We start from the raw sequence: 110,483 nt of genomic DNA, 5'->3' as shown, positions 1-110,483 counted from the left end.
CACGGTCCGGCCTTATGAGCTGCCCAAGAGCGACGAGATCGAGGTCAACATCGTCGACGCCGACGAGCCGCAGAAGACGCCCGAGCCCGTCGCCACGCCATCGCCATCCCCGACGCCGGATCTGGTGCTGCCGCAGCCGGTCCCGAACGCCTCGCCGGCGGCCGCGGCACCGCCACCGCCCAGTCCGCCGCAGGACGCCAAGGAGACCCCCAATCCTCCGATGCCGGCCGCGCCGGCGGCGAAACAGCCGGCGCCGGCAGCATCGCCCAAAGCGGTGAAGACGGCCGCAAAGGCGGAGAGCAGATCCGCCGTCAAGCCGGCGCCGCCACCCGTGCCGGCACCCGCGCCGACCTATGTGCCTCCCGAACCGGATCTCACGGTGAAGTATGGGGTCATGCTCGGTCTGCCCGAGCCATTGTCTCCGTTACCGCGTCCCGGCGGCCCGGAGGACGGCAAGGACGCCGGGACGACCGCGACGACGAACCTCGCCGCCAATCTGGAAGCGGCTCTGCGGCAGAAGGTCAGGAGCTGCGCGCGGCTGCCGGCCTCGCTGTCGCTGTCGGACAACGTGCTCATCAGGCTGCGCTTCGGCATGACACCCGATGGACGGCTGGCGACAGAGCCGGAGGTGATAGAGGTCGTCGCGGCCTCCAAGGCGATCCAGCTCAAGGAGAGCGCGGTCCAGGCGTTGAATGCCTGCCAGCCCTACGCGATGTTGCCTCCCGATCGCTACGACGAGTGGAAGGTGATCGAGATGTCGTTCACGCCGCAAGATTTCGCCCGCTGATCTGCGGCCGGCGACACATGAAGGCGGGCGCGTGGTCGGGCGCTTGTGTGTCGACGCAACGGCCGATCATCCTGTATGCGTCGCCGATAGCATGAGCGTCGACGGCGCGGCTGCGCGGGCCGTCCACGCCCAACACGGAGACGGTGCGACATGACGCTGAAGCTGGTGATCGGCAACAAGAACTATTCCTCATGGTCGATGCGGCCCTGGCTGGCGCTGCGCGGCTGCGACATCGCCTTCGATGAGATCGTGATCCCGCTCTACACCGACGATCCCGCCGACAAGGCGCGCATCCTCAAGCATTCCCCGGCCGGCAAGGTGCCGATCCTGATCGATGGCGCGATCAGCGTGTGGGATTCGCTCGCGATCATCGAATATCTCGCCGAGCGCTTCCCGCAGGCGGGGCTGTGGCCCGCCGATGCCGCTGCCCGCGCCCATGCGCGATCGGTCTGCGCCGAGATGCACTCCGGCTTTCCGGCCTTGCGCAACGAATGCCCGATGAATCTCCACCGGCCGGTGCGGCCGGTGGAACTGTCAGCCGATGCCGAGGCCAACATCGCGCGGATCGAGGACATCTGGCGCGACTGCCGTGCCCGCTACGGCCATGGCGGGCCGTTCCTGTTCGGCCGCTTCGGTGCCGCCGACGCCATGTTCGCCCCGGTGGTCACGCGCTTCCACAGCTTCGCCATTCCGGTCGCCGCTGAGACCCGCGCCTACATGGACATGATGATGGCGATGCCGGCCTTCGCGGCCTGGGTGAAGGACGGCCTCGCGGAGGACTGGGTCATCGAGCGGGTCGAGAACGTCTGAACGGTCTCGTCCGTTCGCGATTTGGTCCGTGGTGGACGAGCGCGCCCCGAGCCGCTCGTCCAGGAATACCGTTTGCGGACCCATCCCGTTGAAGAATCTCGCAATCTCCGCGTTTGCCACGTCGTGAGGTCGCTGGTCAGGGCGGGCGGCGGCGTGATATAAGCGCGATATTTATAAAGACACGCCGGCTCGGGCAGCGGGACCAGGGGCTCTTGCCGGCATGCGAGCAGGAGAGGGCGTTGAAACACAAGTTCCCCATTGGGGCGACCGTCTATTTCACCGCGAGCAACGTCTCGCGTCCGGCGGCCACAGGCACCTACGAGATCATCCGCCAGCTTCCGACGGAAGACGACGACTGCCAGTATCGGATCAAAAGCTCGACGGAAGCCTTTGAGCGGGTTGCCAGAGAGAGCCAATTGGCCTTGTCTTGAGAACCACGTGCCGCGTCGGCGGACGCGGCCGCCGGAGACGTAGCCGAAGCGAGAGGGAGAGTTGCCACGCGTTCGGGAGCCGTGGCGCGAGACGATGACGATTGCTGCGCGATCCCTTTTGGGGATAGCGGGTAGCTCCACACCATCCGGCGCCCGCAGGCGTATGGAATCGTCTTATTGTCTTGGTGGGGCCGCAATCGATCGGGTGATCATTTGAATTTGATGATCGTTTCACGGCCGTCCCATGTAGGGACGCCATCGGGGCCGCTTTCGCTGGCCCACGTCAGGAACAAGCGCGCATGAACTCGACCTGGCCTTCCTCGTTGGATCAGCTCTTGAACTCACCGGCGTTCCCGATGTGGCTCACCGTTGCCGCGGCGGGTTTCTTTGCGCTGGTCGTCCTGACGACGCTGCTCAGGGCCGAGAAATCGGTCGCCAACGGCGCGCTGACGGTGATCACGCTGCTGGCGGTCGGGATTGCGGTGGCGTCGATGATGCGGAGCCAGGATGCGACCCCGCGTGGCGCCAATGGCGATCCTGCTGTGACCGCCTCCGTCGGCCTCTCGCCGCCCGCGCTGGCCTGCGTGGATGATCTCGCCGGCGATCTGGTGCTCGCGAATTGCGAGAAGAGCCTGTTCGGATCGGCCGAGATGACGGCCGCTGCCGTCAGCTATGCGGCGGGCATGCTGAGCCGGCTGTCCCAGGTGGGCGACGTCGCCAGCGCCAACAAGGTGATGACCGCGGAGCTGCTGGCGCTGCGCCGTGCCGTCGAGCGCGATCGCTATGGCCTGATGGCCTATGTGCTGCTGACACGCGACCGCTGCACGCCGAGCGATTGCGTGATGTTCCGTGCCGTGGGCGATCGCCAGCAACTGATGAACAACATGGAAGGGCGGACCTATGAGGGCTTGGTGACGCGCTACGCCTCGCAGTGGAATGCGGCGCCGGGCCAGCCCGTCGCTGGAACCTTTGCGGGATTGGCGCCTCCAGGGGTGGCGCCGTCGGCGCCGAGCGGCAAGCCGACGACCGCGGAATTTCCCAGCTCGGCGAACACCCCGCCGGTCAGCATCATGAATCCCGAGCCGACGGCCTCGACGCGCTCGGCCGCCCCGGCAGCCGCGGCGCCGAAACCGCCGACGCAGCTTACGCCGTCGCCCGCAGCCCCACCGAGCGTGGCTGCCAGCCACGCCCAGGCGCCGGCGGCCAAGAGGGCCGCGCCGAAGCCGAAGCCGGCCGCTGCGGCGCCTCAAGCGGCGCCTGAGGCCGCCGAGCCGGCCGCCAACAACGAATAGATCCCGCTGGTCGAACCGCCATCATGCCTCTGCACCTGATCAAGCTCGCCGTCGGCTGCGAGTCCGTGAAAGAGCTGAAGGAGTGGATCGCCGAGCGCATGCTCGCGGCCAAGAAGAAGGGCCTGCCGCAGCAGCATGTCCATGTCACGCGGATGACGCCGAAACGGGTCGAGGACATCCTCGCCGGCGGCTCGCTGTACTGGGTGATTCGCGGTGAGGTCGCCGCGCGCGAGAAGATCGTCGGCATCGAGCCGTTCCGCGACGGCGACGGCATCGGGCGGTGCCGCATCATCATGCAGCCGAAGGTGATCGCGGTGTCGCCGCGGCCGATGCGTCCGTTCCAGGGGTGGCGCTATCTGACCGCCGAGGATGCGCCGGCCGATCTCGGCAAGGCCAGTGCGGCGGGCGTCGAAGCCATGCCCGAGCCGCTGCGCCGCGAGCTGCGCGATCTCGGGTTGCTGTAGCACCTCGACGTGCCGGTGGTGTTGCGCGTGAGCATCTCACGCGCGGCGGAAGTTCAGCCTCGCTCGCAAGGGCAGGGCGTGCGCTCGACGCGGCGTCGGCCGCCGTTGCCTCTGCCTTGCGGGCGAGGGAGCGCTCACGGTCTTGGCGGACCGCCGGTCTCCCGGCGCCTCACGCCGCGATATTGTCGATCAGTCGCGTGGTTCCGATCTTGGCTGCGACCAGGATGCGCTTGGGTCCCGACTCGTTCGGGGCGATGGGCGCCAGCGTCTCGGCGTGGCGGACCTCGAGATAGTCCAAGGCGAAGCCGGCTTCGGTGATTGCGGCGGCGCCATCATCAACCGCCGCCTGCATGTCGTCGCCGGCGCGCAGCCGGGCTGCCAGCTCCTTCAGGACACGGTGCAGCGTCGGCGCCACCCGCCGCTCGTCTGCCGAGAGGTAGACATTGCGCGACGACATCGCGAGTCCGTCGCGTTCGCGCACCGTACGCGATCCGACGACGCGGACGCCGAGATCGAGGTCGCGCGCCATCTGGGCGACGACGCGGAGCTGCTGATAGTCCTTCTCGCCGAAGATCGCGACGTCCGGCCGGCATTGCGTGAACAGCTTGGCGACCACGGTCGCCACCCCGCCGAAGAAATGCGGACGGAAGCGGTCCTCCAGCCCGGCCAATGCCGCGCCTTCCGGCACGATCCGCGTCGCGAAGCCGTCCGGATACATCGCCTTCGCGTCGGGATGCCAGATCAGATCGACGCGCTCGGCCGCAAGTTTCGCGACATCCTCCTTCCAGGTCCGGGGGTAGGACCCGAAATCCTCCGTCGGCGCGAACTGAGTCGGGTTGACGAAGATCGAGACGACCACCTTGTCGGCGCGGCGCTTCGCCTGCCGGACCAGCGAGATGTGCCCTTCATGCAGCGCGCCCATGGTCGGCACGAGCGCGATGCTGGCTTTTCTCGCGCGCAAGCTGTCGAGCTCGCGGCGGAGGGCGGAAACGGTGCGGGCGACGCGCGGGCTTCGTGACATTTTTGCTCGATCTCACAGCGAAAAATTGCGGTTGCTCTGTTCGGCCTTGACGCTCGGGCGACCGCCCTTAACAAGGACGCGGCACGCCGCTCAGCATACTTGAATACGCCTGTTAGCACGTCTCCGCGTCCGATGCGGAGTTGGTAAACGCGCGCGTCAAGTAGTAGCGGAGGATGCTCCCCCGTGGGATTCACGATGACGATGCATTTCACTTGACCGCAGACGACCGTGACTCGAAGATGATCGTAAGAGGTCGACAACATGCTGGTGCAGACTAGCCAAGGACAATCGGGCTCGGCCCACGTGGTTGTGCTTGGAAACGAGAAGGGCGGGTCGGGCAAGTCGACCACCGCCCTGCATATTGCCGTGGCACTCCTGAAGGCTGGCCAGCGTGTCGCCACGATCGATCTCGATTGCCGCCAGCAGAGCTTCACCCACTACGTCAACAACCGGAGCGCCTGGGCGCGCCGCACCGGCCTGCGCCTCGAGCTGCCGACGCACTACTGCATCCAGCTCGGCAGGACGTTGCAGATCGACGAGAACGAGAACACCGAGTTCCAGCAGTTCATGGAGGCCGTGAGCGCCGTCGAACGCTCGTTCGATTTCATCGTCATCGATACGCCCGGCAACGACAGCTACCTGATGCGCCTGGCGCATTCGATGGCGGATACGCTGGTCACGCCGATCAACGACAGCTTCCTCGACTTCGACGTGCTGGGAACGGTCGATCCCGCGACCTATGCCGTGACCGGCGAGAGCCACTATGCGGAGATGGTGCGTGACGTCCGGCGCAAGCGCCGCCAGGTGGACGGTGCGATGACCGACTGGATCGTGGTCCGCAACCGGCTGTCGATGCTCGGCTCCCGCAACAAGCAACTGGTCGCCGATGGCCTCAAGGACCTGTCGCTGCGGCTCGGCTTTCGCGCCATCGACGGCTTTGCCGAACGCGTCGTCTATCGCGAGTTCTTCCCGCGCGGACTGACCGCGCTCGACGACATCGACGAGGCGACCCTGGGCACCCGCCCCAATCTCGGCCACGTCACGGCCCGGGAGGAGGTCACCAGCCTGTTGCGCCAGCTCAAGCTGCCGCTGGACGAGCGCGGCCGCCGCCGCGCCGCAAACCGCGCCGAATGGTTCGCCCAGGTCGACAAGCCGCTCGACCTGCACGACATCATCAGCGCCTGAATACCGTCCGCATTCAGGCGAGACCTCGCCTGAGACATTGTGCGCGTTGAACGTGCCCGCGGCCTGGTTAAACAATCTCCTGACAGCGGTGGCGAGTAACGGCGCGTTCAGCCTGTTTGGGCCGGACGGAAGAAGATTTGTCTCAGGTCAAGGCCGCAGCCGCCAATTTCGCTAGATTACCGTCAAATTCATGACTGATTTGAACCTGAGGTTCAGGGCTCAAGTCACAAGAGAGGGCGGTGGAACCCGCTCTGCTGCACAGCAACTAGGTGCGGCGCACAACGAACGGGCGACGGATACACAACATTTGGTCTTCCTGTCACAGCGCCGTTACATATATTAAACAGAACGGGTCGCGAGAGTCTTACAGGTTCAAAACTACCTTTGATTGTGCTCCCGAGGGACGAACATGAAGCGTGGAATAACCGTTCTTGTGTCTGTCAGCGTGCTGGCGGCCGTCGGCTACTTCACCGCGAGCAAGTGGGCGATCCGGCACGAGACCATCAGGTTCTATGACGCCTCGCGCGACAACCGTCTGGTCGAAGTCGCCGTCGCCGTCCGCCGCGACAAGGAGATGCAGGCCGAAGCCGGCATGATCAAGCTGCCGGTCGCGATCCTCAATCACGGCAACACCGTCAAGTTCACCGAGTACTCGTTCCTGGCCAACGTATTTGCTGCGCGCGGCTACATGGCGGTCAGCATCCAGCACGACCTGCCGACCGATGCGCCGATGGTGACGAAGATCGGCGAGCCCTATGTCGGCCGGCTGCCGCAGATCCAGCGCGGCGTCGCCAACATCCGATTCGCCGTCGAGCAGATGCACCAGGTGCAGCCGAATGCCGACTATGATCATCTGACGATTGTTGGTCATTCGATGGGCGGCGACATCTCGATGTATTTCGCCAAGCAGTATCCCGAGGACGTCCGGAAGGTGGTCACGCTCGACAACCTCCGCGTCCCGTTCGTCACCGACGGCAGGTTCAAGATCCTGTCGTTCCGCTCGAAGGACCCGCAGTTCAAGACCGATCCCGGCGTGATCCCGAGCGACGACATCTGCGAGAAGGAAGGCATCACCGTCGTCAAGACGGACTTCCAGCACAACGACATGCGCGACACCGGACCTGACGATGCCAAGTCGTCGATCCAGGCCATGCTGGACAAGTTCCTCGCCGATAGCGACAGCACCAGCGACATCGGGCCGGTCAAGACCAATACCCCGTTGCTCGATCCGGGTCCCGTCGCGCCTTATGCGCCGGTCGGCAAGACCGCGACGCCGGCCAAGCCGCTGACGCATTGAGGGGGCAGGGGCGGGGCGCACGCCGGTCTCGCCTGATCCTTGCGGCCCTTGCGACGGGAACGAACGGCGTATCCCGCAGATGTCACTGCCGTCATTGAAGCTGTCCATCCGCCTGCCCACATGATGCGCGTCCGAGCAAGGTGCGTGCATGGTCGATCATCGTTCGAAGCCCGGTTCTGCCTCGATCACCTCGCCCGACGATGGCTCGCGTCAGCAGCGCTTGCCGGACAATGAGCATTCCACGGCAGACGCGATTGCGGCATTCGTCGCGCAGGCCAAGGCCATGGCTCCCGCGGCTCTGGGGACCAGAGGCCGCCTCGTCTTCGCGCTCGATGCGACCCTGAGCCGCCAGCCGACCTGGGACATGGCCTGCGCCCTGCAGGCCGACATGTTTCGCGAGGCCGCAGCCCTCGGCAGCCTCGATATCCGGCTGGTGTACTACAGGGGCTTCAACGAATGTCGCGCCACGGGCTGGATCTCCGACAGCGCTGAGCTCGCCCGGCTGATGGGCAAGATCGATTGCCGCGGCGGCAAGACCCAGATCGGCAAGGTTCTTGCCGAGGCGCGGCGCCATGCGACAGCGTCCGGAATCCGCGCCGTCGTGTTCGTTGGCGACGCGATGGAGGAGAATGTCGACGAGCTCTGTGCGAAGGCCGGCGAGCTCGGGCTGTTGAAGGTCCCGCTGTTCATGTTCCAGGAGGGCCATGAGCCCGCGGCCGAGCAGGCGTTTCGCGAGATGGCGCGGCTCTCGGGAGGAGCGTGGTGCAGGTTCGATCCGGGCGCCTCCGCGCAGTTGCGCGAGCTCCTGCGCGCCGCCGCGGCCTACGCTGCGGGCGGTCGCGCGGCGCTGCTCCGGCTCGCCGGCTCCGAAGCGGGCGCGGCACGCCTGATCGGGCAGATGAAGTAGAGATCGATTTCGGCCGCCGCCAACATCAAGCGCACCGGCTCGAGCCTGCCGGTCGGGGACGCAGCCGATCATGCTTTTTGTGCCGACACGCTCTATATTCGGCCCATGACACTGATCGCTGGCGCCGTCGCCGTCATCACCCTTTATCTGTTGCTGCAGATGTTCCGGAACGCCAATCCGGCGGCACTGGCGCGCGCAATCAAGATTGCCGGCGGCATCGGCTGCCTTGCGGTGGCAGCTTTCACCGGCCTTCGCGGCGAGCTGGTGGTGGCGATCCCGATCGGGTTGTTCGGGGCGGGGCTGCTCGGCTGGTCACCCGGCGGGCTCGGCAATCTCGGCAGCATGTTCGGGCTGGGTGGGCAGCGCTCGTCCGGTCAGAGCTCGCGGGTGCGCTCGCAGTTCATCGAGATGGTGCTCGATCACGACAGTGGCCAGATGCTGGGCCGCTTCGTCGCCGGCATCCATGCCGGCCGGTCGCTCGACGAGTTCGATCTGCCGCAGCTCGCGGCGATGGCACCGAGCCTCGATGCCGACAGCGTCGCTCTACTTGAAACTTATCTGGACCGCCGGTTTCCCACTTGGCGTCAGCACGCGCAAGGCGATGCGGCAGGGCGGCAGCGCCGCGCGGCGTCGAGCTCCAAAATGACGGAAGAGGAGGCCTATCAGATCCTTGGCCTGCAGCCGGGCGCGGGGCGAGACGAGATCGGGCGTGCCCACCGTGCGCTCATGAAGAAACTGCATCCCGACCAAGGGGGGTCGACGTATCTCGCCGCCCGGGTGAACGAGGCCAAGGATACTCTGCTTCGTACGCATCACGGCTAACTCCGGCAACGCCACCAACGCCACAGATCGAAACTGCTTCCATCACAGCCATGTCGACATCAGCGGCTCCCGGCTCTGTCAGGCGCGATCGTGCGACATGGTGAAAAAGTTCTAGCGGCAATTCCTTGACGAGTGGTTTGCGCGAGCGCGTTCGCGGCGGTGTCGCACGCGCGCAAAGAAAAAGGCCCGCGCGTGTGTCGCGCGGGCCTCATATGTCGTGATGTCGGTGCGTTAGTTGTGCACGGTCATGCAGGAGATGTCGGCGCGCTTCAGCTTCTTGCAGACGGCCTCGGCCTGATCACGATCGAGGCCGGCGAAGCGGGCGCGGATGAGGGTCTTGTCGCCCTTCGCGACCGTCTCGGTGAAGGGATCGGCCTTGCTGAGGAGACCTTGTGCCGAGCTGCGGGCCGCCTCGATCCGCTTCTGGGCCTCGGCCTCGTTGTCCAGCGCTCCGACCTGAATGATCCAGCCGCTCCGCGTGACGGACGACTTGCTCGGGAGCTCCGGCGCAGCGCTCGCGGAGGCGATCTGCGTCGGCTGGGCCGGAGGCGCGGCATAGGCCATGGCCTGCGACGAGCCTGCCGGCAGGCTGGAGGCGGGCAGCACGCCGAGAATGCCGTTGCCGGTGCCATGGCCCGGCGGCTGCGGCGGCATCTCGGGGCGGGCGGCTTCGGCGCGCACCATCGGCGGCGCCGGCTCGATCGCTTCGATGCGCTGTGCAATCGGGGCAGGCGGTGGCGCCACCGGCTGCGGGGCCGCCGTGGCGAGCTTGACCGCGCCGGCCTTGACCTGAACGGTCCTGACCTTGACGGGCTTCATCGGCTCGGTCGAACCGGGAACGATCGACATCGGCTGGGTCTGGATCACACCCGATGTCATCGGCGCGGGCTCGACCTTCGCTTCCTTCGGCGCCGCCGGCGGCAGGGCCGCGGTGGCTTCCGACAGGGTCGAGATCAGCTTGGCGGCGCGGCTCGGGGCCGGGGCCTCTGGCGCCGCCGAGGCGAGCTGGACCGTGCCCCGGTCGTCGCCGGCATCGGAGCCGCCGCGCTCGCCGATCGCCGCGACGGTGCGCTTGGTCGCGCCCTTCTCGAGGTTCTCGGCGAGCAAATTGCGCATGATCGCGTCGCGCGAACCGCCGCTGCGGCCGCCCAACACGACGCCGATCAGATGGCGGTTGCCGCGGCGCAGCGAGGTCACGAGATTGAATCCGGACGCGCGCGTGTAGCCGGTCTTGATACCGTCGACGCCCTCGACGCTGCCGAGCAGGTGATTGTGGTTGCGGATCGACTGGCCGCGATAATTGAAGACCTCGGTCGAAAAGTAGCGATAGTAGCGCGGGAAGCGGTCCTGGATGGCGCGGCCGAGGATCGACTGGTCGCGTGCCGTCGTGATCTGCTCGTCGGCGGGCAGGCCCGAGGCGTTGACATAAGTGGTGCGGCTCATGCCGAGCGAGCGCGCCTTGCGCGTCATCATCTTGGCGAAATCATCCTCGTCGCCGCCGATCGCCTCGGCAATGACCACCGCAGCGTCGTTGGCCGAGCGCGTCACCAGGCCCTTGATCGCGTCCTCGACGCGGATGGTCTGGCCGGGGCGCAGGCCGAGCTTGGTCGGCGACTGCTCGGAGGCGTGCTCGGACACCGGCATCTCGGTGTCGAGCTTCATCTTGCCCGATTCCAGGCGCTCGAACAGCAGATAGAGAGTCATGATCTTGGTGAGCGACGCGGGATGCCGCAATGCGTCCGGGTTGGTCGCGGTCAGGGTCGCGCCCGAATTGCCGTCGACGATGATCGAGGCGAAGGCCGGGCTGTAGCTGCCTTCGTCGGTATGGGGCGAGTGACGCGCGTGGTGGTGCCGATGACGCCGGCGCGCTTCTGCGCTGTCGACCGTGACCACTGCTGCCGTCGCGAGGGTGATCAGTCCGTAGACGCCAACTCGCAACAGGCGCGAGGAAGCCATTTTTTTGCGAAGCATGAAATCCCCGTCCAATTTCTGACGTGATCACCGGCTCGTAAGGCGAAATTGTGCCGAACGCCCCTTTGACCGTGCCTGTCGGACCTCCCGATCGTGCCGTGACGCTGCCTAGCATCGAAGGGCCCGAACTGAGGTTTTGTTAAGACGCTGTTTTAGAACAGCTTTACGGTTCGGCCGACGCTGGCCGGGACCACCGGAGAGGTTAGGACGGTCGAGTTGCCAAAGGATTAAAGAAACCTTGCGGCGATGGCCGGTATTTCTGCCGAACTGACCCGGGTTGGAGCGCCTGACGGTGGATCGGGCAGCAATGCCCATGATGGTGCATTGCACAAGATTCTTGATTGATTTTGTGCGCTGCACTATATTGTGATCGCGTCAGGGAGCCGGGGCTTCCCTGAGGGCGCTCAAAGTCAGGGAAAGGAATGCCACATGTTTAAGGTTGAAGACTTTCAGAACTACGGCAAAGAGCAGTTCGAGACCGTCGTGAACTCCGCGACGACCGTGCAGAACGGCCTCCAAGCCATCGCAACCGCCTATGGCGACTACACCAAGAAGTCGTTCGAGGACACCAAGTCGTTCGTCGAGAAGCTCCAGGGCGTGAAGTCGCTCGACAAGGTGCTCGAGGTGCAGACCGAGTTCGCCAAGTCGGCCTACGAGACCTTCGTCGCCGATTCGCAGAAGATCGCCGGGCTGTATTCGGATCTCGCCAAGCAGGCGTTCAAGCCGCTGGAAGGCATCGCCGCCAAGTTCACCCCGCCGGCCGCGCACTGACCGTTCGCGCCCGCAGGGAGCACAAAGCCCGGCTTGCGCCGGGCTTTTTTGTTGGCTGAAGGCAGAGCGCTGTCGGGGGCCCGGCGCGTCTGCTATTTGGCGACCCGCAGCTTCGACAATGCGGTGCCGATCGAGTTGAACGTGGTCACGATCTGGCTCGAACTCGTCAGCATGTAGAATTTGTCGGGACTGCTGGCGCAGTTCTGCAGCACGGTCGAGGTCGGGTCGGCGGGCGAGCTCGTGTTCACCTGGATCGTGTAGATCGTGTACATAGCGTTGCCCTTCGAATCCTTGGTGTTCTTCAGGTTCGAGCAGAGCAGGGCCTGGCGCGCGTCGATCGGGTTGCCCGAGGCTTGCGACGAGCCGTTGCCGTATTCGGGCCAGCGGTCCTCGGTGTTCAGGCCGTCCGACAGCAGGATGATGACGCGATTATAGGTGGTGTTGACGTCCTCCGCCGGCGCGCCCAGCACGCCGTTCGGAATCAGCGACTGCACGGCCCAGGCAAGTCCGATCGCCTGGTTGGTGCCGCCGGTCGGCTGCATGGCGTTGACGGCGCTCTTCAGCGAGCTCCAGCTGTAGCTGAGCGGCACGATCTCCGCGAGTTTCGTCGAGGCCGTGCTGCTGCAGTACTGGATGTTGTTCTCCATGTGCTGGTTGGCCGGGAATAGCGTCGTCACGTCGGAGGTCGCCGGCGACACGGCATTCGCGTCGTTCGGCTGGGTGCGGTCGGCGACGCATCCGGTCCAGGTGCTCTTGGTGTTGGCGACCCAGGTGTGGGTGAAGGTGTTGACCTTGCACACCGTGCTGGATCCGCTTCCCGTGCAGCTGCACGTGTTGTTCGGAAGATTGCTGCCGCTGGTCGGGCAGCTGCAATAGCTGCCGGTGCACCAGTTCACCCGCGTGCTGGTCTGAACGCTGTTCCAGCAGCCATTGTAGTAGCTGTGCGAGGCTGAATCATAGCCCGGGCAGACGTAGCCGGTGTAGCTCCCGCTCGACGGAATCCTCGAGGCGCTCGAACTCCCGGTCGCCGGGTCGCTGGTGCAGGAGAAGTAGGGAAAGCCGTTGCCGGACTTGAACGGACAGGAGGATCCCGGTCCCACCATGTCCCATTGCGATTGCGTGTAGCTGCCGTTCGGGATTGCGGCCTGATAGGAACCATTGGCAGGCTGGATCGTGGGCGGATTCTGCCAGTCGGTCCAGTCGATCCAGTCCTTGGCGTAATTGCTGGCGCCGACGTTGACGACCTTGGCGAATGGAACGACCGAGATGTAGACGTCGCCCGGGGTCTTGGCCAGCGCGCTGAGCTGGTCGATCAGCCCGCCGCTGCCGGCCACGGCGTTCTGCAGCGCGGACATCTTGCCGCTGGACGCCATCGAGCCGGTATTGTCGAGCGCGAGCGCCACTCGCATCTTCACGTCGCCCCAGGTCGATGTCGTTTTGACGCCGAAGTCCATGGTCGGAAAGCCGGCAATCCTCATGAACTGGGTGACGATCTGGCCGGAGGCCGACAATTGGATGTTGGAGGCCGACGTTGTGGTCGAGGCGGTATAGCTGGCCGTCACGGTGACGTTCTGCGCGTCCGTGCTGGTGTAGAGCGCCTTGAAATAGGCGCTTGCCTTGGTTCCGATGTCGGTTGCGCTGATGGTGCCCTGCGCCAGGTCGCGCGACAGCATCAGCGAGGTGGCGTCGAGCGCAGCCTGCATCGACGACCGCGCGGCGTTCAGCCGGCTGTAGTCGACGCCTGCGCCGACGAAGGCCAGGATGGGGACGAGCGAGATGGCGAATAGCATGGAGATGTTGCCACCGCGGTCGCAGGCGAACCGTCGGACGGCGCGGCGGCAGAAACGAATGAAGGAGACATCGGTCATGTCGCTCACCAATTATGGTTTTCTGCAGGTGTTTTCGGTTCAGCTTCGTCAAGGCCGGGTAAATCGAAACCGCGAAACACCGGGCCAATGCCCGCAGCCTGGCGCCGCGCCCGCAACCGAGCTGGTTCCCTGTCAATGCCCGCTGAATGGGCTTTGTAAAATGCGACCGGTTTGATTAACCTTGCGCCTCATCGCCGGGGCAGGGAATCGGTCCTGCCGGAGCGTCGGTCCGTCCTGGGCCTGCGCTTGCGGCAAACCGGTCGCTGACCCATATTCCTGGTGTCGGTCCGACCGGACCGGTCGGCTGGGACAGGCGATCTGGAAAGCAGGACCGGGTGGCGGAAAGCGGCCCGGCAGGGGACAGGTCGGGGCGCCCCTTATGAGAGCAACCCTCCGAGGGAAACTCTTTATTGGGAGCCTCGCAGCCATATCTAACGCGTGCAAGATGTCGCAGCCAACTTCCAGATTGAACCGATCCGCGCCCAGGATGAGCAATAACGACAACAAGTCCGGTGGCACCGGTGGCCCGGTCACGTCCGTGATCACCAAGGTCAAGCCGAAGACCAAGCGCCCCAACCTCTACCGCGTCCTGATCCTGAACGACGATTACACGCCGATGGAATTCGTCGTTCACGTCCTGGAGAAGTTCTTCAACAAGGACGTCGAGGCCGCGACCAAGATCATGCTCCACGTGCACCATCACGGCATCGGGGAGTGCGGCGTCTTCACCTACGAGATCGCCGAGACCAAGGTGACGCAGGTGATGGACTTCGCCCGCAAGCACCAGCATCCGTTGCAGTGTGTGATGGAGAAGAAATAGCCGGCTCCCTCCGCGAAGAGAGCCGCCGACGCGCGCGTCTGCGAGCCAGGGGGGCGGGGGCTCCGGCTGCTCGGGGGGCTGCCCGACTGATCGCCGCGAATCGGCGTCGGACGAAGGATCCTCGAAGGCCGCAGATTGCTGCAGACGAGGTCAGCGCGATCCGGCAGGTTTCACGTTTCGCCCGAAGAATTACGGCCGCTCCGGTCCTTATCTCTTCCCGCTCGGCGGCCTGCGCCGTTCGGTTGGCGCAAGCCCGATTTGCCGCAATGGGAACGGGTTTTGCATTGACGATCCGGTGAACCCGTAATCGAGCGGCTCGGCCGGTCTTTTGTCGCACTCGGTTATAACTATATTTGACGAAGGTTGTTGTTGCCTGACCGGGCGGCGGCGATCATGATGGCAAGGGGCCACAGAGGACGCGCATGCCGACTTTTTCTCAAAGCCTTGAACAATCCCTGCATCGTGCGCTGGCGATCGCCAACGAGCGTCATCATCAATACGCGACACTGGAACATCTCCTTCTGTCCTTGATCGATGACAGCGATGCCGCGGCCGTGATGCGCGCATGCAGCGTCGACCTCGACAAGCTGCGCGGCAGTCTCGTGAACTACCTCGAAACCGAGTTCGAAAATCTGGTCACCGACGGCAGCGACGACGCCAAGCCGACCGCAGGTTTCCAGCGTGTGATCCAGCGCGCCGTGATCCACGTTCAGTCGTCGGGCCGCGAAGAGGTCACCGGCGCCAACGTGCTGATCGCGATCTTCGCCGAGCGTGAGAGCCACGCCGCGTACTTCCTGCAGGAGCAGGACATGACGCGCTACGATGCCGTGAACTACATCAGCCACGGCATCGCCAAGCGTCCTGGTGTCTCCGAAGCGCGCCCGGTTCGTGGCGTCGACGAGGAGACCGAAGCCAAGGGCAACGAGGACTCCAAGAAAAAGGGCGAGGCGCTGGAAACCTATTGCGTCAATCTCAACAAGAAGGCGCGTGACGGCAAGATCGATCCGGTGATCGGCCGCAACTCCGAGATCAACCGCGCCATCCAGGTGCTGTGCCGGCGCCAGAAGAACAACCCGCTGTTCGTCGGCGAAGCCGGCGTCGGCAAGACGGCGATCGCCGAGGGCCTCGCCAAGCGCATCGTCGACAGCGAAGTTCCCGAGGTGCTGTCGGCCGCGACCGTGTTCTCGCTCGACATGGGCACCTTGCTCGCGGGCACGCGCTATCGCGGCGACTTCGAGGAGCGCCTCAAGCAGGTGCTGAAGGAGCTCGAGGCGCATCCGAACGCGATCCTGTTCATCGACGAGATCCACACCGTGATCGGTGCCGGTGCGACGTCGGGCGGCGCGATGGATGCGTCCAACCTGCTCAAGCCGGCGCTGGCCTCGGGCTCGATCCGCTGCATGGGCTCGACGACCTACAAGGAATATCGCCAGCATTTCGAGAAGGACCGCGCGCTGGTGCGCCGGTTCCAGAAGATCGACGTCAACGAGCCGTCGGTCGAGGATGCGATCGCGATCCTGAAGGGGCTGAAGCCGTACTTCGAGGACTATCACCGGCTGAAATACACCAACGAGGCCATCGAGGCCGCGGTGCAGCTGTCGTCGCGCTACATCCATGACCGCAAGCTGCCGGACAAGGCGATCGACGTGATCGACGAATCCGGTGCGGCGCAGATGCTGCTGGCCGAGAACAAGCGCAAGAAGACGATCGGCATCAAGGAGATCGAGACCACGATCGCCACGATGGCGCGGATCCCGCCGAAGAGCGTGTCGAAGGACGACGCTGAGGTGCTCAAGCATCTCGAGCAGACCCTCAAGCGCGTGGTGTTCGGCCAGGACAAGGCGATCGATTCGCTGTCGGCCTCGATCAAGCTGGCGCGTGCCGGCCTGCGCGAGCCGGAGAAGCCGATCGGCTGCTACCTGTTCTCGGGTCCGACCGGCGTCGGCAAGACCGAGGTCGCCAAGCAGCTCGCGTCGACCCTCGGCGTCGAGCTGCTGCGCTTCGACATGTCGGAGTACATGGAGCGGCACACGGTGTCGCGCCTGATCGGCGCGCCTCCCGGCTATGTCGGCTTCGACCAGGGCGGCCTCCTGACCGATGGCGTCGACCAGCATCCGCATTGCGTGGTGCTGCTAGACGAGATCGAGAAGGCGCATCCGGATCTCTACAATGTGCTGCTGCAGATCATGGATCACGGCCGGCTCACCGACCACAACGGCAAGCAGGTCAACTTCCGCAACGTGATCCTGATCATGACCACGAATGCAGGCGCGGCCGACATGGCCAAGCAGGCGTTCGGCTTCCATCGCTCGAAGCGGGAAGGTGACGACCACGAGGCGATCAACCGGCAGTTCGCGCCGGAATTCCGCAACCGGCTCGACTCCATCGTCTCGTTCGCGCACCTCAACGTCGAGGTGATCGGAATGGTCGTCGAGAAGTTCGTGCTGCAGCTCGAGGCCCAGCTCGCCGATCGCGACGTCACGATCGAGCTGTCGGAGCCGGCGAAGAGCTGGCTGATCCAGCACGGCTATGACGAGCAGATGGGCGCGCGCCCGATGGGCCGCGTGATCCAGGAGCACATCAAGAAGCCGCTGGCCGATGAGGTGCTGTTCGGCAAGCTGAAGGGCGGCGGCCACGTCCGCGTCGTGCTCGTCAAGGACGAGTCCGGCGTCGAGGAGAAGATCGGCTTCGAGTTCGTCGAGGGCCCGGTCACGCCGAAGTCCGAAGTTCCGGCGGCGCGCAAGCGCAAGCCGAAATCCGGCGGCGGCTCGAAGGGGCCGGCTCCGAAGGGACCGCTGGTCAAGGCGTAAGCCTGACGCGACGAGATGAGTACGAAAGGCCGGCCGTCGCGCCGGCCTTTTTCGTTGACGGGAGGTGCTTTGATGCGACGTCCGGCTCAGGCCGGCTTGACGAAGAAATACACCGTCAGGCCGCAGCCGACGGCGATGATGAAGCGGCGCACATGGGCCGGCGGGATGATCTGGCTGAGCCGCGCGCCGACGAAGCCGCCGACCATGGCAGCGCCCATCATCGTCAGCGTCTCCAGCCAATGCACGCGGCCCGAGAACGCAAAGATGGCGGAGGCCGTCATATTCATGAGCGCGGCGAGCAGCACCTTCATGCCGTTCATGGCGCGGATGTCGCGCAGGCCATAGAACACCAGCGCGGCCAGCATCAGGATGCCGATGCCGCCGCCGAAATAGCCGCCATAGATCGCGATCACGAACTGCACCGCCTGGATGGTCCGCGGCCCGAACCAGCGCGCGCCATCCTTCGGCGTAAAGCGCATGCCGAATGCGAACACCATCGTGGCGAACAGCAACAGCCAGGGCACCAGCCGGCTGAAGGCGGCCGACGGTGTGACCAGGAGCAGCACGGCGCCGAGCGTGCCGCCGAGCAGGCTGATGATCGAAAGCCGGACGAGGTCGTGACGCCACGGCGCCTTTGCGTCGTTCAAGATCTCACGGGAGGCCCAGGCGCTGACGAACTGGCCGGGGCACAGCGCGACGGTGCTGGAGGCGTTGGCGTCGATGGCCGGGATGCCGGCCGCAAGCAGCGTCGGGAAGGTCAGGAATGCGCCGCCGCCGGCCAGCGCATTGACGATACCCGAGCCGAAGGCGGCGAGGGCGAGCAGGGCCAGCATCGTCCAGTCCGTCATCGCTGTCGCTACTCGCCCTTCAGCCGCTGGCCGTCCTGGACGCGGACGCGCTCGGCGCCGCGGGCGCCGGCCGGCGACAGCCTGAGCATGCTCAGGAATGCGCCGACCAGCGCGAAACCGACGCCGGTCAAGAGCGACAGCCGCGTGCCGTCGGTCGTGTCGATCGCCAGGAACATCGCGACCAGGGCTGCGCCCGTGGTCTGGCCGAGCAGCCGCGCCGTCCCGAGCATGCCGCCGGCGCCGCCCGCGCGCTCGCGCGGGGCGGCCGCGATCATCGTGCGGTTGTTGGGCGTCTGAAACAGCCCGAAGCCGCAGCCCGCCAGCGCCATGCGCCAGACGACGTCCCATGCCGACGGCTCGCGCGGCAGCAGGCCGAGCGCACCGAGCCCGCAGGCGAAGATCACCAATCCGATCCCACCAAGCAGGCCGGCCGGCACGCGCTCGACCAGCCGGCCCGCCAGTGGCGCGGTCAGGCCGACCGCGATCGGCCACGGCGTGATCAGGAGACCCATCTGCACCGGCGAATAGCCGAAATGGCTTTCGAGATAGAAGGGGATGGCGACGAAGGCGAGCATCTGGCCGCAGAACGACGAGATCGAGGTCGCGATCGACAGCGCGAACACCGGGATGCGCAAGAGGTCGAGCGGCAGCAGCGGCGAGGCCATGTGGGTCTGGCGCCAGACCAGCCACACGCCGGCCGTGATGGCGACGACGAACTCGATCGCGCAGGTCACCAGCGCCTCGCCATGGCCGAGGCTGTCCACGGCGGCGATCAGGAAGCCGAAGGCGACCGCGCTCAGCGCCGCGCTCTGCCAGTCGAACATGTGCGGGGCGCGCGGCGTATGCGGCAGGAAGCGGAAGCCGAAGACGAAGGTGACGATGCCGAGCGGCACGTTGATCGCGAACAGCCACGGCCAGCTGCCGACGGCGAGAATGCCGGCGGCGATGGTCGGACCGACCGCGGCGGACACTGCGACCACCATCGCATTGATGCCGATGCCGCGGCCGAGCAGAGCGTGCGGGTAGGTGAAACGTACCAGCGCCGAGTTGACGCTGAGGATGCCGGCGGCGCCAAAGCCCTGCAGGATGCGCGCGAGCGTCAGCAGCAGCAGGCTGTCGGCGAGCGCGCAGAACGCGGAGGCCGCCGTGAACAGCACGAGGCCGGTGAGATAGACCCGCCGATAGCCGATGATCTCGCCAAGCGAGGCCAGCGGCAGCAGCGAGATCGTGACCGCGAGCTGGTAGCCGTTGACGATCCAGATGGAGAACGCCGGGCTGGCGTTCAGGTCGCGGGCGATCGTCGGCAGCGCCACATTGGCGATGGCGCCGTCGACCACGGCCAGCACGATGCCGAGCGCGATCGTCACGATCGCCCAGGTGCGCTGCGGCAGCGGCAGTCCGTCGGCGTGCAGACCTGGGGTCGTCGGCGTCATCATGCGGGCTCCGGCCGCTGCCGCGCCGCGGACAATGGACGGGAACGGGCAACACGGCGGTACATATCCCGTTCCACGCCGGCGGAGCGCGCCGACGCGTCACCGCCGTTTGGGGCGGACCTGAATCGCCTTGAGATAGTTGGCCGCGGCTTCCGCCTCGGGCCGGTCGAACTGGAAGCTCGGCATGTCCTTGTGAATGGTCGACAGGCCGGCCTGCAGCCGCTGGGCGAAATCCTCGTCGTAGAGCTTGCTGTCACCGAAGGTCCTGAACGGGGGCGCGTCGGGGTGCGGGCTGGCGCCCGTGAGACCTACGGCATGGCATCGGCTGCAAAGGCTTTGCAAGAGCGCTTTTCCACGCTTCTGCTCGCTGTCCAGCGCATGGCTTGGGCCTGTGAGCAGGCACGTCAAAGCCAACCCAAGCCCTGCTCGCATGATCATGTCACGTTCACCCGACTTATCCGGCCTACCAGCGGCCGGTGGCCTTTCCATAGGCGTAAAGCCCGATCAGGCCAATGCTCACGATCGTCGAGCCGATCAGGATGATCAGATCCCAACGGGGAGGATCGTCATCATCCCGGTTCAACGTCAGCAGGGTAAACAGAGCCTTCAAGGCAAAACGGCGCATCGCAGATCCGGCCCGGCCGACCAGCGCATGCGGCCAGCGCGTTGCAAGGGAGTTTCGAGGGGAGTTTAGCGCTTCAAGGTGCTGCGCCGCCACTCGCGTGGCGACAGGCCGAACTGCTCGCGGAACACGCGGCCGAAATGCGAGAGGTCATTGAAGCCCCAGGAAAAGGCGATCTCGCTGATCTGACGATGCGCCAGCATCGGCGAGCCGAGATCGCGCCGGCACTGCGTGAGCCGCTCGGCCAGCACGAAGCGCTGGAACGACGTCTCCTCGTCCGAGAACAGATCGTTGACGTAGCGCGCCGAGAGCCCGAGCTCGCGTGCGATCTCCGGCAGTGAGAGGTCGGCGTCGGACAGCCGGGTGCGGACGTGCGCCTTGATCCGATAGAGCAGCGCTGCGCGGTGGCTCGAGGCGGGCAGGGGCTGGGTGCACAGCCGCTCGGCCAGGGTCATGGCGAGCAGGTCGGCGGCCTGGTCCGCCAGCCGTTCGGCATGCTCGGGGCCGATGCGCTCGGCGCGCTCGCAGAGCCTGACGATGAAGTCGTGGGCGAGTGGCTGGAGCGGGCTGTCGGAGCCGAAGCTGATCGCCGTTACGGTCTCGGTCGGACCGATCCGGCGCTGCAGCATCTCGCGCGGGAGCTTGAACACGATCTGCTTGAACGCGGCGTCGAACTGCAGCTCATAGGGACGGGTCGTGTCGTAGATCGCGAACTCCCCGGGCCTGATCACGGTGTCGCGGCCATCCTGGACGACGCCGCCGATCCCCTCGCGCCCGAGCGCGACGAGGATGAAGTCGGCATCCGCCCGGGAGATCCGCTGCGAGGTCCGGTGCACGCGCTGCCGGTCCGAGGCGACCTCGGAGCACACGGCCCGTCCCAACGCGGTGTGGGTCACCGAGCCGCGAAACGCGCTGCCGAGATCGGAGGTGCAATCGAGCCCGACATAGACGTCGCAGACGATGTCCTGCCACAGCGCCAGCCGGCGGTGGCCCGGGCTTCCGTCGGTGGTGAACAGGATCGGCATCGCTCCGTCTCCTCCTGCACCTGTGCCGGTCTGATCTGTGGCAATGCAGCAAATTCCGGGCCGGCGAGATCTTCGTCCCGGCCGCAGTCGAATGTTCGTTCCCTGGGAGACGAGCGCGAAAGCCGGCTGGCGTCAATAGTTGGCCCGGTCGCGGCGCCACCCGCCGCGCACGGGCATCAGGGAGCAGCAGCGATGGGACTGGCACATCCGAAATACAAGGTGGCGGTGGTGCAGGCGGCACCGGCCTGGCTCGACCTGGACGCCTCGATCAAGAAGACCATCGCCCTGATCGAGGAGGCGGCCGACAAGGGCGCCAAGCTGATCGCGTTTCCGGAGGTGTTCATCCCCGGCTACCCCTGGCACATCTGGATGGACTCGCCAGCCTGGTGCATCGGCCGCGGCTTCGTGCAGCGCTATTTCGACAACTCGCTGGCCTATGACAGCCCGCAGGCCGAGGCGCTGCGGGCTGCCGTGCGCAAGGCGAGGCTGACCGCCGTGCTGGGACTCTCCGAGCGCGACGGCGGCAGCCTCTACATCGCGCAATGGCTGATCGGCCCCGAGGGCGAGACCATCGCCCGGCGCCGCAAGCTGCGGCCGACTCATGCCGAGCGCACCGTCTACGGTGAGGGCGACGGCAGTGACCTTGCGGTGCATGATCGTCCCGATATCGGCCGGATCGGTGCGCTGTGCTGCTGGGAGCATCTACAGCCGCTGTCGAAATACGCAATGTACGCGCAGAACGAGCAGGTCCATGTCGCAGCGTGGCCGAGCTTCTCGCTGTACGATCCGTTCGCGCCGGCGCTCGGCGCCGAGGTCAACAACGCCGCCTCGCGCGTCTATGCGGTCGAGGGCTCGTGCTTCGTGCTGGCGCCGTGCGCCACCGTCTCGCAGGCGATGATCGACGAGCTGTGTGACCGGCCCGACAAGCACGCGCTGCTGCATGTCGGCGGCGGCTACGCCGCGATCTTTGGTCCGGATGGCTCTTCGCTCGCCGAGAAGCTGCCGCCGGAGCAGGAAGGCCTGCTGATCGCCGAGATCGATTTGGGCATGATCGGCATCGCCAAGAATGCCGCCGATCCGGCGGGGCACTATTCGCGCCCCGATGTGACCCGGCTGCTGCTCAACAAGAAGCCGCTCAACCGGGTCGAGCAGTTCGCGCTGCCGGTCGATGCTGTCGCGACCAGCGAGGCACAATCGGCGGCTGGCTGACAGGCAACCCTTGGCGGCGCTAGGTCCCGGCCTCCGGTTGTGCCGGCGGCGGAGCCGGCCGCCGCGGCGGCCGCTGCGCACGGCCTGCCGGCGCCGCCATGCGCGGCTGCAAGGTGACGATCACCGGGTTCGGCTTGTGGTCGGTCGCCGCGCCCGTCGCTGCGTCCACTCCCATGCCGATCAGGCCGCCCGCCAGGATGTTGCCGGCGAAGCCGGCCGCGCCGGTCGCCGGGATGTCCTTGGTCAACGGGATGATCTGGGTCTCGTAGCCAGGTTTTTCGATGGTGACGGAGATGTCGGCATTGCGCTTGGCGACGAACGAACAGGGCGTCGTGCAGGTCATCGGCGCTTCGAGACCGGCGACCGTGGCCTCGGCGCCGGACGGCGTCGACGCGACGCTGATCGTCTCGGTTGTACCCCGCGTTACGGACGCGCAACCTCCCAGCGCGGCGCACAGCGCCACCAACGCTACAACTCTCATTTGGTACTGCCCCCTTGAAACCCGGGGGAACTCAAGCGCAACTGGAGCGGGACGGCAAGCGCAATCAGCATTATCCGAAGAAATTCCCGGGCGAGTTTCGCCCGAGTGTGGCTTTCACACCTGCTTTCCACGAACCTGCCGCGCGATCGCCTTCTGCGCATCGAACTCGGCGCGCCGCCGCGCCAGCTCCTGCGGCGCGAGCATGGCGGGATTGCTGTAGTCGCGCTTCCAGCCGTGATCCTCGCTCCACTGCAAAGGCGATTGCACGGTCGTGCGTGCGGCTGGTGAACTCTCGAGGACACGTAAAGCCAAATCGAGCGTGAAGGCCTGCGAGGCCGCGTCGTGCGGCTTGCCGGCGGAATTGCCGAGCGGAAAATCCGAGAACAGGAAGCGCGGCGCGGCGGCGTGCTCGACGATGTCCTTGGCGCAGCCCATGACGACGGTCGCGACGCCGTTCGCTTCGAGATGCCGTGCCACAAGGCTTACGGTCTGGTGGCACACCGGACAGTTCGGCAGCAGCACGACGGCGTCGATCGCGTCGGCGCGGCAGCGCGCGAGAATCTCCGGCGCATCGGTCTCGATCGTCACGCGGTGGCTGCGATTGGTCGGGGCGCCGAAGAAGCGCGGTCCGACCGCGCCGATGCGGCCTTCACCTGCCAGCCTTAGGAGCTGTGGCAGCGGAAACCAGGTGCCGGAGTCCTCGGCCGAGGTGTGCACGCGATCATAGGCGATGTGGGAAATGCGCAGGTCGTGCTGCGCCGACGTGTCGCCGTCATAGACGGAGTAGAACTTGGCGCCGCCATTGTAGGGCGCGCCGGGGCCTTGATCGCCTTTGGCGGGATCGAAAGGCGCGGCCGTGGTGACGATGGTGACGCGCGACTGCGCGAGCGGCTTGCGCAGCGGCTGAAACGGCGCCGACGTGTAGTGGGCCCAGCGATAGGGCGTGTCATAGCCGATCGCCAGATAGTAGTCGCGCGTGCGCGCCATATAGGACAATGGCGCATCGCTGTCGGGCGCGAAGCCGAGTCTGTCGTCGGTCGGTGCGGTCATCCGTCGCGCTCCCTGCAGGACTTGGGGATTGCTAGCCGGCTCGTTCGCCGTGTCAAGGCGCCGCGCGGTGGAACCCCGCATGGTCTTCGGCTTTGTCTGTCGGCAGAATTCCAACCATTGCACCGCGCCCACGATGCTTTCCATGGTTTCCGTTGCTCGCATGGCCTGTCTCGGCCTTGCCTTGATGCTGACCATGCCCTTGTCCGGCGTGGCGGCGGAGCAGGCCTCCGACCGCGACGTTGCCGTGCCGGCTGATCCGAAGGATGGCGCGCGGCAGGATTCGCCGCAGGAGGCTGCGAAGCCGGCAGACGCTGCAGCAGAGGGCCCGGAGAACAAGACCGACGAGTCCAAGGAGAGCGGCACGCGCGAGGCGATCTGCCTGATGATCGAATCCGCAGCCAAGGCGAATGATCTGCCGCTCGAATTCTTCGCCCGCGTGATCTGGCAGGAGAGCCGCTTTCAGAGCGACGCAGTCGGGCCGGTCACGCGCAACGGCCAGCGCGCGCAGGGAATCGCCCAGTTCATGCCGGGCACGGCGAACGAGCGCCAATTGCTCGATCCGTTCGATCCGGTTCAGGCGCTGCCGAAGTCGGCGCAGTTTCTGGCCGAGCTGCGCGATCAGTTCGGCAATCTCGGGCTCGCGGCGGCGGCCTACAATGCGGGGCCGCGCCGGGTGCAGGACTGGCTCGCCGGCAAGGGGCAGATGCCCTGGGAGACCCGCAACTACGTCTCGGCGATCACCGGAGCCACGATCGATGAGTGGGCGGCCGCCGGCAACGGCGGCAAGACGCCGCCGAGCCCGCCGCCGACCTCGTGTCGTCAGCTGATGGCGATGTTGAAGCGCGCGCCGAATCCGTTCGTCACGGAGCTCGAGCAACATGTGGCGCTGTCGGCCGCGAAACCATGGGGCGTCCAGCTGGCTGCAGGCTTCGACCGCAACAAGGCGCTCGCGATGTATTCGCGGGCGATCAAGGGGCTCGGCCCGGTCATCGGCGACCGCGACCCGAGCCTGCTGTCGTCGGTAATGCGCTCGCGCGGCAACCGCGCCTTCTACCAGGTGCGGATCGGCGCCGAGACACGGGCCGAGGCCGACGCGCTCTGCAGTCGGATCCGCGGAGCCGGTGGTGCCTGCTTCGTGTTGCGCAATCGCTCCGGATAGCGCTGCCGCAGCATGGCGTGCGGGGGAATGGCTGCGCCGGACGCAGACCCGCGCGCGCCTGATGGCGGTTGACGCGCGCGGCTTTCGCCAGCCTTATCGCGGTTCGTTCCGCTGGGCCGCCCGTGACACTTCCTCCGCTCGATTCGCCGCAATGGCATGGTTCACTGCGCGCCTTCGGCTGGGGGCTGCGCGCGACGTCGGCGACCATCCTGTCGCTGGTGCTGTTCGTCACCTTCATCGGCATCGGCGCGCTCGCCCACGACACCCATTTCAGCATGCTCTGGGCGATCCTCTCTACCGCGCTGGTATGGGCCGGTCCGGCGCAGATCATCCTGGTCTCCACGCTCGGCTCCGGCCAGACCATTCTGCAATCGGCGACCGCGGTGACGATGAGCGCGATCCGGCTGTTTCCAATGGTGGTGGCGGTGCTGCCGCTGATCCGCTCGCCCCAGACCAAGCGGCGGCACCTGGTGCTGATCGCGCATTTCACCGCAGTCACCCTGTGGGTCGAATGCTATCGCTTCCTGCCGCATGTGCCGCGCGAGCGCCGCATCGCCTTCGTCCATGGCCTCGGCACCGGCCTGATGGGGATTGCGCTGATCGCGACCATCATCGGGTATCTTCTCGCCGCCAATCTGTCGCAGACCTTCGGCGCCGCGGTGCTCTTGCTGACGCCGCTGGCCTTCCTGTTCTCGACCCTGCGCAACGCCAGGGAGCTTGCCGACGTGCTCGCGCTGGGCCTCGGCCTCGTGCTGTATCCGCTGGCCGCCCAGCTCAACAGCGGCGTCGACATCCTGGTCAGCGGCGTCGTCGCCGGAACGCTCGCGTTCGGCGCGCACAAATGGCGCGAGCGGCGGGGGCTGGCATGAGCGACTTCATCGGCGATTGGCATGCGCTCGTGGTGCTGCTGGTGGCAGGCGTGATCCCCAACCAGATCTGGCGCCTGCTCGGACTTTGGTTCGGCAGCGGGCTCGACGAGGGCTCGGACCTGCTGATGTGGGTCAAGGCGGTCGCGACCGCCATCTTGGCGGGGGTCATCGCCCAGATCCTGGTGCAGCCGCCGGGCGCGCTCGCCAGCGTGCCGTGGGGCCTGCGCTACGGTGCCGTCGTTGCCGGCCTTGCGGCCTTCATGGCGACCCGTCGCTCGATCTTCGCCGGTGTCGTCTGCGGCGAGGCCGCGATGCTGGCCGGCAAATGGTGGCTCGGATGAGTTGCGCGATCTTGCGCGGCCGCAATTGCGGTGAGCCGAGGTTCGGATAGATTGCCGGGAAGACCTGAGGACTCCGCAATGACTGCTGATACCGATCTCCGCCCGGGCGAAGTCGCCATCGACGCGCCACAGCCGCGCGACGCCACGCTGTATTTCATCGGCCGTATCCGCACGCCCTGGACCTCGCGGCTGGAGACGCCGCGGCAGGGCAGCTTCGAGGGGCCGGTGTGCCGGCTCGAGATCTTCGAGCCCTGGGTGCCGGCGCTAGAGGGCATCGACAGTTTCAGCCATCTCCAGGTGCTGTACTGGCTCAACCGGGCGCGCCGTGATCTCGTAAAGCAGAGCCCGCGCCATCATGATGGCGAGACCCGGGGCACCTTCGCGCTGCGCTCGCCGGTGCGTCCCAATCCGATCGGCGTGTCGACGGTCCGCTTCGTCGCGCTGGAGGGCAGCACCGTTCTGGTGCGCGGTCTCGACTGCCTCGACGAGACGCCGCTGATCGATCTGAAACCGGATCACTGCGTGTTCACGCCGGCGGCGGCTGGCAAGGATGACAAATAGGACCGACAGATCCGGATGTCGAAGGTGAACAAGCGGCCGCAGAAGACGGTGACGGCTCTGGATGCGATCACGGCGGACCTCGTCGCCGTGCTGGTGGCGGTGACCGACGGGCAGCCCAGGATCATGACGATCGAGCACGCTGCGGCGCTGCCGAGCGGACCGTTTCAGTTCGGGCACCGCTCGCTGCAGACCGGCCTGCGCGCCTGGGTCGAGGCCCAGACCGGCCATCCCCTGGGCTATGTCGAGCAGCTCTACACCTTCGCCGACCGTGGCCGTACCGGCGATCCCGACGCGCCGCACCGGATCTCCATCAGCTATCTCGGCCTGACCCGTGAGGAGGAGGGGCGCGAGGGCGCGGATGCGCAATGGTCATCCTGGTACGACTACTTCCCGTGGGAGGATCATCGCGACGGGCCGCCGGCGATCCTGGCCAAGATCATCGCGCCGAAGCTGAAAGCCTGGGCCCGATCCGCCGACGAGCCGACGCTGCAGAAGACCAGGTGGCGGCGCGCCGCCATCACCTTCGGCCTCGATGGCCGCGAGTGGAACGAGGAGCTGACGCTGCAGCGCTACGAGCTGCTGTATGAGGCGGGGCTGATCCCCGAGAGCGTGCGCGAAAAGGGAGGCGATCCGATCGTGCCGGGCCGCGCCATGACGGGTGATCACCGCCGCATTCTCGCCACCGGCATCGCGCGGCTGCGCGCCAAGATCAAATACCGGCCGGTCGTGTTCGAGTTGATGCCGGAAGAATTTACACTCCTGCAACTGCAACGCAGCGTCGAGGCCTTGGCAGGCCGGCTCGTCCACAAGCAGAACTTCCGCCGCCTCATCGAGCAGCAGGAACTCGTTGAAGAGACAGGCGCAATCGCTGCCGACACGATCGGTCGGCCGGCCAAGCTGTTTCGCTTCCGGCAGGGCGTTCTGGCCGAGCGGGCGGTGGTAGGAACCAAGCTGCCGCTCTCGCGGTCTTGATCGCCCGCTCTTGACAAGGCTTATGCTCAGGATAAGTATAAGGCATCTTATGCTCATGGAGAGTATAAATGGCCGATCTTGTCCTGCCCGCCGTCGCGCCGAATGCATCGCTTGCTGAGCGCCTGAGGCGGGTGATCCCGCCGCCGGAATGGGCTGTCTTCGAGGACGATGTCGAAGCCATCCTGGCGCTGAAGCGCCGGCGCAATGCCGTGGTGCTGGCGCACAACTATCAGACGCCCGAGATCTATCACGGCGTCGCCGACATCGTCGGCGACAGCCTGCTGCTGGCGCGCGAAGCGACCAAGGTCGATGCCGAGGTGATCGTGCTCGCCGGCGTCCACTTCATGGCGGAGACCGCCAAGCTGCTCAATCCCGACAAGACGGTGCTGATCCCCGACGTGGAGGCGGGCTGCTCATTGGCGGAGTCGATCACCGCCGCCGACGTCCGGCTGATGCGCGCGCGCCACCCGGGCGTGCCCGTGGTCGCCTATGTCAACACGTCGGTGGCCGTGAAGGCCGAGTCCGACGTCTGCTGCACGTCCGGCAACGCGCGCGCGGTCGTCGAGTCGCTCGGTGTCGATCACGTCATCATGCTGCCGGATGAATATCTCGCGCGCAACGTCGCCGCACAGACCAAGGTCAGGATCACGGCCTGGAAAGGGCATTGCGAGGTCCATGAGCGCTTCAGCGCCGATGACGTCCGCACGCTACGCGACAACCATCCCGGGGTCACCGTGCTCGCGCATCCGGAGTGTCCGCCGGAGGTGGTGGCGGAGGCCGACTTCGCCGGCTCCACCGCGGCGATGTCGGACTTCGTCGGAGCAAGACGGCCGGTCCGGGTGGTGCTGCTCACGGAATGCTCGATGAGCGACAATGTCGCCGTGCTCCATCCCGACATCGAGTTCATCCGCCCCTGCAATCTGTGCCCGCACATGAAGCAGATCACGTTGAAGAACATCCGCCATGCGCTCGAGACCAATACGCACGAGGTCACGATCGATCCCGCGATGGCCGAGCGCGCGCGGCGCGCCGTGGAAAGGATGCTGGCATCATGAGCATCGATGTTTCGAAGTTGGCTGGCCGTCCCGTGATCATCGGCGGCGGAGCCGCAGGTCTGATGACGGCGCTTCAGCTCGCGCCCGAGCCCGTCGTGCTGCTGTCGAAGTCGCCGCTCGGCGCGGAGGCATCGAGCATGTGGGCGCAAGGCGGACTGGCCGCGGCGGTTGGCGATGACGATGATCCGTCGCTGCATCTTAAGGACACGCTCGCTGCCGGAGCGGGATTGTGCGACGAGTCCGCCGCGCGCCGTATCATCGATGCTGCGCCGGCCGCGGTCGAGCGCCTCGCCCAGCTCGGCGTCGCGTTCGACCGGCATGCGGATGGACGCTGGCGTCTGGGCCTGGAGGCCGCGCACAGCCGCAAGCGGATCGTGCATGCGACCGGCGACGGCACGGGACGCGAGATCATGCGCGCACTGATCGCGGCTGTGCGGCGTTGTGCTTCGGTGACCTTGCTCGAGGGCGTCGAGGCGCGCCGGCTGATTGTCGACGACAACGCGATCCAGGGCGTGGTTGCGGTGCGCGGCGATGCGGCTCTGATCCTCGCCACGACACGCGTCGTGATCGCAACCGGCGGCATCGGCGGGCTGTTCCTCGACAGCACCAATCCCACCGGCTGCTTCGGCCAGGGGCTCGCGCTGGCGGCGCGGGCCGGGTCCGTGCTGTCCGATCTCGAATTCGTGCAGTTTCACCCCACCGCGTTTGACGGGCCCTCGCGGCCGCTGCCGCTTCTCACCGAGGCGATCCGCGGCGACGGTGCGGTGCTGATCGACGAGACCGGCACGCGCTTCATGGCCGACGAGCCGGGGGCCGAGCTGGCGCCCCGCGACGTGGTGGCGCGCGCGGTGTGGCGGCGCCGCGCGCAGGGACACCGTGTGTTGCTCGATGCGCGCGACAAGCCGGGCAAGGATTTCGCCGCGCGCTATCCCGTGATCAGCGCCTTCTGCCGCATGGCGGGCATCGATCCCGCGCGCGATCCGATCCCCGTGCGGCCGGCCGTGCACTATCATATGGGCGGCGTCGCTGTTGACGCGATGGGACGCAGCACGGTCGAGGGCTTGTGGGCCTGTGGCGAGGCCAGCCGCACCGGCCTGCACGGCGCCAACCGGCTCGCCAGCAACTCGCTGATGGAAGCGATCGTCTGCGCGCAATGGGTGGCAGAAAGCGTGGCCGGCGCGCCGCAGCGTGCGGGCAAGCCGTGCGCGGTGGCGGTCATTCCGCCGGCGTCCGATCCGTCGGCCGTACGGCCGCTGCTGTCGGATGCGCTCGGCGTGATGCGCGAGCGCCGCACGATCGCGGCGGCCGTCAGCAGCCTGCTTCCGCTGGCGGAGCAGGCAGGGCCCGCGGCTGATCCTGCGCTGGTCGGCCTGATGCTCGCGGTCGCGGCGCATGCCCATGAGGAGAGCCGCGGCGCGCATTTCCGCAGCGATCGTCCGGACACGCGGACCGTCGCGCAGCCGTCCAGCTTCACTCTGCCCGAGGCGATTGCGGTTGCGCGCGACATCGTCGAGGCCGAGCAGACGCCGTTGAGGAGTGCAGTGCCATGAGTCTCAATCCTCTCTCGCCCTTGCTCTACGAGCCGCTGGTGCGCATGGCGCTGCTTGAGGATCTCGGCCGGGCCGGCGACATCACCACCGATGCCATCGTGCCGGCCGAGCAGCGCGCATCGCTGAAGCTGCGGGCGCGCCAGCACGGCGTGATCGCGGGCCTCGATGTGGCGCGCTGCGCCTTCCAGACCGTCTCGCCGGACGTGCGCCTGGAGGTCGTGCGGCCTGATGGCAGCGCCGCGGCGCCGGGAGACACGATCGCAACCATCAGCGGCCCGGCGCGGGCGCTGCTGACCGGCGAGCGCGTGGCGCTCAACTTCCTCTGCCGCTTGAGCGGGGTCGCCAGCGCGACGGCGTCGCTGGTCGCGGCGGTGAAAGGGACCAAGGCGCAGATCGTCTGTACCCGGAAGACCACGCCGGGCCTGCGCGCGCTGGAGAAATATGCGGTGCGCGCCGGAGGCGGCGGCAATCATCGGTTCGGGCTCGACGATGCCGTCCTGATCAAGGACAACCACATCGCCATCGCCGGCGGCATCAAGGCTGCCATCACGCGCGCGAAGGCCCATGCCGGCCATCTCGTCAAGATCGAGGTCGAGGTCGACACCTTGGCGCAGCTCGAGCAGGCGCTGACGCTCGGCGTCGACGCGGTGCTGCTCGACAACATGACGCCGGCGGAGCTCGAAACCGCGGTGGGCATGATCGGCGGCAAGGCCATCGCCGAAGCCTCGGGCCGGATCACCGTGGAGACCGCGCCCGCGATCGCCGCGGCCGGCGTCGACCTGATCTCCGTCGGCTGGATCACGCATTCGTCGGCCGCGCTGGACATCGGGCTCGACGAGGCCTGATCAGCCCTTCAGCGCCGCAATCAGCTTCGCCGCATTCTCCTCCAGCACCTTCGGATCTTCCTTGCGGCTCGCGGGCGGCAGCAGGGAATCGCCATTGTGGCGCGGCATGATGTGGACGTGCAGGTGGAACACCATCTGCCCGCCGGCATGCTCATTGAACTGCTGCACGGTGATGCCGTCGGCGGCGAACGCGGTCTTGGCCGCGCGCGCGATGGTCCGCACGGCGCGGCCGACATGGAGGTAGTCCTCCTCGGTGATATCAAGGATGTTGCGGGCCGGCACCTTCGGGATCACCAGCGTATGCCCGGGGACGCGCGGCATGATGTCGAGGAACGCCAGCACGTGGTCGTTCTCGTAGACCTTGGTGCAGGGGAATTCGCCGCGCAGGATCTTTGCGAACGGATTGTTGGGATCGTAGGCGGTCATGGGCAGTCCCTTAAGCGGTTCTTCTTGGTGCGCCTTACTCTCACCGGCAGGTGTCGCCGGTCAAGATGGCTCGTCCATGCCTTTCCGGAACGGTCCGGATTCGGCGAGCTCGCGGCCGGCCTGCTCGACATAGGCGCGCTCGCGCTTGAGATAGTCGTCGATGGCGTGGCGCAGGCCGCGGTCGGCGATGTAGTGGGCGGAGTAGGTGGTCTGCGGCAGGTAGCCGCGCGCGATCTTGTGCTCGCCCTGGGCGCCGGCCTCGACCACGGCAAGCTTGTGCTGGATCGCAAAGTCGATCGCCTGGTAGTAGCAGACCTCGAAATGCAGGAACGGGTGGTGCTCGATCGCACCCCAGTTGCGGCCGAACAGCGTGTCCGAGCCGATGAAATTGATGGCCCCGGCGATCCAGCGGCCGTCGCGCCTGGCCATCACCAGCAGCACGTCCTCAGCCATGGTCTCGCCGATCTGCGCGAAGAACTTGCGGGTCAGATACGGCCGGCCCCACTTCCGCGAGCCGGTCTCCATGTAGAACGCGAAGAACGCGTCCCAGGCGTCCTCGGTGATGTCCTTGCCGGTCAGCCAGTGGATGGTGATGCCGGCGGCCAATGCGTCGCGCCGCTCGCGCTTGATCGCCTTGCGGTGGCGCGAATTCATCGTCGCCAGGAAATCGTCGAAGCTGGAAAAACCCTGATTGTGCCAGTGGAACTGCTGGTCGGTGCGCTGCAGGAAGCCCTGCGTGGCGAGCAGCTGCCACTCGGACTCCCGGGCGAAGGTGACATGGACCGAGGACGCCTCGCTGATCCCGCACAGCGCCTTGAGCCCCTGCGCAAGCGCATTGCCGATCAATTCCTGGTCCTGGTCGGCGCGGATCAAGAGCCGCGGCCCGGTCGCCGGCGTGAACGGGACCGACACCTGCAGCTTCGGATAATAGCGGCCGCCGGCGCGCTCATAGGCGTCGGCCCAGCCGCGGTCGAAGACGTATTCGCCCTGCGAATGGGACTTCAGATAGCACGGCACGACGCCGAGGATCTCGTCGCCGATCTTCGCCACCAGATGGCGCGGCGCCCAGCCGGTACGCAGGGTGGCCGAGCCAGAGGCTTCGAGCGCCGAGAAAAACGCATGTGAGATGAACGGATTGTAGCCGCGGCCGCAGGCGGGAGATGAGCCGGGACCAACGCGACCGCCGGGATTGGCGCAGGCATCCCATGCGGCCGCCGGGATCTCGCTGATCCCGGGAACGGCTTCGAGCGTGATCTCAGGCGATGCCATCGAGTCCTTGTCAAACCGGCCGGCACGGGACGCCCCGGCCGGGACGTTCCAGATGCCACGCCCTGAAGATCGTGCATCGCAGCAGCGAGTTCAAGGCCGGCGTCACGTCTCCGGCGTAAACCCTTCGAAGATCATCTGATCCGCGTAGCGGGCCGCAGCGGCGCGCTGCTCGGGGGTGCGGACGGTCCAGGTCAGCAGCGGGCAGCCGAACACATTGCGCGCGATCCAGGGGGCCGGCGCAGGCAGCTGGTCGATCCAATAGGCGACGAAATGCGGCTGGCTGCTGAAGCCGTGCTTCAGATGCAGCATGCTGTCGCGCTGCGCCTGGGTCAGCTTGGCCCAATAGCCGTCCTCGTAGCTGCGCTGCGCGACGATGCCGCGCGTCAGCTTCGGCATGGTCTCGCGCAAGGCACGGACCTGGTCCGGATCGAACGACATCCCGACCACCGGCCCGGAGTAGGACGCCAGCACCTCGGCCATGCGCCGGACCAGACGGCGATCGCCCTGGAACGTGCTCTTGACCTCGACGACCAGCGGCACGCGTCCGGCGATCAGGTTGCAGAGGTCGCCGAGCGTCATCATCTGCTCGTCGGTCTGCTTGAACTTGATCGCTTTCAGCTCTGCCGCGGTCTTCTCGATCAGTGGGCCGGTGCCCTCGGTGAGGCGTCCGAGATCATAGTCGTGATGCACCATGGCCTCGCCATCGGCCGACAGCTGGATGTCGCATTCGATGGCGAAGTTGCCGGCCACGGCGCCGCGTGCGGCGGCCGGCATGTTCTCGATGATGCCGCTGACAGCATCGTGAAGGCCGCGATGGGCGACGGGGCGGGCCGTCAGCCAGTCAGGTGCGCGCATTCGCCCCGTCCATTGTCTTCAATTTCGAACTCACTCAACCTCGAACACGCCTTCGACTTCCACCGCCGCATCGGACGGCAGGGCCGAGACGCCGACGGTGGTGCGGGCGTGGCGGCCCTTGTCGCCGAAGGCGGCGACCATCAGGTCGGAGGCGCCGTTGAGAACCTTCGGTCCGTCGAGGAAATCGGGCGCCGAATTGACGAAGCCGCCGAGCCGGACCACGCGCACGACCTTGTCGAGATCGCCGACCGCCGCCTTCACCTGCGCCAGCAGGTTGACGCCGCAGCCCTTCGCGGCCGCATAGCCGTCCTCGATCGACACGCCGCCGCCAAGCTTGCCGGAAGCGATCATCTTGCCGTCGCCGCCGAGGCAGACTTGGCCCGACACGAACAGCAGATTGCCAGTGCGCACGAACGGGACGTAATTGGCCACCGGTGCCTTTGGTGCCGGCAGTGTGATGCCCTGTGCCGCCAGGTTCTGTTCGACCGTACCCGCCATCTCAAATCCCCGTTCTGTCGCCTGAAAGCCGGTCCCGTGCCGGACCGCGGCCCTGTTTGGCGCAGTTGCCAGTGACATGCAAGCTGCCAGCACCGACGCGATTCCGGCGCTTTAAGCGCACGTTTCCGTGAGACAGCCGCAGTTGCGACGCAATGCAGCGGTCTCTAATGTGACGGTTTAGCGATACGTCCTCCGAGGAAAACTCATGGCTCATTCGTTTCGACTGTCGATGGGAGCGCTCGCCGTCGCGGCGATCACGTTCGGTCCGGCGCAGGCCGGGGCGGCGGTGCCGTTCCTGCCGCATCAGGCGCTCTACGACCTGAGCCTGGTCAAGTCGCGCGGTTCGAGCCCGGTCAACAGCGCGCGCGGCCGCATCCTCTACAATTTCTCCGGCAACGCCTGCGACGGCTACACTTCGGAATTCCGCCAGGTCTCGGAGCTCGATCTCGGGGAGGGCAAGGTGACCCTGAGCGACCTGCGGTCCACCGCATGGGAGGACGGCGCCGGGAAGAGCTACCGCTTCAAGATCGACTCGCGCATGAACGAGCAGGCCTCCAGCCCGGTCGACGGTATCGCCGAGCGCACCGGCGATCACATCACCGTCAAGCTCAAGCAGCCCGAGGCGAAGACCTTCACGCTCGACGGCTCGACCGTTTTTCCGACCGAGCAGATTCATCGCATCATCGCCGCCGCGCGCGAGGGCAAGTCGCTGCTCGAGCTGACGGTCTATGACGGCTCGGACAATGGCGAGAAGGTCTACAACACGCTGACCGTGATCGGTGCGCCCGTGCCGGCCGACAAGGCCGCCGCCAAGCCCGACGCCTCGACCGACAATGACGAGATGAAGAAGATGACGCGGTGGCCGGTGACGGTCAGCTATTATGACCGCGACGCCAAGCGGGCCGAGGGCGAGCAGACGCCGGTCTACGCGATGTCGTTCGAGCTCTACGAGAACGGCGTCTCGCGCGCGCTCGTGCTCGACTACAATGATTTCGTCATCGCCGGCGCGCTCGGCAAGTTCGACGTCAAGGACGTGAAGGACGGCAAGCCCTGCAGCAATTGACCGGGGCGTCATTCGGTCTGCTCCGGGCCGTCATAGGCGATGCCGCGGATCACCGCGGCCTGGCCGAACTTCTTGCGTAGCGCATCGATCGCGCGCTCGGCCGAGGCCGAGCGGCGGTCGAGCATGTCGGTGTCGGAGGCCTCCGAGCCCGGGCGCAACGCGCTGACGCCTGTGCCCATCAGCCGGAACGCCGTGCCGTCGGTCTCGCGCGCCAGCATCTCCTTGCAGATTGCGAAGATCTTGCCGGCGAGCTGCGTCGGCGCCGCGATCGATTGCGAGCGCGTTCGTTGACGGAAGTCCGCGGTCTTCAGCTTCAGCGTGATGGTCGACCCGGCGAGCTGGCTCGCCTTCAGCCGTGCCGACACCTTCTCCGACAGCCGCCACAGGGTCTTTTCCAGGGTCACGTAGTCGCGGATGTCGGTGTCGAAGGTGGTTTCGCTCGAGATCGTCTTGGCGCCGCGGTCGGCCACCACCTTGCGGTCGTCGATGCCGCGCGCCAGCCGCCACAGCCTGCGGCCGTCGCCGCCGAACTGCTTCATCAGCTCGATCTCGTCGGCGCGCTGCAGGTCGGCGATGGTGCGGAAGCCCTGGTTCGCCAGCCGTTGCTGGGTCGCCGGACCGACGCCGAAGATGAAGCCGACCGGCTTGTCGGCCAGCATCATCAGTGCTTCCTCCTGGTCGAGCGCGGCAAAGCCGCGCGGCTTGTCGAGATCCGAGGCGATCTTGGCCAGGAACTTGTTGCAGGACAGCCCGACAGACACCGTGATGCCGATGGTCTGCTCGACGTCGCGGGCGAAGCGCGCCAGCACCTTGGCCGGGATCATGCCGTGGACGCGCGCGGTACCGGAGAGGTCGAGGAACGCCTCGTCGATCGACAGCGGCTCGACCAGCGGCGTCAGCGCCTGCATCGCCTGCCGGACCTCACGCCCGACGCGGACATATTTCGCCATGTCCGGGGGAAGCACGGCCGCCGAGGGACACAGCTCCAGCGCCTTGAACATCGGCATCGCCGAGCGCACGCCATAGGTGCGGGCGATGTAGCAGGCCGCCGACACCACGCCGCGCTTGCCGCCCCCGATGATGACGGGCCGGTCGGCGACCTCTGGATTGTCGCGCTTCTCGACGGTTGCATAGAACGCGTCACAGTCGATATGGGCGAGCGTCAGCGCGGGCAGGGCGCGATGGCGGACGAGGCGCGGCGAGCCGCAGCCCGAACAGCGGCGCGCGCCATCGTCGAGGTCCGTCAGGCAGTCTCGGCAGAAGCAGGTCGGCCCGCTGACCGCGCGTGACCCGCTCGCTGGCGCCGAGCCGGTCACGGCACGTCGCGCTCCCACTGGCGGTCGCCCAATACCTGCCGTGCTGCCATGATATTGGTGGGATGTAACTTGGAGTGGGCGGCAAAAGCCTTTACCGTCTCGTCATCGCGCAGCACGAAATCGAGCACGCTGACCAGGAAATTGGGGTCGGCGGCCGAGGATCGCAGCGTCTCCGGCCCGATCCCGGTCTCGGCCAGGAAACGGCCCAGCCGCTCCGGTTCGCCGGCCAGGAAGCCGAGGGCCTGAACTGCAACGATTTCAGCGACTTCGCGCGGATTTCGAACGGGCTTTTTCAACGGCGGATTTGCCTTTCCGTTAACTTGTCGGCTCTACTTTGCGCCCATCATGCCCGAGTCTTCGGAATGGGTTCAAGCAAGTGGAAACCATCTCGGGGAAAGATGGAATCCCACCTTAACGGGTTTGAACGAATCTGGGGCTAGTTTGAATTAGATGAGTAGCGGTGGACAGTCGTCCGCCAGAGGACATGCCGGTGTCAGTGATTCGGAGGGGCGGATGGGCAAGACCGTCCTGATCGTGGAAGACAATGAGCTCAACATGAAGCTCTTCCGCGATCTGTTGGAAGCCCACGGGTACCAGACCTCCGGTACGTCCAGCGGCGTGGAGGCGCTCGACATCGTGCGCCGGACCCGCCCTGATCTGATCCTGATGGACATCCAGCTGCCGCAGGTCTCGGGCCTGGAAGTGACGAAATGGATCAAGGACGATCCGGATTTGCGTGCCATCCCGGTGGTGGCAGTGACGGCCTTTGCGATGAAGGGCGACGAGGAGCGCATCCGCGAGGGTGGCTGCGAAGCCTATCTTTCCAAGCCGATCTCGGTCGGAAAATTCATTGAAACGGTACGCCGCTTTATCGGCTAAGGAGTTTCTGCAGTGTCCGCGCGTATCCTCGTCGTCGACGACGTCCCGGCCAACGTCAAGCTGTTGGAGGCGCGGCTGTCGGCCGAATATTTCGACGTGCTGACCGCCGCGAACGGCGCCGAGGCTCTGCAGATCTGCCAGCGCGCCGAATGCGACATCATCCTGCTCGACGTCATGATGCCGGACATGGACGGCTTCGAGGTCTGCCGCAGGCTGAAGTCGAATCCGGCCACGCATTTCATTCCGGTCGTCATGGTGACGGCGCTCGACAGCCCGTCCGACCGCGTGCGCGGCCTGGAGGCCGGTGCCGACGACTTCCTCACCAAGCCCGTCTCCGACGTCGTGCTGATCGCGCGCGTACGCTCGCTGACGCGGCTGAAGATGATGACCGACGAGCTGCGCATGCGCGCGCTGACTTCGCTGGAGATCGGCGTGCAGGCGCCCGAGCGCAACGCCGTGGCCGATAGCGGCAGGGGCGGCAAGGTGCTGCTGGTCGACGACCGGCCGTCGTCCCATGAGCGGCTCGGTCCGATGCTGGCGACCGAGCATTCCGTCGACGTCGAGACCAATCCGGCCGAGGCCGTGTTCAACGCCGCCGAGGGCAATTACGACCTCGTCATCGTCTCGCTCGACCTCAACGATTTCGACGGCCTCAGGCTGTGCAGCCAGTTGCGCTCGCTGGAGCGCACGCGCCACGTGCCGATCCTGGCGATCGCCGATGCGGAAAACAATTCGCGGCTGCTGCGCGGCCTGGAGATCGGCGTCAACGACTATCTGCTGCGCCCCGTCGACAAGAACGAGCTGCTGGCGCGCGCACGCACCCAGATCCGCAAGCGCCGCTACACCGACCATCTGCGCGACAACGTCCAGAACTCGATCGAGATGGCGATCACCGACGCGCTGACGGGCCTGCACAATCGCCGCTACATGGAGACGCATCTGTCGACGCTGGCCGACCAGGCCGCGAGCCGCGGCAAGCCGCTGGCGCTGATGATGCTCGACATCGACTACTTCAAGTCGATCAACGACAATTACGGCCATGACGCCGGCGACGACGTGCTGCGCGAGTTCGCGATGCGCGTACGCAAGTCGATCCGCGGCATCGATCTCGCCTGCCGCTATGGCGGCGAGGAGTTCGTGATCGTGATGCCCGAGACCGACCTGCACGTCGCCGGGATGGTCGCCGAGCGGCTGCGGCGCTCGGTCGCCAACGAGCCGTTCTCGGTGCACAAGGGCGAGAAGCGCATCGAGGTCACGACCTCGATCGGGCTGTCGACCCTGGAGCAGAAGGGCGAGCCGATCGCCGACGTCATGAAGCGCGCCGACAATGCGCTGTATCGGGCCAAGAACGAGGGGCGCAACCGCGCGGTGGCGATCGCGCCGGTGCATCAGCCGCAATTCCTGCCGCAGGCCGCCGGCCGGGGCCGATAGAGGGCAGGGGCGCTGCGCCGCCTTATCACTCCGAATGCGTTGATCGCGAGCGGCCGACCCCTCTCCACACGTGATTCCGGGGCGCGCGTAGCGCGAGCCCGGAATCCATAGCCACGAACGGCTCTGTTTCGCGAGGTGCCAGTGGCGGCTGCCTTCGCCAGACCACGGCTCGGGGTATGGTTTCCGGGCTCGCGACTGCGTCGCGCCCCGGAATGACAGCGAGTGTGCGGCAGCATACTCCAAGACATAAATCATCATCCTCGCCGCGCATTCCGCGCCCGAGCTATGTCCGTCAAGACCCTCTTCGAGAACAGAGGGCGCAGGGAAGGCCGGGTGCTGGTCGCACCCATGGTCCGCGTGCAGAAAGAAAGCACGCGGCAGAACCACAGGTACGAGCCGGACATCCGGCCCTCCCTGCGCGATGGCTCTACGGCTTACTCCGTGCTCTCCCCGGGGACCGGCGTTCTTGCCCCCGTCACCGGCGCGCTTCGTCGCAGCGCCCGCTTGGCCTCAGCGTCGGGAGGCCAGGACCACACGGCTTCACCGTGCGCATCAGGATGTTCGTCCGCGCGGATCAACCACGCTGCACCCCGACACGCCCACCGCAACCCACCTCACGCTCGTGACGATCGCGATGCGCCCCTCATGGCGAGGTGGGATGTCATGGAGGTAGCACTATTTCTGGAAAAAAGAAAGCGCAAATTGCGCTCCGAACAGCCGACGAGAGTGATATGGTTGAAAGCGTTCGAGAAGCTCGTCTTTTGGCGCAGGATCATGTCGGCGCGCTCGGACGGACGCCCGAAAATAAGGCTGACGCTGATCGGACCTGCGAACGTCAGGCGTCTTATGTTAGCTTGATCGTGGCGTTGCTTGCTCGTTGGGGGAAAACATGAAGCCGCTTCGCATGGGTGTTATGACCGGCGTGCTGATGTTGTGCGGGGTCTTGGTCCTCGAAGCGCTCGGTGTGCAGACCGATCTTTTGGTCCTCATGGTCTTGGGAGGCGTTTCGGGCTCGCTGGCTGACATCTTGGAACGCTTCATGGCGGGGCGCGGTGCGTAGCGTGGGTCATCGCCGCCTGGTCAGCCGTTATTGTCGGAGATTCCCGCCCTGATATGGAGGATCATTTCCGGAAGAGCCGGAGTGCCGTGATGAACCTCGATCAGGCCAATCCGTCCAGCGAACTCATGGGTAGTAGGATTGCGGTCCAGCCCGAACCAAATGCAGTCTCAACTCGTGATCTGGCGTCGAGGGGACAACGAGAGGCCTCGTGAACTCGCTGGGGATTTCGATCTCGCAACGATCTGAGCCGTTGCTATAAACGAGTGTATCCTGCGAAATCCGCAATGTGGTGCTCGAGCCGCGCTGTGGGTCATCGGACCACCTGTCCAGCGCTGCTATGCTGTCCGGGGCCGCAATACTCTGTAGCGCTCTGATCTCGTCAACGAGCCACCGGGCTTGCTGCGTCCGGAAAAAAATGAACGAGTGAAGGTGTTGATGAACCCAGGTATCATTTTCGTCTGCCATCGATTGGATCGTGGCGCTCGTGCGCTGAAGCGCGATCGTCTGGTTTCGTACCCTTCGGCGATAGTTCGGGGGCCATGGCGAAAACAGCAGATATCCCGGCAACGCGTAGCGCAGATTGCCCGACACCGTTCGTCGCCACGGCGAGGGGCTGTCCTGGCCGGCCGCGGCTGATTGGATGAAGAGCATACCCTTGGTCTTGCGGATCAGCGGCCAGAAATTGCGTGCGGGCGAGCGGCGAATGGCGTGGTGAAGTTGCATGATGGCAAGCGTGACGGGAGCCGCCCGTTCCAGTTGCTCGATAGCAATGGCCACGTGCTTGCTGTTCTGGCGTGCGTAGTCCTCGACAAGGGCGCGGTTCAACCTGCGAAGATGCCCGCGATAAGTCCGCATCTGTGCATCAAAGGCGTCGGCCATCCGATCGTACATCGCTCACTCCCGATCGAAGCATATCACATGAGCGCCGATTGGCCCCGCGTGCTGTTGGACAACAACAACTCGCCTCCAGGATGCGTGACGCCGACATATCGCTTGATGTTGTGCGGGCAGCGTGGTATCTAAGTGTCATGAACAAACTCGTGCGCATCATGAACTTCGACCACATGACCCGCTTCGGCCGGGCCGTGGAAGGAGTCGCGCGCTAGGAGCTTGACGACGCGATGTTCTCACCAGGCCCCGCCGGCATCGGACGGGGCCTTTTGTTTGGCCACGCTCCCTGCCGGCACAACAGCAGGAGCGCAGGATGCCACCCCACCAGACCAATTCGATCATCGACGCCGGGCACGTGTCAGGGCTCAACGTCGATCTCTCGATCGCCTCAGTCAAAGACGCGATCAGCAGCGTGCAGCCATCGACGCCACCCGAAGCGTCCATCGCGGCGCTGCAAGAGGTGTTGTCGGAAAAGGACGCGGCCGGCCCGCCGGCCAGACCGACCTGGCTGGTCATCCGCCTGATCGGCCGATGCTGGCGCGCCATTCAAGAACGGCAACGCCGCGAGAGCGCGCGAGCAAGCCTCTACGAGCTGAGCGAACGCGAGCTCACCGACATCGGCATCACGCGCGCCGAGATCGAGCACATCGCCGCGCTGCAGACGCTCGACAGCCTGCGGGACAACCCACGATATCTCATCGCGCGCCGGGGAATGTAGCCGGTCGTTGAAAGTGGCGACGCAGGGACAACCGACCAATAGCGCGAGATAGCCGCCGCGACGTCATTGCGAGCGTCAGTGTTCAGCCCGGGGACATGGCTGACAGGTGTTCGGAGACATGGTTGACACCTCAAAATTGGCTCGATTCGTCAAGCAAAGGGGCGAGCGATGCCGTGGCGAGAGGTGTCTGTCATGGACCAGCGACGAGAGTTTGTGATGCTTGCCAAGCAGGAGGGAGCCAACCGGCGGCAGCTGTGTCGGCGGTTCGGCATCAGCCCCCAGACCGGCTACAAATGGATCGAGCGGTCTGACGCCGGCGATACGACGCTGGCGGACCGGTCGCGGCGGCCGCATCGAAGTCCGGAGCGCACCGCAGCTGCGACTGAGCAGCAGATTGTCGCGTTGCGCGATGCTCACCCGGCCTGGGGCGCGCGCAAGCTCGCGCATCGTCTCGATCGCGATGGGCAAGCTGTCCCGGCGATCTCCACCGTGCATAACATCCTGCGCCGCTACGATCGGGTGACGGAGCCTGGCGGCACGCCCGGGCAGCCCTACACGCGGTTCGAGAAGGATGCGCCCAATCAGCTGTGGCAGATGGACTTCAAGGGACACAGTGCGCTGGAGAACGGTGTGTCTTGTCATCCGCTCACCGCGCTGGACGATCACTCGCGCTTTTCCTTGTGCCTGGCGGCCTGCGACAATGAGCGCGGCTCTACGGTCAAAGGACATTTGGAGACGACGTTCCGCCGCTATGGACTGCCGGATGCGATGTTCGTCGACAACGGTGGCCCCTGGGGCTTTACTCTCGAAGACCCCTGGACCGCGTTGACGGTCTGGCTGCTGAAGCTCGGCGTTCGAACGATCCATAGCCGGCCCTATCATCCCCAGAGCCGCGGCAAGAACGAACGCTTCCACCGCAGCCTGAAGGCCGAGGTCTTTGCCTTCAAGCGTTACAGGGACCTTCCCGATGTCCAGCGGGCACTCGACGAATGGCGAGCCGTCTACAATCTCGACCGCCCCCATGAGGCTCTCGACTTCAATGTGCCGGCAAGCCGCTATCGGCCCAGCCAACGCACCATGCCGGATCGCCTTCCGACGGTGGACTACGACGAGGGGGAGATCGTCCGTTCCGTGTCGAGCACGAAGGCCTATGTCAGTTTCGAGGGACGGCTCTGGAAAGTCCCTCAAGCCTTTCGCGGTGAGCGACTCGCTATTCGTCCACTCAGCCAAGACGGAAAATTCGGAGTTTTCTTTGCCGCTCATCAGATCGCAGCGATCGATTTGCGTGACCCCAAAAGTGTCAACCATGTCCCCGAACAGGTGTAAGCTATGTCTCCGGGCTAAACACTGCGCTCGCAATGACGGAGGTGAGATGGCGCCTCTGTCTGGACACCAGTCTGCCGGAGACGTCGTGTGCTCGGGGCTCGGCATAACACAGCCTCGCATGGGTGCTCATCCGCGAGCGCAGGAACTACATGCCTTGATCTGGCGCAGTCTCCGTGATAGATGAAAACCATGATCAACGTCGTGCGCAACTCCAACCGCAAACATACGACCCGCCGCAGTCGGGCCGTGGGAGGAGTCGTGCGCTAGGTTTTCGACGACACGATCATTCCACCAGGCCCCGCCGGCATCGGACGGGGCCTTTTGTTTGGCCACGCTCCCTGCCGGCACCACGCAGCAGGAGCATCCGATGCCACCCCAGAGCCACCTCACTGCCGAGATCGCGCGCAATGCCGCCACGCGCGATCGTCCTCTCACATTGCTGAAGAACGCGGCGCACCAGGTGCCAGCCGCGCCGCGTCCAGACGCATCCGTCACGGTGCTGCGCGACGCATTGTCGGAAAAGAATGCGGCGGGGCCGCCAGGCCTCACGGCTCCGGGACTGTTCGGCCTGTTCGCAGGCTATTGGCTGGCGTTCCAGGAGAGCCGCCGGCGCCGGATGATGAGACTGCATCTGCGGGACCTGAGCGAGGCGCAACTGGTGGATATTGGCCTGACGCAAGGCGATCTCGACCATATCGCGGCTCACCGCGCGCTCGATCGCCTCAGGCACGACATGGCAAATGTCATGATGTCCCGCGGCGTGATGTAGCTGCGGACCGGCCAGCGCGAACGGATCTCTCGGCAGGGCGGATCAGCGTGTGATCTGCCCTGGCGATGCCGTGCGCGCGTTCTGTTGCAATGACGGAGGATGGTGCGCGTGGGCGGCTGGCGATGCTCACGCTCGGCCGCCTTTCGCGCTATCATCGTCGGCGACGTTGATGGGATGGAACGACGAATGACACGACACATCGGCATCGTCGGCTGCTCCGCCGAGGGCGCGGCGCTCTGCTATCGCACGATCTGCAGGGAGGGTGCCGACCTGCTCGGGCCGCATGCCCATCCCGAGGTGTCGATGCACACGCCGTCGCTCGCCGACTACGTGGCCTGCCTCGATCGCGGCGATCTCGATGGCGTCGCCGAGCTGATGCTGACCTCGGCGCACAAGCTCGCTGCGGCTGGCGCGGATTTCCTGATCTGTCCCGACAACACCATCCACCAGGCGTTGCCGCTCGTGCTGCCATGCTCACCGCTGCCGTGGCTGCACATCGCCGACGAGGTGGCCAAGGAGGCGGTCAGGAGAGGCTACAGGCGTATCGGCATCACCGGCACGACATGGCTCGTCGACAGCAATGTCTATCCGGACAGCCTGATGGCACACGGATTGGCGTTCGCGCGTCCGAAAGAGGCAGATCGCGTCGAAGCCAACCGCATCATCATGGATGAGCTCGTCTACGGGCGGTTCGAGCCGCCCTCCGTCGCGACCTTTCAGAAGATCATCGCACGGTTGAAAGGTGATGGCTGCGACGCCGTCGCGCTCGGCTGCACCGAGATTCCGCTGATCATCGACGATGCCAACTCGCCTCTGCCGACGTTGGATTCGACGCGTCTGCTCGCGCGTGCTGCGCTGGCGCGGGCGATGTCCGGCGCCGGCTGAGAATTGCGGCAAGGCGCTGATCGTTCACAGCGGGATGTGCAGGCCGCATTGGCTGCGACGCTCGCTATCCGGTCTTCGGACGCACAGTTCCGTCGGAACCCCCTTGGGCGGGAAACGTTTGTTTCAGCCCAAGAAGGAGCGCCCAATGAAGAAGCTGATGTTTGCGGTTGCCGTGTCGCTGTCCGTTCTGCCGTCATTCGCCATGGCCCAGGGCCACATGGGGACGCCGCAGGAGCAGAAGGCGTGCGCGCCGGATGCCAAGCGCTTCTGTCGCAGTCAGCTCGGCGATGACTTCGCAGTCCAGAACTGTCTGACGCAGAACCGGACCAAGCTGAGCAAGCGCTGCTCGGCGGTGTTCCAGAGCCACGGGATGTAGCACGCCCGGTGCGTCGGCCCGGTTCAGTGCAACGTCGTCCGCCGTTCCTGCGACGCGGAGGAATGGCGGGTGATGCTCACGCTGACGCGCCCGGCGCGTCGGCTGAACCGGGCTACGCCGCGCGCACCTTGCGCAGGAATGTCTCCAGCTCGTCCTTGAGGTGATCACTCTCGCGCGACAGCGAATGCGCCGACGCCAGCACCTGGGATGACGCGGTGCCGGTGGCGCTGGCGCCCTTGCTGACGTCGCCGATGTTGCCGACGACGCGCGCAGTGCCGCCGGCGACCTCCTGCACGTTGCGCGAGATCTGCCCTGTGGCGGCGCCCTGCTGCTCGACGGCCGCGGCGATGCCGGCGGCGATCTCCGAGATCTGCTGGATGGTGCCGCCGATCTGCTTGATCGAGGCGACCGAGGACTGCGTCGCGCTCTGGATGCCTTCGATCTGCTGGCCGATCTCCTCGGTGGCTTTCGCGGTCTGCGACGCCAGCGCCTTGACCTCGGAGGCGACCACCGCGAAGCCGCGGCCGGCGTCGCCGGCGCGCGCCGCCTCGATGGTGGCGTTCAGCGCCAGCAGGTTGGTCTGGGCGGCGATCGAGGTGATCAGCTTGAGCACGTCGCCGATGCGCTCGGCGGTGCGCGACAGCTCGCTGATGCCGACATCGGTCTGCTCGATCTGGCGAACGGCCTCCTTGGCGATGGTGGTCGATTCCCTGACCTGCCGCCCGATCTCATGCACCGAGGAGGTCATCTCCTCGGCGGCCGAGGCGACCGACTGCACGTTGGTCGAGACCTGGCCCGAGGCCGAGGCCGCGCTGGCCGACAAATGCTGGGTCTGCTCGGCGGTCTTGGTCAGCGTGTTGGCCGAGACCTCGAGCGTGCGCGCGTCGGCATGGACCTTGTTGATGATCTGGCCGACGGTGGATTCGAACTCGTCGGCCATGCGCTGCATGGCGGCGTGCTGCTCGGTCTTGGCCGCATCGAGATAGACCGAGATGGCGAGATCCATGTCGATCATCGCCGCCTTGGTGATCGCAGCCTGCAGCGCGGCCTTCTTCTCGCGCGCCGCCTGGCCGCCGAACCAGCCGTCCGCGATCTCCGTCTCGATCGCCTTCTGCAGCCCGGTCACGATCAGCGAATAGCCGGCGATGTACCAGCGCGGCTCCAGCCCCATCCGGTTGTGGGCCTCGCCGATCCGGGTCACCGATTTCACATAGGCATCGTCGAACTTCGCGGTCGCCAGCGACATCCAGTGATCGTGCTGGGCCTGCTTGGCGTGCCGCATCGTGGCCGGGCTGGAGAACATCTTGGCGAGATGCGGGACCTTGCCGACATGGGCATAGAACTGGTCCAGCAGGCCGGGCAGCACCTTGCCGATCAGCGGCCGCAGCTCCCGCAGCGCCTCCCGGGTCGCATGGTCGATGCCGATAAAATCGAGCCGGGATTGCAAAGTCTGAAGATCGGTCATCGCTGGTCTGCCGGTAAGATAAGGAGGGAGACGCTACTGAGGGTGCGCCGCTACCCCAAATCGCACGGGTTTGGTTGATGGCTCCTTAAGTCGGGAACCGGATTCAGCCGCGGCCCATGGACCGATCAGATGGGAGATGGCCCGTGCCGCAGGAGTGGAGGCATCGGCCCAATAAAAAACGGGGCCGAAACGGCCCCGTTGAAGTCGCAGCAGACCGCGATCTTACTTGATCTTGGCTTCGCGGAATTCGACGTGCTTGCGCGCGACCGGGTCGTACTTCTTCTTGACCATCTTGTCGGTCATGGTGCGCGAGTTCTTCTTGGCGACGTAATAGAAGCCGGTGTCGGCCGACGACACGAGCTTGACCTTGATGGTGACCGCCTTGGCCATGTCTTGAACCTCTGGAATCGGGGATAGGGTGGGCACCGGCCAAAGAGGGGGCGCCGTTGGCCGGCAACCTACCCAGCCAGCCCCCAAAGTCAAGGTTTGAGGGCCAGATTCTGGGGTGCCTAGGCTGGGAAGAAGCGGTTTTTCGGCCGGGGCAGGCCGAGATTCTCCCGCAAGGTCGGCCCCTCATACTCCGTCCGGAAGATCCCGCGGCGCTGCAGCTCGGGAATCACCTTGTCGACGAAATCGTCGAGCCCTGCCGGCAGGAATGGGAACATGATGTTGAAGCCGTCCGACCCACGGCTTTCCAGCCACTCCTGCATCTGGTCGGCGATCGTCGCAGGCGTGCCGACGAAGGACAGACCGCCGTAGCCGCCGACCCGCTGCGCCAGTTGCCGCACCGTGAGCTTGTCGCGCGCGGCGACATCGACCAGGCGCTGGCGGCCGCTCTTGGAGGCGTTGGTCTCGGGAATCGGCGGCAGCGGGCCATCGGGATCGAAGCCGGAGGCGTCGGTGCCGAGGATGACCGAGAGCGAGGCGATGGCGCTGTCGTCATGCACCTTGCTGTCGAGCAAAGCGCGCTTCTCCTTGGCCTCGTCGACGCTGTCGCCGACCACGACGAAGGCACCGGGCAGGATCCTCAGATGCTCCGGATCGCGGCCGACCTTTTCCATGCGGCCCTTGATGTCGGCATAGAGTGTCTTTCCATCCGCGAGGCTGCCGCCGCCGGTGAACACGGCCTCGGCCGTCTCTGCCGCGAGCTGCTTGCCGTCCTCCGAGGCGCCGGCCTGCACGATCACCGGCCAGCCCTGCACCGGGCGGGCGATGTTGAGCGGTCCGCGGACTTTCAGATATTTGCCCTTGTGATCGAGCACATGCATCTTCGCAGGGTCGAAGAACAGCCCGCTCTCGACATCGCGCACGAAGGCATCGTCGGCGAAGGAATCCCACAGGCCGGTGACGACGTCGTAGAACTCGCGGGCGCGCTTGTAGCGCTCGGCGTGCTCCATGTGATCGTCGAGGCCGAAATTCAGCGCGGCATCCGGGTTCGACGTGGTGACGATATTCCAGCCGGCGCGCCCGCCGGAAATGTGGTCGAGCGAGGCGAAGCGGCGGGCGACGTGATAGGGCTCGTCGAAGGTGGTCGATCCCGTGGCGATCAGGCCGATGTTCTCGGTGACCGCCGATAGCGCCGACAACAGGGTGAACGGCTCGAACGACGTCACGGTGTGGCTGCGCTTCAGCGCGTTGATCGGCATGTTCAGCACGGCGAGATGATCGGCCATGAAGAAGGCATCGAACTTGCCGGCCTCGAGCTTGCGGATCAGTTGCTTGAGATGCGCGAAGTTGAAATTCGCGTCCGGCCAGGCGCCGGGATAGCGCCACGCGCCGGTGTGGATGGAGACCGGGCGCATGAAGGCGCCGAGCTTGAGTTGACGAGGGGCCATGTGGGGGCGTCCGGGATGATTGCTCTCGTCAGCAGATAGGAACTCGGCTGATGCGTGTCAGCCACCCGCCGCAGAACACGATTTCGTTTTTGGTGGCGGATGGAGCACACTCATTCCGGCGTGGGCCACGCAGCCAACAAAAACAAAGGTGTCGTTCGCCGAGACGACACCTCTCGTGTGGCTGGACCGCCCATCTCATGGCGAGCGTAGCGCAGCATGTCGCGGCCGGACCCGCTACTGCCCCTGCGCCCGCGCGTCGAACGCCGAGAGCACCGCGAGCGTCATCGCGGTGACGCCGGTCACGATCGTCGGCTTGGGCACCGGGGCGAATTGCGGCGAATGGTTCGGCGGCAGCGGCGGCCCGCTGCCGTTGCGCGCGGCGGCGACGCGCTCGGGCTCATAGACGCCGATGCCGAAGAACATCGAGGGCACGCCGGCCGATACGAACTCGGAATAGTCCTCGCTGGTCGTGGTCGGCGGGACCAGCATCAGCTTGTCGCCGAAGGCGGCGCGCAGCACCTTCTCGCCGGTCGCGACGACGCCCGGATCATTCATGACGGCTTTCGCGCCCTCGGTAATCTCGATCTGCGGCGGCGGCGCATCGGCCATGGCGGCCACCGCCTTCGCGGTGCGCTCGATGCCCGCCACGAGCTTGGCGCGCACCTCAGGCTTGAAGCTTCTGATCGTGCCGACCACCAGCGCGTTGTCAGGAACGATGTTGCCGGCGGTGCCGCCATGGATCGCGCCGATGCTGACGATGCCGAACTCGGTCGGATCCTTCTCGCGGCTGATCACGCTCTGCACGTCGACGACGAAGCGGGCGGCCATCATCACAGGATCGATCGTCTGGTGCGGAGCCGCGCCGTGACCACCCCGGCCGTGGAAACGAACGAACAGTCCATCGACGCTGGAGGAGCCGATTCCCGTGCGATAGGTAAGTGAGCCATAAGCGAAGCCGCCGTCGTGCAGGGCGAAGCCGACATCGGGCTTTGGAAAGCGCGTGAACAGGCCGTCGGCCAGCATCGCCCTTGCGCCCGCGACCTCTTCCTCGGCCGGCTGGGCGATGAACATCAAGGTGCCTTTCCACTTGTCCTTCATGCCGACGAGCGTCTTGGCCGTCCCGACCCAGCTCGCCATGTGCACGTCGTGGCCGCAACTATGCGCGACGAAGGTCTCGTGTCCGTTCCAATTGGCCTTGTCGCGGCTGGCGTAGGGCAGGCCGGTTTTTTCTTCCATTGGCAGCGCGTCGAGCTCGGTGCGCACCATGATGGTCGGGCCGTCACCATTGCTGTACAGCGCGACCAGGCCGGTCTTGCCGACCTTCTCGGTCACGTCGAAGCCGAGCGCGCGCATCTGCTCCGCGAGCTTTGCCGCGGTCTTCACCTCCTGGAAGGCGAGCTCGGGATGCGCGTGCAGATCCTTGTAGAGCACATCGAGCGCGGGATAGTCGCGCTCGAGCGATGCGGCGATGGTGCTTTTCAGCGCTGAGACGTCGAGCTCCGCATGCGCCGGCGTCGCGGCGAGGGCGATCAGCACGGCGGAGGCGAGCAGAAGGCTGCGAGACTGCGTCATGGATTGGCTCTCCGATGAACGCAATCAGTCTAGTCCCGTTCAGCTCAACCGCCCAGCACGTCCTTCTGCATCTTGCCGCCATAGAAATGGAAGAAAGGCACGTCAGCGTCGTGGCGCAGCGGCCCGGTGGCGAGGCGGCGGTCGAGCTCGTGGAGCACGTTCTTGGTCATCGGATGCAGATCGGCGAGCGGTCTGGAGCCAAGCTCGACCCAGACCAGCTCGACCAGCTCGGCATCGGCATGGATCACGCCCTCGACACGATGGGTGATGGCGGAGGCATCGGCGGTGAAGAAGCGGGTGTCGAAGCGCTTGATGCGGCCGGGCGGGGTGATGGCGCGGGCGATCAGGAACAGGCCGGACGGATCGGGCAGCAGGCCGGCGTCGGCGAACGGCGCCCATGGCCCGTCCAGTTTCGGCGCGGGGCCGCCGACCTTGCGTCCGAGACAGAGACCGGTTTCCTCACAGGCCTCGCGGATCGCGGCGACGGCGAGCGACTTCGCGCGCGAGGCCGTCGTCTGCGGCTTGCCCTTGAACAGATTGGCTTCGAGCTCGGCCGGCATGGGCGCTGCGACCGGGATGCGATGGTCGGACTTGTCGACGCGGCCGCCCGGGAAGACGAACTTGCCGGGCATGAACACGACCTTGTCGTGGCGCTTGCCGACCAGCACCTTCGGCACCGCGCCGCTGCGGTCGACCAGGATCAAGGTCGCAGCATCGCGTGGCTTGGTGTAGGGATGATGGTCCGCTTCCTTCTCGGCGGGCTTGCCCGCCGGCGCGCTGCTCGCCTGTGCCGTATCGCTCATGTCCTCCCCGCTTTTTCTTATTTGTTGATCGTTTGGTCGCTCACACCGGTGGAATGCCTTCCACGGGATTGTCGTCGAAGCCGTGCATGCGGAATGCCCATTGCAGCCCGACGACGGCGCCCTTGACCGGCTGAATCAAAGCGAGCGAGGCGACCAAGGTCACCGGCAGATAGATCGCGAGCTGCAGCGCCACCGGCGGCGCGTAGTTGGTCTCGATCGAGAGTACCAGCGGCACGATGATGTGGCCGACGATGACGATCACGAGATAGGCGGGAAGATCGTCGGCGCGATGCCCGGAGAAATCCTGGCCGCAGCGGTTGCAATTGTCCGCGACCTTCAGGAAGGCGCGGAACAGCTTGCCCTCGCCGCAGCGCGGGCAGCGGCCGCGCAGGCCGCGCTTCATCGCGGTCCAGACGTCGCGCTTCTCGACGGCGCCGGCGTCACGCGTCCAGGTCTGCGGGGGCAATGTGCGGGGCGTTGAGGTCATGGCGTCCACGATCTGCCTTTCTTCGATGTGCCGGGCTTGCGTTTTGCCCCTGCCGCTGGGCTTTTCTTGCGGCTTTTTTCTTTGTGCTTCGGCCGAGCCTCGGATTTGGCCCGCTTGGTCGCCTTGGCGTTCTTCCCGACGTTATTCTTTCGCCGGGGTCCTGCGCCGCGCGGATGCCGCGACACCAGCACATCCGCCTGGGTCAGCAGCTCGAAGCGCAGCGCACCGGCCACCGGCTGAGCTTCTACCAGACGGACGTCGACGACGTCACCCAGCCGGTGCATGGCACCGCTGCGCTGGCCGATCAGCGCATGTCGCGTCTCGTCATAGTCGAAATATTCCGTGCCGAGGGTGCGGATCGGAACCAGGCCGTCGGCGCCGGTATCATCGAGCTTGACGAACAGGCCGGCGCGGGTGACGCCGGAAATGCGGCCCTGGAAGGTGGCGCCGACGCGGTCCGCCAAATGATGCGCGATCAGGCGGTCGGCGGTCTCGCGCTCGGCCTTCATCGCGCGCCGCTCGGTCACCGAGATCTGCGCCGCGACCTCGGCGAGGTGATCCGGCGTCTCGCTGTCGGGCAGGGCGCCGTCGCCGAGGCCGAGCGCGCGCAGCAGGCCGCGATGCACGACGAGGTCGGCGTAGCGGCGGATCGGCGAGGTGAAATGCGCGTAGCGGCGCAGGTTCAGGCCGAAATGCCCGTAATTGTCGGTCGAATATTCCGCCTGCGCCTGCGAGCGCAGCACGACCTCGTTGACGAGATGCTCGTAGTCCTGGCCGGCGACCAGGGTCAGCACGCGGTTGAACAGCGACGGCCTGAGCGCGCCTGATTTGGCGAAGGGCACGTCGAGCGTCTTCAGGAACTCCTGCAGCGCATGGATCTTCTCCACCGTCGGCTCATCATGCACGCGGTAGATCAAAGGCAGCGCCTTCTTCTCCAAAAGCTCCGCCGCGGCGACGTTGGCCGAGATCATGAACTCCTCGATCAGCTTGTGAGCATCGAGGCGCTCCGGCACGACGACGCGGTCGACGGTGCCGTCGGTCTTCAGCAGGATCTTGCGCTCGGGAATGTCGAGGTCAAGCGGATCGCGCGCGTCGCGGCCGCGCTTGGCGACCTCATAGGCCGCGTAGAGCGGCTTGAGGATCGGCTCGAGCAGGGGGCCGGTGACGTCGTCGGGCTTGCCGTCGATGGCGGCCTGCGCCTGCGCGTAGGACAGTTTGGCGGCCGAGCGCATCAGCACGCGATGAAACGAGTGCGAGCGCCTGCGGCCGTCCGCGCCTAACACCATGCGCACGACGAGCGCGCCGCGCGCTTCGCCCGGCACCAGCGAGCACAGATTGTTGGAGATGCGCTCGGGCAGCATCGGCACGACGCGGTCGGGGAAATACACCGAGTTGCCGCGGATCAGCGCGTCGCGGTCGAGCGCTGAGCCCGGCCGCACGTAGTAGGCGACGTCGGCGATCGCGACATGGAGAATGAAGCCGCCGGCATTGTTCGGATCGGGATCCGGCTCGGCATGAACGGCGTCGTCGTGATCCTTGGCATCGGGCGGATCGATCGTGACCAGCGGCAGCTCGCGCCAGTCCTCACGCCCCTTCAAGCTCGCGGGCTGCGCGGCTTCGGCCTCTGCCACGGCCGCCGCGGAGAAATCCATCGGGATTTCGTGGGCATGGATCGCGATCAGGCTGATTGCCTTCTCGGTCGCGACCGAACCGTAGCGCTCCTTCACACGTCCGGAGGGCAGGCCGTAGCCGCGGCCGCGCAGCAGGTCGACGCTGATGAGATCACCGTCCTTGGCGTCCTTGGCGTCGGCGGGGGCGATGGAGAGCTCGCGTCCCGCCTGCTTCTTGTCGACCGGAATGAGGCGGCCGCCGCCGCCGGGATTAGCCCGGAAGATGCCGAGCACGCGCGGCCGCGCCTGATCGAGCACCTTGAGGACGCGGCCGCGATAGGACACGCCCGCCTCATCCTTGATCGGCTCGACGCGGAGCAGCGCGCGGTCACCGACGCCGGCCGCCGAGCCGGGCCCGGCATGGCGCGGGGTGTGGATGCGGATGCGCGGCGGCTCGGATTGCTCGGCCTCGTCCCACTCGGCGGGCTTGGCGATCAGCTCGCCGTCGCTGTCGCGCCCGGTGATGTCGACAACCAGCGTGGCCGGCAAGGTGGCGGTCTCGACGACGGTCTTGCGGCCGCTCTTCTTCACGGTGCCGTCGGCGACGAGCTCGCGTAGCAACTGCTTGAGGGCCGCGCGATCAGCGTTCTTCAGGCCGAACTCGCGGGCGATATCCTTGGTGCCAACCTTGCCCGGATTGGCGCGGATGTAGGCGACGATGGCCTCCCGCGGAGGGAAGCCGATGTCGCGCTTCTTGCTCATTTTCTCATCCGCGGGCCTTGCCAGCGCTCTTCTTGGGCGTCGCCTTGGTCGCGGGCTTCGCCGAGGTCTTGGCGGCCTTGGCGACCGGCGCACGCGCCTTGCTGGTGGAGTCTGATTTCGGTTTGGCGGCCGCCTTCTTCGCCACGGCCTTCTTCGCCGGCTTCGGCGTGTCGTCGTCGCCGCCGGTCTTCGGCTTGGCCTTGCTGGCCGCCGCTTTGCTGGCAGACTTGGCCGGCTTCGCCGCCTTGCCCTTGGCCTTCGCCTTGCCGCCACCCTTGGCGGCGCGCTCGTCGAGCAGCGCGATCGCCTCGGCCAGGGTGATCGTGTCCTTCTCCTTGTCGCCGGGAATGGTGGCGTTGACGCCGCCGGCGGTGACATAGGCGCCGTAGCGGCCGGCCTTGACGGCGACGGCGCCGAGCGAGGGATGCTCGCCGAGCGCCTTGCCGGGATCGGCGCCGAAGCGCTTGCTTGGTCCCTTGGCGATCTTCTCGGCGATCAGGGTGACGGCGCGGTTGAGGCCGATGTCGAACACCTCGTCGCCGGCCTCCAGGCTCGCATAGGTCTTGTCGTGCTTCACGAACGGCCCGAAGCGGCCGAGATTGGCGATGATCGGCAGACCCGTCTCGGGATGGATGCCGACCTCACGCGGCAGCGACAGCAGCCTCAGGGCGTGGTCGAGCTCGAGACTCGCAGGCGAGGTGCCCTTCGGGATGCCGGCGCGCTTCGGCTTCTCGCCCTCGGCATAATCCTTCTGCTCGCCGAGCTGGATGTAGGGGCCGAAGCGGCCGGCCTTGACGACGACGTCGAGGCCGGTGTCCGGATCCTGGCCGAGCACGCGATCGGCGGTCGCCTCGCTGTCGGCGGCGAGCGGGCGGGTGTAGCGGCATTCCGGATAGTTCGAGCAGCCGACGAAGGCGCCGAACTTGCCGGCCTTGAGGTTGAGTCGTCCGGTGCCGCAGGTCGGGCACTGACGGACATCGCCGCCATCGTCGCGCGGCGGATAGATGTGCGGCCCCAGCATCTCGTCGAGTGCGTCGAGCACCTGCGCGACGCGCAGGTCCTTGATGTCATCGACGGCGCCGATGAAGCCGGTCCAGAAATCCTTCAGCACCTGCTGCCAGGCGATCTCGTTGTTGGAGATGCGGTCGAGCTGCTCCTCCAGATCGGCCGTGAAATCGTACTCGACGTAGCGGCGGAAGAAGTTCTCCAGGAACGCGATCACGACGCGGCCCTTGTCCTCGCCGTGCAGCCGCTTCTTCTCCAGCTTCACGTAGCCGCGGTCCTTCAGCACCTGCAGGATCGAGGCATAGGTCGAGGGACGGCCGATGCCGAGCTCCTCCATGCGCTTGACCAGCGAGGCCTCGGAGAAGCGCGGCGGCGGCTCGGTGAAATGCTGGGTGACCGCGAGATTCTGCCGCTTGAGCTGTTCGTTCGGGCTCATCTGCGGCAGGCGGCGGCTGTCCTCGTCCTCCTCATCGTCGCGGCCTTCCTGATAGAGCGCGAGGAAGCCGTCGAACTTGATGACCTGGCCGGTGGCGCGCAGCTCCAGGGTGCGCGCGCCCGCCTTGGCGATGATGTCGACGGTGGTGCGCTCAAGCTCGGCCGATTCCATCTGGCTCGCGATGGTGCGGGTCCAGATCAGCTCATAGAGCTTGGCCTGATCGTCATCGAGCCGCTTGCGCAGCTCGGCCGGCTTGCGCGACAGGTCGGTCGGACGGATCGCTTCGTGCGCTTCCTGGGCGTTCTTGGCCTTGGCCTGGTACTGGCGCGGGCTATCCGGGACGTATTTGTTGCCGTAGATCTCGCCGATCACCTTGCGCACCTGGGTGATCGCCTCCGGCGCGATCTGCACGCCGTCGGTTCGCATATAGGTAATGAGACCGGTGGTCTCGCCGCCGATGTCGATGCCTTCGTAGAGCCGCTGCGCGATGCGCATCGTGTGCGCCGGCGCAAAGCCGAGCTTGCGGCTCGCCTCCTGCTGCAGCGTCGAGGTGGTGAAGGGCGCCTGCGGATTGCGCCGTGCCGGCTTGGCATCGACGGTCGCGACCGTGTAGCTCGCCGCGTTGAGCGCGTTCTTGAAATCCTCGGCCTCCGCGCCGGTGCCGATGTCGAGCCGCTGGATCTTCTTGCCGTCGGCGCCGACGAGGCGCGCCTCGAAGATGTCGCCGCGCGGCGTCGCCAAGGTTGCGATCAGCGACCAATATTCACGCGGGACGAACTTCTCGATCTCCAGCTCGCGATCGCAGACGAGACGCAGCGCGACCGACTGCACGCGTCCGGCCGAGCGGGCGCCCGGCAGCTTGCGCCACAGCACGGGAGAGAGAGTGAAGCCCACGAGGTAATCGAGTGCGCGGCGCGCCATGTAGGCGTCGACAAGCGCACCGTCGATCTGGCGCGGATGTTTCATCGCCTCCGAGACGGCCTGCTTGGTGATGGCGTTGAAGACGACGCGCTCGATCTTCTGATCCTTGAGCGCCCGCTTCTCCTTCAACACCTCCAGCACATGCCAGGAAATCGCTTCGCCCTCGCGATCAGGGTCGGTGGCGAGAATCAGCCGGTCGGCACCCTTCAGCGATTTGGCGATGTCGTTGAGTCGGCCGGCCGCCTTGGGGTCGACCTCCCAGATCATGCGGAAATTCTCGTCCGGATCGACGGAGCCGTTCTTGGCCGGAAGGTCGCGGACATGACCGAAAGAGGCCAGAACCTCGTAGGAGGAGCCCAGATACTTATTGATCGTCTTGGCCTTGGCAGGCGACTCCACGATGACGATATTCATGTATTTCCAATGGCTTAGTGGAAGGATTTAAGCTGGCTTCGCGGGATTCGCGCCGGCTGCGTTGACCCGAACATGGGTGGTGAGGGGGTTCCTGTCAAATCGAGGGATGTTGAAAGGCGATTGCGTTGGGTCGGCGAAGTACCTATCAGGTTGTACGGAGCACGATGAGATCCGCGCTCTTTTGAGGTTGTTTTTCGTCAAATTCCTTATGCTGGGTGACAGTTGTTGGCCAAGGCAGCGGACAAAAGCGACCCGGACGTCGAGGCGATGGTGGAGGATCCCGACGCCGCGGCGGCGCTGATCGCCGAGGTGACGGCCAGCCTGTCGCATCTGGCGCAGCGCCATCGCCTCGACATGCTCGACTACCTCCTGCGCATGGCGAACCTGGAGGCCGAGGAGCATCTCAGGCTGCGCAGCCGCCGCAGGCTGTGCTGACGGCCGGCCGCGCTCACCGCGGGGCGAGAGCGGTTTCCTCCGGCGCCAGCGTCCGGCCGTCTTCCGCAGTGAGCAGCAGCTTGCGAACCGGCCTGCGGTTCACCCGGTCGACGAGCGCGGTGGCGATCTGGTCGGGGTGCTCGTCGAATTCCTCGCTCCACTGCCGCAGTGCGACCAGGATCGGAAACAGGCCGCGGCCCTTCGGCGTCAGCACGTAGTCGCGATAGGAGCTGCCATCCGAGGCCGGCTCGGTGGTCAGGATGCCGCGATCAACCAACGCCCGCAGCCGCGCCGCAAGGATGTTCTTGGCCATGCCGAGGCTGCGTTGAAACGCGCTGAAGCGGCGCACGCCGAGAAACGCGTCGCGGATGATCAGCAACGACCACCAGTCGCCGATCGCATCCAGCGACCGTGCGATCGGGCAGGCGTCGCCTTCCAGACTGGTGCGCTTGACCATCACATGATCCTTGTCCTGTCACCCAGGGGCGGCTGATGCCCGGGGCGCTCGAGCCCGCTCACGCACTTGTGTGGTTGCATTATAAAACCAGAGAGCCTATGTCGTCCATCGGTTTAATAATGCAACCATATGGAGACGGACGTGAGGCTTGCGAACAAGACGGCACTGATTACCGGCGGCGGTAGCGGCATCGGGCTTGCGACCGCCCGCCGTTTCGTCGCCGAAGGCGCCAGGATCGCGATCACCGGGCGCGATGCCGGGCGGCTGGAGGCTGCGGCGCGCGAGCTCGGGCCGAACGCGCTGGCGCTGGTGGCCGATGCCACGGACATCGCCGCGACGGAGGCCGCGGCTGCCACCGCCGCAGAACGCTTCGGCAAGCTCGACATCCTGTTCGCCAATGCCGGCATCCCCGGCGCCACCCCGGCCGGGGCAACCAAGCTCGAGGTGTTCGAGCAGGTGATCCGCACCAATCTGACGGGCGTGTTCTTCACGGTGCAGGCGGCGCTGCCTCATCTCAAGGACGGCGCCTCGGTCATCCTCAATGGTTCGGTGATCTCCGTGCTCGGCAATCCCGGCTATTCGGCCTACGCCGCGAGCAAGGCCGGGGTGCGCGCGATGGCGCGGGTGCTGGCGTCGGAGCTGTCGCCGCGCGGCATCCGCGTCAACGTGGTCGCGCCGGGCGCGATCCGGACGCCGATCTGGGGCGCCGCGGTCGCGACGCCGGACGCCGAAAAGATGTTCGAGGCAAGGATCGCGGCGACCACCCCGCTCGGTCATATCGGCGAGCCTGACCATATCGCCGGCACCGTGCTGTTCCTGGCCTCGGACGACGCCGCGCATGTCCAAGGCCAGGAGCTGTTCGTCGATGGCGGCGCCACGAGCTCGCCGGCCGGTGCGCCGATCTATCGGGGTTGACCGGCCGGGTCGGTGGGCGGTTTGAGACCTGCCCCGGAGTTGAAAGCGGTGGCTGCCGGCGGCAGCCACCGAGGGACTCAAGCGGCGAGACCGCCGGCCGTTTGAATCGCCTTGGCCAGGGCTTGCTCGCGATGCTCCGGGCCGATCTGGACACCGTCGGCCGCAACGAATTCGAGATACGTGACGCCGATGAAGCTGAAGACACTGCGCAAATAGGTCTCCAGGTGTTCGAATGCCGCCATCGGCGTGTCCGCGCCGTAATGGCCGCCGCGCGAGAGCGCCACGATAATGCGCTTGCCACCGGCCAGACCCTGCGGGCCGTTTGGGCCATAGCTGAAGGTCTTACCCTTGACGGCGATGCGGTCGATCCAGGCCTTAAGCTGGCTCGGGATAGAGAAGTTGTACATCGGAGCGCCGATCACGACGATATCGGCAGCCAGGAACTCTTCTAGAACCGCCTGTCCGGCAGCGATATCAGCTTCCACCGCGGGATCCTCGACGGGCGCTCCGTAAGCGACGGCGACATGCGTTCCTGACAGATGCGACAGCGGCTCGGCTGCGACATCTCGGTAAATCACCTCCAGCCCCGGCATGATCTGGCGAAAACGGCCGACGATCGCGGCGGATACCTGACGGCTGACGGAGTTCGCGCCGAGCACGCTGGAGTCGATGTGGAGGAGTTGGGTCATAGGTCAGTCACCTCAGTATTGGTTTGTAACTGGCGCACTATGAGTGACTGTGCTGTAACCTCACAAGAACGCACATTCTTGAAACCCGAGCACAGCCGTGACACTTGCGAACAGCGATGATCCCGATCTCCCGACGCAGCCAAGTCATGATGATTGCCGGGGCGCGGCCTCGATCCTGGCGCGTGTCGGCGACAAATGGAGCGTGTTCGTCATCATGATGCTTCAGGACGGGCCGAAGCGCTTCAACGAGCTGAAGCGGCTCGTTGGCGGGATTTCCCAGCGGATGCTGACCTTGACCCTGCGCGGCCTCGAGCGCGACGGGCTGGTGACGCGGACGGTGTTTCCGACCATTCCGCCGCGGGTGGATTATGAGCTGACCGATCTCGGCCGCGGCCTGTCGCAGCCGGTGCAGGCGCTTGGGCAGTGGGCCATCCGGCACCAGGAGCAGATCGAGCAGGCGCGCACGCGGTTCGACGCGCGCAGGGATGCGGACTGAGAGTCAGGTCAGCGACACCATCCCGCCGCCGTGGCGCTCCAGACGGCCGGCCAGCTCGAGCTCGAGCAGCACCATGCGCAGCACGGCGGGTGACAGGCCGCTGATCCGGATCAGGTCGTCGATCGACACCGGCGTCGGGCCGAGCAGGGCTGTGATCTGCGCGCGGTCGTGGCTTTCGGGATCGGGGGCGAACAACTCCTCGTCCGGCTCGCGCAGCGACAAGGGCAGCGGCCGCTCCATGATCGGGCCGACGGCCTGGATGATGTCGGCGGTTTCGGTGACCAGCGTGGCGCCCTGCTTGATGAGATCGTTGGTGCCCGCGCAGCGGGGATCGAGCGGCGAGCCCGGGACGGCGAAGACCTCGCGACCCTGTTCGCCGGCCATGCGCGCCGTGATCAGCGAGCCCGAGCGATGCGCGGCCTCGACGACGACGACGCCGAGCGAGGCGCCTGATATCAGCCGGTTGCGGCGGGGAAAGTCGCGGGCGCGCGGCTCGTGTCCGAGCGGCATCTCGGAGATTGCGGCGCCACTGCCACTGATGATGGCGCCGAGCAGATCGACATGCTCCGGCGGATAGATCCGGTCATGGCCGCCGGCGAGGACCGCGACGGTGCCGCTGCCGAGGCTCGCGCGATGGGCGGCCTGATCGATGCCGCGGGCGAGCCCCGAGATGATGATGAAGCCGGCCTGGCCGAGCTCATGGGCGATCTGGCCGGCGAATTTGAGTCCGGCGGCGGAGGCGTTGCGCGAACCGACGATGGCGATCATCGGGCGCATCAGCGTCTCGCGGGCGCCGCGCACCGCCAGCAGCGGAGGTGCATCGTCGCAGGTGGCGAGTCGGGGCGGATAGCCGTCCTCGTCCGGCGCCCGCAGGTCGACGCCCTGCCGCTTGCAGGCGTCGAGTTCGGCCTCGGCTTCGCCGACCGTGCAGATCCGGCCGGCTCCGGCCGCGCCGCCGCGGCGTGCCAGGTCGGGCAGCCGGTCGAGCGCGGCGCGCGCGGTGCCGAAATGGTCGAGCAGCGAGTGGAAGGTGCGCGGGCCGACATTGTCGGAACGGATCAGCCGCAGCCGGTCGCGCCGCTCGGTGTCGCTCAGCTCGATCGTCGTGTTGATGGCGTCCACGCATAGCCCCCCAAACCCGGAGGCTAGAATGGAGCAACCCGAAGACGCAGGGAAGAGGGCGCGCTACGCCGGCGCGACGTCGCGCACATCCTCGGACACGGACACCGGCGACGCCAGCGCGGGCTGCTCGTCGGGGATGGCCGGCGTGGTGCCGGCCGGGGCTTCGCGCAGCCAGCGTTCCGCGGCGTCGCGTCCGCGCTGGTAGAGCAGCTCGATGAAGCCGCTGCCGAGGTCGGTCGCATCGCGCTGAGCCAGGGCCTCGATCTCGTCCTCGGCGGCAAGCCGATGAACGCGCGGCGGATGCAGGCCGTCGCTGCGCGCCCATTCGAGTGCCGCGAGCTCGGCGTTCAGGACCGCATTGCCGGCGATCTGGTCGAGGCGGCGATCGATCGCGGCCGAGGTCATCGGGACATGGCCGTCGCGCGCGGGCATGACCTGAACGACCAGCAGGTCGGCGGCGCTCGACTCATGCGCGATCTGGATCAGCGGCGGATTGGTGACGTAGCCGCCGTCCCAATACGCCTCGCCCTCGATGTCGACTGCGGCGTGCAGTTGCGCGGGACAGGTGGAGGCGAGCAGAGCATCCGGCGTGACGCCGGCATTGCGGAAGATCTGCGGCAGGCCGTCACGGGCCCGGGTCGCCGCAACCAGCAGGCGGGGCGCGGCCGGGCCCTGCACGGCGTCGAAATCGATCGTCTCGCGGAGGAGGTCGCGGAGCGGATCGAGATCGAGCGGGTCGGCGCGTCCGCCCCGCAGCCCCGCACCGAACGACACCGAGCTGCTCGCCGGCGAGTACGCGCCGATCACCAGCAGCGATCGGAACGACGCCTCCTCCATCAGCCGGGTCCAGAACAAAGCGAGCCGGTTGCGCGCTTCGTCACGGCCGCCCTTGGCCAGCCCGCTCGCGAGCAGCGCGGCGTTGACCGCGCCGGCGCTGGCGCCGCTGATGGTGTCGAAATCGCAACCGGGTTCCTCGAGCAGGCGATCCAGCACGCCCCAGGTGAAGGCCGAGAACGTTCCGCCGCCCTGCAGGGCCAGCGACAGCTTGCGCGGCGGCCATGTTCGCGGCGGCGGCGGCAGGGTGGCGCTGGCGATCGTCTCCGCAAGCGTTCGCTCGGGCGTCTCCGCGGCTTTGGTCTCGCTGATTGCGGCCGCGCACGTGGTCGCGATGATCGTCCCGGCGACGGCCGGTGCGACATCGGCGCGTTCCGGCGCAGGGCTGGGCTCGGATGTTTCGGCGGGGAGCGCGACATCCGACGTGACCTGCGCGGCCAGCGCGACTGTCTCGGGCGTCTGCGCCGGTTCTGCAGCGGCCGTGATGCCGGTCGACCAGATCTCAGCCGCTGACAGCAGCAGGCTGGCGTTCGATCGGTCCGGGGCCGCCTTCTGCTGCGCCGGAACCTGATCAGTACGGTCATCGTGCGTGGCCGACGAACCGCTGGAATTGGTCTTGCGTAACCACATGCAGGAATCATGACAGGCAATCATGATTCACGCCAGAGTCCCGCGTTGACTTATTAGCTGATGAATCGCTGGTGTTGCTGCGCAGCCGCTGTGAATACAGGCTAAAACACAGGTTTTCCGTATTTGCTCCGTATTTGCCCGGAGTGACTACTTCTTCGCCCCGATCTTGCTCTCGGTGCCCGACTGCAATCGCTTGATGTTTTCGCGATGCATGTAAATGAGCAACAATGTGAGCAGGGTGAACAAGGCGGCCAGCGCGGTGTGGCCGAAAGCCCACAACACGATCGGCGTCAGCACGCTGGCGACGAGTGCCGCGAGTGATGAGTAGCGGAGCGCGAAGGCGGTTGCGAGCCAGACGAGGCAGAAGAAGATCGCGCCCGGCCAGAACAGTCCGATCAAAATACCGATGTAAACGGCGACACCTTTGCCGCCGCGGAACTTCAGCCACACCGGGAACAAGTGACCGAGGAAGGCGCCGAGGCCCGCGACCATCGCGGCATTCGGGCCGCCGAGATAGCCCGCAATGATCACGGCCGCCGTGCCCTTGAGAGCGTCGCCGAGCAGGGTCGCCGCCGCCAGCCCCTTGCGGCCGGTGCGCAGCACATTGGTGGCGCCGATGTTGCCGGAGCCGATGCTGCGCAGATCCTGCGTGCCGGCGAGCTTGGTAAGGATCAGGCCGAACGGGATGGAGCCGAGGAGATAGCCGATGATGAGAGCGACCGGCAGGAAGGCTTCGGAACCCATCACGCGACTCCTTCGACGCTTCGCCTGGCGTCAGACATGTTCGAACACGGTGCGGCCGCCGACGATGGTGCGGACCACGCGGCCGGTGAAGCGGGCTTCGTCGAACGGCGTGTTCTTGCACAGCGATTTGAGGTCTGCCGGATCGAGGATCCAGGGCACGTCCGGATCGATCACGATGATGTCCGCCGGCGCGCCCGCCCGCAAGGTGCCACCGGGCAGGCCGAGCAGCTCGGCGGGCCGGGTCGACATCGCGCGGATCAGGGCGGTCCAGCTGAGCTCGCCATTGTGCACCAGCCGCAGCGCCGCCGGCAGCATCGTCTCGAGTCCGACCGCGCCGCTGGCGGCTTCCGCGAACGGCAGCCGCTTGACCTCGACGTCCTGCGGCGTGTGGTCCGACATGATGACGTCGATCAGGCCGGAGGCCAGCGCCTCGACCAGCGCGCGGCGATCGACTTCGGTGCGCAGCGGCGGCGTCAGCTTCAGGAAGGTGCGGTAGGGGCCGATGTCGTTCTCGTTCAGGGTGACATGATTGATCGAGACCGACGCGCTCACCGTGAGCCCTGCCTCGCGGGCGCGCCTGAGGATGTCGAGCGAGTCGATCGAGCTCAGCGCGGCCGCGTGATAGCGGCCCTTGCTGAGTGCGACGAGGCGCATGTCGCGCTCGAGCACGACGGCTTCGGCTGCGGGCGGAATGCCGGAGAGGCCGAGCCGCGAGGCGAACTCGCCTTCGTTCATGACGCCTTCGCCGACGAGGTTCGGGTCCTCGGTGTGATGCACGATCAGGGCATCGAAATCGCGCGCATAGGTCAGCGCGCGGCGCATCACCTGGGCGTTCATCACGCTGCTGTGGCCGTTGGAGAAGGCGACGGCGCCGGCGGCGCGCAACAGCCCGATCTCGGTCATCTCCTCGCCGCGCAGGCCCTTGGTCAGCGCCGCCATCGGCTGGATGTTGACGATCGCGGTGTCGCGGGCGCGGCGCAGCACGAAGTCGACGGTCGCCGAATTGTCGATCACAGGCTCAGTGCCGGGCTGGCAGATGATGGTGGTGATGCCGCCGGTCGCGGCGGCTTGGCTGGCGCTGGCGAATGTCTCGCGATGGCCCAGACCCGGCTCGCCGACGAAGGCGCACATGTCGATCAGGCCGGGGGCCACGATCTTGCCGGCGCAGTTGACGACATCGGTGCCCTCGGGCACGCCCGCGGCGCCGATGCCGCGCTTGAGGTCGCGGATGACGCCGTCGGCGATCAGCACGTCGCCGGGGCCGTCGAAGTCGCGGGAGGGGTCGATCACGCGCGCATTGGCGAGCAGGATCGGGCGGCGGTCGGTCAGCATGGCGTTTGGTCCCGACTTCTGTATCACGCGTTGGGCAGGTTGCGGGCCAGTGCTTCGAGCACGGCCATGCGCACGGCGACGCCCATTTCGACCTGCTCCCGGATCAGCGACTGCGCGCCATCGGCCACGATGGATTCGATCTCGACGCCACGGTTCATCGGCCCCGGATGCATGACCAGCGCGTCGGGCTTGGCGTAGGCGAGCTTCTTCTGGTCGAGCCCGAAATACTGGAAATATTCCGACGACGACGGCACGAACGAGCCGTTCATGCGCTCGCGCTGCAGCCGCAGCATCATCACGATGTCGGCGCCGTTCAGCCCCTCGCGCATGTCGCGCGCGACCTCGACGCCCATGCGCTCGATGCCGGGTGGCAGCAGCGTGGAGGGTGCGACCACGCGGACGCGCGCGCCCATCGTGTTCAGCAGCAGGATGTTGGATCGCGCCACGCGCGAATGCAGCACGTCGCCGCAGATCGCGATGACCAGCCCCTCGATGCGGCCCTTGTTGCGGCGGATCGTCAGCGCATCCAGCAGCGCCTGGGTCGGATGCTCATGCGCGCCGTCGCCGGCATTGATCACGGAGCCGTCGACCTTGCGCGCGAGCAGCTCGACCGCGCCGGAGGCGTGGTGGCGGACCACCAGAATGTCCGGATGCATCGCGTTGAGCGTGACCGCGGTGTCGATCAGGGTCTCGCCCTTCTTGATGGACGAGGACGACACCGACATGTTCATGACGTCTGCGCCGAGCCGCTTGCCGGCCAGCTCGAACGAGGATTGGGTCCGGGTCGAGGCCTCGAAGAACAGGTTGACCTGGGTGCGGCCGCGCAGCACGGTGCGCTTCTTGTCGACCTGACGATTCAGTTCGACATACTCCTCGGACAGGTCAAGGAGGCCGGTGATGTCGTGGGCGGAAAGGCCCTCGATTCCCAGCAAATGCCGGTGCCCGAGGACGAAAGTCGATTTCGGAGAGGTTGCCATTAAAGCCAGAGCTATAGGCGCGGTTTCCATGGGGGGCAAGGCCGAAAGCCGGGGTTCCGAGTTATCCCCCGTTCCGTCTTCCGAGCCTCTCAGGGGGCTCCAAACCGGGGGCTGGCGGGCCGTCGTCGGAGGAGGCCCGCTCCGATATGCGCTGATCCTGCTGGCGGCGATCGTGCCGGCCTGCGCGGCCGCGTTGCCGTTCGATTTCGTCTATCTCCGCGACATCGACCCGACGATCCTCCAGGACATCCGTTATGCCGGCAGCAACAATTTCGTCGGCCGACCCTTGCCGGGCTACGAGGCGGCCGAATGCGTCGTGACGCGTGACGTGGCGCGGCGGCTGCAGGCGGCTCAGGCCGAGCTGCGGCAGCGCGGCCTGTCGCTGAAGATGCTCGACTGCTACCGGCCGGTGCGTGCGGTCGCAGAGATGCTGGCCTGGTCCCAGGACGGCGTCGAGACCACGGCCGGCCGCCGCTACACTCCGCGCGTTGCCAAGCAGGACCTGTTCCGTCTCGGCTATATCGCCCTGCGTTCGAGCCATTCGACGGGTGCGGCGCTCGATCTCACGCTGGTCGAGCTCGCGGCCGACAATTCCGCGGCGTTCGACCCGGCCAAGGACTACGCGGACTGCACCGCGCCCGCAGCGCTACGCGCGCCCGAGGGCAGCGTCGACATGGGAACCGGCTACGATTGTTCCGACGTGAAGGCCCATACCGCTGCGCAGAACCTGACACCGGAGCAGCGCCGCTGGCGCAACGAGCTGGTTGCGGTGATGGCGCGGCAAGGTTTTGTGAACTATGCCAAGGAGTGGTGGCACTTTTCGCTGCCGGGCGCTGGCGCGACCACTTATGTTTTTCCCATTCGGCCGCGCCGATGATCGATCTCTGCAGGGCACGGCCATGACGCAATCTTCCTTCGCGACCCATGAGGTCTTCAACCAGTCGCCGCCGTTCGAGGACGTCGACCTGTTCACGGCCGACCGGCCGTTGGCCGACGCCGTCAAGGCCAATGGTGGTGCCGGGGCTGAGCAGGAGCTGACAGCTTTCGGCAAGCGATGGGGCTCGGCTGCGATGGCCGAGCAGGGCCGGCTCGCCAATGAGAACACGCCGAAGCTGCGCAGCTTCGACGCCAAGGGCTTTCGGCGGGACGTCGTCGAGTTTCATCCGGCCTATCATCAGATGATGACGCGCTCGGTCGAGGCCGGCCTGCACAATTCGACATGGACCGCCGGGGGCCATCCTGTTGGCGGCGCGTCGGAGGTGGTACGCGCGGCGAAGTTCTACATCGCCTCGCAGGTCGAGAGCGGACACCTCTGTCCGATCACGATGACGCGGGCCTCGGTGGCGGCGCTGGCCGCGCAGCCTGACCTGCTGGCGCGGACGATGCCCCTCATCGGCACGCGCGACTACGATCCGGCGTTTGCGCCGTGGTGGCAAAAGCGCGGCATGACGCTCGGCATGGGCATGACCGAGAAGCAGGGCGGGACCGACGTGCGCGCCAACATGACGCGCGCTGAGCGTACGACCGATGGCTATCGCATCACCGGGCACAAATGGTTCATGTCGGCGCCGATGTGCGACGCGTTCCTGGTGCTGGCGCAGGCCGATGCCGGCCTGACCTGCTTCTTAATGCCGCGCTTCACGCCGGATGGCGCGGTGAACGCGATTCAGTTTCAACGCTTGAAGGACAAGCTCGGCAATCGCTCCAATGCCTCGTCGGAGGTGGAGTTCGCAGGCAGCTATGCCGAGCGGGTCGGCGACGAGGGCAGGGGCATCAGCACCATCATCCAGATGGTGCAACTGACGCGGCAGGATTGCGCGATCTCGTCTGCCGGCCTGATGCGCTCGGGGCTCGCGCATGCGCTGCATCATGCGCGCCATCGCAGCGTGTTCCAGAAGCATCTCGCCGACCAGCCCTTGATGCAGGCGGTGCTCGCCGACATGGCTCTCCATGTCGAGGCGACGGTGGCGCTGGTGATGCGGCTGTGCCGCGCGTTCGACCGCACGCCGGCTGACGCGAGCGAAGCCGCCTACATGCGGCTGTTGACGCCCGCGATCAAATACTGGGTCTGCAAGAGCGCGCCGCCGTTCCTGTATGAGGCGATGGAGTGCCTGGGCGGCAATGGCTATGTCGAGGACGGCATTCTCGCGCGCCACTTCCGGGAGTCGCCGGTCAATGCTATCTGGGAAGGCTCGGGCAACGTGATGTGCCTCGACGTGCTGCGCGCGCTGTCGCGCGAGACGGAGGCTGCCGCGCATGTCCTGATGCATCTGAAAGCCGAGACCGGCGGACTCCCTGGCGCCGCGGAGGCGCTTGCCTTCATCGAGACCAGCTTCCGTCGATCGGATTCCGAGCGCGTCGCGCGCCTCGCGGTCGAGAGGCTGGCGCTGCTCGCAGCCGCCGCCGCGCTCAACCTCGTGATGCCCGGCCATGCCGAACTGTTCGCCGCGACGCGTCTTTCCGCTGTTCATCCGAGCATGTACGGCGCCATCGATCTCGATCCCTCGGACATCCGTACCTTGCTGGAGCGCGCGCTGCCTTGACCGACACTCCCGAAGCCGCCGTGATGGATTCCCTCGATCCGGGCAACCCGCCACAGCAGGTCGCTCCGGCGCAGCATCAGCCGCGCACGCTCGGCTTCTGGCGCACCTTGCTGTGGGGCCTCCTCATCATCGTCGTGTTCTTCATCGGCCAGCTGACTCCGATCGTCTATTTCCTGCTGCGCCATGAGGGGCCAATCGACAGCATGGCCGCGTTTCAGTTGGCCATGATCCAGATCGCGAGCCGGTCGCTCACGGTCTCGCTGTCGGCGATCATGGGCGTTCCGGCCATTTTGATCCCGATCTATTTTGCCGTCCGCCACACCCGCATGTCGTTCGCCGACTATCTGGGCCTGCGCTGGACCGGCTGGAAGAATTTCGGCTTTGGCTTTGTCGGCATGGTTGTGATCCTGGGATGCTGGGAGCTGATTTCGCAACTGACCGGCCGCGGAGACACGTCGTCGAGCTTCATGGTGGACATCCTGAAGACCGCCAGAGGCGACGGCGTGGTCTGGCTGATGGTCATCGCCTTCTGCGTCGCCGCACCGGTGTCGGAAGAGCTGATGGCGCGCGGCTTTCTCTACCGCGGCTGGTCGGACTCCTTCCTGCGCGTGCCCGGCGCCATCGTGCTGTCGTCCTTGCTCTGGACCGTGCTGCATCTCCAGTACGACTGGTTCGCCTTGCTCAACGTGTTTTCCCTCGGCGCGTGGTTCGGCTATCTGCGCTCCCGAACCCACTCCACCTATCTGACCATGGTGCTTCACGGGCTCAACAACCTCGCCGCCACGGTGCAAACCATGTGGCTCGCCAGCGGCCACTCCTGAGCGCGGTGTTCAGCTCGCCCAGGCGATCGCGAGCGGCATGGTCAGCGCGGCCAGCACGGTCTGCAGCGAGATGATCTGCGCCAGCAGCGGCGCATCGCCGCCCATCTGCTTCGCCAGCACATAGGCGCTCGGCGAGGTCGGCACCGCCGCGCAGATCGCGACCACCACGAGGCTCGGGCCGGTGACGCCGAACCATCCGGCAAGCCCGATAGCGAGGAGGGGCATCAGGACCAGCTTGAGCACGACGCCGAGCGCGGCGGCCGGGCCGGCGCGCCGCAAGCCCTCGAAGTGCAGACCGGCGCCGGTCACCAGCAAACCGATCGGCAGCGAGGCCTGGCCGAGCGCATCGGCGGCATCGTGCCAGAGCTTTGGCAGCGGCACATGGGCTACGTTGAGTGCGAGCCCGGCGATGCAGGCCCAGATCAGCGGATTGCGGATGATGGTGGCGAGGATCTCGCGCATCGAGCGGCGGGTCGGCGAGGCATAGTGGGCGAGCACGGCGACGCTGAATACGTTGACCATCGGGATGATCGCGATCATGCCGACCGAGGCCACCGCGAGCCCGGTCGGGCCGAACAGGCTGCCCGCCACGCTCAGCGCGACGTAGGTCTGCCAGCGGGTTGCCCCTTGGAAGATCGACGTGAAAGCCGGACCATCGATGCCGGAGCGGGTGAGCAGCGGCCGCAGCGCGAGGCACAGCGCCGACATCGCCAGCATCGCCAGGAACAGGGCGCCGCCGATGCCTGCGACCGGCACCTTGCCGAGATCGGCCTTCACCAGGCTCTGCAGCAGCAGCGCCGGAAACAGCACATAATAAGTCAGCCGCTCGAGCCCGTGCCATTGCGTATCCAGCCGGATCAGGCTGCGCCGCAGGCCGAAGCCGACCACGATCAGCAGGAACACCGGCGCGAGCGCCGCGGCGACGGGGCTCATGAGCTAGCGACCGGACTGGCGCAAGGTCGCAAGCCGATCGAGCGCGCCCTGCAGGATGAAGATCGCTGCATGCGTATCGATCACCTCGGCGCGTTTGGCGCGGCTGACATCCATGCCGATCAGCTCGCGCTCGACGGCGGCCGTCGACAGCCGCTCGTCCCAGAGGCCGATCGGCAGGTCGGTGATGCCCGCGAGGTTGCGCGCGAACGCCCGGGTCGATTGCGCCCGCGGCCCTTCGCTGCCGTCCATGTTGATCGGCAGGCCCAGCACCAAGCCGACCACCTTGCGCTCGGCGCAAATCGCCTGCAGTCGCGCCGCGTCGGCCTTGAAGGCCTTGCGCTGGATGGTCTCGACGCCGGTGGCGAGCCGCCGGTCGGGATCCGACACGGCGACGCCGATGGTCTTGGTGCCGAGATCGAGGCCGACGAGCGCCCCGCGCTCGGGCCAGCGGCCGGCGGCTTCGATGAGGGGAAGGATGGGAGCGGGCATGGCGCGCCGCTTAGCATGGGTGCATCCCCCGAGCCAGCACGGCAGGCGCATGGCTTGTCGCTCCGCTGCCATCGTTCTATATGGAGCATCGTACCGTGAACAGGAGTGGTGCCGTGGATCGCAGGACCAACATTGCCCGCCGCTTTGTGTCCTCTGCCAACACGGTCGCTCATGTCCTTCTGTCTCACGCTCGACGCGGTCGCCGCCGCGACACCTGACGGTCATCCTCTCTTCGACAATCTCACGCTCTCGATCGGCGCCGAGCGCGTCGGTCTGGTCGGCCGCAACGGCTCCGGCAAGTCGACCTTGCTCCGCATCGTCGCTGGCGTCTCGGAGCCGGCGGCCGGAGCGGTGACGCGCAGCGGGGCGCTCGGCCTTCTGGCGCAGCACTGGGATCCCGGTTTGCGTGTCGACGAGGCGCTCGGCGTCGCCGGCGACCTTGCGGTCATCGGCCGTATCGTTGCGGGAAAGAGCCAGGACACCGATCTTGCCGATGATCTCGCGCGCGCGGATTGGAGCCTGCCGAGTCGTGTCGATGACGCGCTGACCGAGGCGGGCCTCGCCGGAATTGCGCTCGATCGCTCGATGGACTCGCTCAGCGGCGGCGAGCGGACGCGCATCGGCATCGCGCGGCTGCTGATCGAGGCGCCGGATCTGCTGCTGCTTGACGAGCCCACCAACAATCTCGATGCCGAGGGCCGCGACGCCGTCGGCCGGCTGATGCGGCGCTGGCGCGGCGGCGTGCTGGTCGCCAGTCATGACCGCGCGCTGCTGGAGAAGATGGACCGGATCGTGGAGCTCACCCCGGTCGGGGTCCACATCGTCGGTGGCGGCTGGACGATGTTTACGCAGGCGCGGGAGGATGCGCGGGCGCGTGCAGCGATCGCGCTGGACCGCGCCGATGCGCATGCGCGGGATGTCAGCCGCGCCGTGCAGCGCCAGCGCGAAGCCAAGGCGCGCAAGGACAAGGCCGGCCGTGCTTTCGCCGCCGCCGGCTCGGCCCCGAGGATCATTCTGGGCGCCCGAGCCGAGCGGGCCGAGATGACCGGCGGGCGATCGCAGCGGCTCGCCGAGCGCATGATCACCGAAGCGGCCGAGCGAGCAGAACAGGCGCGACAACGTGTGGAGGTGCTGACGCCGCTCTCGATGGTCCTGCCGCCGACCGGGCTCGGCGCCGGCACCGAGCTGCTTGCGATGGAGGACGCGGTCGTGAGCGCCGGCGACAGGAGGTTCGGTCCCTGGACGCTCGGTGTCAGGGGCCGGCAGCGGATCGCGATCACCGGACGCAATGGCGCAGGCAAGACCACGCTGCTCAGGGCCGCGATCGGCGCGATTCCGCTGACCGATGGAACGGTCCGGCGCGCCGACGGGCGTATCGCGATGCTGGATCAGCACGTCGCGTTGCTGGATCGCAGCGACAGCATCATCGGCAATTTCCGCCGCCTCCATCCGGCGCTCGGCGCCGAAGCGGCGCATGCAGCCTGCGCGCGCTTCGCATTCCGCAACCGCGACGCCGAGCAGACGGTGGAGACGCTGTCCGGCGGCGAGCGCCTGCGCGCGGGCCTTGCCTGCACGTTCGGCGGCGAGCGTCCGCCATGGCTGTTGCTGCTCGATGAGCCGACCAACCATCTCGACATTTTCTCGATCGAGATCCTGGAGCGGGCGCTGCGCGACTTCGACGGCGCGCTGCTGGTCGTCAGCCACGACCCGTCATTTCTTGCGGCGATCGGCATTGCCGGGGAGTTCGTCGTGAATGGCTGAGCGGGCACGGCAGACCGTGCCCGCAAAGCAGATGCGATTCAATGAGCTACCGGATCGCGATCGGGTTGATCATGCCCTGGACGCCGCCGCGCCAGCGCGGCTGGCCCAGGACGAACAGGAACTCGTAGCCCTTGTCCTTGGCGAGCTCAGCGGTGTCCATGTTCTCCAGGATGTAGGTTCCGTTCATCGCGAGCAGGATCTGGTGCACCTCGAACAGGTTGTTGGACTCGAACGGGATCGCCTCCACCGCCCAATTGTCGGCGCCGACGGCGACCACGCCCTTCGAGGTCAGGTATTTCGCGCCTTCGACGCCGAGACCCGGCTCACCGGCGCCGTAGCGCTTGTCGTCCTTGCCGATCAGACCGAGCCAGCCGGTGTGGAAGATGACGATGTCGCCCTGGCGGATTTCGACACCCTGTTTCTTGGCGGCCTCCTCGATCTCCTTGACGTTGAACGCCGTGCCTTCCTTGACCACGTCGGTGTTATAATAGGCGGCCATGTCGAGCAGCACGCCGCGTGCGACCAGCGGCGGCACCTTCTCGATGCCGAGCTTCTTCAGGCCGGTCGGATCGGCGAAGTCGAGCAGCTTGTTGCCGTTGTAGTAGACGTGCTCGATACCGAGATGGCCGAGACCGTCAATCTGGCTGCCGACACCGACCCAGCCTTCGACGATGTCGTCATTGTAGGTCGCCTTGTTGGGCCCGAGTCCGGGAATGCCCGCCTGTCCCGGCTGGACCACCGTGATTTTGAACGAGCGCGGCGGGTAGGCGGGGGTCTTGGAGTCGATGATCATGCCGAGCGGATAGGTCTTGCCGGTCTTCACCAGCGAGGCGGCTTTGACCACGAGCTCCGGCGTGATGTAGTTGGCCGCGCCGATCTCGTCGTTCGGCCCCCATTTCGATTTCGTCCAGTCCTGGGCTTGGGCCGTCCCGATCGCACCCATCATGGCAATCGAGCAGCCCAACACGAACGCGTTGCGCATCGCATTTCCTCCGACATGTTGATGTTTGTTGTTTTCGCGCTGGCCAGCGCTGCATCCTAACGTAGTGCAGGGCTGCCGGACAAAATGTTTTCGGATGCGTGCGCTGCACAGCGCCCGAACGTCGCATCGGTCGAAATGGCAGTGTTTTGCGGAGGTGGCGTTGATTCCGTGCTGTGGAATGTGTCTTGTGGCTGGGACGCCTGTGCACAATCTCTGGGCGAACGTCTTACGCCGCGATGTCGTGATCCCGGCAGCCGAGGCCTTCCATGAAGGCCGACAGCGCACTGCTGCGATGCGCCGCGCGGCGGTGGATGAAGAGCGTCTCGACCTGCGCATGGGACGGATCGAGTGTGTGCAGCCCGACGCTGCCGCTCATCGCGTGCCGCGTCACCACCGCGCGCGGCAGCAGCGCGACGCCCATGCCGGCGGCGACGCAGCCGATCATGCCGTCGAGGGTGCCGAGCTCGATCCGGGACGCGGCGGGCCAGCCGAAATCGTTGAACACCTGCTCCAGCCGCTGCCGGTAGGTGCAGCCGGTCCTGAACACCAGCGCGGTCGGTCCCGACGCCGCGGTCGCCGCGCGTAAGGCGGACAGGCTTTCGAAGCGCCGGGCCGTCACCAGCACCAGCTCTTCCTCGAACGCGACGACGCCGGCGAGATCGGGATGGTCGATCGGACCGGCGACGAAGGCACCATCGAGAGTGCCGTCGAGCACGCTCGCGACGAGATCGGCGGTCGGCGCCGTGCGCAGGCTGAGGGCGACGGCGGGAAAGCGGCGATGGAAGTCGGCGAGCCGCGTCGGCAGGCGCACCGCGGCGGTCGTCTCCATCGAGCCGATCATCAGCGGCCCCTGCGGCTCGCCGTCGTCACGCGCGGCGAGAACCGCTTCGCGCGACAGCGCCGCGATGCGATCGGCGTAGGGCAGCAGGCGCTGTCCGGCGCCGGTCAGGGTCATGCCGCGGCTGTGGCGTTCGAACAACGCGGTGCCGATCTCGGCTTCCAGCGCCTTGATCCGCTGCGTGACGTTGGACTGGACCGTGTTGAGCACCTCCGCGGCGCGCGTGATGCCGCCGGCGCGCGCCACCGCGGCAAAGGTCTGCAGGTCGCTCAGTTCCACGGCCGCTCTCCGTTTTGAATCTGCGATGGCAGAGTTCTCAACTATTCATTTTCAGAGAATGCTACCCGCGCCTAATGTCCGCGTCCAGAGCGCAGGAGAGTCTTCATGCCGCTGAGAACCGCGCTGACGGAGAGGCTCGGCATCGATCATCCGATCCTGCTGGCGCCGATGGATGTGATTGCCGATGCGCGGCTGGTGCGCGCCGTCAGCGGTGCCGGGGGGTTCGGCATTCTCGGCGGCGGCTATGGCAACCGCGCTTGGCTCATGCAGGAGACAGCGAAGCTCGATGGCCTGCGTGCGCCGTTCGGCATCGGCTTCATCACCTGGTCGCTGGCGAAGCAGCCGGAGTTGCTCGAGATCGCGCTTGCGGCCAAGCCCACCGCCGTGATGCTGTCGTTCGGTGATCCCCGGCGCTTTGCACCGGCGATCAAGCAGGCGGGCGCGCGCTTGATCTGCCAGGTGCAGGACGAGGCCATGGCCGAGCAGGCGATCGCGGCCGGCGCCGATGTCCTGATCGCGCAAGGAACCGAAGCAGGCGGCCATGGCGCCTCGCGGACCACGCTCGACATCGTGCCGGCCATCATCGATCTCGCAGCCGGTCGCGTGCCAGTGGCCGCCGCCGGTGGTCTCGCCGATGGCCGCGGTCTTGCCGCGATGCTCACGCTCGGCGCCGATGGCGTGCTGCTCGGCACGCGCTTCTATGCCAGCCAGGAAGCTGCCGGTGCAGACGAAGCCAAGCGCCGCATATGCGCGGCAAAATCAGGCGAGACCGTGCGCGGCATCGTCTTCGACCTGTCGCGCAACAATGTCTGGCCGGCGCCGTTTACCGGACGCTGCCTGGTCAACGACCATGCGCGGCGCTGGATCGGGCGCGAGGTCGAGCTGCTGCAGCAGGTCGAGCGCGTGTCGGCCGACTATGTGAAGGCGAGGGCGGAAGGCAATTTCGATATCGCCGCGGTCATTGCCGGCGAGGCGGTCGGCCTGATCCATGATATCCCGCCGGCCGCCGAGATCGTCGCGCGCATCGTCGATGAGGCCGAGCAGATCCTGCAAGGGCGGCGCAACTCGTCCGCCGTCTTCGCCAAGCAATAGGAGCAAATCATGTGGCCCGACCGCCGCTTCCTGGATCTCGTCAAGACCGAGCACCCGATCGTGCTCGCGCCGATGGCCGGCGTGATGGACGCCGATCTCGTCATCGCGGTGGCGCAAGGCGGCGGGCTCGGCTCGCTGCCCTGCGCGATGCTCTCGGCGGACAAGGCCCGCGAGCAGGTCAACATCATCCGCCAGCGCGTCTCGGCGCCGATCAATGTGAACTTCTTCTGCCACACGCCCGTCGAGGCCGACGCGGCACGTGAGGCCGGGTGGAAGAAGCGGCTCGGCGCATATTATCAAGAGTACGGCGTTGATCCCGACGCTCCGGTCCCGGCCGCGAACCGTGCGCCGTTCGATGCCGCGATGTGCGCCGTCGTCGAGGAGTTGAAGCCGGAGATCATCAGCTTCCATTTTGGCCTGCCCGAGCCGTCGCTGCTGGCCCGCGTGAAGGCGACAGGCGCGGTCGTGATGGCGTCCGCGACCGTGGTGCGCGAGGCGGTGTGGCTGGAGCGGAACGGCGCCGACGTCATCATCGCGCAAGGTGCGGAAGCGGGCGGCCATCGCGGCATGTTCCTGACCGACAAGCTCGCCGAGCAGGTCGGGACGTTTGCGCTGGTGCCGCAGATCGTCGATGCGGTTGATGTCCCGGTGATCGCGGCGGGCGGCATCGCCGATGCGCGCGGCATCGCCGCGGCGTTCGCGCTCGGCGCCTCCGGCGTGCAGATCGGCAGCGCCTATCTGCGCTGCCCCGAATCCAAGGTCAGCGTGCTGGCGCGTGCCGCGCTTGCCGCCGCCGATGACGAATCCACCGTTATTACCAACGTGATGACCGGCCGGCTCGCGCGCGGCGTCGCCAACCGGGTGATGCGCGAGGTCGGGCCGATCTCGCCGGACGCGCCGGCGTTTCCTCATGCCGCGACCGCGCTCGGCCCGCTCAAGGCGGCCGCGGAGAAGCAGGGCAAGGTCGATTTCACCAATCTCTGGGCCGGGCAGGCGCTGCCGCTCGGCCGCGAGCTGCCGGGGGCCGAGCTGACGCGGACGCTGGCCGAACAGGCGCTGGCGCGGCTTGCGAAGCTGGCGGGCTGACGCCAAAGGCGGCGTCACGGGGGGGGGGCGGTGCCCTGGGAAAGTCCGGAGGCTGCCGGTTGCGGCGCGAAAGCCGGCTCTGCTATAGGGCGGGTTCACTGTTTCCCGTGAGGCCCTATATAATGTCGGTCGATGCCGCCACCGTCCGCAAGATCGCGCAATTGGCGCGGATCGCTGTCACTGACGCCGAGGTCCCGCATCTGCAGGGCGAGCTCAATGCGATGCTGGCCTTCGTCGAGCAGCTCTCGGAGGTCAATGTCGAGGGCGTCGAGCCGATGACCTCGGTGACCCCGATGGCGATGAAGAAGCGCCAGGACGTCGTCACCGACGGCGACATCGCCGACGACATCGTCAAGAACGCGCCCATGACCGAGAACAACTTCTTTCTCGTGCCGAAGGTCGTGGAATAGCCAGGTGGAATAGCCGAGGCAGGTCCGCGCGCCCGTCGCGCGTGATCCGCTCCTTCAAACCGACAAGCGAGCCAACGCCGATGTGCCTGCTCTGCGACGATGAAGCGGCCTACAAGGCCTATATGGACTATCTCGACGCCATGGAGCGGCAGGGCAAGGCCGCCGACCCGGACAAGGCCGTCAACGAGATCCTCGACCAGCTCGAAGCGGCCGCCAATACCAAGAAAGCCTCCCCTGCGAAGAACAAGTTCTTCGCGGACGACGCCGCCGACGACAAGACGCTCTCCCCGTTCTTCTGCAGCCCGATCAACAAATGACCGATTTGACTTCGCTGACGCTCGCCGAGGCCCGCAAGGGTCTCGCGAGCAAGACCTTCACGTCGCTCGAGCTGACCGACGCCCATCTCAAGGCGATCGAGGAGGCGCGGGCGCTCAATGCCTTCGTGATGGAGACGCCGGACCAGGCGCGCGCGATGGCGCGCGACGCCGACGCCAAGATCACCAAGGGTGAGGGCGGGCCGCTGGCCGGCATTCCGCTCGGGATCAAGGACCTGTTCGCCACCAAGGACGTCCGTACCACCGCGTGCTCGAAGATCCTCGGCAACTTCGTCCCGACCTACGAGTCGACCGTGACCTCGCAGCTGTGGCGCGACGGCGCCGTCATGCTCGGCAAGCTCAACAATGACGAGTTCGCGATGGGCTCGTCCAACGAGACCTCGTGCTTCGGCCCGGTCGGCAATCCCTGGCGCCGCGAGGGCTCCAACACCACGCTGGTGCCGGGCGGCTCGTCCGGCGGCTCGGCGTCGGCGGTGGCTGCGCTCTTGTGCATGGGCGCGACCGCGACCGACACCGGCGGCTCGATCCGCCAGCCCGCAGCGTTCACCGCCACCGTCGGCATCAAGCCGACCTACGGCCGCTGCTCGCGCTGGGGCATCGTCGCCTTCGCCTCCTCGCTCGACCAGGCCGGCCCGATCGCGCGTTCGACCCGCGATGCGGCGATCCTGTTGCGCTCGATGGCCGGCCACGACCCGAAGGACACCACCTCGGTCGACATCCCCGTGCCGGACTACGAGGCCGCGATCGGCAAGTCCGTGAAGGGCATGAAGATCGGCATCCCCAAGGAGTATCGGCTCGACGGCATGCCGGCCGAGATCGAAAAGCTCTGGAGCGAGGGCGCGGCCTGGCTGAAGGCGGCCGGCGCCGAGCTGGTCGAGGTGTCGCTGCCGCACACCAAATACGCGCTGCCGGCCTATTACATCGTGGCGCCAGCGGAGGCGTCCTCGAACCTCGCCCGCTACGACGGCGTCCGCTACGGCCTGCGGGTGCCTGGCAAGTCCATCGGCGAGCTGTACGAGAACACCCGCGCCGAGGGCTTCGGGCCCGAGGTGCGCCGCCGCGTCATGATCGGCACCTATGTGCTGTCGGCCGGCTACTACGACGCCTATTACATCCGGGCGCAGAGGGTTCGGACCCTGATCAAGAGGGATTTCGAGGACTGCTTCGCCAAGGGCGTGAACGCGATCCTGACGCCGGCGACGCCGTCGGCCGCGTTCGGCATCGGCGAGAAGGGCGGCGCCGATCCGGTCGAGATGTATCTGAACGACATATTCACGGTGACCGTGAACATGGCCGGCCTGCCGGGCATCGCGGTGCCCGCCGGCAAGGACAGTCAGGGCCTGCCGCTCGGGCTGCAGCTGATCGGCCGCCCGTTCGACGAGGAGACGCTGTTCTCTCTCGGCGAGGTCATCGAGCAGGCGGCGGGGCGCTTCACGCCGGTCCGGTGGTGGTAGGCGTCGCCGATTTCAGGACGAGCCTCGCGGGCGATGCGCCCGCGGCCGAACTGTCGCCTGTGCTGAGCGGCCTGTGGTGGCTGGCGAAGGGCGACTGGGACCGGGCGCACAAGATCATTCAGGACGAGTCCGGCCGCGACGCGGCCTGGGCGCACGCGCATCTGCATCGCGTCGAGGGCGACCTCGGCAATGCCGGCTACTGGTATCGCCAGGCCGGGCAGCCGGTCGCGAAAGATGCGTTGGATATCGAATTCGAGCGGATCGTCTCCGCACTGCTTGGGAGTTAGAGCCATGACGGCAACCAGCGGCAAGCTGATGAAGGGTGCCACCGGCGACTGGGAGGTCGTGATCGGCATGGAGATCCATGCCCAGGTCACCTCGAAGTCGAAACTGTTCTCGGGCGCCTCGACCGCGTTCGGCGGCGATCCCAACACCCACGTCTCGCTGGTCGACGTGGCGATGCCCGGCATGCTGCCGGTGATCAACGAGGAATGCGTGCGCCAGGCCGTGCGCACCGGGCTCGGGCTGAACGCCAAGATCAACCTGCGCTCGGTGTTCGACCGCAAGAACTATTTCTACCCCGACCTGCCGCAGGGCTACCAGATCAGCCAGTACAAGGACCCGATCGTGGGCGAGGGCGAGATCACGGTCGAGCTCGACAGCGGCAAGACCGCAACCATCGGCATCGAGCGCCTGCACATCGAGCAGGACCCCGGCAAGATGCTGCACGACCAGTCGCCGTCGCTGTCCTATATCGATTTCAACCGCTGCGGCGTGGCGCTAATGGAGATCGTCTCCAAGCCGGATATCCGCGACGCCGAGCAGGCCAAGGCCTATGTGACCAAGCTGCGCTCGATCATGCGCTATCTCGGCACCTGCGACGGCGACATGGAGAAGGGCTCCTTGCGCGCCGACGTCAACGTCTCCGTGCGCAAGCCGGGGGCGCCGCTCGGCACCCGCTGCGAGATCAAGAACATCAACTCGATCAGCTTCATCGGCCAGGCGGTCGAGGCCGAGGCGCGGCGCCAGATCGAGATCATCGAGGACGGCGGCGTGATCGAGCAGGAAACCCGCCGCTTCGATCCCGACAAGGGCGAGACGCGCTCGATGCGGTCCAAGGAGGAGGCGCATGATTACCGTTACTTCCCCGACCCGGACCTGCTGCCGCTGGAGTTCTCGCAGTCCTTCGTCGACGAGCTGAAGGCGGCGCTGCCGGAGCTGCCGGACCAGAAGAAGGCGCGCTTCATCGCGGATTTCGGCCTGTCGCCCTACGACGCCTCCGTGCTGGTCGCCGAGCGCGAGAGCGCCGCGTTCTACGAGGCCGTCCTGGAGGCGCTGTCCGACCGGGCGCGCGACGGCAAGCTCGCCGCCAACTGGGTGATCAACGAGCTGTTCGGCCGGCTGAACAAGGAAGGCCGTGACATCGCGTCGTCGCCCGTCTCGGCGTCTCAGCTTGCGGCGATCGTCGCGCTGATCGGCGAAGGCACGATCTCCGGCAAGATCGCCAAGGACCTGTTCGAGATCGTCTGGAGCGAAGGCGGCGACCCGCGCGAGCTGGTCGAGAGCCGCGGCATGAAGCAGGTGACCGATCTCGGCGCGATCGAGAAGGTCGTCGACGAGATCATCGCCGCCAATCCGGACAAGGTCGCGCAGGCGAAGGCCAAGCCTCAGCTCGCCGGCTGGTTCGTCGGTCAGGTGATGAAGTCGTCGGGCGGCAAGGCCAACCCGCAGGCGGTGAACGATCTCCTGAAGAGCAAGCTCGGCATCTGAACGACGCTCGCTCGTCTTCGTTCCAGCGGCGCGCACCTGGTGCGCGCCGTTTGTTTTGGCGTCGCGGTCCGACGAATCGCCGCATGCGATTCGCAAAAAAGCCACCGTTGCCGAGCGTTCGGACGCACACGAGGACGTGTGCAATGAAAATTTTTTCGTTGCCAAAATTTACGACTCAGAGTCCGCGCGTTGCTCTCGCGGTGCGAGTCTGCACGCCGACACGCCGGCGTCGCCGCGTGCGACGTGCCGTTCAGTCGCTCAGAAAAATACTTGCAGCACAGGCTTTTTGCGCAATCGCGATTAGTTGCGATCGCGGCCTTGCGCAGAGAGACGTTTGGATTTTCGCGATCGATCGACGCGCTGCTTCGCGCGTTGCGCCAGCCGCGTGCGCGCGCGCCTGTCAACACTTCCTTAAGCCGGAAGCTGTTTTTTTTCACTCGTTGGTGTATCGATGAGGAGTGCAGCTCGATTCCCGAGTGCACGCATCGACTAAGCCATCTCACATCGGAGGGCAACATGGCCAAGAAAGCGAAGAAGGCGAAGAAGGCAGTGAAGAAGGTCGCGAAGACCGCGGCGAAGAAGACTGCCAAGAAGACCAAGAAGGTCGCCAAGAAGAAGTAACTCTCGCAGTCCTCTGCGAGATGAGTCCGGCAGCTGATGCCGGCACGTCGTTGGAACGTTAGGTCTGCATGGCTCCTCGAGAGCCGGGCGGATCTCCTGAAGCTCCAACAGACGATAGAGGGTGTCGGCGAGACATCAGGTCAACGGTCGGATCGAACTCGAGAGCGGCTTCGCTCGCGGTGCGGTCCGGCAGAAGAAACAGGATTTCTTCGTTCGGTGCAGATCGCGTTTCCGGTCTGCAATCTCACGAGCGGCTATCAGCCAGAGTGGGATCTGATCCTGACGTGTTCGCCGACGCCCTCGATCCCTGAGCACCGCGCCCTTGGCGACTGTGTGCCTCCAACCTCCCCATAGACGAACAGCATCATCAGCAGCTCGGCGCAGGCGTGCTCGCGCTGCGCAATCTCCCGCACGTGCTGTCGAGACGTGTCCAGTCGCGATGCGGCTGTTGACCAGCGGCGTGGTGCGCTTCGCGCCAGCGCGGTGAGGCGCTTTCGCGGATGGTTATGAGTTTGCCAAACAGAACGGTAAACCGCTCTTTGCCGAGTTGAAAAATCCATTTCGAATCAATGCATTGAACCCGGCCCGGGAAAATGCGGGGTTCCGCGTTCAGGGCTCGTTCAGCACGATGTTTAAACTGCCTTTCAAACTTGATCGGTCATCCTTCGCGCATAAGCCGCGAGACGGCATGGGGATAACCAGGCGTTGAACAGCTGGACGGGGGCGTGCTCGGGTGACCAGCCGCCTCCTCGAAGCGAAGGAGAGCGACGATGTTTCAGGGACAACTCAATTTCGATGACGTGACCACCGCGGAGCAGGGCGCCAGCGGCGATGTGCTGTTCGAGCTCGGCATGCTCTATGCGAGCGGTCGCGACGGTGCGGTCGATCTGATCGCCGCGCACAAATGGTTCAATCTCGCCGCCCTCAGGGGCCGCGTCGATGCCGTGGCCATGCGCCGCGAGGTCGCCGAGCAGATGTCGGACGCCGAGATCGCGACCGCGCAGCGCGAGGCGCGCGCCTGGATGACCGCGCACTGAGCGAGCCAAGCCGCGGCTTGGCGGATCTCGCCCGATCGCTCATTCTCGTCGGAAGCGGGCCTCGTCGCGCGCCCATAAATCTCCTATCTGTCGTTCGGTGTGACGCAGACAAGCGGGATTGACGGCATGGGCCAGGCACGGCGACAGGCGCGGCGGCAAGAGCTGATCGACTGCCATGACTGCGGCAGCGGCGTCTCCTTCAGCGCAGTGGCGTGCCCGCATTGTGGATCGACCGAGCCGGCCGGGCCTGCGGTGCAAAGCCGGCGCGAGTTGAAGCGTCTGCGGGTCGAGGCCCATAATGACCGCCGCCTCGTCGTGGTGACCGCCCTCTGTGCCGGTCTCGGCGCCATCTATGGTGCCGCGATGGGAGCAGGAGGCGCAGCGTCATGGTGGGCTGCGCTCGGCTATGGGTTCGTCGGCACCATCATCGGCGTGCCCGCCGCCTTCGTGATCAACATCAGCCGTGGCTTGTTCGATTGAACCGCGCGGGATTGAGCGGCAACCGTGATCACGACGGCCACGCTCCGTTGCGATCCGGCAGGTGCGTGAACGGCTCGGCTTTGATGCGGATGATCTGGGGGGAGGGGGCTGTTGGCCGCGCCCAAGGGCGGCTGGCGGAGACGGAGGGATTCGAACCCTCGATAGGGCTTTACAACCCTATAACGGTTTAGCAAGCCTGATGCCGTCGACCTGCGCAAATAGTGAAATATTGTGCTGGATCAACTGCTTTCCTTGGGCTGCGAGCGCTCAAACCGTTCTAGCTGTGCCGGGCTTTGTGACGGGCCGGCCTTGGCCGCGGCGGCTTCCTCCGGCGTCAGGAAGGTCAAATAGAGCTCCGTCGTCGTGATGCTCTTGTGGTTCAAATGCTGCTGTAACGTGTAGATATTGCCGCCGTTTTTCAGGTGGTGCACGGCGTAGAAGTGGCGCAGGTGGTGGAAGGTGAAGGGGTGAAATTCGCGCTCCTCCCGCTGTGCCGCCTTTTGTGCCGCCTTCACCAGCTCGTTGAACCGGGCCGAGACGTTGCGATAGGGCTCGCCGTTGCCGTGCCAGAACAGCCACGGGCCGGTCAGATGCGCCGGGATCGCCGCCAGCACCGCCCATGCGGCCGGCGAAAGGCTGATGGTGCGGATCTCGTTGCCTTTGCGGCGAATGGTCAGCTGGCGACGCTCCGCGTCCAGCAGCCGCCGCTGCGCCTTGACCAGCTCATCCTGCCGGCATCCGGTCTCGCGGGCCGCCTCGATCAGCCGACGGAAGTTGCCGGGCGCCCTGGCGACGACATAGTCGATGTCCTCGGCCAGCGGCAGCACGATCGGGTCGCGCACCTCCTTCAGCCGCTTCAGCCGGGACAGCGCAGGGTTGCTTTGATCCGGTCGCCAGCCCTCGTCGATGGCGTATTCGATGACGCTGGACAGCGCGGTGAGGTCGCGGCGGATGGTGGCCGTGGTCACGCCCTTGGCGCGGCGCTCGCGCACGATGGTGCCAATCAACTCGCGATCGATCTCGTCGAAGAACAGCGGCTTCAGCCAGGGCTCGAGCTGGCCGAGCGAGACGGCGTAGCGCCGGCGGGTCTGCTCGCCGACCTGGTCGGCGATGTGCAGCGACCAGGCCGCGAAGACGTCGACATAGGTTTTCCGGTGCTCGCCGAACTTGGCCGCGCCTATCTCGCGCTGGCGCCACTCTTCGGCCCGTTTCCGCGCAACGCGCTCATCGCGCGTTGATAGGCTTCCTCGGAACTCCCGGCCGCCCACCTGGAACCGCGCCCACCAGATCGAGCCGCGGAGGAACGTGTGCGCTGGCGCTGGCTTCGCTCCTCGGCCTCGGTCGGGTCGATCCGGCATGGCTTCCGCTCCTTGCTGGCGAGCCAGGCCCGCAGCTTCGCCTCGTCGAAGGTCCAGCACTTGAACGGCTTGGCAGCGCCCGGAATGTCGCCGCGGGCCGCCGCGGCCTGAAGGGTGCGCTCGCTCTCGCCGGAGATCGCGACGGCGCGGGCCATCTTGATGCGTTCGGGGCTGTTGGCAAGAGCCGAGCGCGTCGTCATCCCCGCGGCTCCATCGTGTCGAGGGAGCCGGGATGCCGGGCTCGCACGGTCGGATCGCGCTCCCAGCTGTCGCGCGCGATCGCGCTGAGTTGGTCCCAGGTCTTGCGCGGGATGCCGGCCTGATGGCCGTCGCGGTCGTCATAGTCCGGCTGCAGCGCACAATCCGCTTCGTAGGCCAGCTGTCCGGGCGTCTTTCGTCCGCTGCCCGCGATCTGGTCGGTCATGGCATGACCTTCATCATGATCGTCGATCTGACGGCGAAGCTTCTCGATTTCGGGGTTGGAAATCCGCAGCACCAAAGTTGTCGCGCCGGGCTGGATGAATCGATCACACAGAATGACGTTGCTGCCCCGATCCACATGGAGACAACGCTCGACATCTATCTGCAGCCATTTGCTCATTCGTGCGGGTGCCTGCGAAAAGGAAAAAGCCCCCAGGCAAATCGGCGAGAAATCCTGGGGGCCGGACGGGTGGAATGACACGGGGGCCGACGGACCGTCGGGCCCTCCCGCGCGTCATGGGGCCATGGCATCTCCGTGGTTGGTTGCGGGAAAGGGCGGCTCGGCGGCGCCGGCGAGCGCGGCCCGGAAGCGGGCGAGCTCCTCGGCGATCTGGTCGCAGGCGAGCGGCGCGGCGCGGCGGACCTTGTCGTCGCCGACTAGCTCACGGATCATGACGAGCAGGGCGTTCGGATTGCGCATGGCGTGTCCCCCTGGCGATGGCGCAGTCGGTGGTGAGCGTCGTGATCGATCCGGCGAGGCAGCGCGGCCGCGGCTGCTCGAGATCCGGCAGCAACAGCGCGCCGGCGAGCACCACGGCCGAGCCGATGGCGATGGCGAGCCAGATGCGGGCGGCCATCATGTCGCCGGCTCCTGCATGGCGGTGTTGACGGCAGCGAGCGTGCGATCGAGGTCGGCAGCCGAAGCGTTGACGCGCACCGGTACCGGCATCAGCGGGCCTTCCAGGCAGGCGATTTTCTGCAGCCGCAGCAGCGGCGGCAGCTTGCGATTGGTCTGCCAGACTTCGAGCAGATGATCGGCGTGCTGTTGCGAGGTCATGGCGGGTCTCCCGGATGCGGTGGCGCAAAGGGTGGTCCCGGCCCTCAGGCCGGGATCTCCTTCCGCAGCGCGTCCAGGTGAGCCTCGAACTCCGCCTGGGTGATCTTCCCGCCGTCCAGCGCGATCATCAGGCGCTGCATCCGGGCGTCGATCTGGTGTTGGGTCATCGCTGATCTCCCGTGGTTGGACGGGAGAACTCTAGTTCGCAATTCGCGAACCGTCAATCAGAAAGTTCGCAACTTGCGAATTTCTGCCTGGGCTACCTCTTGGCTCTCTTGGCCGCAGCCTTTCGGGGCTCCGGCAGGCGCTGCTGTTGCTTTGGCTGAGGTCCCATGTTGCGGGCGATGATTTCGGAGGGCTGGCCGACATCGCCGAATAGCAGCCAATCGATCGAGATTCCGAAGCGCTTGCGGATTCGGCGCGCGGCTTCCATCGTCAGCGGACGCTTACCCGTTTCGAACGGGTTATAGACGTTCTTGCCGAGACCCAAGGCCTCGGCAAATTCGGTCTGTGTCTTGCCGAGGTGTTCGCGTACTGCGATCAGCCTGAGGCGGATGTCGTCGTCGGTATCCATGGACGCCATCGCACCATAAGCGGTGCGAAAAGTCGTTTCGCAATATGCGACCCCTTGACCGGTTCGCGATTTGCGAACTAAGTCGATGCCTATGACTGATTCGTCGCTGACATGGGGTGCGATCATCGACGCGCTGGGCGGGACCGGCGCCGTTGCGAGGTCGCTGAGCATTTCCTCTCCTACAGTGAGCGGCTGGCGCACGCGGGGTATTCCGTCGATGTACTGGGCCGATCTCGTCGCGATGCCGGCTTTGCCCGGCGAAGGGCGCATCGTCTCGCTCGAAACGCTGGCGGCGTTGGCAAAGAGTGTTGCGGAGGCGCGCGCATGACGGCGCCCCGGCCAAATGATGACCGTGCTCATGGGAGGACCTGTGTCGATGGGGTGGTGCGCTGGTGGCACCATGATGACACAACCTCTCGATGCGTTCCATCCCGTCGTTTGATGTATGCCGGAGCGCGGCGAGATCGCGGCGCTTCGTCACATCGGCCGTTTTTGCCGCGTGGCGGCGATGATCGGAGGTCCTTCTCATGACCTCCCCGGTAGCCCGCGCCCGCAGCAACGCCAAATCGGCCCATTTCCCGAACCGGAATCAAGAAGCGCAAATCCGGAATCGGATTTCGCCGGTGATGGCGCGCGTCAAGGCGCTGCTGCCGGAGACGAAGGCCGCGCATCATCTCAGCATTTTGATCGATGAGCCGCTCGGCAATTGCCAGAAGCTGCTGTCCGGCCATCGCAGCGAAAATGCCGGCCAGCTCGCCAAACTGCTGCGTTCGGCGCTCGGCCGCGACGTGCTGTTTGCGCTGATGGGCGAGGCCCGGCCCGAGTGGTTTTCCAAATATCAGAAACAGCTCGACGTCAACGCCGCGCGCCGCAAGCTGATCGAGGCGCAGCGCGAGATCGAGGCCGTGCAGCAGGGGCTGATCGAATGAGCAACCTGCGCTGGGACGGGATGCGCTGAGGCGCGAATGGGGGGAGGGGGACATGGCGACCGAGCATCTGACGCAAGAGCAGTTCTACACATTGTTCAGCGGCATCCTGGCGCTCGTCGCGCTGCTCGCGATTTGTTGGGCGCTGTGGGACAACCGGCGCGAGGGGCAGGCCGAGGCGAGCCGGCTCGACATCGACGCCGCTGCCTTGCAGCGCTTGCAACAGCGCGCGGCATCGCGCGGCGACGTGACGACCTTGACCGACGATACCCGACACCTCCTTGCCCGCCGCCGCTTCGAGCGCATGGACGGGGTGCTGTGATGGCGACGACAGAGACGGGCGCCGTTCCTCCGATCAGGTTTCCGGGCAACTCGAGACCAGTCACTCCGCAAAGCGAGGCTGCGGTCGTCTTGATCCTGCCGGTGCTCCGCATCGAGTACGAGCCGGGCCGGCGAACTACGCCCCTTCATCACCGACCCACCGCGACACCAGAGTTGCCCCTCGGCGCCGCGGCGGCCGCGGACGGCGGCCGCGACGTCCCCTCGTCGGCTGCCGTCCGCAACGTCATCCCGTTCCACGCGCGGCCGGCGCGGCCCTGCCGCGTGCGCCTCGCTGGCGAGGTGATGGTGCTGCCCCTTTTGCCGCGCTGGCCGGAGTGACCGCCATGTTCGCACACGGACCTTCGGAACTCTGGAATGCGCTGCAGTGGGTCGGCACTCACTCGCTCTGCGCGCTCGGCGGTTTTTTCATCGGGCTTCGCGGCCGGAGCGCTGATCACCGCCGCCGCACTCCGGAGATCGCCCCATGACTGACGTCCGCACGCCTGGCGCCCATCTCTCGCCGCTCGACGCCGCCAACCTGCTCGCCGGCCAGGCCGTCGCCGCGGCGACCTCGTTTCTCGATGGGCGCAGCGACGACCGCGCGCTGCTGATCGAGATGAACCGCATTGAGCTCGGCGTGCTGCAGCTCACTGCGGCGCCCGGCACCGGGCCGCTGATCAAGCTGGTGCGGATCCTCGTCGTGGTCTGCAAGGGCATCATCGACGCCGGTGCCGAAGCGGCAGCGGACGGCGCCGCGCTCAACATGCGCGATCTCTGGCAGGACATCGCGCGCGATGCCGTCAGGGCGATCCGCTACAAATCGTGGATGCTGTGCGGCGGCGACACGCCGGCGCCGGATGTTGACGCGATCGACGCCACGACCAAGGCCGCCGGCGAGGCATTGCGGCGCGAGCAGCTGCGCGCCGAGCTTGCCCAGCTCGAGGCGGCCAACGCCGATGCGCCGGAGTGGGGCGCAGCCGTCGGCGCCCGCCAAGAGCGCATCAACGCCATCCGCCGCGCGCTCGCCGGCGCCGAGCCGCGGGGCTGATGCATGAAGCCGCTGTCGAAGCACATGCAGGACCTGATCGAGATCGTCGAGGCGACGCTGCGCCGGCCGCGGCCGTTGAACGAGTTCGAAGCGCTCACCCTGGCCGAGATCCGCCGCATCGACGCGCTGCCGGCGGAGACGACGCGCCACACGCATGCGCCGCTCGTGGTGATCGCCGCGCTCGAAGGATTGCAGCACACCGACGGCCAGGCGCCGGAGGCCACGCCCTGGCTGATGCTGATCGCCGCAGCGCTGCCGCTGCTGAAGGACGAGACGTTCCGGCAACTGTGCGCCGAGAGGGGGGTGGGCCGTGGCTGATCGCAGCAAGATCGAATGGACGGATGCGAGTTGGAATCCGATCCGGGCGCGACTGACGCGCAAGGTCGGCACCAAGGCGCAGAACGCGCTCGGGTGGCATTGCGAGCACGCGACCACCGGCTGCATCAATTGCTACGCCGAGGGCATGAACATCAGGCTCGGGACCGGACTGCCGTTCAAGCCCGGCCATCTCGACAATGGCGACGTCGAGCTGTTCCTCGACGACAACATGCTGCGGCTGCCGCTGCGCTGGACCAGGCCGCGCAAGATCTTCGTCGGATCGATGACCGATCTGTTCGGCCGCTTCGTCAAGGACGAGTGGCTCGACAAGATCTTCGCGGTGATGGCGCTGTGCCCGCAGCATACGTTCCAGGTCGTGACGAAGCGCAGCGAACGGATGCGGAAGTATCTGACAGCACGCAATGGGATGGGCAACGCAGCGATTTGTCGGGCGATCAACGATCTTCCGGCCAACGTCGGCGATCGCCGAGGCGCTCTTGAAATGCCACTCCCGAACGTCTGGCTCGGCGTCTCCGTCGAGCGCCAGCAGGAAGCCAACGCGCGCATTCCGGACCTGCAGAAGACGCCGGCGGCCGTGCGGTTCGTCAGCGCCGAGCCGCTGCTGGGACCGGTTGAACTCGACGACATCGTCAGGGCGTTCGAGGGCGGTGAGGATCATCACAGCGCGCTCGAGTGCGATGTCGACGTCGAGGACGATCAGGAGTTCGGCGGCGCCGTGATCGACTGGGTCATCGTCGGCGGCGAGAGCGGCCGCAACGCGCGGCCGATGCATCCGGACTGGGCGCGCTCGCTGCGCGATCAATGCCAGGCCGCGGGGGTGGCGTTCTTCTTCAAGCAATGGGGCATGTACAAGCCTTTTGCCCTCTCGCAGCAGCTTCCGTCGACCAAGCGCAAGGTCATGTTGAACGGCCGCGGCTTCTCCTATCAGCAGATCGAGGGCTACGCCTTGGTCAATGTCGGTAAGGAGGGCGCCGGCCGCCTGCTTGATGGTGTCGAGCACAACGCCATGCCGGAGCGCGCCCGATGAGCAGCCTCCGCCCGATCAAGCCGATGACGTTCGCCGGCATCGCTGGCGCAGAGGTCGTGGGGCAGCGGCCGGAGCTGCGCTGGATCGCGCCGACGGCGCTGCATGTCGACGGCACCTATCAGCGCGATCTGTCGCGGCAGTCGCTGCGATTGATCGAGCAGATCTATCGCAGCTTCGCCTGGGACCGCGTCAAGCCGCCGATCGTGGTCGACGACGGCGGGCTGCATCACGTCATCGACGGCCAGCACACCGCGATCGCCGCGGCGAGCCTCGGTGTGGCCGAGCTCCCGTGCTTCGTCATACAGGCGCCCGACCTCGCCGCCCGCGCGCGAGCCTTCGTCGGCCACAATACCGACCGCATCAGCGTCGGGCCGATCGCGATCTATCAGGCGCTGTGCGCCGCCGGCGACGAGGACGCACTCGACGTTCAGAGGGTCTGCAAGCGCGCCGGCGTCACCATCCGTGACTTCAATCAGGGCTGCGATATCAAGATCGGCGAGACCAAGGCCGTCAGCCTGATCCGCAAGCTGATCAAAAAGCGCGGCGTCGTCACCGCCCGCAGGATCCTTGAGTGCCTGGTCAAGGGCGAGATGGCGCCGATCCCGGCCGGCGCGATCACGGCGGTCGAGCACATTCTCTGCAACGAGCGGCCAAAGGTCGATCTCGATGCGCTCGCCAAGGTCATCCGGATGGATTCGGTCGAGGGCATCGCCAAGGGCCGGGCCAAGGCCGCGGCCGACAAGACGACGCTCTGGCGCGTGCTGTCCGCCCGCTGGCTGCGGCGCCTCGGCCCGGAGGCGAGCGACTGATGACCACCGTCCTCGAAGCCTACAACCGCGCTCGCGCAGCACTGGCCGAAGCCGCGACGATCGAGACCGTGCTGTCGATCGTCGACGAGCTGCCGCACCTCAAGCTGTTCGCCCGCCAGATCCGCGACCGTGCGCTGATGGAAGAGGCGATGGTGCTACAGATGCGCGCCGAGCGCCGCCTCGGCGTGCTGATGGTGGCGGCGGAGGAGCAGGGTCGGTTGCTCGCCCGCGGGCAGAAGAAGAAGGACAATCCGGACGTCCCCACCCTCGACGAGGTCGAGATCGACCGCAAGCTGTCGATGGTCGCCAAGCGCGCTGCCGCGCTCGAGGAGCAGGCCTTCGAGGAAGTGATCGAGCACGCGCGGGAGAAGTTTCGCGCCGGCCGCGCCATCATCGTCGATCCCGTCAAGGACGCGGCGAAGTCGGCCGAGGTCGCCGCACGGCGCCAGGCCCATGCCGAGCGGACCAAGGGCGGCTGCTGCGTCGCCGATCTCGGCAACCTCGCGCTGACCGGCTGGCGCGCCGGCGCGATCGGCTGCGATCCGCAGTGGAAGTTCGAAGCGTTTTCCGATGCCGGCGACGGCCGCTCGGCGAACACACACTACAAGACCGAAGGTCTCGACCGCATCAAGGACATGCCGGTTGCCGAGCTCGCAGCCAAGGACTGCGCGCTCTTCATGTGGGTCGTTGACTGGTACCTGCATGGCGCGATCGAGCTGATGACCCATTGGGGTTTCGAGTTCAAGACCGTCGCCTTCACCTGGGCCAAGACAAACAGCGACGACGTCTCCGACCCGTTCGATGACAGCACATGGGCGTTCGGTCAGGGCTACTGGACCCGCGCCAATCCGGAGATGTGCCTGCTCGGCACCCGCGGCGCGCCGAAGCGGCTCTATGCCGACGTCCGCCAGCTGATCGTCGCGCCCGTCATGGAGCATTCGCGCAAGCCTGACGCCTGGCTGGAGCGCATCGAGCGCCTGGTGGAAGGCCCGTATCTCGAATTGAACGCGCGCCGCCGGCGCCCAGGCTGGGTTGCGTGGGGCGATGAGCTGGAGTGGGAAACGCCGAAGCAAGCGGAGGGAGAGGCGGCATGAGCTTGGTACCGATGACGCAGATCCTGCGCGATCATGTGACCGACGGCGGCAGGCTGACCCACGACAACGGGATCTTCCTCCTCGGCGAGGTCGAGCGGCTGCAGGGTCTGTTGAACCGGCCTGAGGTCGACGACTTCCTCAAGGGCGTTCCGCTCGAGGCGGCGCACCAGGTCGAGCGCTGGGGCGTGCAGCATGATGCCGGCAAGGCGCCGCTCGATTGGTTCTGGCTGATCGGGTACCTCGCGCAGAAGGCCGCGACGGCCGCGATCGGCGGCGACCTTGGCAAGGCCAAGCATCACACGATCAGCACGGCCGCGGCGCTCGCCAACTGGCACGCCCAGCTCACCGGCGGCGATAATCGGATGCGGCCGGGGATCGACCCGGCGACGGTTGAGGGCGTCGCATGACCGCTCGCCGCCGCCCAGCCAACCGACGCGCGATCGAGCGCATCTCGATCCATCACGAAAACCAGTTCTTCAATGTCGACCTGGGCCGTGAGCTGGTCTGCGTCGAGCGTGGCTTGCTCGGGCCCGTTGTCGAGGTGTTCGTCAACGCTGCGAAGGTGGATACGCCGGTCGACACGCTGGTGAGCGATGCCGCCATCCTGATGTCGCTGCTGATCCAGTATGGCCATCCGATCGAGGAGATCGCGAAGTCGATGAAGCGCAATCCCGACGGCTCGCCGGCGTCGATCCTGGGGCGCGCGGCGGCGGAGATCCTGCGGGCGCAGGAGGGTGGCTCATGCTGATCAGCTTCTCCGTGCCCGCCATGCGCCCCTGGATCGTCGCCGGACTGCAGCAGCGCCGCGGCGTCGATGTCGGTGACCAGCGCGTCAAGCGGCAGACCTATCGCGGCTATGGTCCGCGCGCCGAGCAGCTGTTGGCGTGGGACGAGAACGGCGGCACGATTCCTTACGACCTGCATCTGTGGTGGAAGTCGCGCACGCGGGAGCGCGAGTTGCTCGGCATCGCAAAACAGGGCGATGGTGATCCGATCCGGGTCTATCACCTCGATATCTGGCACACCTATGTCGAGCCCATGAATGCGGATCGCTATCCCTGCGTCCGCATCAATGGCCCCTACGGCTGGCGCGACGGCGATCCCGTGCTGTTCTGGTCGCCCGGTGATGCGCCGGGCAGCGCGTTCGCCGCCGAGGCCTGCGCCGACGGATTCGATAGCCCTGAGGCCTTCCGCGACTTCTTCGTTCCGAACATGGGCGATCGCTTCGATGCGATCCTGATCAAGTGGTGAGCGCGATGCATGAGCACCGCGGGGCAGAGCGATTGCATCATTACCCACACGCCGCAGACGCTCGGCGACTTCGTGCGGATCGTCCAGCATCCGGCATTCCGCCTCGGCTTCCTCGATGCGCGAGCCGGCAGGGCGCTCGATCACGACCTGATCATGCAGCGGATCCTCAACGAGACGCCGGCCGGCGCCTTGAAACGACTGGGATGGCGCAACGCGGGCGATCAGCAGCCGGACATGTTCCGCGTCGAGGCAGCGCAGGCCAAGCGCGCCGCCAAGCAGGTCGAGACCGCACAGTACCGCTACGAGGAGGGCCGAATCCTCTTCATCGAGTACGGCGTGCGCTGCAAGGCATGGGGGCATCCCGACTTCCCGCCGGCGGAGGTGCTCCGGTTCTGTCAACGGCGGTTCGATGAAAGCGTGACGACAAGGACGAGAGGGCAACACCATGGATCTGCAGATTCCACTCAACAAACTGAAGTTCGGACATGAGGACGGCGAGGGCATCAACGCGCGCGTGATCGGGCGCGACGCGCGCCTGGCCGAGCTCGCCGCCAACCTGCATGCGCACGGCCAGATCGAGAACCTCGTCGTCAAGCCAATGGACGACGGCTTCTACTCCGTCGCCAACGGCAACCGGCGGCTTGCAGCGTTCCACCTGATCCATGGCGAGACCTCGGGCTTCCTGGTCAACTGCACGATCCATGAGGTCGACGAGACCAGGGCGTTCGAATATTCGCTGGCAACCGCGATCACGGCCGAGCAGCTCCATCCGGTCGACCAGTACGAAGCGTTCGCGCGGCTCGAGGCGCACGGCAAGACCAACGAGGAGATCGCGCGGCAGTACGGCCTGACCGAGAAGCAGGTGCGCCAGGCGCTGGCGCTCGGCCGGCTCTCGCCCAAGATCCGGCAGGCCTGGCGCGATGGCACCATAAAGGCCGATGTCGCCAAGGCGTTCACGCTGGCGCTCGACCACAAGACGCAGGACAAGGCCTTTGACAAGCTTTCCAAGGGCGGCACGATCTTCGAGAGCTACGTCAAGAAGGAACTCGGCGCCGATGCGCTCGATGAGGATGTCGCGCAGCTGCTCGGCTTCGTTGGCGCCCAGGCATATCGCGACGCCGGCGGCATCGTGACGGAAGACCTGTTCGGCTTCTCTCACATCATCAGCGACGAGACGCTGTTGAAGCAGATGGCGCGGAACCTGCTGGCCGCGAAATGCGATCAGCTGCTGGAGGCCGGCTGGGGCTGGGCCGAGATCAAGTCGGACCTGCCGCGTGCCGCCAACTTCTGGCCGGCTGCGGAACTCAAGTCCATGGTTTGGGAGGGAGACGAAAGGGAGCGCTTCGATGCTCTCGATGCAAAGCTCCAGGCGCTCGATGACGACGACGTGGATCTCTCCTACAACGAATCCGAAGAGCTGCAGTTGTCGATCGAGCGGGAGATGGCGGAGATCACCGCTGCGGTCCGCGCGCGCAGCTTTGACGACAAGAAGAAAAAGCAGCTCGGTTGCATCCTCGACGTCGTCGATGGTGGCCTTGTCGTCCTCTACGGCATCAAGAAGCCTCCCGAAGTGAAGGCTGAGACGGCCGGCGCGCCGGATCATACTGCGGCCCAGTCTCAGGCGAGCCCGACCAAGCCCGCAGCGCCGGCGGATGCAGACCATGACGAGATTTCGCAGGCGCTTTTGCACCGGCTGTCGGTCCAACTCACCACAGCCGCGGCGACGGCGCTGGTGCTTGACGAGCAGCTCGCCATCTCCGTGCTGCTGGCGGCCGTGGGCTGCTACGGCAATTGCGGCGTGAAGATCTCGGTCAATGGTCTCGGCGCCCGTGGCGGCGAGCGCGGGCTGCTCGGCGCGGAGGACATGAAGCGGGCGCTTCCCCTCGCCATGAACCTGAAGCCGGCGGAGCGGATCACGCTGCTGGCCCAGCTCGCGGCGAGCGCGCTGGATTTCCAGCATTCGCAATACGACCACATGAACCCCGCCGCCGGCGCCGAGGTCATCGTCAACGCGATCGACGCCAAGGCGTTCAACGCTGCGGCGCGCGGCGCCTTCGACGCCAAGGACTATTTCGCCGGCGTCAGCAAGGCGCTGTCGCTGAAGGCGATCGAGGAGGCGCTGGGGCCTGACCTGGCGCGGCAGCAGGCGAAGGGCGGCAAGGCCGAGATCGTCGCCTTCGCGATCGAGAACGTGCCGCCGACCGGCTGGCTGCCGCCGCAGCTGCGCGCCAAGGGCTATGACGGCCCGCCGGTGAAGAAGCCGAAGCTGGCGCCGATCGAGGGCGGCAGGGCCGCGGGCAAGCCGAAGGGGAAGGCAACGCCGGCAAAGGCCGCGAAGGCAACCAAGCCCGTCAATCGCGCCGCCTCGGCCAAGAAGGCCGCGAAGAAGACGGCGAAGAAGCGCTGACGCCGGGCGAGGGGCAGGGCATGTCGACCGAGCTGCATGACGGGATCGTGGCCTTCGAGCCGCTCTCGACCGGACGGGAGAGCATCATGCTCGGCCTGATCCAGGTCGGCGAGATCGCGCCGACGCCGGACCCGTCATCGCGCACTCCGACCTGCTTCCGCCTGATGCTGCCGAGCGTCTCGTCCCGTCCCTGGCACCCCGCGCACTCGATCGAGGACGCGCGGCGCCAGGCGGCTGAGAAGATCGGGGAATGGATCGATGCGGCCGGGCTGGTGCCGGTCGCCGCCAGACAGAATGGGAGAGACTCATGAGTGGTCAGAAGCTGACGAAAGATGAGTTCTGCGCGCGGTTCGTGGCCTACATGGTTGAGCATGCCGGCTTTGAGAAGTTTGACGACGACGAGGAGGGGCCAGGTGAAGCGGTGGCCGAATATGCGGCGGCGACTGCTCCGACCTACTTCGAGGAGACGTTGGGGACGTGTGACAGCCCGGAAGAGGCTGCGGCTGCTGATATGTCCTACTGGGGCGAATAGGCCGATGACCGTCTACGTCGACGACGTCCGGCACCGCTTCGGCAACATGGTGATGTGTCACCTGTGGGCCGACACGCTCGAGGAGCTGCTCGCGATGGTCGACGCGATCGGCGTACAGCGCAAGTGGATCCAGGGCCATCCGGAGTTGTCGATCGGCAAGGCGAAGAACGCCAGTTGGATGCATTTCGACATCGCGCTCTCAAAGAAGGATCTCGCGATCAAGGCCGGCGCGGTGCTGACCGACAAGTTCGGGCCCGTCGAGCACGTAGCGCGGCTCAACATCGCGACGGGAGTGGCGGAGCTGGTCGTCTACGGCGAGCGCAGGCTGGAGCAGGTGAAGCGATGGCGGGAAACGAAGGCGAAGCAATGAACCTTGCGGAGCAGCTGGAGCGCGCTCGCGCCGAAGTCGATCGCTTGGAGAGGCAGGCTGCCGGCGCGACCTGTGTCGAGATCGGACGGCACGAGTGGAAGAGTTTCGGAGGATGCAATTGCGGATGCACGTTCCTCGATGATGAGGGGCGTCCCTATGCCGGAGCGTGCTCCGTTCCCGTCAATCACTGTGTTCGATGTGGGGACTGCGACTACGGCGAGAACGACGAGGCAAACCGGACGCGGGCTCAGTGCCCAGCTCATCAGCTATAAAGGCCTCCGCCATGAAACCTCCCGGCAAATCCACGCTCGCCCGTATGCAGCAGACGGCTTTCAACGAAGCCGAACGTATCGAGATCAGTCAGGACGCGCGCGTGCTGGCGGGACTGCTCAAGGCGCCGATGCCTGACCAGGTCGCGCTGCGCGACGACTTCGCGGCGATCGTCCGGCTGATCGATGCGATCGAGAGCGATGCCACGCTCAAGGAGCAGCTGCAGCGGCGCATCGACGGCATGAACCAGATGCGCCTGCTCGCAGTCGCGCACGCGGAAGCGATCGCCGCGGCAGCGGCGGCACGTGAGATCGAGCCGGAGGAGATGGACGCCGAATGAGCCTGCTCTCACCCGCCGAGCTCGATGACCTGAAGGCGCGCAATCCGATCGCCGACGTCGCTGCGCAATACGTCCAGCTGCGCAAGGCCGGCAAGCGGCTGGCTGGGCCATGCCCGATGTGCGGCGGCAATAAGCGCAACGGTCGGTTCGAGGTGTTCGAGGACGGTATGAGCTGGGCGTGCGCCGTCTGCAACGATGGCGGCGACGTCATCCGGCTAGTGCAGAAGGTCGAGGGACTGAGTTTCACCGCAGCCGTCGACCGGCTGGGCGGCCGGCGCGAGATCGATCCCGAGGTCGCGGCGCGGCTCGCGCGCGAGATCGAGCAGAAGCGACGGCAGCGCGAGGCACAGTCGGACCGATATCGGGAGGATGAGCGCAAGCGGTTGTGGACCCTGTGGAGCGCGGCAGTTGCCATACACGGGACGCAGGCGGCCGACTACCTGATCGGGCGCGGGCTGGCCGTTCCCGACGCATGCCCAGGGCTGCGCTTCCATCCGAACGTGGCCTATTTCGACGGCAAGGAGGTGGACGAGTTCGGCCGCGAGAGCCCGCGCGTGCTGCATCGCGGGCCTGCGATGCTGGGTGAGTTCATCCGCGCGGATGGCGATTTCTACGGACTGCATATGACCTATCTCGATGGCGGATTTCCGCCGCGCAAGCTGAAGCTGCTCGATCCGGACGTCATCGGACCGCACCACCCCGGCGAAGAGCCGTGGTTGCCGGCAAAGAAGATGCGGGGCAGCAAGTCGGGCGCCTACATCCTGGTGCGTCCGGCGCGCACCACGCCCTGGTGCGCGGTGATGGGCGAGGGCATCGAGACGGTGCTGTCCGCCTTCACGGCCTACGAGGCGTCGGGTCGCAACCTCGACGGCGTGATGTTCGTCGCCGCCGGCGACCTCGGCAACCTCGGCGGCCCGCACCTCGACAAGGTCGCTCATCCGACGCTCAAGATGCCGAACGGCCATCCCCGCCGCGTTCCGGGCCCGGTGCCCGACATGAGCGAGCCGGGCCTGTCGATTCCGGACGAGGTCACCGAGCTGATCCTGCTCGGCGACGGCGACTCTGAGCCCGTGCTGACGCGCTACGCCATGACCCGCGCAGCCAGGCGCCACGCCCGCGAGGGCCGGACGATCCGCATCGCGTTCGCGCCGGCGGGGTGTGATTTCAATGATGTGCTTCAGGGGGAGGGGATTGATGAGTGAACAATGCTTCGCGACAACGCTCGAGGAGGTCCTCACGCTTCGATCCGAACTCGTGAGCCTCAGGGAAGCGCTCGAGGAGGAGCAGGCGAATGCTGGTCGCGCATGGCGGGCTTGGGAGAACCTGAAAGCTCAGCTCGCCGGCTCCAGAAAGGCGGCGATCGAAGAATGCATGGAGCAGATCGGCAGCCGCCGTCAGAGTGAGGCCGGACTTTTCGATGCCGCACACTCGGGGCAGCGCGGCGAGGATCGCTCAACTGCGTTCTACGATGCCTATCAAATGCTGAGGAAGCTGGCGTTAATTGACAGCCAGCTCCGGAGTTCTGACGGCCAGCCCAGCGCTGGGGGGATGCAAATGCCGGCTCCTGGAGACGCGCGTAACCAGAGCCTCGCCCATCCGAAGGATACGATATCCGGAGGTCCGGTCGGCCCGTCAGATGCTGTCGAGCGGCACCCCGGACCTTGGATCGGGCCCGACGCCGAGCTGGCGCGCGCCTGCGCCATGGCTGCGATCAAGGACTACGGCGACGACGATCCAGCTACGCTTCAACGCATCCTCCGCGATGGCGTCTGGAACGATCACGTCGCCGTGCAAGCCGCGCTCGCGGCGATCCATCATCTGCGGAAGACACGCGCCTGACTCCCCCTGGAATGCCCTTGCAATGACCTCCTCACAGGTGCTCGCCCTGATCGACTCCGCGCCGGCCTTCGTCGACGCGCGCCCGCTCGCCGGCGAGGCACTGCGCCAGGCGGGGTTGGCCGCGTTGAACGAGGTGCTGGCGCAGCTTGGCGCCGGCATCCCCGGCGCCGTCGGCCTTGAGCAGGCCGCGCGCGCCGCCGGCCAGATCATCGGCGCCGAGGCGATCAACGAGGCCTTCGCCAAGGCGACGCTGGAGCAGGCGGCGCTCGACGCCGGGCTGCTGCGGGAGCTCGGCGCGAAGAAGGTCAAGGCCGCGATCGCCGCCGGCATCAAGGAAGGCCGCAAGAGACCGCGTGAGTTTGCCACCGCTGCGTTCGGAGCCGAGGCGCTGCAAGGCAGCGCCGACAACGGCGCCGAACAGTGGCAGAGTCAGCCGCCCGGGGCGGCTGACTGCATTCCTCTCTCCTCCGGTGCGGAGCCGGCCGGTTCTGAAACCCTCGAACCTTCGCCTTCCTCATCACCTTCCTTGCCTTCCCCTTCGCCCCCCACCCCCCTTGGGGGCGAAGCAGGCGAGGGTCAAACCCTCGAAGATGAGGACGACGGCGAGATGATCGATGATGACGGCGGCGATGTGCCGCCGGTCGATATCGACCCGGAGGTGTTTCGCTATTGCGCCGGCCTCGACCAGTCCGATGTCGACAACGGCAAGCGGCTGCTGGCCTATTTCGGGCAGGACCTGCTGGTGCGCCAGGAAGACGACGTCGAGGCCGGGCAGATGCTGGCCTGGACCGGCACGCATTGGGACCTCGCCGGCGGCGCCGCGCTCGCGCACCTGATCGGGCAGCGTGTTGGCGACCTGATCAAGTGCGAGGCGGCCTACATCGAGGCGACGCCGCACGAGGCGCGCACGATCGCAGCCGGCGAGGCCGCGGCGCGCGAGCTGAAGTCGCTCGACGTCGACGGCGACAACGTCCTCGAGCTGAAGATCCGGATGGAGGAGCTCGAGGAGCGCATCGCGGCCGGCAAGCGCGCCAGCGCCGGGCTCTCGAAGCGGCGATCGGACCGCCGCAAATGGGGCGTCTCAACCAAGAATGCCAGCCGCATCGCCGGCATGCTCAAATGCGCGGCGCCGCATCTGCGCCGGCACCCCGATGCGTTCAACGCCGATCCGCTGAAGGTCGCCACGCTGACGCATACGCTGAGCTTCGTGCCCGTGCTCGACGGCGACAATCCCGACCCCGACGGCGAGCGGCCGCTGGTCGATTCCGTCACGGGTCGCGTGCGGTACCGGCTCAAGGCCACGCCTGGGCACGATCGCGCTGACATGCTCACGGCCGTGATCCCCTTCGCCTACGACAGGCGTGCCACCGCGCGCGAGTTCGCCGCGTTCCTCGACCTGTTCCAGCCGGAGCCGCAGAAGCGGCGCACCGTGCAGCAATATTCCGGCATGAGCCTCACGGCGCAGCCGGTGCAGCGCGTGATGTTCCACACCGGCACCGGCGGTAACGGCAAGAGCGTCTATCTCGAGGTGCTCGCGCGCGTGCTCGGCGACGGCCTGGCGGTCGGCGTGCCGGCGGAGACGGTCTCCGGCGACGCGCATATCAATCCGAGCGCACCGACGCCCGACATCGCCCGCTGCTACTCCAAGCGCTACCTGCGCATCGCCGAGCTGCCGAAGGACGCGCCGCTCAAGATGGAGACGATCAAGAAGCTGACCGGCGGCGAGCGCTGGCCCGTCCGCACCATGTACAAGGGCTATTTCGAGTTCAAGCCGACGGCGAAGCCGCATATGAGCGGCAACGGCGAGCCGAAGTTCGACGGCGCCGACGGCGGCCTGCAGCGCCGCCTGATCATCGTCGAATGGAGCGTGACGCTCCCGACGGAGAAGCACCGCGACTTCGAGGACGTGGTGTCGGAGATCGTCGCGGAGGGCTCCGGCATTCTCAATTGGCTGATCGCCGGCGCGCTCGACTTCCTGAATTCGGGTCTCGTGATCTCCGACGACGTCGCCAAGACCACCGCGGAGCACTTCGCGGAGATGGACCCGTGCGGCAGGTTCGTCATCGCGCACGTGGTGCCCGATCCGGGCGGCCCAGGCGTCACAGCGCGCCAGATGTACAAGGACTTCGTCGCCTTCTGCGAGGCCAACGCCATCAAGCCCATGCAGGAGACACGCTTCGGCCTGACGATGAAGAAGAAGCTGAAGCGCGACGATTCCGGCCGCGTGCGCCGCTATGTCGATGTCAAGCTGGTCGACGTGCCTGTCACCGACAGCAACGCGCCGCCGCCGCAGGACGAGCCCGTCGGCGGCTGGGGCCGCGTGCCCTCCGGCGAGATGGAGATTTGAGGCTTATGAGCAACGCTGTTGCCGTGGGGCAACCGATGGTTGCGAGGGTTTGCGAGGGTTGCCCGGAAACTCTCGCGGGGGAAAGGGGCGAACGATGTCAATGAGTTGCAAAACCGTTGCGAGGGTTGCGAGGGTTTCGCGCGCGTATACGCGTGAGAGCATGTGGGGTGCGGGGTGACGGCGTGGCAACGGCAATGCGCGACAGCGAAGAGGACTCACGTATGTGACGGCAAAACCCTCGCAACCCTCGCAGTTTCTGCGCATCCCTTTCTTTCTATTCAACTAACAGCGTTCTCAAACCCTCTACAAACTCTCGCAAAACCCTCGAAACCCTCGAAAGGATCAAGAATGAAGCTCTGACGATGATTGTTCTGATGATCTCTCGGTAAATGTTCTCGTTCGGAACATTTGCCGCATCGATTGTTCGGCTCTCAGTCGGAACCGAATGACGGCCCGGGCAGGGGCCGGACGGGCGTGAGGCGTGATGGCAAGGCCAACAAATCGAGGGGAAAACGAGATGTTGGAGACGACGAGGATGAACGTAACGACTTATCGAATTGGCGAAGTGGTCGGCATCGTCGACCTGGTTGAAAAGCGGCAGCCTGTCGAGCCGCGGACGCCGCGGCTCTGGTACGTGCTGCAGACCTGGCCCGGCAAGGAAGCAAAGGTGATGCGCAAGCTCGATGACCGCGGCATCACTGCCTATTGTCCGCGGGTGCGTAAGACGAGGATGCGGCGCGGTCGGATGGTCGACTTCACAGAGCCGCTGTTCGCGCAGCTGATCTTCATTCCGGACTACATGATGACCGACGATATCTGCGCGGAGATGCTTCACTTCGAAGGCGTCGAGGGGCTGCTGACGTTCGGCGATTGGCAGGCGACCCTGCCGGAGTGTGCGCCGGGGGATCGGCTGGTTTCGGTCTCGAAACTGCGCCATGTGCGGCATAGCACGAAGTCAGTCCTCGACATGGCGTCGGTGCGCGAACTGGAAGCGCTCGCGGCGATGCCGGTGGCCCGCCGGCGCCGGCTGTTCAAGACCGGGCAACTCGTCCGCGTTGTGGATGGCCCGTTCGCTTCCTTCCGTGGACAAATCGAACGGCTTGACTCTCGTGGCCGACTCGCTGTTTTGCTGGACATCTTCAAGCGCGTGACCCCCGTGGTTCTCGATGAGGGTCAGATCGAAGCGGTGACCGGGTGAGATGCGACCGCGCACCCACGCTTCGACCGGAGGCAGCAGCTTCCGCCGCAGCCAGCTAAAGCGCTGGTGTGCCGCGCAATGAGAATCCATAGCGAAAGAACCAGAGGCAAGCGGCCATAATCGGAGAGCTGTGCAGCCTTCGGGCACTCTCCACCGCGGTTCGAGTAGGCGTAGTCAGCCCGCGCGTGCTGACACAAAAGCCCGGTGCAGCAATGCATCGGGCTTTTGCATGCATGGGTAGGCGCGTTGCCCCAAGTCGGCGCGCCCATTCGGAAGTCCTCGTCGTCCAGGAGCGCCGTCGATCGCAAGGTCGGCGGCGTTTCTGTTTGTATAGGGTGTGCGGTAGCGCTTCGCGTTATCGCTGCCCTTCTTGGGGCGTTTCCTCCCTGGACTTGGGGCGGGGCCATGGGTGTTGATGACAAAGCTCATGCATGGCCTCGCCTCTCCTTCGATTGAAACAAAATTTCAAAACGATCGCGATCACCTCGCAATGTCGCATCGCACCAAGGCCGCGGGTCCTTCCAGCCAAAAATCCCCCACGAGTAATTCGAACCGCGCGGGTTCGGCAGTGGGAGCCGGATTTGAGAGCCTAAACGGGGCTCAAGAGCCAGCCTAAAAACGAGCCTCAACAGTGAATGTCGCGGGCGATCCGGATGTGATCAGCAAGGGCGAGTTCGCCCGGCGCCGCGGAGTGACGCCGGGGCGGGTGTCGCAATGGCTGTCTGAGGGGAAGATCACGGCTGAGGCGATCGTCGGCGAGGGGCGACTGGCGCAGATCCGCGAGAGCATCGCGGTCCAACAGCTGCAGCGGCGCCTCGACCCGATGCAGATGACGGGCAACGGGCTCGGTACCAGGCTGGCGCCGATGCCGCCACAGCCAGCAGCGGCGGCCGCCAGTGCGCCGGCGATGCCGCCGCCGCCGCTCGATGGAATGACGCTCGCCGGCGCGCCACAGGGCACGCCAAGCCCGCCGGCGCCCGATACGCTCGAGGACAAGATCAAGCGCGAGCGCTTGGCGCAGCTTGAGCGCACCAACCGCGAGGGCGCACGGCAGGAAGCGGTGAATGCCGGGCTGCTGACGGACGCCGTAGCCGCCCGCGCGATGGTCGGTAAGGCCACGGCAGGACTCCTCACCAGGGTCGAGGGTGCGTTGTCGGAGATGGCAACCGCCATCTCGGCCGAATTCAAGATCCCGCAGCGGGACGTGCTGCATCTGCTGCGCACGAAATTTCGCGATGTGCGCGCCGCCGCGGCGGCCGACCTCCGCGCCGAGACGACCGCCATCCCGGCGCTGGTCGATTTCGAAATCGACGCCGCCGATGAGGACGAGACGGAAGCCGCCTGATGTGCATCCAGATCGCGAACGCCGAGCGCCTGGCGATGGAGGCGATGGCCGCGGCCATCGAGCCGCCGCCTGTGGTCGACTATCTCGCCTGGGCGGAAGCGAACATCGTCTTCACCAAGCGCGAGTCACCGTTTCCGGGTCCATACAACCGCAACCTCTTCCCGTACTTCGACGAGGTCCTGCGCGCGCTGTCGCCGGATGACCCCTGCCGCGTCGTGACGCTGGCCGGCTCAGCGCAGATCGGCAAGACGGTGGTCGGCAACGTGTTCGTCGGCGGCTCGATGGACATGGACCCGTGCGACTTCCTGTTCACGCATCCGACCGAGCAGAACGCGGTCCGCTGGTCGAAGCTGAAGCTGCTGCCGATGCTGCGCGGCACGAGCTCGCTCAACCGCATCTTCCCCGCGGGCTCGCGTGACGGCGCCAACTCGATCCTGATGAAGGAACACGTCGACGGCCTCGGCGCGATCCTGATCTCAGGGGCGAATTCGCCGGCGTCGCTGTCGCAGGTGACGATGCGGCGCCAGGTGCAGGACGATCTCGCCAAATGGGAGATGAATTCCGCCGGCGATCCGGAGATGCAGGCCGACAACCGCTCGCGCTCCGACGAGTTCGCCAAGATCCTGAAGACGTCGACGCCGCTGGTCATGCCCGGCTGCCGCATCACCAAGAGTTTCGAGCAGGGCAGCCAGGAGCATCCCTACGTTCCGTGTCCGCAGTGCAAGGCAATGCAGGTGCTCGAATGGGAGAACATGCAGGCGACGCTCGACCCGGACGATCCGCAAGCTGCGCACTTCACCTGCATCGAATGCGGCTTTCCGATCGAGGAGCATCATCGGTCGCAGATGCTCGCCGGCCTGGAATGGCGCGCCCACAATCCGAAGGCCAAGCGGTTTCACCGCTCGTTCTGGATCTGGTCGGCCTACAGCTATCTGCAGTCCTGGGCGCGCATCGCCATGGAGTGGCTGCGCGTCAGGGGCGACAGCGCCGCCGAGCAGACCTTCCTCAACGACACCTGCGGCAAGGCCTATCAGGCCAAGGGTGAAGCCCCGCCCTGGGAGAAGCTGCGCGATCGCGCCGCCGAATCGCCCTATGCCCGCGGTCAGATCGCATGGGGCGGGCTGGTCATTACGCTCGGCATCGATTGCCAGGCCGACCGCGTCGAGTGGCAGGCGGTCGCCTGGGGCCGTGATTTCCGCCGCTACGTCGTCGACTATGGCGTGATCCCCGGCCACATCTCCGAGGAGACCACGCGACAACGCCTCGACGCGCTGCTGCAGCAGACCTGGCCGAACGCCGCCGGCCGTCGCATCGGCATCGACCGCGCCGCGATCGACGGCAACGCCTGGACCGAGGACGTCTGGGGCTGGGCGAAGCGGCATCCGCGCTCGAAGCTGATCATGGTGCGCGGCCGCGGCGAGGATTCGGCGCCGCGCATCGCGCGGGTGAAGAAGGAGCGCAACGACCGAACCGGCAAGCTCTTGAAATGGGCCGGCCGCTTCTTCAACTTCGGCGCCTCGGTTCTGAAGATGGCGCTATATCGCGATCTCGCCAAGGACGACCCGCTGACCAAGGGCTACGTCTCGTTTCCGCGCGGGCTTGATGACGAGTACTTCAAGCAGCTCACGGCCGAGTACCGCAAGGCCAAGAAGAGCAAGAGCGGTTTCGACATCTGGACCTGGATGAAGGATCCCGGCCAGGCGAACGAAGCGCTCGACACCATGAACCAGGCCGAGACCGCCGCGAACAACTACGGCATTCGCGGCCTGCCGGATGCGATCTGGCTGAAGCTCGAGCAGGAGCGCGAGACGCCGTTGCAGCCGGAGCAGGGCGATCTCGAGGATCTGATGGGCGCCGCCGCGGTCCGCGCTCCGACGGCGCCGGCGGCCATGCCGCAACCGGCCAAGCCGCAAGCCCGCGGCCGCCGCGTGCTCTCATCTGGAATTCGCTGATATGGCCGGCATCACCCTTGCCCAAGCGCAGGCGCAGCTCGCCGCATGGCTTGCGGCCTCCAGCGCTGTCGCGATCAGCCAGGCTTACGAGATCGACACCGGCAACGGCAGCCGCAAGCTGACGCGCGCCGACGCGGCGGAGATCCGGCAGCAGGTCACGTTCTGGGACCAGCAGGTGAAGTCGTTGACCGCGGCCGCCTCCGGCGGTCGCCGGCGCGTGCGCTACGTGGTGCCAGAATGAGCAAGCTGCCGGCCGTCCGGCCGACCATGATCGACCGCGTCGTGATGCACTTCGCGCCGGCGAAGGGGCTGCAGCGCTTGAAGGCGCGCGCGCTGCTCGCGAATGCCGGTCATGGCTATGACGGCGCCAGCCGCACCGGACGCTTCATGAAGCGCTGGGTACCGTTGGGGGGCTCGGCCGACGCCGACACGCTGCCGGATCTTCCGACGTTGCGCGCGCGCAGCCGCGACCTGGTGCGCAACGAGCCGATCGCGACTGGTGCGATCGCGACGCGCGTGACCAACGTTGTCGGCGAGGGGTTGTGCCTGCAGGCATCGATCGACCACGAGGTCCTCGGCATTACCGAGGAGCAGGCCGACGCGTACGAGCGCGAGAACGAGCGCGAATGGCAGGTGTTCTGCCGCACCGCAGATCTGTCCGGTGTCCAGCACCTCGACGAGCTCGCCGCGCTGTGCGAGCGCAGCGCAGCCGAGTCCGGCGATACGTTCGTATTCCGCCGCTACAAGAAGCGGGCCGGCGACGTCTATGGCACCAAGCTGCAGCTGATCGAGGCGGACCGCGTCTGCAATCCCAAGGGATTGAAGGACGGCAAGCTCGCGACCGGCGGTCGTCTCGCCGGCGGATTGAAGTTCGACGATGACGGCATGCCGGTCTCGGCCAACGTGCTCAATCGCCATCCCGGCAACATCACGCTCGCCGAGCCGCGGGATTGGCAGGAGATCCCGTTCCGCACGCGCGACGGCCGGCAGACTGCGATCCATCTGTTCGAGCGCTTGCGGCCGGAGCAGACCCGCGGCGTGCCCTATCTGGCGCCGATCATCGAGCACCTGCACAAGCTCGGCAAGTACTCCGACGCCGAGGTCTCGGCGGCGGTCGTCTCGGCGATGTACACGCTCATCATCGAGACCCCACAGGACGAGGACGGTGCCCCGATCGCCGGCGAGAAGAGTGACGACCTCAACGACAACGAGGTGAGCCTCGGCGTCGGCGCCGCGATCAGCCTGGCGCCGGGCGAAAAGGCGAGCTTCGCCAATCCGAGCCGGCCCAATCCGCAGTTCGATGCGTTCTATACGGCGTTCCTGCGTCAGATCGGCGTTGCGCTCGAGTTGCCCTTCGAGCTGCTCATCAAGCATTTCACGGCGAGCTATTCGGCCAGCCGTGCGGCGCTGGAGATGGCCTGGCAGTTCTTCCGCCGGCGCCGGGCCTCGCTGGCGCGCAACTTCTATCACGTCGTCTATTCCTGGATGATGGAGGAGGCGGTTGCGAGCGGCCGCCTCGATCGACCCGGCTTCTTCGACGATCCTGTCATTCGCGAGGCGTGGCTCGGCGCGGAGTGGATCGGACCCTCGCGGGCAAGCCTGAATCCATATCAGGAAGCGCAGGCCGACGCGCTGGACATCGAGACCGGCGTGAAAACGCGCGAGCAGGTCTGCATGGAGCGCACCGGCGGCGAGGTCGAGAAGAAGATCTCGCAGCTCGGCAAGGAGCAGCGGATGCGCGACGAGGCGGGTCTCGGCGCGCCGGCGGCGAGCTCCGGCTCTCAACCGCAACAGCAGAACGGCAACAGCGCCGCGAACGAGCCGGACGCTGACGATGCCGGCGACGCCGAGGATGAGACGCAGCCGGCCAAGAAGGGCGCGAGGACAGCATGAGCGACGAGATCCCGTATCACCGCATTGCCGCGCAGTTCTACAATCGGCCGCTGTGCCTGGCGCCGCAGGCGGCGGAGACGATCAGCGCGTTCCTGCTCTCGCGGATCGGCGCTGGTCCGCGCTCGGCCGCCATGAACGATGACGCCGGCAGTACGACCGAGCTGTTTCGCGCGACGCAGACCGATGCGGGCGCCGAGGCGCATCGGCCGCGCGCCAGCCGCTTCTATGGCCAGACGCCGCTCGACGAGACCGGGCGGCCGATGCCGTTCCGCCGCACGCAGGACGGTGTCGGCATCATCACCACGGTCGGCGAGTTCGTAAACCGCGGCGCGTGGGTCGGCGCGTCCTCCGGACTGATCTCCTATGAGGGCTTCAAGGTCCAGGTCGCCGCGGCCGCGCGCGATCCGAACACCAAGGCCATCCTGCTCGACATCGAAAGCCCGGGCGGCGAGGCGGTCGGCGCGTTCGAAGCGGCCGCGGCCGTGCGCGAGGCGGCCAAGAGCAAGACCGTGGTCGCCGTCGCCAATGGCGTGGCGGCCTCGGCGGCCTACGCAATCGCCTCCGGCGCGAGCCGCATCGTGGTGCCGCCGACCGGCATGGCCGGTTCGATCGGCGTGGTGATGATGCATCTCGATTTCTCGCAATATCTCGCGACCGAAGGTGTCAAGCCAACGCTGATCTTCGCGGGGCAACACAAGGTCGACGGCAATCCCTACGAGCCATTGCCGGATAGCGTCCGCGCCGAATGGCAGCAGGAGGTCGACAGCTTCTATCAGCAGTTCGTCTCGACCGTCGCGGCAGGCCGCAAAGGCCTGTCAGAAGCAGGGATTCGCGCAACCGAGGCGCGGATGTTCAAGGGCGACGCGGCCGTTGCGGCCGGGCTCGCCGATTCCGTCGGCACCTTCGAGGAGGTGCTGGCGGAGCTAGCGCGTGGCAACTCGGGCCGCTCACCATCAACCGCCATCAGGGGTAAGACCATGGACTCCAATCCGAGCGTGTCGGCCGCAGTGCTCGCCGACAACAGCACCGTCACCACCAAGGCCGATCTGGCTGCGGCGTTTCCGGCGCTTGCCGCCGAGCTCCGCGCCGACGGCGCGACCGCCGAGCGCGAGCGCCTGGCCGGCATCGACAAGATCAGCGCGGGCGCCGACAAGGAGCTGGTCGCGAAGATGAAGGCGGATCCGTCGGTGACGCCGGAGAAGGCGGCGTTCGCGATCCTCGAGGCGACGCAGTCCAAGCGCCAGAACGCGCTCTCATCGATCCAGTCGGTCGAAGATGTGACGGGCAAGCTCCAGGCCGCTCCGACGCCTGCCGGCGCCGATGCGCAAGACAACAAGCCCAGCGCGCACGAGCTCGCCGTCAAGGCCCGCGCCTATCAGAACGAGCAGGCCAAGCTCGGCAACCGCATCTCGACCGCCCAGGCCGTCGCGCACGTCGAGCGCAACGGCTGATCGCCGCCACTTTTACCGCAGAGAGACACACAGGAGACGACCATGGCGAACATGGGTTTGACCAAGAGCTACACGGCCGAGGCCGCGATTTCCGCCAACCGCTTCGTCAAAGTCGGAGCCAACGATTTCGGCGTGCTGACCGGTGCGGCCGCGACCGACAAGATCATCGGCGCTTCGACCGATATCGATGCGGCGTCCGGCGAGCGCTGCGATGTGGTGCTCGAGGGCATCGCCGATATCAAACTCGGGGGCACCGTCGCCCGCGGCGACCTGCTGACCGCCGACGCGAGCGGCCAGGGCGTCACCGCAGCGCCGGCTGCCGGCGTCAACAACCGGATCGGCGGCATGGCGCTGATCTCCGGCGTCTCCGGCGACGTCATCCCGGTCAAGATCGCGCCGAGCAGCCTGCAGGGCTGATCGCGCGCGCTCCCCTCCTTTCGCCACATCGTTCCCGCCTTTCTCAGGAGACTCCTCGCAATGGCCCAGGCCCCCTTCGTCATCCAGCAGCGCCTGACGGCGATCACGCTGGCCTATCGCAACCAGCTGTTCATCGCCGACCAGGTGCTGCCGCGCGTTCCCGTCGACTCCTCGGCATTCAAGTGGTCGAAGTACACGCTCGCCGACGGCTTCACGATTCCGGACACCCGCGTCGGCCGCAAGTCCGCGCCGAACGAGATCGACTGGACCGCGACCGAGCAGACCGATTCGGTGGTCGACTACGCCCTCGACGACAAGATCCCGAATGCCGACATTCAGAACGCGATGGCGGCGCAGGCGGTCCAGGGCGTGATGCCGATCGACCCGGAGTCGCGCTCGACCGAGCTTCTCTCCGATCTCGTCGCGCTCGATCGCGAGAACCGTGTGGCGACGACGCTCTTCACGCTGGGCACGTATCCCTCGGCGCAGCGCACCACGTTGTCCGGCACCACGCAATGGTCCGACTTCACCAACTCGGATCCGGTGCAGGCGATTCTGACCGCACTCGATGCCTGTCTCATCCGGCCGAACGTGGCCGTGTTCGGACAGGCGACCTGGTCGAAGTTGCGCACCCATCCGAAGGTGACCGCGGCGGTGTATCCGATGGGCGGCAATGCCACCGGTGGTGGCGCGGCCGTCTCGCGCGAGGCGCTGGCTGATCTCTTCGAGCTCGAGGAGGTCCTGGTCGGCTCGTCCTGGTACAACTCGGCCAAGCCCGGCCAGACGGCGACCCTGTCGCGTCTCTGGGGCAAACACGCATCGTTCATCTACCGTGCGCCGCAGGTGGTGTCGCCGACCGGCACTGTCACCTTCGGCTTCACTGCTCAGTGGGGCGAGCGCATCTCCGGCACCATCCAGGACGATCCGAACATCGGTATGCGCGGCGGCACCCGCGTCCGCGTCGGCGAGTCCCTCAAGGAAGTCATCGCGGCGAACGACGCGGCCTACTTCTTCCAGAACGCGGTCGCCTAGTTCCCGCTCGTCATGGCCGGGCTTGACCCGGGCATCCATCCTTCTCGCAAGCAGATGGATGGCCGGGTCAAGCCCGGCCATGACGGCGGAGAGAACAAACCACTCAACCGAAAGAGGAACTCATGGCGAAGGCATTGAAGAAGACGGGGCTGATCGCGCAGGGCGTGATCGAGCACGGCGCTGTCGTCGACGGCAAGAACGTGGTTCAGCGTTTCGAGCCGGGCGAGGACGTGTCGATCGACGACGAAGGTGCGGTCGAGGCGATGCTGAAGAGCGGCGCCCTCAAGAAGGGCTTGGTGCCCGCCGATATGATCAGCGAGACCGACACCGCCGAGCTCGAACGGCAGCGGAAGCGCGACGATGCCGCGAAGGTCTATGACGCCTCGTCGAAACTGAAGCTGCAGTTCGCGACGCTCGACGACTACATCGCCGCGCTCGACGCCGCGAAGTAACCGCCCATGCCGATCGAGTCCGACGCCGATCGCGCCGCGTTCGTCAATCCCGACGAATTCGGCGCGGTCGCGATCTATACGCCGGCGGGCGGCGCGGCGTCGGCGCCGTTCCATGGGCAGTTCGACGATCCCTCTGACATGACGGACATCAACGACGTGATGACGATCGACGTTCGGCCGACGTTCTTCTGCCGCGCGGTCGATCTTCCGGGCGCGGCCTCGACCGGCGCCGGCGATGGCCTGCAGGTCGCCGGCGAGGGGACGTTCCATGTCGTCTCGATCGAGCCGGACGGGACCGGCATGGTGCTGCTGCGGTTGGGAGCGGGCTGATGCCGTCCGTGCACTATCGCGTCGAGATGGGCGACCTGATGCGCCAGATCCAGCAGCTCGCGGCGGAGGATGCGCCGATAGTGACGGCCTATGCGCTGACCAAGACCGGCCAGGACATCAAGGCGGCCGAGGTCGAGAGGATGCGCGAGGTGTTCGACCGGCCGACGCGGTTCACGCTGAATTCGCTCTACCTGAAGCCGGCGACGAAGCGCGACCTGGTCGCCGAGGTGTTTTTCAAGGAAGGCTTCGGCTCGATCCCGGCCTGGCGCTATCTCGGCCCGCAGGTCGAGGGCGGGGCGCGCGTGCACAAGAGCCATGAGAAGCGGCTCATTGCCGCCGGCCACATGAAGCCGGACGAATTCGCGGTGCCAGGCAAGGGCGTCAAGCTCGATG

The 110,483-nt window shown here is 66.4% G+C and carries 121 protein-coding genes (2 of these 121 running past the window's edge); 78 read left to right on the top strand and 43 right to left on the bottom strand.

Annotated elements, in window-relative coordinates:
• The 5 genes from QW845_RS24790 to QW845_RS24770 form a co-directional block, all read left to right on the top strand.
• Nucleotides 1-787: the 3' portion of a hypothetical protein gene (locus tag QW845_RS24790; RefSeq protein WP_315804146.1), read on the top strand. The gene continues 86 nt to the left of window position 1, outside the view; 787 of the gene's 873 nt are visible here — the last part of the coding sequence; its start codon lies off the left edge, out of view; the stop codon is at nt 785-787.
• Between the two features lie 150 nt (nt 788-937).
• Nucleotides 938-1,597, top strand: a complete 660-nt coding sequence (locus QW845_RS24785; protein ID WP_315804145.1) for a glutathione S-transferase family protein — start codon at nt 938-940, stop codon at nt 1,595-1,597.
• A gap of 239 nt (nt 1,598-1,836) precedes the next feature.
• Nucleotides 1,837-2,028 carry a hypothetical protein gene (locus QW845_RS24780; RefSeq protein ID WP_315718364.1) on the top strand — a complete coding sequence of 64 codons (192 nt, stop codon included), beginning with the start codon at nt 1,837-1,839 and terminating at the stop codon, nt 2,026-2,028.
• A 299-nt stretch (nt 2,029-2,327) separates the two neighbouring features.
• The gene (locus QW845_RS24775) at nt 2,328-3,320 is read left to right on the top strand and encodes a hypothetical protein (RefSeq protein WP_315804144.1); all 993 of its coding nucleotides are present in this window, start codon (nt 2,328-2,330) and stop codon (nt 3,318-3,320) included.
• Nucleotides 3,321-3,343: 23 nt separating this feature from the next.
• Nucleotides 3,344-3,784: a DUF1489 domain-containing protein gene (locus tag QW845_RS24770; RefSeq protein WP_315804143.1), complete on the top strand. Its 441-nt coding sequence runs from the start codon at nt 3,344-3,346 to the stop codon at nt 3,782-3,784.
• Between the two features lie 169 nt (nt 3,785-3,953).
• Here QW845_RS24770 and panC read toward each other — a convergent pair whose 3' ends face one another.
• The gene (gene panC / locus QW845_RS24765) at nt 3,954-4,805 is read right to left on the bottom strand and encodes a pantoate--beta-alanine ligase (RefSeq protein WP_315804142.1); all 852 of its coding nucleotides are present in this window, start codon (nt 4,803-4,805) and stop codon (nt 3,954-3,956) included.
• Between the two features lie 261 nt (nt 4,806-5,066).
• On the opposite strand from panC, the gene QW845_RS24760 reads away from it, so the two are divergent.
• The 4 genes from QW845_RS24760 to QW845_RS24745 all read left to right on the top strand — a co-directional run bounded on the left by QW845_RS24760 (nt 5,067) and on the right by QW845_RS24745 (nt 9,016).
• Nucleotides 5,067-5,990 carry a division plane positioning ATPase MipZ gene (locus QW845_RS24760; RefSeq protein WP_315804141.1) on the top strand — a complete coding sequence of 308 codons (924 nt, stop codon included), beginning with the start codon at nt 5,067-5,069 and terminating at the stop codon, nt 5,988-5,990.
• A gap of 409 nt (nt 5,991-6,399) precedes the next feature.
• Complete coding sequence (locus QW845_RS24755) at nt 6,400-7,287, top strand: alpha/beta fold hydrolase (protein ID WP_315804140.1); 888 nt, start codon at nt 6,400-6,402, stop codon at nt 7,285-7,287.
• A 148-nt stretch (nt 7,288-7,435) separates the two neighbouring features.
• Nucleotides 7,436-8,194, top strand: a complete 759-nt coding sequence (locus QW845_RS24750; RefSeq protein WP_315804139.1) for a VWA domain-containing protein — start codon at nt 7,436-7,438, stop codon at nt 8,192-8,194.
• A gap of 105 nt (nt 8,195-8,299) precedes the next feature.
• Nucleotides 8,300-9,016, top strand: coding sequence for a DnaJ domain-containing protein (locus tag QW845_RS24745; protein ID WP_315804138.1), 717 nt, complete (start codon nt 8,300-8,302; stop codon nt 9,014-9,016).
• 231 nt (nt 9,017-9,247) lie between these two features.
• Here QW845_RS24745 and QW845_RS24740 read toward each other — a convergent pair whose 3' ends face one another.
• Nucleotides 9,248-10,987, bottom strand: coding sequence for a serine hydrolase (locus QW845_RS24740; protein WP_315804137.1), 1,740 nt, complete (start codon nt 10,985-10,987; stop codon nt 9,248-9,250).
• Between the two features lie 429 nt (nt 10,988-11,416).
• On the opposite strand from QW845_RS24740, the gene QW845_RS24735 reads away from it, so the two are divergent.
• The gene (locus QW845_RS24735) at nt 11,417-11,758 is read left to right on the top strand and encodes a phasin family protein (protein ID WP_315718372.1); all 342 of its coding nucleotides are present in this window, start codon (nt 11,417-11,419) and stop codon (nt 11,756-11,758) included.
• A 92-nt stretch (nt 11,759-11,850) separates the two neighbouring features.
• Here QW845_RS24735 and QW845_RS24730 read toward each other — a convergent pair whose 3' ends face one another.
• Nucleotides 11,851-13,626 carry a pilus assembly protein gene (locus QW845_RS24730; protein ID WP_315804136.1) on the bottom strand — a complete coding sequence of 592 codons (1,776 nt, stop codon included), beginning with the start codon at nt 13,624-13,626 and terminating at the stop codon, nt 11,851-11,853.
• A 487-nt stretch (nt 13,627-14,113) separates the two neighbouring features.
• Here QW845_RS24730 and clpS point away from each other — a divergent pair, with 487 nt between their 5' ends.
• Together clpS and clpA are read left to right on the top strand one after the other, a co-directional pair.
• Nucleotides 14,114-14,446 (top strand): ATP-dependent Clp protease adapter ClpS, encoded by a 333-nt coding sequence (clpS, locus tag QW845_RS24725; protein WP_008960690.1) that lies wholly within the window; start codon nt 14,114-14,116, stop codon nt 14,444-14,446.
• 422 nt (nt 14,447-14,868) lie between these two features.
• On the top strand, nt 14,869-17,256 hold the full coding sequence (gene clpA, locus QW845_RS24720) for an ATP-dependent Clp protease ATP-binding subunit ClpA (RefSeq protein WP_315804135.1): 2,388 nt from the start codon (nt 14,869-14,871) through the stop codon (nt 17,254-17,256).
• Nucleotides 17,257-17,342: 86 nt separating this feature from the next.
• On the opposite strand, the gene QW845_RS24715 is transcribed toward clpA, so the two are convergent.
• From QW845_RS24715 to QW845_RS24695, 5 genes are all read right to left on the bottom strand, one after another.
• Nucleotides 17,343-18,104, bottom strand: coding sequence for a sulfite exporter TauE/SafE family protein (locus QW845_RS24715; protein WP_315804134.1), 762 nt, complete (start codon nt 18,102-18,104; stop codon nt 17,343-17,345).
• 8 nt (nt 18,105-18,112) lie between these two features.
• The gene (locus QW845_RS24710; RefSeq protein WP_315804178.1) at nt 18,113-19,537 is read right to left on the bottom strand and encodes an MFS transporter; all 1,425 of its coding nucleotides are present in this window, start codon (nt 19,535-19,537) and stop codon (nt 18,113-18,115) included.
• 99 nt (nt 19,538-19,636) lie between these two features.
• Nucleotides 19,637-19,975 (bottom strand): cytochrome c, encoded by a 339-nt coding sequence (locus tag QW845_RS24705; protein WP_315804133.1) that lies wholly within the window; start codon nt 19,973-19,975, stop codon nt 19,637-19,639.
• A gap of 25 nt (nt 19,976-20,000) precedes the next feature.
• On the bottom strand, nt 20,001-20,162 hold the full coding sequence (locus QW845_RS24700) for a hypothetical protein (RefSeq protein WP_315804132.1): 162 nt from the start codon (nt 20,160-20,162) through the stop codon (nt 20,001-20,003).
• A gap of 65 nt (nt 20,163-20,227) precedes the next feature.
• Entirely contained in the window at nt 20,228-21,184 is a 957-nt protein-coding gene (locus tag QW845_RS24695; RefSeq protein ID WP_315804131.1) for a helix-turn-helix domain-containing protein, read from the bottom strand.
• Between the two features lie 192 nt (nt 21,185-21,376).
• Between QW845_RS24695 and QW845_RS24690 the strand changes: the two genes are divergently transcribed.
• Nucleotides 21,377-22,393 carry a carbon-nitrogen hydrolase family protein gene (locus QW845_RS24690; RefSeq protein ID WP_315804130.1) on the top strand — a complete coding sequence of 339 codons (1,017 nt, stop codon included), beginning with the start codon at nt 21,377-21,379 and terminating at the stop codon, nt 22,391-22,393.
• Between the two features lie 19 nt (nt 22,394-22,412).
• Here the strand turns inward: QW845_RS24690 and QW845_RS24685 are convergent, their stop codons facing one another.
• Together QW845_RS24685 and QW845_RS24680 are read right to left on the bottom strand one after the other, a co-directional pair.
• The gene (locus tag QW845_RS24685; RefSeq protein WP_315804129.1) at nt 22,413-22,874 is read right to left on the bottom strand and encodes a PEGA domain-containing protein; all 462 of its coding nucleotides are present in this window, start codon (nt 22,872-22,874) and stop codon (nt 22,413-22,415) included.
• 114 nt (nt 22,875-22,988) lie between these two features.
• Nucleotides 22,989-23,924, bottom strand: a complete 936-nt coding sequence (locus tag QW845_RS24680) for a glycine reductase (protein WP_315804128.1) — start codon at nt 23,922-23,924, stop codon at nt 22,989-22,991.
• A 142-nt stretch (nt 23,925-24,066) separates the two neighbouring features.
• Between QW845_RS24680 and QW845_RS24675 the strand changes: the two genes are divergently transcribed.
• From QW845_RS24675 to nadC, 8 genes are all read left to right on the top strand, one after another.
• Nucleotides 24,067-25,083, top strand: a complete 1,017-nt coding sequence (locus QW845_RS24675) for a transglycosylase SLT domain-containing protein (RefSeq protein ID WP_409997961.1) — start codon at nt 24,067-24,069, stop codon at nt 25,081-25,083.
• 122 nt (nt 25,084-25,205) lie between these two features.
• Nucleotides 25,206-25,952 carry an AzlC family ABC transporter permease gene (locus QW845_RS24670; protein WP_315804126.1) on the top strand — a complete coding sequence of 249 codons (747 nt, stop codon included), beginning with the start codon at nt 25,206-25,208 and terminating at the stop codon, nt 25,950-25,952.
• Nucleotides 25,949-26,293, top strand: a complete 345-nt coding sequence (locus tag QW845_RS24665) for an AzlD domain-containing protein (protein ID WP_315804125.1) — start codon at nt 25,949-25,951, stop codon at nt 26,291-26,293. Before QW845_RS24670 ends, QW845_RS24665 begins: the two co-directional genes overlap by 4 nt.
• Nucleotides 26,294-26,371: 78 nt before the next feature.
• Nucleotides 26,372-26,854: a tRNA (N6-threonylcarbamoyladenosine(37)-N6)-methyltransferase TrmO gene (tsaA, locus tag QW845_RS24660; RefSeq protein WP_315804124.1), complete on the top strand. Its 483-nt coding sequence runs from the start codon at nt 26,372-26,374 to the stop codon at nt 26,852-26,854.
• A gap of 15 nt (nt 26,855-26,869) precedes the next feature.
• On the top strand, nt 26,870-27,826 hold the full coding sequence (locus QW845_RS24655; RefSeq protein ID WP_315804123.1) for an NrtR DNA-binding winged helix domain-containing protein: 957 nt from the start codon (nt 26,870-26,872) through the stop codon (nt 27,824-27,826).
• A gap of 68 nt (nt 27,827-27,894) precedes the next feature.
• The gene (gene nadA, locus QW845_RS24650) at nt 27,895-28,881 is read left to right on the top strand and encodes a quinolinate synthase NadA (protein WP_315804122.1); all 987 of its coding nucleotides are present in this window, start codon (nt 27,895-27,897) and stop codon (nt 28,879-28,881) included.
• A complete protein-coding gene (locus QW845_RS24645; protein ID WP_315804121.1) occupies nt 28,878-30,431 on the top strand; it encodes an L-aspartate oxidase in 1,554 nt (517 codons plus the stop codon). Before nadA ends, QW845_RS24645 begins: the two co-directional genes overlap by 4 nt.
• Nucleotides 30,428-31,276 (top strand): carboxylating nicotinate-nucleotide diphosphorylase, encoded by an 849-nt coding sequence (gene nadC / locus QW845_RS24640; RefSeq protein ID WP_315804120.1) that lies wholly within the window; start codon nt 30,428-30,430, stop codon nt 31,274-31,276. Before QW845_RS24645 ends, nadC begins: the two co-directional genes overlap by 4 nt.
• On the opposite strand, the gene QW845_RS24635 is transcribed toward nadC, so the two are convergent.
• The 4 genes from QW845_RS24635 to QW845_RS24620 all read right to left on the bottom strand — a co-directional run bounded on the left by QW845_RS24635 (nt 31,277) and on the right by QW845_RS24620 (nt 34,324).
• Entirely contained in the window at nt 31,277-31,702 is a 426-nt protein-coding gene (locus QW845_RS24635; RefSeq protein ID WP_315804119.1) for an HIT family protein, read from the bottom strand.
• A gap of 60 nt (nt 31,703-31,762) precedes the next feature.
• Complete coding sequence (locus QW845_RS24630; protein WP_315804118.1) at nt 31,763-32,971, bottom strand: GNAT family N-acetyltransferase; 1,209 nt, start codon at nt 32,969-32,971, stop codon at nt 31,763-31,765.
• A gap of 102 nt (nt 32,972-33,073) precedes the next feature.
• The gene (locus tag QW845_RS24625; RefSeq protein ID WP_315804117.1) at nt 33,074-33,826 is read right to left on the bottom strand and encodes a glycerophosphodiester phosphodiesterase; all 753 of its coding nucleotides are present in this window, start codon (nt 33,824-33,826) and stop codon (nt 33,074-33,076) included.
• A gap of 30 nt (nt 33,827-33,856) precedes the next feature.
• Nucleotides 33,857-34,324 carry a RidA family protein gene (locus QW845_RS24620; RefSeq protein ID WP_315804116.1) on the bottom strand — a complete coding sequence of 156 codons (468 nt, stop codon included), beginning with the start codon at nt 34,322-34,324 and terminating at the stop codon, nt 33,857-33,859.
• 205 nt (nt 34,325-34,529) lie between these two features.
• On the opposite strand from QW845_RS24620, the gene QW845_RS24615 reads away from it, so the two are divergent.
• Complete coding sequence (locus QW845_RS24615; RefSeq protein WP_315804115.1) at nt 34,530-35,387, top strand: cell envelope integrity EipB family protein; 858 nt, start codon at nt 34,530-34,532, stop codon at nt 35,385-35,387.
• Between the two features lie 8 nt (nt 35,388-35,395).
• Here QW845_RS24615 and QW845_RS24610 read toward each other — a convergent pair whose 3' ends face one another.
• Together QW845_RS24610 and QW845_RS24605 are read right to left on the bottom strand one after the other, a co-directional pair.
• Nucleotides 35,396-36,721 carry a DNA polymerase IV gene (locus QW845_RS24610; protein ID WP_315804114.1) on the bottom strand — a complete coding sequence of 442 codons (1,326 nt, stop codon included), beginning with the start codon at nt 36,719-36,721 and terminating at the stop codon, nt 35,396-35,398.
• Nucleotides 36,700-36,999: a DUF3572 domain-containing protein gene (locus QW845_RS24605; protein ID WP_315718395.1), complete on the bottom strand. Its 300-nt coding sequence runs from the start codon at nt 36,997-36,999 to the stop codon at nt 36,700-36,702. Before QW845_RS24605 ends, QW845_RS24610 begins: the two co-directional genes overlap by 22 nt.
• Before the next feature lie 217 nt (nt 37,000-37,216).
• On the opposite strand from QW845_RS24605, the gene QW845_RS24600 reads away from it, so the two are divergent.
• The 3 genes from QW845_RS24600 (at nt 37,217) to QW845_RS24590 (ending at nt 40,073) form a co-directional block, all read left to right on the top strand.
• Nucleotides 37,217-37,582 carry a response regulator gene (locus QW845_RS24600; protein ID WP_008964019.1) on the top strand — a complete coding sequence of 122 codons (366 nt, stop codon included), beginning with the start codon at nt 37,217-37,219 and terminating at the stop codon, nt 37,580-37,582.
• Between the two features lie 12 nt (nt 37,583-37,594).
• Nucleotides 37,595-39,013 carry a PleD family two-component system response regulator gene (locus QW845_RS24595; RefSeq protein ID WP_315804113.1) on the top strand — a complete coding sequence of 473 codons (1,419 nt, stop codon included), beginning with the start codon at nt 37,595-37,597 and terminating at the stop codon, nt 39,011-39,013.
• A gap of 889 nt (nt 39,014-39,902) precedes the next feature.
• A complete protein-coding gene (locus tag QW845_RS24590) occupies nt 39,903-40,073 on the top strand; it encodes a hypothetical protein (RefSeq protein ID WP_315804112.1) in 171 nt (56 codons plus the stop codon).
• Nucleotides 40,074-40,196: 123 nt separating this feature from the next.
• Here QW845_RS24590 and QW845_RS24585 read toward each other — a convergent pair whose 3' ends face one another.
• Nucleotides 40,197-40,964: a hypothetical protein gene (locus QW845_RS24585; protein WP_315804111.1), complete on the bottom strand. Its 768-nt coding sequence runs from the start codon at nt 40,962-40,964 to the stop codon at nt 40,197-40,199.
• A gap of 313 nt (nt 40,965-41,277) precedes the next feature.
• Here QW845_RS24585 and QW845_RS24580 point away from each other — a divergent pair, with 313 nt between their 5' ends.
• The 5 genes from QW845_RS24580 (at nt 41,278) to QW845_RS24560 (ending at nt 45,038) form a co-directional block, all read left to right on the top strand.
• Nucleotides 41,278-41,682: a DUF1127 domain-containing protein gene (locus QW845_RS24580; protein ID WP_315804110.1), complete on the top strand. Its 405-nt coding sequence runs from the start codon at nt 41,278-41,280 to the stop codon at nt 41,680-41,682.
• Nucleotides 41,683-41,850: 168 nt separating this feature from the next.
• Nucleotides 41,851-43,008 carry an IS481 family transposase gene (locus QW845_RS24575; RefSeq protein ID WP_315800828.1) on the top strand — a complete coding sequence of 386 codons (1,158 nt, stop codon included), beginning with the start codon at nt 41,851-41,853 and terminating at the stop codon, nt 43,006-43,008.
• Between the two features lie 367 nt (nt 43,009-43,375).
• Complete coding sequence (locus QW845_RS24570; protein WP_315804109.1) at nt 43,376-43,777, top strand: DUF1127 domain-containing protein; 402 nt, start codon at nt 43,376-43,378, stop codon at nt 43,775-43,777.
• Between the two features lie 186 nt (nt 43,778-43,963).
• Nucleotides 43,964-44,662 (top strand): aspartate/glutamate racemase family protein, encoded by a 699-nt coding sequence (locus QW845_RS24565; protein ID WP_315804108.1) that lies wholly within the window; start codon nt 43,964-43,966, stop codon nt 44,660-44,662.
• 145 nt (nt 44,663-44,807) lie between these two features.
• Nucleotides 44,808-45,038: a hypothetical protein gene (locus QW845_RS24560; RefSeq protein ID WP_315804107.1), complete on the top strand. Its 231-nt coding sequence runs from the start codon at nt 44,808-44,810 to the stop codon at nt 45,036-45,038.
• 112 nt (nt 45,039-45,150) lie between these two features.
• Here QW845_RS24560 and QW845_RS24555 read toward each other — a convergent pair whose 3' ends face one another.
• The 8 genes from QW845_RS24555 to topA all read right to left on the bottom strand — a co-directional run bounded on the left by QW845_RS24555 (nt 45,151) and on the right by topA (nt 56,348).
• Nucleotides 45,151-46,503: a globin-coupled sensor protein gene (locus QW845_RS24555; RefSeq protein ID WP_315804106.1), complete on the bottom strand. Its 1,353-nt coding sequence runs from the start codon at nt 46,501-46,503 to the stop codon at nt 45,151-45,153.
• A 222-nt stretch (nt 46,504-46,725) separates the two neighbouring features.
• Nucleotides 46,726-46,893 carry a 50S ribosomal protein L33 gene (gene rpmG, locus QW845_RS24550; RefSeq protein ID WP_006611239.1) on the bottom strand — a complete coding sequence of 56 codons (168 nt, stop codon included), beginning with the start codon at nt 46,891-46,893 and terminating at the stop codon, nt 46,726-46,728.
• 119 nt (nt 46,894-47,012) lie between these two features.
• Entirely contained in the window at nt 47,013-48,338 is a 1,326-nt protein-coding gene (locus tag QW845_RS24545) for an LLM class flavin-dependent oxidoreductase (RefSeq protein ID WP_315804105.1), read from the bottom strand.
• 234 nt (nt 48,339-48,572) lie between these two features.
• Nucleotides 48,573-49,910, bottom strand: coding sequence for an amidohydrolase (locus tag QW845_RS24540; protein ID WP_315804104.1), 1,338 nt, complete (start codon nt 49,908-49,910; stop codon nt 48,573-48,575).
• A gap of 44 nt (nt 49,911-49,954) precedes the next feature.
• Nucleotides 49,955-50,713, bottom strand: a complete 759-nt coding sequence (locus QW845_RS24535) for an NUDIX hydrolase (RefSeq protein WP_315804103.1) — start codon at nt 50,711-50,713, stop codon at nt 49,955-49,957.
• Nucleotides 50,714-50,753: 40 nt separating this feature from the next.
• On the bottom strand, nt 50,754-51,200 hold the full coding sequence (locus QW845_RS24530; RefSeq protein WP_315804102.1) for a DUF983 domain-containing protein: 447 nt from the start codon (nt 51,198-51,200) through the stop codon (nt 50,754-50,756).
• On the bottom strand, nt 51,197-53,572 hold the full coding sequence (rnr, locus tag QW845_RS24525; RefSeq protein WP_315804101.1) for a ribonuclease R: 2,376 nt from the start codon (nt 53,570-53,572) through the stop codon (nt 51,197-51,199). The genes QW845_RS24530 and rnr overlap by 4 nt, the downstream gene beginning before the upstream one ends.
• Nucleotides 53,573-53,576: 4 nt before the next feature.
• Nucleotides 53,577-56,348, bottom strand: a complete 2,772-nt coding sequence (gene topA, locus QW845_RS24520) for a type I DNA topoisomerase (RefSeq protein ID WP_315804100.1) — start codon at nt 56,346-56,348, stop codon at nt 53,577-53,579.
• 225 nt (nt 56,349-56,573) lie between these two features.
• Here topA and QW845_RS24515 point away from each other — a divergent pair, with 225 nt between their 5' ends.
• The gene (locus tag QW845_RS24515) at nt 56,574-56,783 is read left to right on the top strand and encodes a hypothetical protein (RefSeq protein ID WP_315712655.1); all 210 of its coding nucleotides are present in this window, start codon (nt 56,574-56,576) and stop codon (nt 56,781-56,783) included.
• A gap of 13 nt (nt 56,784-56,796) precedes the next feature.
• On the opposite strand, the gene QW845_RS24510 is transcribed toward QW845_RS24515, so the two are convergent.
• Nucleotides 56,797-57,240 (bottom strand): helix-turn-helix domain-containing protein, encoded by a 444-nt coding sequence (locus QW845_RS24510; RefSeq protein WP_315804099.1) that lies wholly within the window; start codon nt 57,238-57,240, stop codon nt 56,797-56,799.
• 141 nt (nt 57,241-57,381) lie between these two features.
• Here QW845_RS24510 and QW845_RS24505 point away from each other — a divergent pair, with 141 nt between their 5' ends.
• Nucleotides 57,382-58,155, top strand: coding sequence for an SDR family NAD(P)-dependent oxidoreductase (locus QW845_RS24505; protein ID WP_315804098.1), 774 nt, complete (start codon nt 57,382-57,384; stop codon nt 58,153-58,155).
• A 77-nt stretch (nt 58,156-58,232) separates the two neighbouring features.
• Here the strand turns inward: QW845_RS24505 and QW845_RS24500 are convergent, their stop codons facing one another.
• Complete coding sequence (locus QW845_RS24500) at nt 58,233-58,844, bottom strand: FMN-dependent NADH-azoreductase (protein WP_315804097.1); 612 nt, start codon at nt 58,842-58,844, stop codon at nt 58,233-58,235.
• Between the two features lie 97 nt (nt 58,845-58,941).
• Here QW845_RS24500 and QW845_RS24495 point away from each other — a divergent pair, with 97 nt between their 5' ends.
• Entirely contained in the window at nt 58,942-59,340 is a 399-nt protein-coding gene (locus QW845_RS24495; protein ID WP_315804096.1) for a helix-turn-helix domain-containing protein, read from the top strand.
• A 3-nt stretch (nt 59,341-59,343) separates the two neighbouring features.
• Here QW845_RS24495 and dprA read toward each other — a convergent pair whose 3' ends face one another.
• The 5 genes from dprA to QW845_RS24470 all read right to left on the bottom strand — a co-directional run bounded on the left by dprA (nt 59,344) and on the right by QW845_RS24470 (nt 64,979).
• Complete coding sequence (gene dprA, locus QW845_RS24490; protein WP_315804095.1) at nt 59,344-60,462, bottom strand: DNA-processing protein DprA; 1,119 nt, start codon at nt 60,460-60,462, stop codon at nt 59,344-59,346.
• A gap of 63 nt (nt 60,463-60,525) precedes the next feature.
• The gene (locus QW845_RS24485; RefSeq protein ID WP_315804094.1) at nt 60,526-61,926 is read right to left on the bottom strand and encodes a patatin-like phospholipase family protein; all 1,401 of its coding nucleotides are present in this window, start codon (nt 61,924-61,926) and stop codon (nt 60,526-60,528) included.
• Between the two features lie 147 nt (nt 61,927-62,073).
• A complete protein-coding gene (gene plsY, locus QW845_RS24480; protein WP_315804093.1) occupies nt 62,074-62,670 on the bottom strand; it encodes a glycerol-3-phosphate 1-O-acyltransferase PlsY in 597 nt (198 codons plus the stop codon).
• Between the two features lie 30 nt (nt 62,671-62,700).
• The gene (locus QW845_RS24475) at nt 62,701-64,002 is read right to left on the bottom strand and encodes a dihydroorotase (RefSeq protein ID WP_315804092.1); all 1,302 of its coding nucleotides are present in this window, start codon (nt 64,000-64,002) and stop codon (nt 62,701-62,703) included.
• 23 nt (nt 64,003-64,025) lie between these two features.
• Nucleotides 64,026-64,979, bottom strand: a complete 954-nt coding sequence (locus QW845_RS24470) for an aspartate carbamoyltransferase catalytic subunit (RefSeq protein WP_042339600.1) — start codon at nt 64,977-64,979, stop codon at nt 64,026-64,028.
• 172 nt (nt 64,980-65,151) lie between these two features.
• Between QW845_RS24470 and QW845_RS24465 the strand changes: the two genes are divergently transcribed.
• Genes QW845_RS24465 through QW845_RS24455 form a run of 3 tightly spaced genes read left to right on the top strand, consistent with a single transcriptional unit; the run spans nt 65,152 to nt 68,343 of the window.
• Entirely contained in the window at nt 65,152-65,856 is a 705-nt protein-coding gene (locus QW845_RS24465; protein ID WP_315804091.1) for a M15 family metallopeptidase, read from the top strand.
• Between the two features lie 22 nt (nt 65,857-65,878).
• A complete protein-coding gene (locus QW845_RS24460; RefSeq protein ID WP_315804090.1) occupies nt 65,879-67,522 on the top strand; it encodes an acyl-CoA dehydrogenase family protein in 1,644 nt (547 codons plus the stop codon).
• Nucleotides 67,519-68,343 carry a CPBP family intramembrane glutamic endopeptidase gene (locus QW845_RS24455; RefSeq protein ID WP_315804089.1) on the top strand — a complete coding sequence of 275 codons (825 nt, stop codon included), beginning with the start codon at nt 67,519-67,521 and terminating at the stop codon, nt 68,341-68,343. Before QW845_RS24460 ends, QW845_RS24455 begins: the two co-directional genes overlap by 4 nt.
• Before the next feature lie 9 nt (nt 68,344-68,352).
• On the opposite strand, the gene QW845_RS24450 is transcribed toward QW845_RS24455, so the two are convergent.
• Both QW845_RS24450 and ruvX read right to left on the bottom strand, forming a co-directional pair.
• A complete protein-coding gene (locus QW845_RS24450; protein WP_315804088.1) occupies nt 68,353-69,276 on the bottom strand; it encodes an AEC family transporter in 924 nt (307 codons plus the stop codon).
• A gap of 3 nt (nt 69,277-69,279) precedes the next feature.
• Entirely contained in the window at nt 69,280-69,765 is a 486-nt protein-coding gene (gene ruvX / locus QW845_RS24445) for a Holliday junction resolvase RuvX (RefSeq protein ID WP_315804087.1), read from the bottom strand.
• Between the two features lie 171 nt (nt 69,766-69,936).
• Between ruvX and QW845_RS24440 the strand changes: the two genes are divergently transcribed.
• The gene (locus QW845_RS24440) at nt 69,937-71,526 is read left to right on the top strand and encodes an ABC-F family ATP-binding cassette domain-containing protein (protein ID WP_315804086.1); all 1,590 of its coding nucleotides are present in this window, start codon (nt 69,937-69,939) and stop codon (nt 71,524-71,526) included.
• Between the two features lie 46 nt (nt 71,527-71,572).
• On the opposite strand, the gene QW845_RS24435 is transcribed toward QW845_RS24440, so the two are convergent.
• Nucleotides 71,573-72,508, bottom strand: a complete 936-nt coding sequence (locus QW845_RS24435; protein WP_315804085.1) for a cyclase family protein — start codon at nt 72,506-72,508, stop codon at nt 71,573-71,575.
• A gap of 226 nt (nt 72,509-72,734) precedes the next feature.
• On the bottom strand, nt 72,735-73,625 hold the full coding sequence (locus tag QW845_RS24430; protein WP_315804084.1) for a LysR family transcriptional regulator: 891 nt from the start codon (nt 73,623-73,625) through the stop codon (nt 72,735-72,737).
• A 105-nt stretch (nt 73,626-73,730) separates the two neighbouring features.
• Between QW845_RS24430 and QW845_RS24425 the strand changes: the two genes are divergently transcribed.
• The 9 genes from QW845_RS24425 to QW845_RS24385 all read left to right on the top strand — a co-directional run bounded on the left by QW845_RS24425 (nt 73,731) and on the right by QW845_RS24385 (nt 81,910).
• Nucleotides 73,731-74,717: a nitronate monooxygenase gene (locus tag QW845_RS24425; protein WP_315804083.1), complete on the top strand. Its 987-nt coding sequence runs from the start codon at nt 73,731-73,733 to the stop codon at nt 74,715-74,717.
• A 9-nt stretch (nt 74,718-74,726) separates the two neighbouring features.
• Entirely contained in the window at nt 74,727-75,803 is a 1,077-nt protein-coding gene (locus QW845_RS24420; RefSeq protein WP_315804082.1) for a nitronate monooxygenase family protein, read from the top strand.
• Nucleotides 75,804-75,925: 122 nt separating this feature from the next.
• Nucleotides 75,926-76,213, top strand: a complete 288-nt coding sequence (gene gatC, locus QW845_RS24415; RefSeq protein WP_315804081.1) for an Asp-tRNA(Asn)/Glu-tRNA(Gln) amidotransferase subunit GatC — start codon at nt 75,926-75,928, stop codon at nt 76,211-76,213.
• 80 nt (nt 76,214-76,293) lie between these two features.
• Nucleotides 76,294-76,530: a hypothetical protein gene (locus tag QW845_RS24410; RefSeq protein ID WP_315804080.1), complete on the top strand. Its 237-nt coding sequence runs from the start codon at nt 76,294-76,296 to the stop codon at nt 76,528-76,530.
• On the top strand, nt 76,527-78,002 hold the full coding sequence (gene gatA, locus QW845_RS24405) for an Asp-tRNA(Asn)/Glu-tRNA(Gln) amidotransferase subunit GatA (protein WP_315804079.1): 1,476 nt from the start codon (nt 76,527-76,529) through the stop codon (nt 78,000-78,002). The genes QW845_RS24410 and gatA overlap by 4 nt, the downstream gene beginning before the upstream one ends.
• Nucleotides 77,993-78,289: a hypothetical protein gene (locus tag QW845_RS24400; protein WP_315804078.1), complete on the top strand. Its 297-nt coding sequence runs from the start codon at nt 77,993-77,995 to the stop codon at nt 78,287-78,289. The genes gatA and QW845_RS24400 overlap by 10 nt, the downstream gene beginning before the upstream one ends.
• Nucleotides 78,290-78,293: 4 nt before the next feature.
• A complete protein-coding gene (gene gatB, locus QW845_RS24395) occupies nt 78,294-79,772 on the top strand; it encodes an Asp-tRNA(Asn)/Glu-tRNA(Gln) amidotransferase subunit GatB (protein WP_315804077.1) in 1,479 nt (492 codons plus the stop codon).
• 1,391 nt (nt 79,773-81,163) lie between these two features.
• Entirely contained in the window at nt 81,164-81,430 is a 267-nt protein-coding gene (locus QW845_RS24390) for a hypothetical protein (RefSeq protein WP_315740271.1), read from the top strand.
• Nucleotides 81,431-81,556: 126 nt separating this feature from the next.
• Nucleotides 81,557-81,910: a hypothetical protein gene (locus QW845_RS24385; RefSeq protein WP_315804076.1), complete on the top strand. Its 354-nt coding sequence runs from the start codon at nt 81,557-81,559 to the stop codon at nt 81,908-81,910.
• A gap of 239 nt (nt 81,911-82,149) precedes the next feature.
• On the opposite strand, the gene QW845_RS24380 is transcribed toward QW845_RS24385, so the two are convergent.
• The 7 genes from QW845_RS24380 to QW845_RS34185 form a co-directional block, all read right to left on the bottom strand.
• A complete protein-coding gene (locus QW845_RS24380) occupies nt 82,150-83,268 on the bottom strand; it encodes a site-specific integrase (RefSeq protein ID WP_315804075.1) in 1,119 nt (372 codons plus the stop codon).
• Nucleotides 83,269-83,464: 196 nt separating this feature from the next.
• Nucleotides 83,465-83,869: a hypothetical protein gene (locus tag QW845_RS24375; protein ID WP_315804074.1), complete on the bottom strand. Its 405-nt coding sequence runs from the start codon at nt 83,867-83,869 to the stop codon at nt 83,465-83,467.
• 114 nt (nt 83,870-83,983) lie between these two features.
• On the bottom strand, nt 83,984-84,142 hold the full coding sequence (locus tag QW845_RS24370; protein WP_315804073.1) for a hypothetical protein: 159 nt from the start codon (nt 84,140-84,142) through the stop codon (nt 83,984-83,986).
• Complete coding sequence (locus tag QW845_RS24365) at nt 84,132-84,329, bottom strand: hypothetical protein (RefSeq protein WP_315804072.1); 198 nt, start codon at nt 84,327-84,329, stop codon at nt 84,132-84,134. The genes QW845_RS24370 and QW845_RS24365 overlap by 11 nt, the downstream gene beginning before the upstream one ends.
• Nucleotides 84,326-84,526 carry a hypothetical protein gene (locus QW845_RS24360; RefSeq protein ID WP_315804071.1) on the bottom strand — a complete coding sequence of 67 codons (201 nt, stop codon included), beginning with the start codon at nt 84,524-84,526 and terminating at the stop codon, nt 84,326-84,328. The genes QW845_RS24365 and QW845_RS24360 overlap by 4 nt, the downstream gene beginning before the upstream one ends.
• A 44-nt stretch (nt 84,527-84,570) precedes the next feature.
• Nucleotides 84,571-84,693, bottom strand: coding sequence for a hypothetical protein (locus QW845_RS24355; protein ID WP_315804070.1), 123 nt, complete (start codon nt 84,691-84,693; stop codon nt 84,571-84,573).
• 92 nt (nt 84,694-84,785) lie between these two features.
• Entirely contained in the window at nt 84,786-85,100 is a 315-nt protein-coding gene (locus tag QW845_RS34185; RefSeq protein WP_409997960.1) for a helix-turn-helix domain-containing protein, read from the bottom strand.
• A gap of 85 nt (nt 85,101-85,185) precedes the next feature.
• On the opposite strand from QW845_RS34185, the gene QW845_RS34180 reads away from it, so the two are divergent.
• The 32 genes from QW845_RS34180 to QW845_RS24195 all read left to right on the top strand — a co-directional run.
• On the top strand, nt 85,186-85,428 hold the full coding sequence (locus QW845_RS34180) for a carph-isopro domain-containing protein (RefSeq protein ID WP_409997959.1): 243 nt from the start codon (nt 85,186-85,188) through the stop codon (nt 85,426-85,428).
• Between the two features lie 298 nt (nt 85,429-85,726).
• Nucleotides 85,727-86,029, top strand: a complete 303-nt coding sequence (locus QW845_RS24345; protein WP_315804068.1) for a hypothetical protein — start codon at nt 85,727-85,729, stop codon at nt 86,027-86,029.
• Between the two features lie 52 nt (nt 86,030-86,081).
• Nucleotides 86,082-86,348, top strand: a complete 267-nt coding sequence (locus QW845_RS24340; RefSeq protein WP_315804067.1) for a hypothetical protein — start codon at nt 86,082-86,084, stop codon at nt 86,346-86,348.
• A complete protein-coding gene (locus QW845_RS24335; protein ID WP_315804066.1) occupies nt 86,348-86,686 on the top strand; it encodes a hypothetical protein in 339 nt (112 codons plus the stop codon). The genes QW845_RS24340 and QW845_RS24335 overlap by 1 nt, the downstream gene beginning before the upstream one ends.
• Before the next feature lie 145 nt (nt 86,687-86,831).
• Nucleotides 86,832-87,395, top strand: a complete 564-nt coding sequence (locus QW845_RS24330; RefSeq protein ID WP_315804065.1) for a hypothetical protein — start codon at nt 86,832-86,834, stop codon at nt 87,393-87,395.
• A 3-nt stretch (nt 87,396-87,398) separates the two neighbouring features.
• Nucleotides 87,399-87,713, top strand: a complete 315-nt coding sequence (locus QW845_RS24325; protein WP_315804064.1) for a hypothetical protein — start codon at nt 87,399-87,401, stop codon at nt 87,711-87,713.
• Nucleotides 87,706-88,761 carry a phage Gp37/Gp68 family protein gene (locus QW845_RS24320; RefSeq protein WP_315804063.1) on the top strand — a complete coding sequence of 352 codons (1,056 nt, stop codon included), beginning with the start codon at nt 87,706-87,708 and terminating at the stop codon, nt 88,759-88,761. Before QW845_RS24325 ends, QW845_RS24320 begins: the two co-directional genes overlap by 8 nt.
• The gene (locus tag QW845_RS24315) at nt 88,758-89,570 is read left to right on the top strand and encodes a ParB N-terminal domain-containing protein (protein WP_315804062.1); all 813 of its coding nucleotides are present in this window, start codon (nt 88,758-88,760) and stop codon (nt 89,568-89,570) included. The genes QW845_RS24320 and QW845_RS24315 overlap by 4 nt, the downstream gene beginning before the upstream one ends.
• Nucleotides 89,570-90,664, top strand: a complete 1,095-nt coding sequence (locus tag QW845_RS24310) for an MT-A70 family methyltransferase (RefSeq protein WP_315804061.1) — start codon at nt 89,570-89,572, stop codon at nt 90,662-90,664. Before QW845_RS24315 ends, QW845_RS24310 begins: the two co-directional genes overlap by 1 nt.
• On the top strand, nt 90,661-91,071 hold the full coding sequence (locus QW845_RS24305) for a hypothetical protein (protein WP_315804060.1): 411 nt from the start codon (nt 90,661-90,663) through the stop codon (nt 91,069-91,071). The genes QW845_RS24310 and QW845_RS24305 overlap by 4 nt, the downstream gene beginning before the upstream one ends.
• Nucleotides 91,068-91,412, top strand: coding sequence for a hypothetical protein (locus tag QW845_RS24300; protein WP_315804059.1), 345 nt, complete (start codon nt 91,068-91,070; stop codon nt 91,410-91,412). The genes QW845_RS24305 and QW845_RS24300 overlap by 4 nt, the downstream gene beginning before the upstream one ends.
• Entirely contained in the window at nt 91,406-91,915 is a 510-nt protein-coding gene (locus QW845_RS24295) for a hypothetical protein (RefSeq protein ID WP_315804058.1), read from the top strand. Before QW845_RS24300 ends, QW845_RS24295 begins: the two co-directional genes overlap by 7 nt.
• Nucleotides 91,916-91,924: 9 nt before the next feature.
• A complete protein-coding gene (locus QW845_RS24290; protein ID WP_315804057.1) occupies nt 91,925-92,404 on the top strand; it encodes a hypothetical protein in 480 nt (159 codons plus the stop codon).
• On the top strand, nt 92,361-94,322 hold the full coding sequence (locus QW845_RS24285) for a ParB/RepB/Spo0J family partition protein (protein WP_315804056.1): 1,962 nt from the start codon (nt 92,361-92,363) through the stop codon (nt 94,320-94,322). The genes QW845_RS24290 and QW845_RS24285 overlap by 44 nt, the downstream gene beginning before the upstream one ends.
• A 20-nt stretch (nt 94,323-94,342) precedes the next feature.
• Nucleotides 94,343-94,633: a hypothetical protein gene (locus QW845_RS24280; RefSeq protein ID WP_315804055.1), complete on the top strand. Its 291-nt coding sequence runs from the start codon at nt 94,343-94,345 to the stop codon at nt 94,631-94,633.
• Nucleotides 94,630-94,854: a hypothetical protein gene (locus QW845_RS24275; protein ID WP_315804054.1), complete on the top strand. Its 225-nt coding sequence runs from the start codon at nt 94,630-94,632 to the stop codon at nt 94,852-94,854. Before QW845_RS24280 ends, QW845_RS24275 begins: the two co-directional genes overlap by 4 nt.
• 4 nt (nt 94,855-94,858) lie before the next feature.
• Nucleotides 94,859-95,224 (top strand): DUF4031 domain-containing protein, encoded by a 366-nt coding sequence (locus QW845_RS24270; protein ID WP_315804053.1) that lies wholly within the window; start codon nt 94,859-94,861, stop codon nt 95,222-95,224.
• A 283-nt stretch (nt 95,225-95,507) separates the two neighbouring features.
• Nucleotides 95,508-95,834, top strand: coding sequence for a hypothetical protein (locus tag QW845_RS24265; protein ID WP_315804052.1), 327 nt, complete (start codon nt 95,508-95,510; stop codon nt 95,832-95,834).
• Nucleotides 95,831-97,036, top strand: coding sequence for a CHC2 zinc finger domain-containing protein (locus QW845_RS24260; RefSeq protein WP_315804051.1), 1,206 nt, complete (start codon nt 95,831-95,833; stop codon nt 97,034-97,036). Before QW845_RS24265 ends, QW845_RS24260 begins: the two co-directional genes overlap by 4 nt.
• On the top strand, nt 97,029-97,673 hold the full coding sequence (locus tag QW845_RS24255; RefSeq protein ID WP_315804050.1) for a hypothetical protein: 645 nt from the start codon (nt 97,029-97,031) through the stop codon (nt 97,671-97,673). The genes QW845_RS24260 and QW845_RS24255 overlap by 8 nt, the downstream gene beginning before the upstream one ends.
• 22 nt (nt 97,674-97,695) lie before the next feature.
• Nucleotides 97,696-100,020, top strand: a complete 2,325-nt coding sequence (locus QW845_RS24250; protein ID WP_315804049.1) for a phage/plasmid primase, P4 family — start codon at nt 97,696-97,698, stop codon at nt 100,018-100,020.
• A 535-nt stretch (nt 100,021-100,555) separates the two neighbouring features.
• Complete coding sequence (locus QW845_RS24245) at nt 100,556-101,218, top strand: transcription termination/antitermination protein NusG (RefSeq protein ID WP_315804048.1); 663 nt, start codon at nt 100,556-100,558, stop codon at nt 101,216-101,218.
• Nucleotides 101,219-101,873: 655 nt separating this feature from the next.
• Nucleotides 101,874-102,563, top strand: coding sequence for a hypothetical protein (locus QW845_RS24240; protein ID WP_315804047.1), 690 nt, complete (start codon nt 101,874-101,876; stop codon nt 102,561-102,563).
• Nucleotides 102,563-104,515: a phage terminase large subunit family protein gene (locus QW845_RS24235; protein ID WP_315804046.1), complete on the top strand. Its 1,953-nt coding sequence runs from the start codon at nt 102,563-102,565 to the stop codon at nt 104,513-104,515. Before QW845_RS24240 ends, QW845_RS24235 begins: the two co-directional genes overlap by 1 nt.
• 1 nt (nt 104,516) lies before the next feature.
• A complete protein-coding gene (locus tag QW845_RS24230) occupies nt 104,517-104,756 on the top strand; it encodes a DUF6148 family protein (protein WP_315804045.1) in 240 nt (79 codons plus the stop codon).
• Nucleotides 104,753-106,408, top strand: coding sequence for a phage portal protein (locus QW845_RS24225; protein WP_315804044.1), 1,656 nt, complete (start codon nt 104,753-104,755; stop codon nt 106,406-106,408). Before QW845_RS24230 ends, QW845_RS24225 begins: the two co-directional genes overlap by 4 nt.
• Nucleotides 106,405-107,859: a S49 family peptidase gene (locus tag QW845_RS24220; RefSeq protein WP_315804043.1), complete on the top strand. Its 1,455-nt coding sequence runs from the start codon at nt 106,405-106,407 to the stop codon at nt 107,857-107,859. The genes QW845_RS24225 and QW845_RS24220 overlap by 4 nt, the downstream gene beginning before the upstream one ends.
• 42 nt (nt 107,860-107,901) lie before the next feature.
• Entirely contained in the window at nt 107,902-108,276 is a 375-nt protein-coding gene (locus tag QW845_RS24215) for a capsid cement protein (RefSeq protein WP_315804042.1), read from the top strand.
• A gap of 60 nt (nt 108,277-108,336) precedes the next feature.
• On the top strand, nt 108,337-109,308 hold the full coding sequence (locus QW845_RS24210; protein WP_315804041.1) for a capsid protein: 972 nt from the start codon (nt 108,337-108,339) through the stop codon (nt 109,306-109,308).
• Between the two features lie 122 nt (nt 109,309-109,430).
• Nucleotides 109,431-109,760 carry a hypothetical protein gene (locus QW845_RS24205; RefSeq protein ID WP_315804040.1) on the top strand — a complete coding sequence of 110 codons (330 nt, stop codon included), beginning with the start codon at nt 109,431-109,433 and terminating at the stop codon, nt 109,758-109,760.
• A 6-nt stretch (nt 109,761-109,766) separates the two neighbouring features.
• Complete coding sequence (locus QW845_RS24200) at nt 109,767-110,090, top strand: hypothetical protein (RefSeq protein WP_315804039.1); 324 nt, start codon at nt 109,767-109,769, stop codon at nt 110,088-110,090.
• Nucleotides 110,090-110,483, top strand: the 5' portion of a protein-coding gene (locus QW845_RS24195) for a hypothetical protein (protein ID WP_315804038.1). It continues 371 nt past the right edge of the window; 394 of the gene's 765 nt are visible here — the first part of the coding sequence; it begins with the start codon at nt 110,090-110,092; the stop codon falls past the right edge of the window. The genes QW845_RS24200 and QW845_RS24195 overlap by 1 nt, the downstream gene beginning before the upstream one ends.

This window comes from Bradyrhizobium sp. SZCCHNS3002 (assembly GCF_032377435.1).
Lineage (GTDB): Bacteria > Pseudomonadota > Alphaproteobacteria > Rhizobiales > Xanthobacteraceae > Bradyrhizobium.
Note: the sequence above shows the minus strand (reverse complement) of the source record. Positions and strands in the feature narration are given on the sequence as shown.

Bases quoted from the DNA above. Each gene is read 5' to 3' on its own strand.
- QW845_RS24785 (WP_315804145.1), top strand. From the start codon at position 938: ATGACGCTGAAGCTGGTGATCGGCAACAAGAACTATTCCTCATGGTCG.
- QW845_RS24775 (WP_315804144.1), top strand. From the start codon at position 2,328: ATGAACTCGACCTGGCCTTCCTCGTTGGATCAGCTCTTGAACTCACCG.
- QW845_RS24770 (WP_315804143.1), top strand. From the start codon at position 3,344: ATGCCTCTGCACCTGATCAAGCTCGCCGTCGGCTGCGAGTCCGTGAAA.
- panC (WP_315804142.1), bottom strand. From the start codon at position 4,805: ATGTCACGAAGCCCGCGCGTCGCCCGCACCGTTTCCGCCCTCCGCCGC.
- QW845_RS24760 (WP_315804141.1), top strand. From the start codon at position 5,067: ATGCTGGTGCAGACTAGCCAAGGACAATCGGGCTCGGCCCACGTGGTT.
- QW845_RS24755 (WP_315804140.1), top strand. From the start codon at position 6,400: ATGAAGCGTGGAATAACCGTTCTTGTGTCTGTCAGCGTGCTGGCGGCC.
- QW845_RS24750 (WP_315804139.1), top strand. From the start codon at position 7,436: ATGGTCGATCATCGTTCGAAGCCCGGTTCTGCCTCGATCACCTCGCCC.
- QW845_RS24745 (WP_315804138.1), top strand. From the start codon at position 8,300: ATGACACTGATCGCTGGCGCCGTCGCCGTCATCACCCTTTATCTGTTG.
- QW845_RS24740 (WP_315804137.1), bottom strand. From the start codon at position 10,987: ATGCTTCGCAAAAAAATGGCTTCCTCGCGCCTGTTGCGAGTTGGCGTC.
- QW845_RS24735 (WP_315718372.1), top strand. From the start codon at position 11,417: ATGTTTAAGGTTGAAGACTTTCAGAACTACGGCAAAGAGCAGTTCGAG.
- QW845_RS24730 (WP_315804136.1), bottom strand. From the start codon at position 13,626: ATGACCGATGTCTCCTTCATTCGTTTCTGCCGCCGCGCCGTCCGACGG.
- clpS (WP_008960690.1), top strand. From the start codon at position 14,114: ATGAGCAATAACGACAACAAGTCCGGTGGCACCGGTGGCCCGGTCACG.
- clpA (WP_315804135.1), top strand. From the start codon at position 14,869: ATGCCGACTTTTTCTCAAAGCCTTGAACAATCCCTGCATCGTGCGCTG.
- QW845_RS24715 (WP_315804134.1), bottom strand. From the start codon at position 18,104: ATGACGGACTGGACGATGCTGGCCCTGCTCGCCCTCGCCGCCTTCGGC.
- QW845_RS24710 (WP_315804178.1), bottom strand. From the start codon at position 19,537: ATGACGCCGACGACCCCAGGTCTGCACGCCGACGGACTGCCGCTGCCG.
- QW845_RS24705 (WP_315804133.1), bottom strand. From the start codon at position 19,975: ATGATCATGCGAGCAGGGCTTGGGTTGGCTTTGACGTGCCTGCTCACA.
- QW845_RS24700 (WP_315804132.1), bottom strand. From the start codon at position 20,162: ATGCGCCGTTTTGCCTTGAAGGCTCTGTTTACCCTGCTGACGTTGAAC.
- QW845_RS24695 (WP_315804131.1), bottom strand. From the start codon at position 21,184: ATGCCGATCCTGTTCACCACCGACGGAAGCCCGGGCCACCGCCGGCTG.
- QW845_RS24690 (WP_315804130.1), top strand. From the start codon at position 21,377: ATGGGACTGGCACATCCGAAATACAAGGTGGCGGTGGTGCAGGCGGCA.
- QW845_RS24685 (WP_315804129.1), bottom strand. From the start codon at position 22,874: ATGAGAGTTGTAGCGTTGGTGGCGCTGTGCGCCGCGCTGGGAGGTTGC.
- QW845_RS24680 (WP_315804128.1), bottom strand. From the start codon at position 23,924: ATGACCGCACCGACCGACGACAGACTCGGCTTCGCGCCCGACAGCGAT.
- QW845_RS24675 (WP_409997961.1), top strand. From the start codon at position 24,067: ATGGTTTCCGTTGCTCGCATGGCCTGTCTCGGCCTTGCCTTGATGCTG.
- QW845_RS24665 (WP_315804125.1), top strand. From the start codon at position 25,949: ATGAGCGACTTCATCGGCGATTGGCATGCGCTCGTGGTGCTGCTGGTG.
- tsaA (WP_315804124.1), top strand. From the start codon at position 26,372: ATGACTGCTGATACCGATCTCCGCCCGGGCGAAGTCGCCATCGACGCG.
- QW845_RS24655 (WP_315804123.1), top strand. From the start codon at position 26,870: ATGTCGAAGGTGAACAAGCGGCCGCAGAAGACGGTGACGGCTCTGGAT.
- nadA (WP_315804122.1), top strand. From the start codon at position 27,895: ATGGCCGATCTTGTCCTGCCCGCCGTCGCGCCGAATGCATCGCTTGCT.
- QW845_RS24645 (WP_315804121.1), top strand. From the start codon at position 28,878: ATGAGCATCGATGTTTCGAAGTTGGCTGGCCGTCCCGTGATCATCGGC.
- nadC (WP_315804120.1), top strand. From the start codon at position 30,428: ATGAGTCTCAATCCTCTCTCGCCCTTGCTCTACGAGCCGCTGGTGCGC.
- QW845_RS24635 (WP_315804119.1), bottom strand. From the start codon at position 31,702: ATGACCGCCTACGATCCCAACAATCCGTTCGCAAAGATCCTGCGCGGC.
- QW845_RS24630 (WP_315804118.1), bottom strand. From the start codon at position 32,971: ATGGCATCGCCTGAGATCACGCTCGAAGCCGTTCCCGGGATCAGCGAG.
- QW845_RS24625 (WP_315804117.1), bottom strand. From the start codon at position 33,826: ATGCGCGCACCTGACTGGCTGACGGCCCGCCCCGTCGCCCATCGCGGC.
- QW845_RS24620 (WP_315804116.1), bottom strand. From the start codon at position 34,324: ATGGCGGGTACGGTCGAACAGAACCTGGCGGCACAGGGCATCACACTG.
- QW845_RS24615 (WP_315804115.1), top strand. From the start codon at position 34,530: ATGGCTCATTCGTTTCGACTGTCGATGGGAGCGCTCGCCGTCGCGGCG.
- QW845_RS24600 (WP_008964019.1), top strand. From the start codon at position 37,217: ATGGGCAAGACCGTCCTGATCGTGGAAGACAATGAGCTCAACATGAAG.
- QW845_RS24590 (WP_315804112.1), top strand. From the start codon at position 39,903: ATGAAGCCGCTTCGCATGGGTGTTATGACCGGCGTGCTGATGTTGTGC.
- QW845_RS24585 (WP_315804111.1), bottom strand. From the start codon at position 40,964: ATGTACGATCGGATGGCCGACGCCTTTGATGCACAGATGCGGACTTAT.
- QW845_RS24580 (WP_315804110.1), top strand. From the start codon at position 41,278: ATGCCACCCCACCAGACCAATTCGATCATCGACGCCGGGCACGTGTCA.
- QW845_RS24575 (WP_315800828.1), top strand. From the start codon at position 41,851: ATGCCGTGGCGAGAGGTGTCTGTCATGGACCAGCGACGAGAGTTTGTG.
- QW845_RS24570 (WP_315804109.1), top strand. From the start codon at position 43,376: ATGCCACCCCAGAGCCACCTCACTGCCGAGATCGCGCGCAATGCCGCC.
- QW845_RS24565 (WP_315804108.1), top strand. From the start codon at position 43,964: ATGACACGACACATCGGCATCGTCGGCTGCTCCGCCGAGGGCGCGGCG.
- QW845_RS24560 (WP_315804107.1), top strand. From the start codon at position 44,808: ATGAAGAAGCTGATGTTTGCGGTTGCCGTGTCGCTGTCCGTTCTGCCG.
- QW845_RS24555 (WP_315804106.1), bottom strand. From the start codon at position 46,503: ATGACCGATCTTCAGACTTTGCAATCCCGGCTCGATTTTATCGGCATC.
- rpmG (WP_006611239.1), bottom strand. From the start codon at position 46,893: ATGGCCAAGGCGGTCACCATCAAGGTCAAGCTCGTGTCGTCGGCCGAC.
- QW845_RS24545 (WP_315804105.1), bottom strand. From the start codon at position 48,338: ATGGCCCCTCGTCAACTCAAGCTCGGCGCCTTCATGCGCCCGGTCTCC.
- QW845_RS24540 (WP_315804104.1), bottom strand. From the start codon at position 49,910: ATGACGCAGTCTCGCAGCCTTCTGCTCGCCTCCGCCGTGCTGATCGCC.
- QW845_RS24535 (WP_315804103.1), bottom strand. From the start codon at position 50,713: ATGAGCGATACGGCACAGGCGAGCAGCGCGCCGGCGGGCAAGCCCGCC.
- QW845_RS24530 (WP_315804102.1), bottom strand. From the start codon at position 51,200: ATGACCTCAACGCCCCGCACATTGCCCCCGCAGACCTGGACGCGTGAC.
- rnr (WP_315804101.1), bottom strand. From the start codon at position 53,572: ATGAGCAAGAAGCGCGACATCGGCTTCCCTCCGCGGGAGGCCATCGTC.
- topA (WP_315804100.1), bottom strand. From the start codon at position 56,348: ATGAATATCGTCATCGTGGAGTCGCCTGCCAAGGCCAAGACGATCAAT.
- QW845_RS24510 (WP_315804099.1), bottom strand. From the start codon at position 57,240: ATGGTCAAGCGCACCAGTCTGGAAGGCGACGCCTGCCCGATCGCACGG.
- QW845_RS24500 (WP_315804097.1), bottom strand. From the start codon at position 58,844: ATGACCCAACTCCTCCACATCGACTCCAGCGTGCTCGGCGCGAACTCC.
- QW845_RS24485 (WP_315804094.1), bottom strand. From the start codon at position 61,926: ATGTGGTTACGCAAGACCAATTCCAGCGGTTCGTCGGCCACGCACGAT.
- plsY (WP_315804093.1), bottom strand. From the start codon at position 62,670: ATGGGTTCCGAAGCCTTCCTGCCGGTCGCTCTCATCATCGGCTATCTC.
- QW845_RS24475 (WP_315804092.1), bottom strand. From the start codon at position 64,002: ATGCTGACCGACCGCCGCCCGATCCTGCTCGCCAATGCGCGCGTGATC.
- QW845_RS24470 (WP_042339600.1), bottom strand. From the start codon at position 64,979: ATGGCAACCTCTCCGAAATCGACTTTCGTCCTCGGGCACCGGCATTTG.
- QW845_RS24460 (WP_315804090.1), top strand. From the start codon at position 65,879: ATGACGCAATCTTCCTTCGCGACCCATGAGGTCTTCAACCAGTCGCCG.
- QW845_RS24450 (WP_315804088.1), bottom strand. From the start codon at position 69,276: ATGAGCCCCGTCGCCGCGGCGCTCGCGCCGGTGTTCCTGCTGATCGTG.
- ruvX (WP_315804087.1), bottom strand. From the start codon at position 69,765: ATGCCCGCTCCCATCCTTCCCCTCATCGAAGCCGCCGGCCGCTGGCCC.
- QW845_RS24440 (WP_315804086.1), top strand. From the start codon at position 69,937: ATGTCCTTCTGTCTCACGCTCGACGCGGTCGCCGCCGCGACACCTGAC.
- QW845_RS24435 (WP_315804085.1), bottom strand. From the start codon at position 72,508: ATGCGCAACGCGTTCGTGTTGGGCTGCTCGATTGCCATGATGGGTGCG.
- QW845_RS24425 (WP_315804083.1), top strand. From the start codon at position 73,731: ATGCCGCTGAGAACCGCGCTGACGGAGAGGCTCGGCATCGATCATCCG.
- QW845_RS24420 (WP_315804082.1), top strand. From the start codon at position 74,727: ATGTGGCCCGACCGCCGCTTCCTGGATCTCGTCAAGACCGAGCACCCG.
- gatC (WP_315804081.1), top strand. From the start codon at position 75,926: ATGTCGGTCGATGCCGCCACCGTCCGCAAGATCGCGCAATTGGCGCGG.
- QW845_RS24410 (WP_315804080.1), top strand. From the start codon at position 76,294: ATGTGCCTGCTCTGCGACGATGAAGCGGCCTACAAGGCCTATATGGAC.
- gatA (WP_315804079.1), top strand. From the start codon at position 76,527: ATGACCGATTTGACTTCGCTGACGCTCGCCGAGGCCCGCAAGGGTCTC.
- gatB (WP_315804077.1), top strand. From the start codon at position 78,294: ATGACGGCAACCAGCGGCAAGCTGATGAAGGGTGCCACCGGCGACTGG.
- QW845_RS24390 (WP_315740271.1), top strand. From the start codon at position 81,164: ATGTTTCAGGGACAACTCAATTTCGATGACGTGACCACCGCGGAGCAG.
- QW845_RS24385 (WP_315804076.1), top strand. From the start codon at position 81,557: ATGGGCCAGGCACGGCGACAGGCGCGGCGGCAAGAGCTGATCGACTGC.
- QW845_RS24380 (WP_315804075.1), bottom strand. From the start codon at position 83,268: ATGCCGGATCGACCCGACCGAGGCCGAGGAGCGAAGCCAGCGCCAGCG.
- QW845_RS24375 (WP_315804074.1), bottom strand. From the start codon at position 83,869: ATGAGCAAATGGCTGCAGATAGATGTCGAGCGTTGTCTCCATGTGGAT.
- QW845_RS24370 (WP_315804073.1), bottom strand. From the start codon at position 84,142: ATGATCCGTGAGCTAGTCGGCGACGACAAGGTCCGCCGCGCCGCGCCG.
- QW845_RS24365 (WP_315804072.1), bottom strand. From the start codon at position 84,329: ATGATGGCCGCCCGCATCTGGCTCGCCATCGCCATCGGCTCGGCCGTG.
- QW845_RS24360 (WP_315804071.1), bottom strand. From the start codon at position 84,526: ATGACCTCGCAACAGCACGCCGATCATCTGCTCGAAGTCTGGCAGACC.
- QW845_RS24355 (WP_315804070.1), bottom strand. From the start codon at position 84,693: ATGACCCAACACCAGATCGACGCCCGGATGCAGCGCCTGATGATCGCG.
- QW845_RS34185 (WP_409997960.1), bottom strand. From the start codon at position 85,100: ATGGATACCGACGACGACATCCGCCTCAGGCTGATCGCAGTACGCGAA.
- QW845_RS34180 (WP_409997959.1), top strand. From the start codon at position 85,186: ATGCCTATGACTGATTCGTCGCTGACATGGGGTGCGATCATCGACGCG.
- QW845_RS24345 (WP_315804068.1), top strand. From the start codon at position 85,727: ATGGCGCGCGTCAAGGCGCTGCTGCCGGAGACGAAGGCCGCGCATCAT.
- QW845_RS24340 (WP_315804067.1), top strand. From the start codon at position 86,082: ATGGCGACCGAGCATCTGACGCAAGAGCAGTTCTACACATTGTTCAGC.
- QW845_RS24335 (WP_315804066.1), top strand. From the start codon at position 86,348: ATGGCGACGACAGAGACGGGCGCCGTTCCTCCGATCAGGTTTCCGGGC.
- QW845_RS24330 (WP_315804065.1), top strand. From the start codon at position 86,832: ATGACTGACGTCCGCACGCCTGGCGCCCATCTCTCGCCGCTCGACGCC.
- QW845_RS24325 (WP_315804064.1), top strand. From the start codon at position 87,399: ATGAAGCCGCTGTCGAAGCACATGCAGGACCTGATCGAGATCGTCGAG.
- QW845_RS24315 (WP_315804062.1), top strand. From the start codon at position 88,758: ATGAGCAGCCTCCGCCCGATCAAGCCGATGACGTTCGCCGGCATCGCT.
- QW845_RS24310 (WP_315804061.1), top strand. From the start codon at position 89,570: ATGACCACCGTCCTCGAAGCCTACAACCGCGCTCGCGCAGCACTGGCC.
- QW845_RS24305 (WP_315804060.1), top strand. From the start codon at position 90,661: ATGAGCTTGGTACCGATGACGCAGATCCTGCGCGATCATGTGACCGAC.
- QW845_RS24300 (WP_315804059.1), top strand. From the start codon at position 91,068: ATGACCGCTCGCCGCCGCCCAGCCAACCGACGCGCGATCGAGCGCATC.
- QW845_RS24295 (WP_315804058.1), top strand. From the start codon at position 91,406: ATGCTGATCAGCTTCTCCGTGCCCGCCATGCGCCCCTGGATCGTCGCC.
- QW845_RS24290 (WP_315804057.1), top strand. From the start codon at position 91,925: ATGAGCACCGCGGGGCAGAGCGATTGCATCATTACCCACACGCCGCAG.
- QW845_RS24285 (WP_315804056.1), top strand. From the start codon at position 92,361: ATGGATCTGCAGATTCCACTCAACAAACTGAAGTTCGGACATGAGGAC.
- QW845_RS24280 (WP_315804055.1), top strand. From the start codon at position 94,343: ATGTCGACCGAGCTGCATGACGGGATCGTGGCCTTCGAGCCGCTCTCG.
- QW845_RS24275 (WP_315804054.1), top strand. From the start codon at position 94,630: ATGAGTGGTCAGAAGCTGACGAAAGATGAGTTCTGCGCGCGGTTCGTG.
- QW845_RS24270 (WP_315804053.1), top strand. From the start codon at position 94,859: ATGACCGTCTACGTCGACGACGTCCGGCACCGCTTCGGCAACATGGTG.
- QW845_RS24265 (WP_315804052.1), top strand. From the start codon at position 95,508: ATGAAACCTCCCGGCAAATCCACGCTCGCCCGTATGCAGCAGACGGCT.
- QW845_RS24260 (WP_315804051.1), top strand. From the start codon at position 95,831: ATGAGCCTGCTCTCACCCGCCGAGCTCGATGACCTGAAGGCGCGCAAT.
- QW845_RS24255 (WP_315804050.1), top strand. From the start codon at position 97,029: ATGAGTGAACAATGCTTCGCGACAACGCTCGAGGAGGTCCTCACGCTT.
- QW845_RS24250 (WP_315804049.1), top strand. From the start codon at position 97,696: ATGACCTCCTCACAGGTGCTCGCCCTGATCGACTCCGCGCCGGCCTTC.
- QW845_RS24245 (WP_315804048.1), top strand. From the start codon at position 100,556: ATGAACGTAACGACTTATCGAATTGGCGAAGTGGTCGGCATCGTCGAC.
- QW845_RS24235 (WP_315804046.1), top strand. From the start codon at position 102,563: ATGTGCATCCAGATCGCGAACGCCGAGCGCCTGGCGATGGAGGCGATG.
- QW845_RS24230 (WP_315804045.1), top strand. From the start codon at position 104,517: ATGGCCGGCATCACCCTTGCCCAAGCGCAGGCGCAGCTCGCCGCATGG.
- QW845_RS24225 (WP_315804044.1), top strand. From the start codon at position 104,753: ATGAGCAAGCTGCCGGCCGTCCGGCCGACCATGATCGACCGCGTCGTG.
- QW845_RS24220 (WP_315804043.1), top strand. From the start codon at position 106,405: ATGAGCGACGAGATCCCGTATCACCGCATTGCCGCGCAGTTCTACAAT.
- QW845_RS24215 (WP_315804042.1), top strand. From the start codon at position 107,902: ATGGCGAACATGGGTTTGACCAAGAGCTACACGGCCGAGGCCGCGATT.
- QW845_RS24210 (WP_315804041.1), top strand. From the start codon at position 108,337: ATGGCCCAGGCCCCCTTCGTCATCCAGCAGCGCCTGACGGCGATCACG.
- QW845_RS24205 (WP_315804040.1), top strand. From the start codon at position 109,431: ATGGCGAAGGCATTGAAGAAGACGGGGCTGATCGCGCAGGGCGTGATC.
- QW845_RS24200 (WP_315804039.1), top strand. From the start codon at position 109,767: ATGCCGATCGAGTCCGACGCCGATCGCGCCGCGTTCGTCAATCCCGAC.